At 58.6% G+C, this 115343-nt stretch carries 91 protein-coding genes, 2 tRNA genes, 1 other RNA gene and 1 other annotated feature (1 of these 95 running past the window's edge); of the genes, 52 read left to right on the top strand and 42 right to left on the bottom strand.

The genetic code is table 11. The features are described 5' to 3' along the window. Positions 1 to 588 carry the 3' end of an O-antigen ligase family protein gene (locus tag IK083_07110; GenBank protein MBR4749320.1) on the top strand. 1464 nt of this gene lie to the left of the window's left edge, so the window shows 588 of its 2052 coding nt (coding positions 1465–2052); its start codon lies beyond the left edge, outside the window; it ends in the stop codon at positions 586 to 588. A gap of 33 nt (positions 589 to 621) precedes the next feature. On the opposite strand, the gene IK083_07105 is transcribed toward IK083_07110, so the two are convergent. Together IK083_07105 and IK083_07100 are read right to left on the bottom strand one after the other, a co-directional pair. Further along, the gene (locus tag IK083_07105; GenBank protein MBR4749319.1) at positions 622 to 1689 is read right to left on the bottom strand and encodes a cation transporter; all 1068 of its coding nucleotides are present in this window, start codon (positions 1687 to 1689) and stop codon (positions 622 to 624) included. A gap of 178 nt (positions 1690 to 1867) precedes the next feature. Beyond that, complete coding sequence (locus tag IK083_07100; protein ID MBR4749318.1) at positions 1868 to 2407, bottom strand: glutathione peroxidase; 540 nt, start codon at positions 2405 to 2407, stop codon at positions 1868 to 1870. A gap of 146 nt (positions 2408 to 2553) precedes the next feature. Between IK083_07100 and IK083_07095 the strand changes: the two genes are divergently transcribed. From IK083_07095 to IK083_07030, 14 genes are all read left to right on the top strand, one after another. Next, positions 2554 to 3069 carry a GNAT family N-acetyltransferase gene (locus IK083_07095; GenBank protein ID MBR4749317.1) on the top strand — a complete coding sequence of 172 codons (516 nt, stop codon included), beginning with the start codon at positions 2554 to 2556 and terminating at the stop codon, positions 3067 to 3069. Between the two features lie 120 nt (positions 3070 to 3189). Further along, positions 3190 to 3639, top strand: a complete 450-nt coding sequence (locus tag IK083_07090) for an acetyl-CoA carboxylase, biotin carboxyl carrier protein (protein MBR4749316.1) — start codon at positions 3190 to 3192, stop codon at positions 3637 to 3639. Further along, a complete protein-coding gene (locus tag IK083_07085) occupies positions 3636 to 4916 on the top strand; it encodes a homoserine dehydrogenase (protein MBR4749315.1) in 1281 nt (426 codons plus the stop codon). Before IK083_07090 ends, IK083_07085 begins: the two co-directional genes overlap by 4 nt. Before the next feature lie 14 nt (positions 4917 to 4930). Continuing rightward, positions 4931 to 6013 carry a threonine synthase gene (locus IK083_07080; GenBank protein ID MBR4749314.1) on the top strand — a complete coding sequence of 361 codons (1083 nt, stop codon included), beginning with the start codon at positions 4931 to 4933 and terminating at the stop codon, positions 6011 to 6013. A 56-nt stretch (positions 6014 to 6069) separates the two neighbouring features. Beyond that, complete coding sequence (locus tag IK083_07075; protein MBR4749313.1) at positions 6070 to 8973, top strand: alpha-galactosidase; 2904 nt, start codon at positions 6070 to 6072, stop codon at positions 8971 to 8973. 2 nt (positions 8974 to 8975) lie between these two features. Further along, a complete protein-coding gene (locus IK083_07070; protein ID MBR4749312.1) occupies positions 8976 to 9938 on the top strand; it encodes an MBL fold metallo-hydrolase in 963 nt (320 codons plus the stop codon). A gap of 3 nt (positions 9939 to 9941) precedes the next feature. Continuing rightward, positions 9942 to 10973, top strand: a complete 1032-nt coding sequence (locus IK083_07065) for an MBL fold metallo-hydrolase (protein ID MBR4749311.1) — start codon at positions 9942 to 9944, stop codon at positions 10971 to 10973. A gap of 16 nt (positions 10974 to 10989) precedes the next feature. Beyond that, positions 10990 to 12075: a hypothetical protein gene (locus IK083_07060; GenBank protein ID MBR4749310.1), complete on the top strand. Its 1086-nt coding sequence runs from the start codon at positions 10990 to 10992 to the stop codon at positions 12073 to 12075. Positions 12076 to 12157: 82 nt separating this feature from the next. Beyond that, positions 12158 to 13171: a hypothetical protein gene (locus IK083_07055; protein MBR4749309.1), complete on the top strand. Its 1014-nt coding sequence runs from the start codon at positions 12158 to 12160 to the stop codon at positions 13169 to 13171. A gap of 188 nt (positions 13172 to 13359) precedes the next feature. After that, the gene (locus tag IK083_07050; protein MBR4749308.1) at positions 13360 to 14388 is read left to right on the top strand and encodes an aspartate-semialdehyde dehydrogenase; all 1029 of its coding nucleotides are present in this window, start codon (positions 13360 to 13362) and stop codon (positions 14386 to 14388) included. A gap of 63 nt (positions 14389 to 14451) precedes the next feature. After that, positions 14452 to 15069 (top strand): flavodoxin family protein, encoded by a 618-nt coding sequence (locus tag IK083_07045; GenBank protein ID MBR4749307.1) that lies wholly within the window; start codon positions 14452 to 14454, stop codon positions 15067 to 15069. Between the two features lie 362 nt (positions 15070 to 15431). Beyond that, complete coding sequence (locus IK083_07040) at positions 15432 to 15782, top strand: hypothetical protein (GenBank protein ID MBR4749306.1); 351 nt, start codon at positions 15432 to 15434, stop codon at positions 15780 to 15782. Beyond that, a complete protein-coding gene (locus tag IK083_07035; GenBank protein MBR4749305.1) occupies positions 15779 to 16789 on the top strand; it encodes a hypothetical protein in 1011 nt (336 codons plus the stop codon). The genes IK083_07040 and IK083_07035 overlap by 4 nt, the downstream gene beginning before the upstream one ends. A 234-nt stretch (positions 16790 to 17023) precedes the next feature. Beyond that, positions 17024 to 18217 (top strand): hypothetical protein, encoded by a 1194-nt coding sequence (locus IK083_07030; protein MBR4749304.1) that lies wholly within the window; start codon positions 17024 to 17026, stop codon positions 18215 to 18217. A 50-nt stretch (positions 18218 to 18267) separates the two neighbouring features. Here the strand turns inward: IK083_07030 and IK083_07025 are convergent, their stop codons facing one another. Genes IK083_07025 through IK083_07000 form a run of 6 tightly spaced genes read right to left on the bottom strand, consistent with a single transcriptional unit; the run spans position 18268 to position 24283 of the window. Continuing rightward, positions 18268 to 18819 (bottom strand): TlpA family protein disulfide reductase, encoded by a 552-nt coding sequence (locus IK083_07025; GenBank protein MBR4749303.1) that lies wholly within the window; start codon positions 18817 to 18819, stop codon positions 18268 to 18270. Between the two features lie 10 nt (positions 18820 to 18829). Then, entirely contained in the window at positions 18830 to 19474 is a 645-nt protein-coding gene (locus IK083_07020) for a sulfite exporter TauE/SafE family protein (protein ID MBR4749302.1), read from the bottom strand. 36 nt (positions 19475 to 19510) lie between these two features. After that, positions 19511 to 19879, bottom strand: a complete 369-nt coding sequence (locus IK083_07015) for a desulfoferrodoxin FeS4 iron-binding domain-containing protein (protein MBR4749301.1) — start codon at positions 19877 to 19879, stop codon at positions 19511 to 19513. A gap of 21 nt (positions 19880 to 19900) precedes the next feature. Then, positions 19901 to 20353, bottom strand: a complete 453-nt coding sequence (locus IK083_07010; protein ID MBR4749300.1) for a peroxiredoxin — start codon at positions 20351 to 20353, stop codon at positions 19901 to 19903. An 11-nt stretch (positions 20354 to 20364) separates the two neighbouring features. Then, on the bottom strand, positions 20365 to 22449 hold the full coding sequence (locus IK083_07005) for a hypothetical protein (protein MBR4749299.1): 2085 nt from the start codon (positions 22447 to 22449) through the stop codon (positions 20365 to 20367). Positions 22450 to 22459: 10 nt separating this feature from the next. Further along, positions 22460 to 24283, bottom strand: a complete 1824-nt coding sequence (locus tag IK083_07000) for a DUF4445 domain-containing protein (protein MBR4749298.1) — start codon at positions 24281 to 24283, stop codon at positions 22460 to 22462. A gap of 209 nt (positions 24284 to 24492) precedes the next feature. On the opposite strand from IK083_07000, the gene IK083_06995 reads away from it, so the two are divergent. Continuing rightward, positions 24493 to 26970 carry an alpha-galactosidase gene (locus tag IK083_06995; protein MBR4749297.1) on the top strand — a complete coding sequence of 826 codons (2478 nt, stop codon included), beginning with the start codon at positions 24493 to 24495 and terminating at the stop codon, positions 26968 to 26970. A gap of 75 nt (positions 26971 to 27045) precedes the next feature. Here the strand turns inward: IK083_06995 and IK083_06990 are convergent, their stop codons facing one another. Further along, positions 27046 to 28164, bottom strand: coding sequence for a hypothetical protein (locus IK083_06990; GenBank protein ID MBR4749296.1), 1119 nt, complete (start codon positions 28162 to 28164; stop codon positions 27046 to 27048). 134 nt (positions 28165 to 28298) lie between these two features. On the opposite strand from IK083_06990, the gene ssrS reads away from it, so the two are divergent. The 5 genes from ssrS (at position 28299) to IK083_06965 (ending at position 31365) form a co-directional block, all read left to right on the top strand. Then, positions 28299 to 28509, top strand: a non-coding RNA gene (gene ssrS, locus IK083_06985) — 6S RNA. Between the two features lie 59 nt (positions 28510 to 28568). After that, positions 28569 to 28645, top strand: a tRNA-Arg gene (locus IK083_06980). A gap of 13 nt (positions 28646 to 28658) precedes the next feature. Then, entirely contained in the window at positions 28659 to 29360 is a 702-nt protein-coding gene (sfsA, locus tag IK083_06975; protein MBR4749295.1) for a DNA/RNA nuclease SfsA, read from the top strand. 30 nt (positions 29361 to 29390) lie between these two features. After that, the gene (locus IK083_06970) at positions 29391 to 30785 is read left to right on the top strand and encodes an MATE family efflux transporter (protein ID MBR4749294.1); all 1395 of its coding nucleotides are present in this window, start codon (positions 29391 to 29393) and stop codon (positions 30783 to 30785) included. Continuing rightward, the gene (locus IK083_06965) at positions 30769 to 31365 is read left to right on the top strand and encodes a pentapeptide repeat-containing protein (GenBank protein ID MBR4749293.1); all 597 of its coding nucleotides are present in this window, start codon (positions 30769 to 30771) and stop codon (positions 31363 to 31365) included. The genes IK083_06970 and IK083_06965 overlap by 17 nt, the downstream gene beginning before the upstream one ends. Positions 31366 to 31565: 200 nt before the next feature. On the opposite strand, the gene IK083_06960 is transcribed toward IK083_06965, so the two are convergent. Then, a complete protein-coding gene (locus tag IK083_06960) occupies positions 31566 to 32084 on the bottom strand; it encodes a biotin transporter BioY (GenBank protein ID MBR4749292.1) in 519 nt (172 codons plus the stop codon). Next, on the bottom strand, positions 32074 to 33462 hold the full coding sequence (locus tag IK083_06955; GenBank protein MBR4749291.1) for a hypothetical protein: 1389 nt from the start codon (positions 33460 to 33462) through the stop codon (positions 32074 to 32076). The genes IK083_06960 and IK083_06955 overlap by 11 nt, the downstream gene beginning before the upstream one ends. 234 nt (positions 33463 to 33696) lie before the next feature. On the opposite strand from IK083_06955, the gene IK083_06950 reads away from it, so the two are divergent. The 11 genes from IK083_06950 to IK083_06900 all read left to right on the top strand — a co-directional run bounded on the left by IK083_06950 (position 33697) and on the right by IK083_06900 (position 52103). Next, entirely contained in the window at positions 33697 to 34635 is a 939-nt protein-coding gene (locus tag IK083_06950; GenBank protein ID MBR4749290.1) for an MBL fold metallo-hydrolase, read from the top strand. A gap of 230 nt (positions 34636 to 34865) precedes the next feature. Next, entirely contained in the window at positions 34866 to 37163 is a 2298-nt protein-coding gene (locus tag IK083_06945) for a beta-galactosidase (protein MBR4749289.1), read from the top strand. Between the two features lie 78 nt (positions 37164 to 37241). After that, the gene (locus IK083_06940) at positions 37242 to 39539 is read left to right on the top strand and encodes a family 14 glycosylhydrolase (GenBank protein MBR4749288.1); all 2298 of its coding nucleotides are present in this window, start codon (positions 37242 to 37244) and stop codon (positions 39537 to 39539) included. Positions 39540 to 39541: 2 nt separating this feature from the next. Next, positions 39542 to 41869, top strand: a complete 2328-nt coding sequence (locus IK083_06935) for a beta-galactosidase (protein MBR4749287.1) — start codon at positions 39542 to 39544, stop codon at positions 41867 to 41869. 12 nt (positions 41870 to 41881) lie between these two features. Further along, on the top strand, positions 41882 to 43417 hold the full coding sequence (locus tag IK083_06930) for a site-2 protease family protein (GenBank protein ID MBR4749286.1): 1536 nt from the start codon (positions 41882 to 41884) through the stop codon (positions 43415 to 43417). After that, positions 43414 to 44466 (top strand): flavodoxin-dependent (E)-4-hydroxy-3-methylbut-2-enyl-diphosphate synthase, encoded by a 1053-nt coding sequence (ispG, locus tag IK083_06925; protein ID MBR4749285.1) that lies wholly within the window; start codon positions 43414 to 43416, stop codon positions 44464 to 44466. The genes IK083_06930 and ispG overlap by 4 nt, the downstream gene beginning before the upstream one ends. Beyond that, positions 44456 to 44941, top strand: a complete 486-nt coding sequence (locus IK083_06920; GenBank protein MBR4749284.1) for an N-acetyltransferase — start codon at positions 44456 to 44458, stop codon at positions 44939 to 44941. The genes ispG and IK083_06920 overlap by 11 nt, the downstream gene beginning before the upstream one ends. Positions 44942 to 44957: 16 nt before the next feature. Then, complete coding sequence (locus tag IK083_06915; GenBank protein MBR4749283.1) at positions 44958 to 45728, top strand: sugar phosphate isomerase/epimerase; 771 nt, start codon at positions 44958 to 44960, stop codon at positions 45726 to 45728. Between the two features lie 57 nt (positions 45729 to 45785). Continuing rightward, positions 45786 to 47891: a glycoside hydrolase family 127 protein gene (locus IK083_06910; protein ID MBR4749282.1), complete on the top strand. Its 2106-nt coding sequence runs from the start codon at positions 45786 to 45788 to the stop codon at positions 47889 to 47891. Positions 47892 to 47926: 35 nt separating this feature from the next. Further along, positions 47927 to 50032 carry a glycoside hydrolase family 127 protein gene (locus IK083_06905; GenBank protein MBR4749281.1) on the top strand — a complete coding sequence of 702 codons (2106 nt, stop codon included), beginning with the start codon at positions 47927 to 47929 and terminating at the stop codon, positions 50030 to 50032. 1 nt (position 50033) lies between these two features. Further along, positions 50034 to 52103: a glycoside hydrolase family 127 protein gene (locus tag IK083_06900; protein ID MBR4749280.1), complete on the top strand. Its 2070-nt coding sequence runs from the start codon at positions 50034 to 50036 to the stop codon at positions 52101 to 52103. A gap of 126 nt (positions 52104 to 52229) precedes the next feature. Here the strand turns inward: IK083_06900 and IK083_06895 are convergent, their stop codons facing one another. Continuing rightward, a complete protein-coding gene (locus tag IK083_06895; GenBank protein ID MBR4749279.1) occupies positions 52230 to 53129 on the bottom strand; it encodes a homocysteine S-methyltransferase family protein in 900 nt (299 codons plus the stop codon). Positions 53130 to 53465: 336 nt separating this feature from the next. Here IK083_06895 and IK083_06890 point away from each other — a divergent pair, with 336 nt between their 5' ends. The 17 genes from IK083_06890 to IK083_06810 all read left to right on the top strand — a co-directional run bounded on the left by IK083_06890 (position 53466) and on the right by IK083_06810 (position 75372). Continuing rightward, positions 53466 to 53957, top strand: a complete 492-nt coding sequence (locus tag IK083_06890) for a hypothetical protein (GenBank protein MBR4749278.1) — start codon at positions 53466 to 53468, stop codon at positions 53955 to 53957. Next, the gene (gene rsmH, locus IK083_06885; GenBank protein ID MBR4749277.1) at positions 53941 to 54900 is read left to right on the top strand and encodes a 16S rRNA (cytosine(1402)-N(4))-methyltransferase RsmH; all 960 of its coding nucleotides are present in this window, start codon (positions 53941 to 53943) and stop codon (positions 54898 to 54900) included. The genes IK083_06890 and rsmH overlap by 17 nt, the downstream gene beginning before the upstream one ends. After that, a complete protein-coding gene (locus IK083_06880) occupies positions 54893 to 55504 on the top strand; it encodes a hypothetical protein (GenBank protein MBR4749276.1) in 612 nt (203 codons plus the stop codon). The genes rsmH and IK083_06880 overlap by 8 nt, the downstream gene beginning before the upstream one ends. Then, a complete protein-coding gene (locus IK083_06875; protein MBR4749275.1) occupies positions 55491 to 57731 on the top strand; it encodes a penicillin-binding protein 2 in 2241 nt (746 codons plus the stop codon). The genes IK083_06880 and IK083_06875 overlap by 14 nt, the downstream gene beginning before the upstream one ends. 21 nt (positions 57732 to 57752) lie before the next feature. Continuing rightward, a complete protein-coding gene (locus IK083_06870) occupies positions 57753 to 59222 on the top strand; it encodes a UDP-N-acetylmuramoyl-L-alanyl-D-glutamate--2,6-diaminopimelate ligase (GenBank protein MBR4749274.1) in 1470 nt (489 codons plus the stop codon). Further along, complete coding sequence (locus IK083_06865; GenBank protein ID MBR4749273.1) at positions 59219 to 60583, top strand: UDP-N-acetylmuramoyl-tripeptide--D-alanyl-D-alanine ligase; 1365 nt, start codon at positions 59219 to 59221, stop codon at positions 60581 to 60583. The genes IK083_06870 and IK083_06865 overlap by 4 nt, the downstream gene beginning before the upstream one ends. A gap of 170 nt (positions 60584 to 60753) precedes the next feature. Then, positions 60754 to 61668, top strand: a complete 915-nt coding sequence (locus tag IK083_06860) for a hypothetical protein (protein ID MBR4749272.1) — start codon at positions 60754 to 60756, stop codon at positions 61666 to 61668. 1 nt (position 61669) lies between these two features. Continuing rightward, complete coding sequence (gene murD / locus IK083_06855; protein ID MBR4749271.1) at positions 61670 to 63064, top strand: UDP-N-acetylmuramoyl-L-alanine--D-glutamate ligase; 1395 nt, start codon at positions 61670 to 61672, stop codon at positions 63062 to 63064. Further along, on the top strand, positions 63057 to 64274 hold the full coding sequence (locus IK083_06850) for an FtsW/RodA/SpoVE family cell cycle protein (GenBank protein ID MBR4749270.1): 1218 nt from the start codon (positions 63057 to 63059) through the stop codon (positions 64272 to 64274). Before murD ends, IK083_06850 begins: the two co-directional genes overlap by 8 nt. Continuing rightward, complete coding sequence (gene murG, locus IK083_06845; GenBank protein MBR4749269.1) at positions 64271 to 65356, top strand: undecaprenyldiphospho-muramoylpentapeptide beta-N-acetylglucosaminyltransferase; 1086 nt, start codon at positions 64271 to 64273, stop codon at positions 65354 to 65356. Before IK083_06850 ends, murG begins: the two co-directional genes overlap by 4 nt. Then, entirely contained in the window at positions 65353 to 66351 is a 999-nt protein-coding gene (locus IK083_06840) for an NAD(P)-dependent glycerol-3-phosphate dehydrogenase (GenBank protein ID MBR4749268.1), read from the top strand. The genes murG and IK083_06840 overlap by 4 nt, the downstream gene beginning before the upstream one ends. Further along, complete coding sequence (locus tag IK083_06835; GenBank protein MBR4749267.1) at positions 66348 to 67049, top strand: CPBP family intramembrane metalloprotease; 702 nt, start codon at positions 66348 to 66350, stop codon at positions 67047 to 67049. The genes IK083_06840 and IK083_06835 overlap by 4 nt, the downstream gene beginning before the upstream one ends. A 7-nt stretch (positions 67050 to 67056) precedes the next feature. After that, positions 67057 to 68535, top strand: coding sequence for a hypothetical protein (locus tag IK083_06830; GenBank protein MBR4749266.1), 1479 nt, complete (start codon positions 67057 to 67059; stop codon positions 68533 to 68535). 66 nt (positions 68536 to 68601) lie between these two features. Beyond that, positions 68602 to 69309, top strand: coding sequence for a nucleotide exchange factor GrpE (locus IK083_06825; protein MBR4749265.1), 708 nt, complete (start codon positions 68602 to 68604; stop codon positions 69307 to 69309). Between the two features lie 131 nt (positions 69310 to 69440). Beyond that, positions 69441 to 71717: an Ig-like domain-containing protein gene (locus IK083_06820; GenBank protein ID MBR4749264.1), complete on the top strand. Its 2277-nt coding sequence runs from the start codon at positions 69441 to 69443 to the stop codon at positions 71715 to 71717. Positions 71718 to 71864: 147 nt separating this feature from the next. Beyond that, on the top strand, positions 71865 to 74543 hold the full coding sequence (locus tag IK083_06815; protein ID MBR4749263.1) for an Ig-like domain-containing protein: 2679 nt from the start codon (positions 71865 to 71867) through the stop codon (positions 74541 to 74543). A 10-nt stretch (positions 74544 to 74553) separates the two neighbouring features. Further along, entirely contained in the window at positions 74554 to 75372 is an 819-nt protein-coding gene (locus IK083_06810) for an Ig-like domain-containing protein (GenBank protein ID MBR4749262.1), read from the top strand. Between the two features lie 54 nt (positions 75373 to 75426). Here IK083_06810 and IK083_06805 read toward each other — a convergent pair whose 3' ends face one another. From IK083_06805 to rpmH, 11 genes are all read right to left on the bottom strand, one after another. Further along, a complete protein-coding gene (locus IK083_06805; protein ID MBR4749261.1) occupies positions 75427 to 76404 on the bottom strand; it encodes a Gfo/Idh/MocA family oxidoreductase in 978 nt (325 codons plus the stop codon). Positions 76405 to 76524: 120 nt separating this feature from the next. Next, positions 76525 to 76950, bottom strand: a complete 426-nt coding sequence (locus IK083_06800; protein ID MBR4749260.1) for a zf-HC2 domain-containing protein — start codon at positions 76948 to 76950, stop codon at positions 76525 to 76527. Positions 76951 to 76995: 45 nt separating this feature from the next. Then, the gene (locus IK083_06795) at positions 76996 to 77580 is read right to left on the bottom strand and encodes a sigma-70 family RNA polymerase sigma factor (GenBank protein ID MBR4749259.1); all 585 of its coding nucleotides are present in this window, start codon (positions 77578 to 77580) and stop codon (positions 76996 to 76998) included. After that, entirely contained in the window at positions 77581 to 78081 is a 501-nt protein-coding gene (locus IK083_06790; GenBank protein MBR4749258.1) for a DUF4446 family protein, read from the bottom strand. Between the two features lie 10 nt (positions 78082 to 78091). Further along, positions 78092 to 79228 carry an HD domain-containing protein gene (locus tag IK083_06785; protein ID MBR4749257.1) on the bottom strand — a complete coding sequence of 379 codons (1137 nt, stop codon included), beginning with the start codon at positions 79226 to 79228 and terminating at the stop codon, positions 78092 to 78094. 10 nt (positions 79229 to 79238) lie between these two features. Further along, positions 79239 to 80615 (bottom strand): tRNA uridine-5-carboxymethylaminomethyl(34) synthesis GTPase MnmE, encoded by a 1377-nt coding sequence (gene mnmE / locus IK083_06780; GenBank protein ID MBR4749256.1) that lies wholly within the window; start codon positions 80613 to 80615, stop codon positions 79239 to 79241. Between the two features lie 4 nt (positions 80616 to 80619). Continuing rightward, the gene (locus IK083_06775; GenBank protein ID MBR4749255.1) at positions 80620 to 81195 is read right to left on the bottom strand and encodes a KH domain-containing protein; all 576 of its coding nucleotides are present in this window, start codon (positions 81193 to 81195) and stop codon (positions 80620 to 80622) included. Positions 81196 to 81222: 27 nt separating this feature from the next. Further along, complete coding sequence (locus tag IK083_06770) at positions 81223 to 82383, bottom strand: membrane protein insertase YidC (protein MBR4749254.1); 1161 nt, start codon at positions 82381 to 82383, stop codon at positions 81223 to 81225. A gap of 23 nt (positions 82384 to 82406) precedes the next feature. After that, entirely contained in the window at positions 82407 to 82622 is a 216-nt protein-coding gene (gene yidD / locus IK083_06765; protein MBR4749253.1) for a membrane protein insertion efficiency factor YidD, read from the bottom strand. Further along, positions 82619 to 82960 carry a ribonuclease P protein component gene (gene rnpA / locus IK083_06760; protein MBR4749252.1) on the bottom strand — a complete coding sequence of 114 codons (342 nt, stop codon included), beginning with the start codon at positions 82958 to 82960 and terminating at the stop codon, positions 82619 to 82621. Before rnpA ends, yidD begins: the two co-directional genes overlap by 4 nt. A gap of 53 nt (positions 82961 to 83013) precedes the next feature. After that, positions 83014 to 83151: a 50S ribosomal protein L34 gene (gene rpmH, locus IK083_06755; GenBank protein MBR4749251.1), complete on the bottom strand. Its 138-nt coding sequence runs from the start codon at positions 83149 to 83151 to the stop codon at positions 83014 to 83016. 233 nt (positions 83152 to 83384) lie between these two features. On the opposite strand from rpmH, the gene IK083_06750 reads away from it, so the two are divergent. After that, positions 83385 to 84188: a triose-phosphate isomerase gene (locus tag IK083_06750; protein MBR4749250.1), complete on the top strand. Its 804-nt coding sequence runs from the start codon at positions 83385 to 83387 to the stop codon at positions 84186 to 84188. A gap of 63 nt (positions 84189 to 84251) precedes the next feature. Beyond that, complete coding sequence (locus IK083_06745; protein ID MBR4749249.1) at positions 84252 to 85205, top strand: hypothetical protein; 954 nt, start codon at positions 84252 to 84254, stop codon at positions 85203 to 85205. Between the two features lie 45 nt (positions 85206 to 85250). Here the strand turns inward: IK083_06745 and IK083_06740 are convergent, their stop codons facing one another. The 5 genes from IK083_06740 to IK083_06720 are packed head-to-tail and all read right to left on the bottom strand — an operon-like array spanning position 85251 to position 93578. Next, positions 85251 to 87830, bottom strand: a complete 2580-nt coding sequence (locus IK083_06740; protein MBR4749248.1) for a hypothetical protein — start codon at positions 87828 to 87830, stop codon at positions 85251 to 85253. Between the two features lie 13 nt (positions 87831 to 87843). Then, on the bottom strand, positions 87844 to 88485 hold the full coding sequence (locus IK083_06735) for an HAD-IA family hydrolase (GenBank protein MBR4749247.1): 642 nt from the start codon (positions 88483 to 88485) through the stop codon (positions 87844 to 87846). A gap of 11 nt (positions 88486 to 88496) precedes the next feature. Beyond that, positions 88497 to 91814 carry a hypothetical protein gene (locus IK083_06730; GenBank protein ID MBR4749246.1) on the bottom strand — a complete coding sequence of 1106 codons (3318 nt, stop codon included), beginning with the start codon at positions 91812 to 91814 and terminating at the stop codon, positions 88497 to 88499. Further along, entirely contained in the window at positions 91811 to 92452 is a 642-nt protein-coding gene (gene eda / locus IK083_06725) for a bifunctional 4-hydroxy-2-oxoglutarate aldolase/2-dehydro-3-deoxy-phosphogluconate aldolase (GenBank protein MBR4749245.1), read from the bottom strand. The genes IK083_06730 and eda overlap by 4 nt, the downstream gene beginning before the upstream one ends. A 16-nt stretch (positions 92453 to 92468) precedes the next feature. Continuing rightward, complete coding sequence (locus tag IK083_06720) at positions 92469 to 93578, bottom strand: hypothetical protein (protein MBR4749244.1); 1110 nt, start codon at positions 93576 to 93578, stop codon at positions 92469 to 92471. Between the two features lie 141 nt (positions 93579 to 93719). Between IK083_06720 and IK083_06715 the strand changes: the two genes are divergently transcribed. Further along, the gene (locus IK083_06715) at positions 93720 to 94259 is read left to right on the top strand and encodes a hypothetical protein (protein MBR4749243.1); all 540 of its coding nucleotides are present in this window, start codon (positions 93720 to 93722) and stop codon (positions 94257 to 94259) included. A gap of 34 nt (positions 94260 to 94293) precedes the next feature. On the opposite strand, the gene rpoC is transcribed toward IK083_06715, so the two are convergent. The 14 genes from rpoC to IK083_06645 all read right to left on the bottom strand — a co-directional run. After that, positions 94294 to 99735 carry a DNA-directed RNA polymerase subunit beta' gene (gene rpoC, locus IK083_06710; GenBank protein ID MBR4749242.1) on the bottom strand — a complete coding sequence of 1814 codons (5442 nt, stop codon included), beginning with the start codon at positions 99733 to 99735 and terminating at the stop codon, positions 94294 to 94296. Positions 99736 to 99777: 42 nt separating this feature from the next. Beyond that, positions 99778 to 105444, bottom strand: coding sequence for a hypothetical protein (locus tag IK083_06705; protein ID MBR4749241.1), 5667 nt, complete (start codon positions 105442 to 105444; stop codon positions 99778 to 99780). A 227-nt stretch (positions 105445 to 105671) separates the two neighbouring features. After that, positions 105672 to 106046 (bottom strand): 50S ribosomal protein L7/L12, encoded by a 375-nt coding sequence (gene rplL, locus IK083_06700; protein ID MBR4749240.1) that lies wholly within the window; start codon positions 106044 to 106046, stop codon positions 105672 to 105674. Between the two features lie 51 nt (positions 106047 to 106097). Then, positions 106098 to 106634: a 50S ribosomal protein L10 gene (locus tag IK083_06695; GenBank protein MBR4749239.1), complete on the bottom strand. Its 537-nt coding sequence runs from the start codon at positions 106632 to 106634 to the stop codon at positions 106098 to 106100. A gap of 33 nt (positions 106635 to 106667) precedes the next feature. Continuing rightward, positions 106668 to 106793 (bottom strand) — a sequence feature (ribosomal protein L10 leader region). Positions 106794 to 106812: 19 nt separating this feature from the next. Beyond that, the gene (locus IK083_06690; protein ID MBR4749238.1) at positions 106813 to 107517 is read right to left on the bottom strand and encodes a 50S ribosomal protein L1; all 705 of its coding nucleotides are present in this window, start codon (positions 107515 to 107517) and stop codon (positions 106813 to 106815) included. Between the two features lie 70 nt (positions 107518 to 107587). Continuing rightward, positions 107588 to 108013 carry a 50S ribosomal protein L11 gene (rplK, locus tag IK083_06685; GenBank protein ID MBR4749237.1) on the bottom strand — a complete coding sequence of 142 codons (426 nt, stop codon included), beginning with the start codon at positions 108011 to 108013 and terminating at the stop codon, positions 107588 to 107590. 72 nt (positions 108014 to 108085) lie between these two features. Then, positions 108086 to 108640, bottom strand: coding sequence for a hypothetical protein (locus IK083_06680; GenBank protein ID MBR4749236.1), 555 nt, complete (start codon positions 108638 to 108640; stop codon positions 108086 to 108088). Between the two features lie 12 nt (positions 108641 to 108652). Further along, positions 108653 to 108841, bottom strand: coding sequence for a preprotein translocase subunit SecE (gene secE, locus IK083_06675; GenBank protein ID MBR4749235.1), 189 nt, complete (start codon positions 108839 to 108841; stop codon positions 108653 to 108655). A gap of 82 nt (positions 108842 to 108923) precedes the next feature. Further along, positions 108924 to 108999, bottom strand: a tRNA-Trp gene (locus tag IK083_06670). A gap of 82 nt (positions 109000 to 109081) precedes the next feature. Continuing rightward, a complete protein-coding gene (gene rpmG / locus IK083_06665) occupies positions 109082 to 109255 on the bottom strand; it encodes a 50S ribosomal protein L33 (GenBank protein MBR4749234.1) in 174 nt (57 codons plus the stop codon). Between the two features lie 141 nt (positions 109256 to 109396). Beyond that, positions 109397 to 110827 carry an NAD-dependent malic enzyme gene (locus tag IK083_06660; GenBank protein ID MBR4749233.1) on the bottom strand — a complete coding sequence of 477 codons (1431 nt, stop codon included), beginning with the start codon at positions 110825 to 110827 and terminating at the stop codon, positions 109397 to 109399. 66 nt (positions 110828 to 110893) lie between these two features. Next, on the bottom strand, positions 110894 to 112381 hold the full coding sequence (locus IK083_06655) for a carboxylesterase/lipase family protein (GenBank protein ID MBR4749232.1): 1488 nt from the start codon (positions 112379 to 112381) through the stop codon (positions 110894 to 110896). A 39-nt stretch (positions 112382 to 112420) separates the two neighbouring features. Beyond that, positions 112421 to 114535 (bottom strand): glycoside hydrolase family 127 protein, encoded by a 2115-nt coding sequence (locus tag IK083_06650; GenBank protein MBR4749231.1) that lies wholly within the window; start codon positions 114533 to 114535, stop codon positions 112421 to 112423. 30 nt (positions 114536 to 114565) lie between these two features. Beyond that, a partial coding sequence (locus tag IK083_06645) for a hypothetical protein (protein ID MBR4749230.1) occupies positions 114566 to 115343 on the bottom strand: 778 nt, incomplete at its 5' end.

Here is a 115343-nt window from a genome sequence, read left to right as displayed (position 1 = left end):
CTGAAAAACGCCGTGAGGGAAGCGCCGGAGAGCTATCAGCCCTATATGCAGCTGGCAGACCTTGCCAACGCAGAGGACCCGGGCTGCCCGGAGGCGGTGAAGCTGTATGAGCAGGCCCTCCGATACCACCCCAATTCCCTGATAGCCATGAAAAAGCTGGCGGAGATCGGAGTGGCAAAGGGGGACAACAAGCTGGCGGACAGGTATTACGGCCGGCTCCTCACGGTGGAAAAGACTCCCTACGAAAAGGTGAAGGGAGTCCCCGAGATGGTGAACACCTCCTATTGCGACGCCCACATGTATTTTGCCGACAAGGCCCTCATGGAAAACGACCTGCGGGCCGGAAAGGAGCACGCCCGGGCAGCCTGCGACAGATACGCCAGGTGGCTGGACAACCGGGACTACATCATCATATGTCTGGTAAACGGCATGCTGACTCCCGGGGAGCTGGAGGAAGGCAAAGAAAAGTATCTGGAAGCGGTGACGCTGCTGGGGGATCTGGAGGACAGGGACACCTCCGGGACCCGGGACGAGATCGACAGCCGGGTGAAGGACATCCTGAAAGAATACGAGTCGGTCACCTCCTGACCGTCGCAGCCGGGCCCCAAGGCCCGGCCTTTTTTATTCTTCGGCAAAATCCGTGTCCATGGCTATCTGCAGGGTAAAGTCGGGAAAGGCCTTCTGCACGTCGGAGACCACGTGCTCGTGCAGCAGCCTGCGGTCGTCCGCATAAAAGCTCACCACCATGTCAAAGCGGATGATCTTTTGGTCCTTCAGGTAGTGAAAGCCGTGGATCTGGGATATGTGGCTGTGGCGGAACACTATCTCCCGGACGGTCTTCTCCGCCGCCAGACTGTCCGGGTCGTCTGTCAGGACGGCGTGTATGCCCACCGCGGTCAGTATGACCCGGTGCCTGGCAGCCACCCGGGACTGTATTTCCTCTATGAGCTGGTCCAGCCTCTCTGCGCTGCAGGCGGCGGCCACGTCTATGACTATGGAGCCGTTCCAGGAGTCCGGGCCGTAGTTGTTCAGCACCAGATCGTGGGCGCCCTTCACCTCCTCAAAGCTCTCCACCGTCTCCGTGATGCTCCGGACCAGAGCCGGGTTGTTGCGCTCGCCCAGGATCCTGGAGATGGTCCCTCTCAGCATGCTCACTGCGGAGAAGATGATATACAGGGATATGGCAGCGCCCAGCCAGGCTTCGGTGGATATGCCTGTCAGCAGATAGACCGAGGCGGCTATGAGGGTGGTCAGGGAGATGAGGCAGTCCAGCCGGGAGTCCTGTCCGGCGTTGACCAGGGAGTCGGAGTTCACCCTTTTGCCGGCGCGGGTGGTATATATGCCCAGAACGGCCTTGACTATGATGGCGGCGGACACCGTGACAAAGGTCACGGCGTCATATTCAGGCAGCCGGGGCTTCAGTATCCACTTGACGGACTCGGTCAGGGCCGCAAAGCCGGCGTAGAGGATCAGGACGGCTATGATCATGGCGCTGAGATATTCTATCCTGCCGTGGCCGAAGGGGTGCTCTCTGTCGGGCTCCCGGCCCGCCAGCTTGGCGCCGGCGATGGTCACCGCCGAGCTGCCGGCGTCCGACAGGTTGTTCACGCCGTCAAGCATGACCGCTATGGAGTGGGAGAGATAGCCCGCCGCTCCCTTGAAAAGGGCCAGCAGCAGGTTGGCCGCTATCCCCGCAGCGCCTGTCCGGATGATGACCCTCTCCCGGTCCCGGGCGTCAAGAGGCTTCTTTGTCTGATCCATGTGTTGCTCCGATACCGGTCCGGCCCCTTGGGCCGGACACGGGAAAAAGGAAGGCGGGACTCTTGGTCGGCGGCCTTCCTTTTGGGTGTGTCGTCTGCGCCGCGTCTTACAGCAGGCTCTTGATGCAGTCCTCTACCCGGGACATATCCTCGGTGGGCTCAAAGCGGGCAGCCACCTTGCCGCTGCGGTCAATGACGAACTTGGTGAAGTTCCACTTGATATCGGGCTTTTTGTCCCAGTCGGGGTCGGCCTTGGACAGCAAGTCCTCGAGGATGCCCTTGAGAGGGTGGTCGCCAAAGCCCTCAAAGCCCTTTTGCTGCTTCAGCCAGGTGTAGAGGGGCAGCTCGCCGGGGCCGTTGACCTCGGCCTTTTTCATCTGGGGAAAGGTGGTGTTGAAATGTATCTGGCAGAACTCGTGTATTTCCTCATCGGTGCCGGGGGCCTGCCCTCCGAACTGATTGCAGGGAATATCCAGTATCTCCAGTCCCTTGTCGTGATAGTCCCGGTACAGCTGCTCGATGGGCTCGTACTGGGGGGTGAAGCCGCAGCCGGTGGCCGTGTTGACTATGAGGATCACCTTGCCCTTGTAGTCGGACAGCTGCAGGGCGTCGCCCCCCGCCGTGGTCACAGAAAAATCGTATATCATGGGTCTCTCCTTGCGAGTCGGATTCGGCTTGACAAGCAAGCCGTATAACTTATTATAACCCAAAACGGGCCCGCTGTCAATACGCGGCGCCTTTGACAGCCCCCGGCCGCCTCATGTATAATGAAGATGCCGACGGAGGTGATATCATGACAGTGACGCTGAGTCCTCTGGCAAAAGAGGACACCGAGCGGTTCGTCCGCGACAATCAGGAGGCTTTTAATTATGGGGCGCTGGAGGAATTCGGAGTGAGGGACACCCACACCGAGGAGGACGGCCAGATAATATCCCGGCAGACCATACTGGACTGCATAGGGGAGGGTCAGGCCTTCCGGATCCTGGCAGACGGCCAAAAGGCAGGCGGCGCCGTGATAAAGCTGCGGGGAGACAGGGGTTTTCTGGAGCTGCTGTTCGTGGCGCCGGCCCTTCATTCAAAGGGCGTGGGCTATGCCGCCTGGCAGGAGATAGAAAAGCGCTTTCCTGAGGTCAGGGTGTGGGAGACCTGCACCCCTTATTTTGAAAAGCGCAACATACATTTTTATGTGAACCGCTGCGGCTTCCGGATCACGGAGTTTGTCTGCTCGCATCACCCTGAGCCCGGCAGCGGCGACGGGGAAGAAATGTTTCGCTTCGAAAAGGTCATGCCGGACTGCAGACAGGGGTGACTTGTCCGGCAGGGTCCCCGGCTGCCGGTCCAGACTGCGTCGGGCCTCTCTTTTTATTTTTGTCCCAATCTGATATAATATAAGATGTGTAAATAACCCTATTAAGACGCAGGTAAAAACATGGATAATTCGGATATCAAAAGGCTTCTTGAGCTGGTGGAAAAGTATGATCTGGAGGAGCTGGAGATCACCGAGGGAGACTGCAGCGTGTCCGTCAGGGGAGCAGCCCCTGCCGGCCGTCAGGCGCCGGCTCCGGAGGAGGTCTTCCGTGAAGCCGTGACCGAGGACGCCCCGGAAGAGGCGCCCCGATACAATGACGACAGCCTCTACAAGGTCACCGCTCCCCTGGTGGGCGTGTATTATGACGCGCCGGCTCCGGACCAGCCCAAATTCGTGTCCGTGGGCGACAGGGTAGAAGTGGGGACGGAGCTGTGTCTCATCGAAGCGATGAAGGTGTTCTCGCCCATTCCTTCCGAAGTGACCGGGACCGTGGTATCCATCGACGTAAAAAATGCCGAGCTGGTCAGTGAGGGCCAGGTCATCATGAGGATAAGGCTGGAGGAACAATGAAAGTGATCAATGTGGGAGTTATCGGTTTTGGCACGGTGGGCGCCGGAGCCGTCAAGCTTCTGACGGACAACGCCGAGGACATCAGGCGCAGAGCCGGAGGAGAGATACGGATCAAGCGGATAGCCGATCTGGACACCGTGACGGACAGAGGCATCGGTCTTGACGTATCGGACATACTGACCGACGACGCCCGTCTGCTGATAAACGATCCCGATATTCAGGTCATCGTGGAGACCATAGGCGGGATCAAGCCTGCCGGCGCCTTCATCCGGGAGGCCCTGCAGGCAAAAAAGAGCGTGGTGACAGCCAACAAGATGCTCATAGCCAAGGAGGGCGCCGCCCTGTCGGCTCTGGCCCGGGAACACGGCGCGGACCTGCTTTACGAAGCCTCGGTGGGGGGCGGCATACCCATCCTGGACCCCATCAAGAACAACCTGTCCGCCAACAGGATCAACAGGATAATAGGCATAGTCAACGGCACCACCAATTATCTGCTGACCGAGATGAAAAAGGGCAAGAATTACCTGGACACTCTCAAGGACGCCCAGCGTCTGGGCTATGCCGAGCAGGATCCCACCTCCGACGTGGAGGGCTACGACTCCATGTACAAGCTGGCCATACTCTCCAAGCTCTGCTTCAATACAGACGTCCGGGCCGACGACATTTACCGGGAGGGCATCACCTCCATCACGGATTATGACATCAGATACGCCGGCGAGATGGGCTATCAGATCAAGCTGCTGGCCATGGCCGAGCAGAAGGACGGGCAGATATTTGCCGGTGTCCATCCCACACTGGTGCCCGACGACCATCCCATTGCCAACGTGAACGGGGTCATGAACGCCATATTCCTGTCCTCGGACGGCGCCGGAGACACCATGTATTACGGAGCCGGAGCGGGCAGCCTGCCTGCGGGCAGCGCCATCGCCGGCGACGTGATAGAAGCCGCGCGGAACATACTGTCCGGCTGTCAGGGCGCAGCCAACGTGGCCCCCTACAACGACATACCCGTGGCGCCGGCGAACGCGCTGGTGAGACGCAACTATATACGCATCATAGTCAAGGATGAGCCCGGCTGCATCGCCGCCATAGCGGGCGCCTTTGCCGACAACAAGGTGTCCCTGGAGAGCGTCATACAGAAGAACACCCACCGGGGTCTGGCAGAGGTGGTGTGGCTCACCCACGAGGCCAGCGAGGAGCAAATGCTCAGCGCTCTGGACAAGATCGGCAACATACCTATGGTTGACAGCATTGCCAGCCGCATCAGAGTATTATAAAGAAAGGATTTGATATGTGCAACAACGTTTATAACAGAGTAGGCCTGCTGGAGAGATATCATCACTATCTGCCCATCACGGAAAAGACCCCCAATTTGTCGCTGATGGAGGGCTCCACCCCTCTCATTCCTTTGGTGAACCTGTCCAAAAAGGTGAGCCCTCTCCTGACCATCTACGCCAAGTTCGAAGGCATGAACCCTACCGGCTCCTTCAAGGACAGAGGCATGGTCATGGCCATGGCCAAGGCCGTGGAGGAGGGGAGCAAGGGCGTCATATGCGCTTCCACAGGCAACACAGCCGCCTCCGCGGCGGCCTACGCCGCCAGAGCGGGCATCACCTGCTGCGTGATACTGCCCAGAGGCGAGGTGGCCATGGGCAAGGTGTCCCAGTCTCTCATGCACGGCGCCGTGATCATTTCCGTGGACGGCAATTTTGACGACGCCCTCACCATCGTGCGCACCGTGGCGGCCAACTACCCCCACACTCTGGTGAACTCGGTGAACCCCTACAGGATAGAGGGGCAGAAGACCGGCTCCTTTGAGATCTGCGACGCGCTGGGAGACGCTCCCGAATATCACGCCATCCCCGTGGGCAACGCCGGCAACATCACCGCCTACTGGAAGGGTTACAAGGAATATTATGACAAGGGCGTGTCCTCCCGCCTGCCCAAAATGCTGGGCTTCCAGGCAGCCGGAGCCGCTCCCATAGTGAAGGGCGAGCCCATAGAGTTCCCCGAGACCATCGCTACGGCCATCCGCATAGGCAATCCCGCCAGCTGGAAATACGCCGCTGCCGCCCGGGACGAATCGGGAGGAGTCATCGAGGCTGTGACTGACGACGAGATCACAGACGCCCAGAAGCTGCTGGCCCGCTGCGAGGGCATCTTCTGCGAACCCGCATCGGCCGCCTCCTTTGCCGGAGTGATAAAAAAGGCCAGGGAAGGCTATTTTACCGAGCCGGCCAGGGTGGTCTGCGTGCTGACGGGCCACGGCCTCAAGGACCCCAAGAGGGCGGTGGAAATATGTCCTTCCATCATCGAAGCCCCCGCTTCCCTCGAGGCGGTCATAGACATTCTCGAGAACCACAGAGCAGATTAGCTCAGTGACAGGGCAGCCGCAGGGCTGCTCTGTCTTTTTTTTGATCCCAAAACCATATGATACCCAAGGCTGACATTGTGAACGTTCTTTGCTCTCTCCTTTTGACGCTGCTCGCGGTCTGCGCATATGCGGAGACCGGCTTTGAGGAGCGTGTGTCGGACTGCTCGGCCGCCGACAGATGGCGGAGCGAGCACCTGTCCGGCACGGCGCCTGTGTCCTTTACCCTGAACGGCCGGCCCTCCTCGGAGCTCCTGTGGACCGGGGGAGGTGAAGTGGTCACCCGCCACAGGGATTATGACCTGTCGGAGGCCCCGGCGGAAAGGCTCACCCGGGTGAGAGATCTGGTGTGCGTGGAGGAGCAGCTGATGCTCACTGTGACGGAGACAGTGTATCCCGGCTTTCCCGTGGTGGAATACGACGCCCGTCTGGTCAATCTGTCGGACGACAACTCAGGGCTCATAGCGGACGTCTGTTCCCTGGATGCGGAGGTCATGAAGGGGGAGGCTCTGGTCCACTACAACCGGGGCACCACCATACCCTGCTCCGCCATAGAATATGAGCCCCTTACCGGAGAGATCCGGGGCTCCGGGGAGCTGGAGGTCCGCACGGTGACCGGGCTCCCCACCCAGGACTATCTGCCCTTTTTCAATTTTTCCGGCCCCAAAAGAGGGGTGGTAGCCGCCGTCAACTGGCAGGGCAACTGGTTCATGAAGGCCCGTATGTCCCGGGGCATGCTCCGTCTGGCCTGCGGCCAGGGGAAGACCGGGCTTTGCCTGCTGCCTCACGAGGAGATACGCCTGCCGGGAACGGCGCTGATGTTTTACAAGGGCTCCGACTGGCAGGAGGGGCAAAACCTGTGGCGCCGGTGGATCATAAAGCACAATCTGTTCCGTCACACCCGCAAACGCTTTGACGAGCTGGTGTATGTGGCCTCCCCTCTGAACCAGGACCTGGCAGCCGACCTGGCTGCCATCGACTCGCCCTGGGTGGGAGAGATAGCCCGTAAATACTTTACCGTCATGGAATACGATTACAGCGGCGTAAGAGGCTGGTTTGACTGCACCCGCATGAGGCCCGGAGAGACCGGAGACTGGAACCCGGCTCCCGACTACGAAGGCGAAGAGGGCCTGAAACGCATCTCCGAGCACTGCCGCCGGCAGGGCATGGGGCTCTGCTTCTGGATAGAGCCGGAGCGCTGCTACGAAGGCACGGATATGGAGCGCAGCCTCCGGGAGGAGGACCTGCTGCGGGAGGGCAGGCTGGCCGTGGTGAACATGGGCAGCAAGCGCGCCGGGGACCACATTTTCCGCCTGACAGACGACCTCATAAGCCGTTTTGGCCTGACCCTTTACCGCCAGGACTTCAACACCAACCACGAGCCTTTCTGGACCAACAGGGACAGGGAGCAGGAGGAGGAGATGGGCATCCCGCGGCTGGGGGCCACGGAAAACCACGCCTGCACGGGCTATCTGCGATACTGGAGCCGCCTGGCGGCAAAATACCCCGGCATGCTGTTTGACTCCTGCGCCTCGGGGGGCCGGCGCAACGACCTGGAGACCATGCGCTTTTCATTCATGCATACCAAGACCGATTTCTGGAGCTTTACCCTGCCTCAGCAGTGTCAGAACTTCGGCTGCAATATGTGGTACGTATTCACGGGCTCCGTACTATACAACCATTTTTCGAATTACGAGATACGCTCCCGGCTGTCCCTGAGCGTGGGAGTGGACATCGACCCCGTGGGCCCGGACACCCTGAAGGTGCTGGACGAATGGCGCTATGACCACAAGTATCTCATGAAGGACTACTACACGCTCACGGACTACGACCTGTCCGGCGAAAGGAACATGGCAGTGCAGATGAACGACCCCGAAAAGGGCTGCGGCATGCTCATAGGCTATCTCCGCCGGGGCGGAGGCTTTGCCTTTGTGTGCAAGGGTCTGCAGGCCGACAGCAATTATCTCGTCACGGACCGGGACGACCCCGGCGCGTCCCGGGTGATGAAGGGCAGCGATATGATGACAGTCGGGGTGATAGTCCAAAGGCCCCGGGAGGCCTGCGCTCCCTGTCTGGAATACAGCGTCACCGACCTGCCGGTCACCGAGCCCGCCGCGGCGGAAGCCATAAGCCTCATAGACAGACTGCCCTTCAGCGGCGAGAACGATATGAAGGCTCTGTGCGCGGAATACCGAAGGAATACTCCGGCCCCCAATTCTCTGGTGTATGCCGGCCCGGACTACGACACCTCGGGCGGTATCTACAGCCTGAGCAGGGACCTCTATGACCGGCTGCCTTTTTCCGGAGCGGAGACGGCGGACGGCTGGCGGAAGCTGGACCCCGCCCGCCTGTATCTGGAAATGGACGTGGTAAGGGCCCTGACCATATGGCCCGAGGGAGGCTTTTTCGACGTGTCCGCCTACGCGCGGCGGGAGGGCGACTGCTGCTTCCTGTGGCTGGACAATACCTTTACCTTCGGGGACTTGGACGGCGGCGCCAAGACGGAGTCCAGAAGGCTGGGAGTGATGAGAGACGGCGGCATAGAGTGGTCGGAGCCCTTTTTGCTCCACGTGAGTGAATGGGACAAGCCGGGGGAAAGGGCGGTGTATTTCGTATGCTATGATGAGGACAAGACGGGAACGGTGTACCGGTGCGCAAAAAGCATCTGGGAGGCGCTCCCCTGCGCCGGAGACCTGACGGAAAGCATGGGGGCCGGGTGGCTGCCCCTGGATACGGAGAAAACCTATCTCAGCGGCGAAGGCATCCGGGGCGTGAAGCTCTTTAAGGGCGAAAAAAACGGCAGATACTACTTGTGGGCAGCCAATTCCCGTTCGTTGGAAATATCCGCGACGGCATATCTGTATTATATCGATAAGGACGTGAAGAGAAGGACCGTGTTTTGCCTGGTGGGCAAAAGGTTCAGAAGCACCGCGGAGATGCTGCCGGTGATAGAGGAGTTTTAGTGATGAAGATACTGCTTTTGCTGGCCGCATTTTGCGCCTCTGCTTCGGCGGCCTGGTGCGGAGGCCTGAAAAACTATACGGACCTGTATTTCATAGGCGGCGGCATACACCGCTATTTCAGCGCCGGCGACGCCACCGTGGTCAGACTGCCCGGCGGCAAGACACTGGGGATAGACTTCAACAAAAATGACAAGACGGTCGACTTCTGTCTTGACGGTAAGGGCAAGCCGGTCACGGCAGCAGAATATCTGCTGGAGCAATACAGGGAGCTGGGCATAGACAGGCTGGACTATATAGTCATCAGCCATTGGCACAGCGACCACGCGGGAGGGCTGGAATACCTCATGGAGCAGGGCTTCGACCTGGCCGGCGCCACTGTGTTCGTCCCGGATATGGCCACGGCAGAGAGGCTATACACAGACCCCCATGGCGCTTATGACGAAATAAGGAGCTTCTGTCCCCGGATCACCGGGATGCTGGAGGAACGGGGCTGCCGGATAGTGAGCCCACGGGACGGGGACAAGGTGTATCTCTCCGGCGCCTCCCTGACCTTTTGGAACAATGAGCAGGAATATCTGGGCTTTGACAGGAACTACAACAACTACTCTCTGGTATGCTGTCTGGAATACGCGGGGCAAAAGGTGCTCTTTACGGGAGACTGCGACACGGAGGCCCAGAAGCATATGGCTCCCGATATGACCAAGGTGCAGGTGCTGAAGAGCATGCACCACAGCTGGGTGCCGGTGGACGGCGATTTTATGGCGAAGATCGATCCGGATATGGTGATCAGCATGGACGGCTACGCCCATGACAAGTATATATACGAGCCCAAGTCGGAGATACAGCCCTGGGCAGAGGAGCATCACGCGCCACACTACCGCACCAACGTGAACGGCACCGTGGGCATAAGGCTTTCCCGGAAGGGGGTAGGGCTGCTCACCGACAGCAAGCCCTTTGTGAGGTAAGATATGAATGCAGACAGACGAGACCATGGTCCCGGGGCCGGTCGGAGCGCCGAGGACTGCGCCGGCATTCCCGGCAGGCTTGCTTCGATGATGTGGGTCATATTGACGGCTGTCCTGCTGCTGTGCGGGGCGGCGGCCTGCGGAGGCTCTCTGAAGAGCTATACGGACGTGTATTTTATAGGCGGGGTGCCTCACCGCTATTTCAGCGCCGGCGACGCCTCTGTGATAAAGCTGCCCGGCGGCAAGACACTGGGCATCGATTTTGTGACGGACACCTTTGTCCCTTATCACAAAGAGACCGAGAGCTCCGCGGAGCACCTGCTGAGGGAATACGGCAGGCTGGGCATTGACAGGCTGGACTATATAGTCATCAGCCATTGGCACGGCGACCATGCCGGCGGCCTCAAATATCTGGTGGAAAAGGGCTTTGATATACGCGGCGCCGTGGTGTTTGTCCCGGACGTGAAGACCATGGAGCGCCTCGCCGCCGGAGACAAGCCCGCCTACAACCAGCCCAACAGACTGTTTCCGGAGATCGTCAATATGCTCCGGGAGCAGGGCTGCGCCATCGTGTGCCCGGAGGACGGAGAAAAGGTGTATCTGTCGGGAGCATCCCTCACCTTTTACAACAACGACATGGAATATCTGGGCCTCAACGGGGATTACAACAACTTTTCCCTGGTGTGCGCTCTGGATTACGGCGGGCAGCGGGTCCTCTTTACAGGGGATATCAGCCTGGAGGCTCAGCGGCATATAGCCCCCCGGATGTCCGGGGCTCAGGTGCTGAAGAGCATGCATCACAGCTGGACGCCCATAGACAAGGGCTTTATGGACGCGGTGTCGCCGGACATGGTGGTGAGCATGGACGGCAACGCCCACGACAAGTATATTTACGAGCCCAAGTCGGAGATACAGCCCTGGGCAGAGGAGCACCACGCGCCCCACTACCGCACCAACGTGAACGGCACCGTAGGCGTAAGGCTTTCCCGAAAGGGGGTCGCGCTGCTTACCGACAGCAAGCCCTTTGTGAGATAAATGGAGAGTATGACGGATGAAGCCGCTTGTCCGGCGCTGCGGCCGGCTGCTCTTGTGGCTGGCCCGGGCGACTCACGTCGCCGCAGGCTGCTGCGTAGGCCTGCTGGCGGCAAACATAGTATATTGGTTTTTTCAGCTGCGGGGGATCATGCCGAAGCCTTCCTTTTTCTGGTTCCCCGGCTGGGCCGGAGTGCTGGCGGCGGCGGAGGCCGCGTATTTTTATATCCGTATAGGGCTTGACGGCGCCGCAGGTCTGGACCGGCCCGTTTACAGCGGCAAATGGTACTGTCCCGAGCCTTATCGGGAGCGCCGGAGCTATTGGGAAGACCTGTATGACGACCGCCGGGGAGAGACCCGGACCGGGAACAGATATATCAATAAATATTACAGGGAATACAACGCCATCATAGACCGGGTGGGCAAGTATGCCCGGCAGCGGTTCCCCGGCGAAAGCCTGATGGAGCTGCTGGAAGCTGTGACAGGGGACCGCTTTGCTCTGACAGAGTCCATCGCACGGGAAAACAGGGCCAGGCAGGCATCCGAAGAAATACTGCGCCTGATGCCCGACTTCAGAAAGATAAGGCGGCAACAGGATCATATAGTCATAGGCGATCTGGTTTTTCCTGCGCCCCTTTTCAGGGAAGGATTGGACTGGGATGCCTGCGCAATGGACGCCAAGCACTATAAAGACCATTCCCGGCGTTTGGGCTGGTTCAACCTCTCCCGGGAAAAATACGACAGGATAGCCGTTCTGCTGGCGGAGACCCTCATGCCCGATGCCCGGCGCCTGTCCGAGTCGGCCCGGGCCCTGGGAGCCGCCGCCGAAAGCTTTCAGCGTTACTGGGACGCCGCCGAGGCTCACCGGCTGCGGGAATACGCCCGGGCTCTGGAGCTGCTGGAGGGTGTGGATGACGGCTATGCCGAGACAAAGTCTATGAGGGAGACCTGCCGGGAGGCTCTGCGGGCCACGGAAGGGCGGCGCTGCAGAACGGTCCGCGCCGTAGGCCGCGTCCTGGGCAGCCGGCGCTGCGGGCAGGCAGTGTGCCTCGGCTGGGCGGCTCTGATGTGGGCCTGGGTCCTTTGCCTCTTCTTCGGCAGGTAGGTGTTGTTTTTTTTTTGCTCGAATTGTATAATGAAGATGAGGGTGTTTTGTCCCTATCATTCCTGCAAGGAGGTCATGTGAGATGAAACGACTACACTGTATTATATTTGTATTGCTGGTCGCTGTCTGCATCGGCGCAGTCTGCGCCAAAGCGCGCAGACCGGAGATGCTGTTCGTCCCCTTTTTCACGGTGCCGGATTATCTGAACGGCGTCTATTATGCCCCCGACAGTCCGTTATACAGGTCGCAGGTCCTGTGCTACAACTGGAATATCGCCGGCGCCGGAATGATCGTTGTTGACGAACGTCTTGATCAAAAACCTCTCCTCAGAGGATATTATTACGACTACCGCCATTTTCTGAGCAGAAACCATGAGAATACAGACAAGCTGTGCCGGGAGATGCCGGGGCTGATAAAGCGCACCGTAAAACATGGCAGATATGAGATCCTGCAATACGACGCAGGGCACCTTGCCGACTATCAGATGAACCGGCCGTTCTCGGTGATAAAGGATAAGGGCAGGGTCATATGGTACGGGACAGGCGAGACCCCGGGGGATGTCAGGCTCCTGGATGACGGCAGATATATGATCGCCACGCCATGGACTGTGTATTACGTCAGGGCTTACCCCAAAAGGCTCGTTGCGGAGAAATATACGGGGGGACGGATGTGGTTCAGGCCCTGGGATGGCCCGCAGGAGGTCAGGATACTCACGGATAACGTGATTTCCCTGAAATATAAAGGGGGAGCCATCGAACACTGGAAGGTGCGGCTGTCGGCAAAAGACGTAGAAAAGAACATAGAAAAATACTACCGTCCGGATTCGGCCCAGCCTGAGTGGTTTTACGCCAACGAGTGTCTGTTGTGGCGCAACGGCTCTGTGTTCAGTGGGACGGGAGGTAAGGTCCCAAAGGAGATGTGGTGCTTCCGTAAGGGAGGCCCCGAGCCTGCTCCGGAAAGCTACTCCGATATAAGCTATGAAAAGACCGTGGGCCGCAAGGATAAGGCCGCGGCCTTGGATGCCGGTGAAGCCAAGGGCTTTCCCGCCTTGCTCCCGGGCATGATAAAGACCTTCTTTGCGGAGCTTTTTGCGTGAAGCGAGGGTCTTAAGGAGAAATACCGTCAAGCGGGGAGCCTGTCTCCCCGCTTGCTGTCGTCCGGGGCCCTTCGTTTGCCATATCTGTCCCTTTGTGGTATAATCAAAATGGTGAGAGTCTGCGGGCTCTCATAAGAACGTTATACTTGGTATGTAAGAATTACAGGCAAGCCTGTTTGGAGGAAACGATGTCACAGTATAAAGTAGCGGTAGTAGGAGCGGGAGAAGTCGGCGAAGAGCTGCTGAAGGTCCTCAAGAGCCTCAGATTCCCTGCTTCCGAGATCAAGATCCTGGCCCGCAGCGCCAGAGTCCAGAACATAGACGGCGACGACTACAACGTGTATGCCACCACCCCCGAGGCGTTTGACGACGTGGACATAGCCTTTTTTGCCGGCACCGAGGGCGCCAAGGGCGCCAGCCAGATATATGGCTGGGAGGCTGTCAAGCGGGGCTGTTTCGTCATAGATAACGGCGACGACTACCGTATGGATCCCCGGGTCCCGCTGGTGGTGCCAGAGGTCAACGGCGACGCCCTCAGGGAGCATCAGGGCTTTGTTGCCAATCCCAACTGCTCCACCATCCAGATGGTGCACGCTCTGGCTCCCCTGAACGCCATCAGCAAAATAAAGCGCATAGTGGTCACCACTTTCCAGTCCGTGTCCGGCACAGGCAGAGACGCCAAAAAGGAACTGGATGAGCAGATACACGCCTATATCAAGGGAGAGGAAATGCCCATACGCAACTATCCCTATCAGATATTCTGCAACGTGATACCTCAGATATCCTCCCTGAAGAGCGAGTTCGAGGGCTATTACGGCGAAGAGATCAAGATGATCAAGGAGACCCGCAAGATACTCTCGAACCCCGGCATACAGGTGTCCGCCACCTGTGTCCGCGTTCCCGTGTTCAGAGCTCACTCCGAGGCAGTGAACGTGGAGTTTGAGGACGAGATAACCGTAGATCAGGCCAGAGAGGCTATAAGTAATTGGGACGGTCTGGAGCTCATTGACGATCCTGCCGAGAGCAAATATCCCATGCCTCTCTTTGCCGAGGGCAAGGATCCCACTTACGTGGGGCGCATCCGCAAGGATACCTCCAACCCCAACACTCTGGATATGTGGGTGGTGGCGGACAACATCCGCAAGGGCGCGGCCCTGAACTCGGTGCAGACGGCGCTCAAAGCCATAGACATGGGGCTGGTGAAGCCCAAGGCCTAATATCAAGGACACAAGGCGCAGAGCCCCCGGGCTTTGCACCCGGTTTTTATGCGGAGGAACGCTATGAAGGTATTGATGATAAACGGCAGCCCCCGGCAGGCTTCAAACACGGGGCTGGCTCTGAAGGAGATGGCGGAGGCGCTGTCCCGGAGGGACATAGACAGCGAGATACTGCAGGTGGGAGACTCGGCCATCCCCGGGTGCAGGGCCTGCGGCGCCTGCGGCAGGCTGGGGAGGTGCGCCATCGACGATGTGGTGAACGAGATCGCCCTCAGGCTGAGCGACGCCGACGGTCTGGTGCTGGGCTCCCCGGTGTATTACGCCGGCCCCAACTCCACTCTCACCGCTCTCTGCGACAGGCTGTTTTATTCCTGCGGCTGCGATCTGAGCATGAAGGTGGGCGCCGCCGTGGTGTGCGCCAGAAGAGGCGGGACCACCGCGGCCTTTGACAGGCTCAACAAATACTTTACCATATCCGGCATGCCGGTGGCGTCGGGCTATTACTGGAACAACGTCCACGGAGCCGCCCCGGGAGAGGCGCTGCAGGACGGCGAAGGTATGTGGAACGTCAGGTGCCTGGCGGAGAATATGGCCTTTCTTATGAAGAGTATCGCTCTGGGCAAAGAAAAGCTGGGGCTCCCGGACCGGGAGCCGGGAGTGAGGACCAACTTCATCAGATAGCTCCCGATATGCAGGTCTATTCGGCAGTGTCCGGGATCTTGCGTGATCTTTATTCGGGCCTGCGCCTGAAAAAGCTCCGTTTTTCTGTAAGAAAACACACAACAGAAGACGGAGCCTCTTTTTTGTGGTATAATAAAACTGTAATACTCTTGCAGAAGAGTTTGCGTGTGATTTGAAAACTGCCTTTGAACTGCAAAAAGGAGGATCCTTTATATAAATCGCGGTTTGATTTGCCTGTGTTTTGCCGTAGCGTCTTAAATAGGTGTGTTGTATTTCATACAACCACTTGGGTACTTTGTTTGATCGGAATTCCCGGAGTATGCGGTCAATTCTATCCTTTTCTTTTGAATGGACAAGGACGAATGACCTTTTATCCGTATCATGAGAATACGTTTTGGGCCAATGATGCTGTTTATACCTCGTTTGATGGGTTCAAAGTTTTGTCAGATAACGGCAAATTCAATTTTATCGTTCCGGTAAACGAAGAACTGGATCTGCTAACGGGTTTCAGTGACATAGATTATAAAATGGTGGGCAATGTTTGTGAAGAATATTATGCAGACGATTTGTATACTTTTTCGTATTCCGGTGATCCGGCCGGCAGACCGGATTATGTTACAACTTATGACGATCATTCTCCGCATGATATTCTTTCATACGAATACGATGATTTGGACTCGTCGTTTTTCGTTTGTCCGGGAGGTTTGTTGTGAGAGTCGTTCTTTGTGTTTTCGTATTGCTTCTTGCTTTTGCAGCCGGCGTGATTGCCGAAGAAAGGGCGGACAAAGCCGCTGTCGATACCGGAGAGTATGCTCATCATAATCCGTATCCTTCCTTTCTGGAGCCTTATACGAGGACACCGACAGGGCGGTACTATGCGGTGGACCTCGCTTCAAATCATCCGAATTGCCGACTGTTTCTTGTGCGCAGATCCATAATCGGAGATGAACCGTATACCATGCATTGCTGGGGATATGTTGATACCGACTGGGAAAAACGCTTGCCCGAGCTGATGGCTGCGGGTAAGCTGGTTTATAGAAAGGAGCTCTCCGACAGTTTGGTGGCGATGCGGTATGTCCTGCCGGACAAGTCGATTCGTTTAGATGATACCAACGAACTGAATATCCTGAAGGATGGAAATGATATCGTGTGGTATTCTCTCGGAGGCCGTTTTTTGACTGCGCGCGTTGTGGATGGCAAATATATGATAGTGACGGCCTGGTATGTGTATTACGTCTTCAAAGTCGGTGACAAGCTGGTAGCCGAGACCTACGACACGGCACAGTTTATAGAAGAGTGGAGAATGAACAAAGAGAACACTCCCGACCGGTGTGATATTCTCGGCAAGGATGTGTATCGATATACTTTTGACAGCGGCAGAGTGGAAATCTACAAAATAGATTCTGAGGATAAGTGTCTGATTCCCCACTACAGTTTTCAAACAGTTTTGCCTTTTATTATATGGAGCAACGGAAAACACCCGAGACCCATATATGGCAGACCGGATAGATTAAAACACTGCAATTATTGGGAAGGCGGCGCCGAGCCGGATTATGATACGATCATCGAGCGCTCAAAAGCGCCTGCGGTAAAGAAAGAAGCGCGGTCTCATTCGCCTGAAAAAGAGCCGGCAGGCAGCAAAGGCTTCAAGGAAAAAAAGAATCTGTTTGTCTGCTTGATAGTGAAGATAAAGAGGGTCTTTGCCGGGCTGTTTGCATAAGCCTATAATTTGAATGAAGAAACGCAGGTCTCGGTCGAGACCTGCGTTTTGTTGCCTGATCAGCCTGATGTCTCTGTCATCCCGGCGCCTGAAAAAGCTCCGTTTTTCTGTGAAAAAACAAAAAAAAAGCCACAACTGAAAACGGAGCTTCTTTTTTGTGGTATAATAAAACTGTAATACTCTTGCAGAAGGGTTTGCACAAACATTTGGGAACTACCCCAAGGGAGAAAAACTATGAAAAACAAATTATGGAGTTACTTGTTGCTGTCGGCGCTGCTGGCGGCGGCGCTGCTGCTGCTGTCGGCTCCGCTCTTTGCCGACGAGCCGGTCAAAGGCGGACGGAAGCAGGTGGAGCGGCTGCCTTATTATCTGGCGGAATATGCGAAGGAAAAGCCCTATCCGTCGATCTCGATCTGCCGGGAAACCTTTGCCGAAGCCCGATTTATATGGATCAACGAAACCCACAGGTGGTCTTCGTCGGTCCATTCGAATTTTGAGTATTCGTATACCACCAACGAACTGCTGCAGCAGATAGACAAGGATCCCTCCGCGTCTCTTGACGGGTACAAGCTGTTGGAATCATTCGATATGGGCAACGGCTTTGCCTACGAGCTGCGTCTGATCCGGGAGTCGGACGGCGGGCATTTCGGAGGCGACTTTTGCCTTTCGGCAATAAGGCGGGGCAAAAATATCGTGTGGTACACGACGTTCACCGGCGACCGGCGGATAAAGGAGGGGCTTCTGGCCGCCGTTCCCCATCCCGACGCGGCGGTCCTGCCGGACGGCAGATATATGGTAGCCACTCCCGGAGAAACCTATTATATCAGGCAGACTGCCGGCAAGGTGCTGGTCCAAATCTACGATAATACAAGAGCGGTATGGTATGACGGGCTCCAGGGCTCCGCAGGCTATATACCTCCCGAGTGGTATCCCGCGGTGACTATCCTGACCGACAACGTGGTCCGTATGACCTATCCCGACGGCCTTGCCGAGCACTGGAAGGTGATCCTTTCGAAGGAGGATATGGCATATAACGAAGAGCGACTGAAAGCCTCAGGAGGACAAGCGACACGTTTAGGTAGGTTTGAAGGGAATCTCCTGTGGTGGAACGGCAAGGGCCGCATCAAGAGATTCAGAGTCGGGGAAATGCAGAACCGGAGTTATCGGGAAGGGGGCCCGGAGCCCTCTTATCCCGGCAAGCTGCGCAGGTCGGATCTGTCGGAAAAAAGGCAGAAGGAATACTTGAGGAAGGCTCCCGAACTCCTGCATATGAAGGCGCCTGTTGTTCAGCCCGGGCCAGGTGCAAAGCCTGCGCCCGAGGCGAAGAAAGAGGGGACGCCTCTGACCCGTCTGCTGCAGGCTGTGGCCGGCTCCTTCAAAGCCGCGGCGGACTTTTTCGGCAGGGTATTCGGCGGCTCGTCTGCTTAGCGATATTGGGACTGCCGTCCGGGGTCTCCCCCGGGCGGCAGTCTGTTTGTTTAAGGCTCCCTGAGGAGGGAGTCTATGCCCTCCTGCAGCTCTTCCCCGGAGAGCATGCCGATCTGCTTGGAGACTATGTTGCCCTCCGCGTCAATGAAAATGGTGGTGGGAATGCCGGTGACCTGATAGGCGCCGTCCGCAGACTGCTCCGTGTCATAATAGACGGGGAAGGTGTAGCCGTTGTCCTTCATGAACTTCCTGACGGTTTGCTCTGTCTCGTCGCCGGTGGTCAGATTGACCATCATAAATGTGATGCGGTCAGAGTATTTCAGGCTGGCCTTCTGAAAGTCCGGCAGCTCCATCTTGCAGGGGCCGCACCAGGTGGCCCAGATGTTGACGATCACCGGCTTGCCGAGCATGGAGGAAAAGCTGACCTTGCTTCCCTTTTGATCGGTGACAGTGAAGTCGGGAGCCTTCTCGGCAGGCTTTGACGCAGCCGGGACAGGAGCCGACGGCTTGTCCGCGGCGGCCTTTTTGGCCAGGGTCCCGTAGGCGGCATAGGCGCCGAATATGACTATGACGAGTATGATCAGGATATAGATGGCTTTCATTATTATCTCCTTAAAACAGGGACAAGAGTTTGCTAAACTGTCCCAGAGCTATGGCGGCTCCCACCAATATCAAAAACGCTCCGCTCAGCAGATTGATCGCTCTGTAATGCTTTTTGATGGCGCCAGAGAGGCCCTTCATCCGGTCGATAAACAGGGCCGTGAGCACAAAGGGGATCCCCAGGCCCAGGGAATACAAAAGCAGCAGCGCCAGGCCCTTCACTGCGCTGGCGGAGGCGGAAGCCAGCATCAGGGCGGAGCCCAAAAAGGCTCCCACGCAGGGGGTGAGGCTGACGGAATAGACCATCCCGAAGAGAAAAGCTGCGGCCATGCCCCCGGCTGCCCTTTGTCCCTGCACTCCCCTGAAGAAGGGCAGGGGGATCACTTCCAGATAGGACAGGCCAAAAAGGATGACTATGCCGCCGCATACTGCGTTGACTATGGTCTTGTGCGAGGCAAAGAGGGAGCCCAGTAAGCCTGCAAATACCCCCATCAGGCAAAAGGTCACCGTAAAGCCTGCCACGAAGACCGCAGCGTTTGCGGCGGTCTTTTGTCTGCCGCCGCCGGCAAAAAACGAGATATATGCCGGCAGCAGAGGCAGCATGCAGGGGGATATGAACGAGATGATCCCCTCCAGGAGCGTGATCAGGTATATCATACAAAAAAGGCAGACCCTCGGGTCTGCCCTGATGACTTATGCCTTCCAGAGGCCGTGGAGGTTGCAGTAGGCATATACCGCCTCCACCTTGTCGCCGTCGCAGACAGAGAAGCATACCCTGGGCTCTGCTCCGGGCGCCAGAGCCTTTCGCTGATTGCCCTTGGCTGTCTGCAGGGACACCCATTCGATATAGTGCTCTTCGGTCATGGGGTGCGCCACAGAGCCCACCGTGACTATGACCTTGCCGCCGGTGACCTCATATACCGGTACGTGCTTTTCCTGAGCCGCGTCCACCGAGCCGGGGATCATCTCCTCCATAGGCTTGCCGCAGCACACCAGGGGAGCTCCGGTCTTTTTGACTATCGCCGCTATCTGTCCGCAGACAGAGCACTTGTAAAACTTCATTTCCATAGTATGTCTCCTTTTTTATATCTTAGCCAGCATCGAGGCGGCGTCTTCCGCAGCCCTGACCTTGTCGCCGGCATATATTATTATACCATTTTCGTCTATGAGATAGGTGGTCCTGACCACTCCCATGCCTGTTTTTCCGGCCATCTTTTTCTCATGCCACACGTCGTAGGCTGTGATGGCCGCCAGCTCCGGGTCGGAGAGCAGGGTGATGGAGAGAGACTGCTTTTCCTCAAACCTCTTGTGAGAGGCGACGCTGTCCTTGCTGACGCCGAGGATGACGACGCCTTTAGCGGCAAAGCTGTCCTTCAGGGCCGAGTAGCCCGCGGCTTGCTTCGTACACCCCGAGGTGTTGTCCCTGGGATAAAAATACAGCAGGACCTTTTTGCCGGCAAGGTCTTTAAGGCGTACCCATTGGCCGTTCTGGTCCTGCAGGGCCAGATCGGGGGCTTTGGTTCCTGTTTTGAGCATACTCCCGCTCCTTAGAAAATGCTGCCTATGATATGGCTTATCACGCTGCTGATGATGGTGCCGCCTATGTCGGGCATCTTGATGCCTGAATCGTTCTTCTTGCCGTTTTTGGCGGTCTGGGAGGGCTCCACGCCCTTCATCCAGATATACAGCGAGGGACGGACCAGATAGCCGTCGTCGGTGATCACGGAGCCGGTGGAGTTGATCTTGCCCTTGGCGTCCACGAAGGCAGCTTTGTCTTTGCTGCTGCCGGGAGTGCGCAGCCAGTAGGGATGGGTCTCGCCCTTCTCCCTGTCGGGGGTGGAGAAGCATTTTCTGGTGCTGTCGCCGGTAAAGACGCCCTTGGCCTCATCGGCGGAAAGGATGATGATCTTGTCCTCGGTATCGCCGCCGCCGGAAGTATTGTTCTTGCCCTTGCCGTTCTTGATCCCCCAGGAAGAGATGAGATCCTGCTCGGCGAGAGTAAAGGAGGAGGTGAGAAACTCGTTGTTGAGGTACTTTCTCAGCGAACAGTCCTCCCAGGCGCCGGAGTTCTTCGAATCGCTGTAGGGCCTGGCTTCCAGACCGTAAACGCTGATAAGCTGAACATAATCCTTGAATTTGAGCAGATACCACTCGATGGCTTCCTTGCCGTTGGAGGCGTCGTTGTCCTGTTCGAAGGAGCCGAAATACACGATGTCGCCCGTCTCGGCCTTGTTGAGCAGGTTTTCAAAGGACTTGTGGGCCATGGTCCTGCTGTCCTTCTGGTCACCCAGCTGGCTGAACAGGGCAAAGGCAGCGGTCCAGTTTTCATTTTTGAAGGCCTCCTGGGCCAGGTCGTAATTGTCGGCGGCCACGGGTATCTCGATGGCGGGACGTATGCCGCATTTGGGCACGTTGTTGTCCAGAGAGGTGTCGCCGCATATCACGTTGCCCTTCAGGTCCACGAAGTCCGCCTGAGAGCCCGGGTTTCTGGGAGACCGCAGCCACCAGGGGGCGCAGCCGTCGGCGGCTTCGGCGCCCTGATCCATGGCGAAGGGGGTGGGAGACGCCTTGCGCATGTAGTCGGGAACGTCCTTTACCTCGGCCAGAGAGAAGAGAAACACCTTGTCCAGGGTGTTCTGCCCGCCGTCCAGGCTCCGGAGATCGCTGCCGTTTTCGTAGATGGTGCGGGAAGCGTCCACCTGAGCCGAGCTCAGTATATCCTGCTCCCAGCTCTCAAAGGCCTTGCCGGCGAAATCCGACCGGAGCCATTTGCGGATGGAGGCTTCTTCCCAGCTGACCATATTCCCCGTAGAGTCGTAGGGCTGCCAGTCCAGAACGTATCTGCTGATCAGATACGCCTTGCCGTCCTGCTTGGCCACCAGATACCATTCTACGGGCTCGGGGCCGTTGTCCGCGTTGCCGTCCTGTTCATAGACTCCGAAGGTGACCAGCTCGCCGGGCTCCGCTCCGGACAGCAGGCGCGAGATGTTTTGGTCCTCGGCGGCTCTTGCCAGGGTCTTCAGGGTGTCTATGGTGCCGTTTTCCGACAGGATCAGGCAGGGGCGGACTGCAAAGTCGGCCTTTTTGCTGCTGATGCCCTTTTGCTGGACTCTCCCCAGACTGGTGACGTAGGCTGTCGTGCCCTCTGCCGCCCCTTTGTCTGCGAGCCACCAGCTGACGCAGCCCGTGGCGCTGTCGGCTTCGGGATGCTTCGATTTGGCCAGGGCTGTGGGCTTGCACTTCAATAGGGCGCTGTCGCAGAGCGAGGCCAGGTCCTTGCCCGGCAGGGTCAGGAGAGCGGTCAGGGCTTTTTCCTGATCCGTAAAGCCGGCCGACAGGGCCTTCAGCCACGCTGACACCGAGGCGCTGTCCACGCTGGTCGCCGTGCCCTGCTCGTCGTAAGCCATTACGTCGAGAGCGTATTTGGACAGCAGCACAGCAGAATTCTGAGTCTTGCTGACCACTATCCATTCCACGGGCTCGGCGCCGTTGTCCGCATTGCCGTCCTGCTCAAAAACACCTATGGTGACCGTGTCACCCTTGGCTGCGGCGGACAATTTGTCCTGCAGCCCGTCTGCGCCTGCGTATGCGCACAGGCAGAGCAAGAGAATGATCAAAATGCTTTTATTCATATCAACCGTCCTAATAAAACATCATTGAGTCCATTAAATTCATCTGATATCTGGCCGACAGGGCCAGCTCTGTGTGCTCGGCCATGGCGGCGATCTCCCGGGCCCGCTGCAGCCGCTCCGAGGAGATCAGGGCCTGTATGGCGCCGGTTCCCGCCCCGTTGCCCGCAGGGATGATGATATCCGGGTCTATGCGGGGCAAAAGGCCTATGGCTATGGCAGAGCCTCTGTCCAGATAGTTGCCGAAGCCTCCGGCCAGGGTCAGGCCGGTCAGGTCGCTCTCGGTGATGCCGTTTTCGTCCAGCAGGGTCCTGATGGCGGCGCAGATGGAGCCCTTGGCCAGCTGCAGGGCCCTGATGTCGCTGTGCTTCAGCGACAGGCTGTAGCCCGAGGCGCTGTCGTCGGCAAAGGCCAACACGAACTCCGCTCCCTTTTCGCCTTCCCTGAGCCTTTCGGCTATGGCGGCGCTGCCGGAAAATTCCTCCGGCGGGAGCAATCTGCCGGTCATGTCCACCGCGCCTTCCTCCAGCAGCACCCGGACGGCGTCCACCAGTCCGCTGCCGCAGATGCCCCTGGCCTTTTCGTTTCCGCAGGTGTGGATGACAAAGCGGCCGTCTTCCATGGAGACCTTGTCTATGGCTCCCTTGCCGCCTCTCATGCCGCAGGATATGCCCGCGCCTTCAAAGGCAGGGCCGGCGGCGGCGGAGCACACGGTGAGGCGCCCCTTGTGCCACAGGGCTATCTCTCCGTTGGTGCCTATATCCACGGCCATGCGGGTCTTGTCGTCCATGGGCAGGGAGGACAGGATGACTCCCGTCGTGTCCGCCCCCACGAAGCCCCCTATGCAGGGCAGGAACTGGACCATGCCTCCGGGGTTGATGCGCAGTCCCGTGTCGGAAGCGGGGAGCAGCAGCGCCTCGGTGGTGGTGGGTATGTAGGGAGATACCCCCAGAGTAAAGGGCGGGATGCCCGCCGCTATATGGCACATGCAGGTGTTGCCCACACAGGTGGCGTAATAGATCCGGTCCGGGGCAACGCCTGCCCCCACGGCCAGAGCTTCCGCCATTTGGGAGAGGCTGTGCCACAAGGGCTGCCTCAGCTGTTCCAGAGCCTCCCGGCTCCGGCCCGCGTAGTTGATGCGGCTGATGAGGTCGTCGCCAAACAGTATCTGAGGGTTCATCATCGAATCGGCGGCCAGCACCTTGCCCGTCCCGAGATCCGCCAGATAGCCTGCCAGAGTGGTGCTGCCTATGTCAAAGGCTGCCCCATAGCACTCGCTGCCGGTGTCTCCGGGCTCCACGGCGATCACCGACCCGTCAAACACGGTGGCGGTGAAGCTGTATGCCGAGTCCCTGATGATCTGCGCCAGGCTCCCCAGAAGGCCGGAAGCGATACGGGAGGCCCCTGTAGCCTCCAGGACCCGCCGGGCCTCAGTGGTGTTTTCGCCCAGACGGGGCTCGCCGAGAGCGCAGTATATCTTGGCTGCCCGGGGCCGGGGCTCGCATTCCACAGGCGCTGTCTCCGTGAGGATCTGCTGCTCTCCCGACCGGGACGCTGCGGGGATGAGTATCTCGCAGTCTCCCGCCACAGAGGCGCAGCAGGCCAGCCGGTAGCCCTCTGCCAGCTCGCCGGGGGTCAGGCGCTCTCTTTCCGTGTCGGAAAGAGGAGACAGGGCTCCTCTTGCGATGACACGGCATTTGCCGCATTTGCCCGCTCCGCCGCAGGGAGACTCCACGTGGACGTCACGGGAGAAGAGCAGGCGGGATATGAGGGTCCCCGCAGGGACCTGCACTCCGGTCCCCATGGGCTGCAGAGTGACGTGATATATTTCGTTCATACGCATGTCTCGGAATAATACTATATATATTCTATCACATTTGCCTCCGGATTGCACTAACGCTGCCCCTGCGGCTCTCCTTTTGCGCCTGCCCGACAGAGAAAATATGCTATAATGAAAATGCGGTCCCCGGACCGGCGCAGCCGCGCCGGCCGGCAGAGGCTCTGGGACCGCAATTAACCGGGCTCCCGGCCCATGACGGAAATACTATGAAAAACATCTTACTGCCTGCGCTGTTGTTGCTGCTCATTGCGGCGGCTCTGTCCGCCACGGCGGCAACAGCGACCCAAAAGGAACTGAAGGATGCCCGGGCCTGGCGCAAGGCTCACTTTGCCCGGCCCCGGACCTCCGTCCCGGCTGCGGGAACGGCCGCCGAAGGGGGCCGCCCCGCGGGGCTGTTCGTCCATGCCAACCACGACCCGGTGTTTCTCAACGAAAGGGGCGGCGAGCCCCTGAGGATAGGGGACAGGGAATACAGGACCGGCATATACGCCCACGCGGTCTCGGACGTGGAGGCCTTTTTGCCGGAGGACTCCGTGAGGCTCACCGCGGAGGTGGGCCTGGACGCCCGCTCCGGCGGAGGCAGCGTGGAATTCGTCATCACGGACTCCGTGGGCGCAGAGCTCTACAGGTCGCCCCTGTGCCGTCAGGGTATGGACCCCGTCCCGGTGGACATCCCTCTGCCGGCCACCGACTCCATCCATCTGATGGTCACAGACGGCGGAGATGACATAGCCTGCGACCAGTCGGACTGGGGAGACGTGGCTGTGTATGACTCCCGGGGGAAGGCCACCCTGCTGGGCGAGCTGGGCTTTTTGCAAAACGCCGCCTCCCTGCCGCCGAGAGGCCCCTCCGACACTCCCTTTTTCTTCAGATACGGCGACTCTTCCTCCGACGAGCTGCTGCCCGGGTGGGAATACAGCGCCGTCACGGAAAAGCCGGACGGGAGCCGCACCCGGACCACTCAGGTCTACCGGGATCCCGCCACGGGGCTGGAGCTGCGTTGCGAGAGGACGGACTATGTCGATTTCCCCGTGTCCGAATGGGTGCTGTGGTTCAGGAACAACGGCAGTGAGAATACTCCCATCCTCAGTGACATCCGTTCTCTGGATATCACTGCGCCCGGACAGGGTCCCTTTCTTCTCCATCACGCCGCCGGCGCCGCCATCACCCCCACGGATTACAGACCCATGACCACCCTGCTGACAGAGGGAGAGCCTGTGTCCGTGTTTCCGGCTACGGGGCGCTGCACCGGCAGCGACTGGCCCTATTTCAATCTGGAGACCGGAGGCCGGGGCGGCCTCATAGCGGTGGTAGGCTGGCCCGGACAGTGGCGCTGCGACTTTGTGTCCGAGGGGGACCGGGCCCGCATTTCCGGAGGCTTTGAGATGGCGGCCTTTACCCTGTATCCCGGAGAAGAGGTCCGCTCGCCTCTGTCGATGGTCATGAATTACAGCGGTGACTGGGAGAGAGCCCAGAATATCTGGCGCAGCTACATGCTGGCCTGGGGCATGCCGAAAAACGCGTCTCCCATGCACGTGGCCAGCTCCTCTCTGTGGTACGGGGAAATGACCCGGGCGGACGCCCGGTCCCAGAAGCTCTTTATCGACAGATACGCGGCAGAGGGCTTTCATCCGGCATATTGGTGGATGGACGCCGGCTGGTATCCCTGCGGGGGAGAGTGGGCCCGCACGGGCACCTGGGAGCCGGACCCGGAGCGTTTTCCCCTGGGTCTGGGAGAGGTGAGCCGCTACGCTCACGACAGGGGCTCCGGCGTGATAGTGTGGTTTGAGCCGGAACGGGTGGGGGACCCGGAGTCCCGGCTGGCCCGGGAGCACCCGGAATGGCTGCTGGGAGGGACCCTGCTGGATCTGGGAGATCCGGAATGCCTGGCCTGGCTCACCGGACACGTGGGCGACATGATAGAGAGAGAAAAGATCGACGTGTACAGGCAGGACTACAACATAGCCCCCGCGTCCTATTGGAGAGCGGCGGACACCTTTGGAAGAAGGGGCATGACCGAGATCAGATACGTCATGGGCTATCTGGCATATCTGGACGCCCTGCGGGCCAGATTCCCCCATCTGATCATTGACGCCTGCGCCTCCGGAGGCCAGCGCAACGACCCGGAGACCATGAGAAGGGCCCTGCCGCTGCTGCGCAGCGACTCCGCCGGGGACCCGGAAGGCGAGCAAAACCACACCTACGGCATAAGCTATTGGCTGCCCTACTCGGGCACCGTGACCAATTCCTTTGACACCTACGGCATCAGGAGCTGCTTTGCCCCCTCCCTGAACACCCTGTGGGACCTGCGCCGCAGGGATCTCGACTACGGGGCCATGCGGGGAGCTTTGGACGAGCTGATGACCTGCGCGGCGCCCTTTGTCTTGGGCGACTATTATCCCCTGACGCCCTATGGGACGGGCCGGGATATCTGGACCGTCTTCCAGTTCCACAGGCCCGAGGAGGGCAGGGGAGTCCTGCTGGCCTTCCGGCGGGAGGACTGCCCGGACAACACGGTGGAGGTGCGCCTCAGGGACCTCCGTAAGGACAAGACCTACGTGGTGAGGGATACGGACACCGGAGAAGAGTGGGAGATAAAGGGAGCCCGGCTGGCGGAGGGCCTGAGGATCGTCCGGGACCAAAGCCCGGCCTCGGCGCTCATCAACTTTGAGATAAAGCGGTAGAGGACGCCGCAGACCTGCGCCCCGCGGGACCCGTGGTCCCGCGGGGCGCAAACCGTCGCGGCCGGAAACCGGCGCCTAACCTGACTTGGTCAGCTTTATCCAGACGAAGGGTCTGGCCCCTGCCGCGGGCGTCAGGGCGCCTGCGGGAGCCCCTGCCGGGGATATCTGCGCGAGGCCGGCTCCCTTTTCGCCCCTGATCCACCAGGCGGCAAAGCCGGCGTCCGGGTTTGCCGACGTCCCTTCGTCGGAGGCGAACTCCGTGGGAGCGCATTTCCTGCTGTCGGGACCGAAGAAATAGACGGGCAGCCGGGTCTCGTTGACGCAGGGGACAAAGACCTTGTCTTCCGTGAATTCGGTCTCCTTTCCGGAGGCAGAGACCGGGACCCGGGAGGCGGCTATCCTGCCTTTTTCTTCCTCATTGAAGGCCTCGTCATAAAAATCTTCGTTCAACCACCTTCTGAGAGAAGAGGTCTCCCATTGGGCGGGCTCGCCGGCTGGGTCGTCCGAAGCGGGCCTGCATTCCAGGATACGCTTGCTGCAGAGCAGCATGTACCGGTCCGGTATCACCGCCAGCACCACCCATTCTATGGGCTCCTTTTGGTCTGTCTTTTGGGGATAGCTGCCAAAAGTGACGGTCTTCTTTTTGGCCGGGCTCATGTCGGAGGCGGCCAGCTTGTCCAGAAAGGCGTCCTTCTCTTTTCCGGTCATGCCGTCGGGCAGAGTGACGTATTGACCCAGGAGCCTGGCGTTGTCCCCGGTCCTTTTTTTCGCCATGCTGCGCTTTTCCGCAGCGCTCGGCAGACCCGGCAGCTCGGGCCTCTCGATCTTCGGAGGGTCGGCCTTTTTGGGCGGGGCCGGCGGGGTCTTCGGCGCCTGCCCGGCGGAGCTCTTCGCGCCGGGGGACTTGCGGAGCGGGGCGGGAGCCGCCGACGTCACCGGGACCTGCCCGGAAAGGGCTCCGGGCTGCGTCGTCCCTTTCGGCTCCCCCTTCGGAGCCTGCTGCGCAAGGTCTACGGGCGTCCCTATGGGAGCCTTCCCGGGATGGGGATAGGCCCTCTGGGGCGGGACCCGGCCTACTGCCCGGTATGCTGCGCGGGGCAGGACGTAGCCTCTCAGATACATCCCCGGCAGCATCAGGGAAAAGGTCAGGCCGGCCGCGCAAAGGACTATGGCTGCAATGATCAGTTTGTTCATGAATTGTCTGTTTCCGTGTATCTTTGGTATATAAATATTATACCATTTTTGCCGGCGGGCCGCGCGGAAAAAGAGCCGAAAAATTTTTGGATTTTTGTTGTATGAGCCCGGTTTATATGCTATACTATAAGTGAAGCTATCTGCCGTGTGCGTAGAATCGACGACGTTTAAACCGACACTTTTATTATTTGGAATGCGTTAAGTAGCACGCAGGAGTGGGAGTCCCTATAGCGGCCTGGTTTGACTTGTCCCGGCTGCGGGAAATCGCGTAATGCCTGCACAGCGTTCCCCCTTTGGGTTTTTGGGTTATAAAACTCTCCCATTCTACGGCATGTGCGGAGGCTTTTTTTGTGCGTCTCCGCTCTTTCCTTTGAGAAGGCAGATGTGCTATAATAATACTGTCAGCACCTGTAGCTCAGCCGGATAGAGCATCGGTCTTCGGAACCGAGTGTCGGGGGTTCGAATCCCTTCAGGTGCGCCACTTTTGGGCAAATATGAAATACTCTGATATACACTGTGGCACCTTTCTCTCACGCCCCAACCGGTTTGTAGCCCACGTCCTCGTGGGAGGGGAGACTGTGGTCTGCCACGTGAAAAACACGGGCCGGTGCAAAGAGCTGCTGGTGCCCGGGGCCCGGGCCGTGGTGGAGGCGGCTCCTCCGTCAAGCGTCAGAAAGACCCGATACGACCTGGTGTCCGTGTACAAGGGGGAGAGGCTGGTCAATATAGACAGCCAGGCCCCCAACAGGATATTCGGCGAATGGGCCCGGGAGCAGGGCTTTTCGCTCATCAGACCCGAATACACCTTCGGCAGCTCCCGCCTGGACTACTATCTGGAAAAGGACGGGAAAAAGATACTGGCGGAGGTCAAGGGGGTCACCCTTGAGCTGGACAACGTCGCCATGTTTCCCGACGCCCCCACCGAGAGGGGCGTCAAGCACGTCAGGGAGCTGCAGCGCGCCCTGAGCCTGGGCTATGAGGCCCGGATATACTTTGTGATACAGATGATGGGAGTGAAGCTGTTTACTCCTTCCCTGCGGCATCATCCGGAGTTTTTTGAAGCTCTGCAGGCAGCGGACGCCGCCGGAGTGCAGGTGTATGCCGCAGAGTGCCTCGTCACGCCGGACGAGGTGACCTGGGCAGACTTTGTCCCCGTGAAATACATCAGGCAGCCCTATGGCGCCGTCAAACAATAACAGAGACGCGAAATACGTCGGGAGGATACATTGAACAAAGGCGATACCGGCCTGAATATGACCGAAGGCAGCGTTCCCAGGCTGCTGGTCAGGTTTTCGCTGCCCATGGTGGCGCAGATGATGTTCGTGGTGGTGAACAACTTTGTGTCCGCTGTGATACTGGGCCAGTTCGTCAGCGCGGCGGCCCTGGGAGTGGTGGCCATCGTGATGCCCATCATCTTCGTGACCAACTCCATCGCCGTGGGCTTTACCACAGCCACCGCCATTCTGGTGGCCCAGGCCTACGGGAAAAACGACCTGGCGGGCATACGCAAGATCGTGGACACCTCCCTGGTGCTGGTGGTGATCACCTGCGCGCTGGTCATGGTCTTCGGCATCACCAACACCGACCTGCTGATGAAGCTCATCAAGGCAGAGCCCTCCATGATACACGACGGCAAGCTGTTTCTGACCATACAGTTTGCGGTGGTGCCGTTTTTGTTCCTGCAGTTCCTTTTGTTCTCGTGTCTGAGAGGGATAGGCGACTCCAAGCCTACCATGTATTTTCAGATCGTCAACGTGTTTCTCACCATCACCTTTACCCTGCTGCTGGTGTGCGGCCCCTTCGGCCTGCCGAAGCTGGGGATTATGGGCGCCGCTCTGGCCATGGGCATCAGCCAGGTCATCGTGGACCTGTGCCTGCTGATAAGGCTCGTCAGCACCAAGTCGGTGGTGTGCCCCCATCTGCGCAATCTGCAGTTCCGGAAGGATCTGGCCTGGATCACCGTGAAGCTGGGCTTCCCCACCATGCTGCAGCAGGTGATCCTCAACGTGTGCTCCATATTCATAGTGGGCTTTGTCAACGAGTGCGGCGTGGTGGTCACCTCCGGCTTTGGAGCGGCCTCCAGAATAGACTTCGTGGCCTTTGCCCCCGCTCAGGCTATCTGTATGGCCGTGAGCATGATGGCCGGCCAGAACATAGGCGTGCAGAAATTTGACAGGGTAAAAAAGATATTTTACTGGGGCTGCCTGCTGGCTCTCATCACCACTCTGGTGCCCGCGTTCCTGTCCTGGTTCTACCCCGAGTTCCTGATGAAGATATTCATCCACGAAAAGGGACCCATCGAGGTGGGCATCGTGTATCTGAGATACAACGCGGTGGCCTATCTCTTCTACGCCTTTATGTTCTGCGGAGAAGGTATCCCCCTGGCTGCCGGCCAGACCTGGGTGGCCACCGTGGTGTCCCTTATCAGCCTCTGGGCCGTGAGGGTGCCTCTGGCTTGGTACTACATGAACCACGGCATGAAGGAAGCAGGCATCTGGCTGGGAATAGTCGTGGGCCTCATCGCCGGCTCCATACTCATTACCGGATACTTCTTCAGCGGAGGGTGGAAGCGCAAGGCTCTGACCCCGACTTCGGAGGAAGCCGATGAAGCGGCAGTATAAGGACGCCTCCTTTGACGGCCGCAGCCTGTACGGCAAGGCCCTCGCCGGAGACTCCTGGCAGAGCTGCTCCTTCCGGTCGGCGGACCTGACCGAAGCCCATATCACCGGCTGCTCCTTTGCGGACTGCGACTTCCGCGGAGCCGCCCTGAACCTGTGCCGGGTCTCCGGCTCCTCCTTTGTCAACTGCCGCTTTGACGGAGCCAACCTCTTTATGGCCTCCTTTGCCTCCTCCAGACTCATGGGCTGCGACTTTTCCGGAGCAGCGACCGGCGGTCTGAGCTTTGGCGCCTGCGACCTGTCCTACTCGGTGCTGAGCTATCTGACCCTGGACGGGGCGGACCTGTCCGGCTGCATCCTCAGGGGAGCGGCGCTGGCAGGCTGCAGCCTGCGGAAGGCCGACCTGACCGACTGCGACCTGAGAGAAGCCGGGCTCCGGGCAGCGGACCTGAGAGAGGCTGCGCTCCTCAGATGCAGCTGCGAGGGCTGCGACCTGACGGACGCCCGTCTCGCCGGCGCCAGGATAGATATACCCTTTGCCCTTTACTTTGCCGCCTTTCACGGCATGACCCCCGAAGCGTGACAGAGCCCCGCAGGATGTGTGTCTTGCGGGAAGGCGATCTTGCGCCTTCTTCTATCCCGGCTTGGTCCGTGGTCCGGGCTCGCGGTCCTTTTGCAAAAGCAGAGCATTAAAGCGCATCGGCAGGCGCTCTGCGCCTGCCGATGCATGTATTATCAAGTCCCCGTCGGTCGCTCCCGCGACCGACGGGGACGTCTTTCCCGCTACTCGTCAGTGTCTTCCCTGCCGCTCCGGGCCCTCAGGGCGAGGAGCGCGGCAAATATCAGCTTGACCATATCCCAGCACACAAAGGGGGCTGCGCCCCACACCGCGCCGGTCCTGACGCCTTCCGAGGCCATGAGTCCCGCGGTGCCGCAGAGGTATATGAGGGTCAGTCCCGGCAGCAGGCTGACGGTGAGCCCCGCCAGGGTCTGCCGGGCCTTTCGGCTCAGGTTGCTCATGAGAAAAGCGGCAAAGGGGAAGGCTGTCAGATAGCCGGCGCCGGCGGAGTGGAGGCCCCGGCCTCCGGCAAAAACGTCAAGGCCGGCGGCGCCCGCCGCCAGATACAGGACCGACGCGCCCACCGCCGTCTTTGTGTCGGCGAGCAGGCACATGAGGGCCAGACAAAAGGTCTGGCCCGTGACCGGGACCGGACCGCCGGTCCATAGTCTCAGCCGGGAGGACAGATACAAAAGGAAGGCGCCCAGCAGGCACCTTCCGGCAAGACGCAGACTAAAAACCAAGTATCGCCACGCTCATCTTCAGCTTTTTTTCATAAAAGTCATAGGAGGCTCCCGACCAGAAGCAGTCGGTCTTGTAGCCCAGGGCCACGCCGTATCTGTAGGATTTTTTCAGATGGAAGTTGTAGGCGTACCAGCCCCCCAGTATGTATTTGCCCAGGTCCTTTTGGGCGGTGGCGATAAGCCCCTGCTCATAGGCGATGGAATCAAACTCAAAGGGGGTAAAGCCGTCCTCCCTGGCCCACAGATACCTCAGGTTCCAGAAGGAATTGTCCCCGTAAAACCTGGCCAGGTCCACGCCGCAGGCCAGGGCCTTGTAGGTGCTCTTGTCCTCGTATCTGTTGTATATGCCCTTCACCACCGGCTGCACGGTGACGCCGCCCCAGGTGCCCAGCAGATAGGGCAGCTCCGCCTCGGCGGTGAATTTGGACCTGTATTTGTCATCATAGAATATGGACATGCTCTTGTCCACGGGCTGGTCCTTTTCTCTGCACCAGCTCACCTGGAGGGAAGGGGTGAGGACCGCTCTCCGGTCTGCTCCCCGGGCGTTGCCCAATTCCTTCATATAGTAGGTGAGCCTGACCTCAGGCATCCGGTACACGTTGATGGCTTCCTTGTACAAGGTGGTCATCTTGTGCTTGTAGCAGAGGTTCACGTCCCCCACCAGCCGGGCGGGCTTGCGGTCCCGGGGGTCCGGCTCCCTGAAGGACAGGGAGTAATCGGTGACGTATCTGATGGCGTCCTGGGCCTTCAGGGTCTTGTAGCGGGAGTTGTCCAGATAGCCGTCAAAGCCGTAGGACAGCCCCGCGTCAAAGGAAAAACGGCTCTTGGTGCCGTATTTCATGGACGCGGAGGCGTAGGTGTGATAGCTGTCTATGAACACGGGCGAATATTTCAGGGTAAAGCCGTCGCCCTTGCCGTAGCCCGGTACGGGCAGGTTGATCATGGGCGAACGGGCGTCCGGGTTGTAGGTGTAGTTGTAGGCGGGTATCTTCAGGATCCGCTTGTTTCTGTAATTGACAGACAGGTCCTTCAGCCTGATCCTGTATTTGCCGTCCGTGTTCTCGGCCTCCAGCAGCCCGGCCTTCACGGACAGATGGGGCCGCTCCGTGTCGCTGCAGGTAAAGAGGCTCAGGTCCTCCGCCCTGAACAGCCGGTCCTTCCTGTATTCCAGTCTGTCCGACAGCAGGTGATAAAAGTCATACACCGCTTCCACGCTGCCCTCGGCGACCACGTCCGTCTTGCCGCCGCTGATGCGGTCGGCTTCCAGCACCGGCTCTCCCTGAGGCTGCCTGTACACGTTCGGATATTCTGCTCCGGACAGCTGTATCTGCAGACAGGCGGCTGCCAATATGATGATGAGGGTAATAGTCTGTTTCATAAATATTATTATACCATCGGAGCCGGCAAAAAGTCAAAATATATCTGCCCGGCGCAGGGGAAAAAGAAACGGAAGACTTCGTAGAAAAAGGCCCCCTTATGTGCTATAATTGTTATAGCAAATGCTCATTGTGCGAAAGGCCGAAAAGCCTTGCGAGCGCTGTGAAAAATATGCGCCGCCTGCCGCAGGCATGATGAGCGCTCAATTTGATAAAAACCATCGGGAGGACAATATATGGAGATCAAGGCCGTAAAATTCAGAGAAAACGGCTTTTTTACTCAGCCCTTTGTATTCGGCGGAGAAGAGGGGCCGGACAAATTTGACCCGCAGGTGCGTTACAGAGGCGCCCTGACCAACTATCTCATCGACACGGGAGATGAGGTGATCCTGGTGGACACAGGGCTTCCCGAGGGGACTCCCGAGGAAGCGCCGGACGAGACCACCTCCGTGTATCTCGGCAGAGAGAAAAACAGCTATATGGCAGCCTTCAGGGAGCTGGGCTACAAGCCCGAGCAGGTGACCAAAATACTCATTACCCACAAGCATGCCGATCACACCGGGGAGCTGCGCTCTTTTCCCAATGCCCGCATATACGCCTCCAGGGAAGAAGCCGGGGCGGAAGAGCTGGCTTTGCCCAACGTGGTCCCCGTGGATTTTACCGACGGACCCTATTACAATTTCCCCGCCTGCCAAAAAATGGGCGACGGCATCTATTATATCAAGGCTCAGGGACACACCAGGGGAAACAGTATCGTGATAGTCGAGCTGGACGGCCTGTTTTATATGATCCACGGCGACGTGACCTACCTGGACGAGGCCCTGTATGCCAACAAGCTGTCGATCGTGTACGAGGACATAGAGGCGGCACGGGAGACCCTGGATAACGTGCGTGAGTTTGTCAGAGAGCATCCCACCGTGTACGTGTCCACCCACACTCCCCAGGGCTATGACAACCTGGAGGCCCGGCGCGTCATCGATCTGGACGCTCCTCCGGCCACCGTATATGCCACTCCGGATTTCAGTCAGTTCAAGACCACCGGCAAATACGTGTGCTCGGTGTGCGGCTACGTGTACGATCCCGCAGAAAACGGCGGCGTAGCCTTTGAGGACCTGCCCGAGGATTGGAAATGCCCCCGCTGCAAAAAGCCCAGGGACAAGTTCAACAGAGCCTGAACAGCCGTGATATCCCGGGCTCCCTGCGGGGAGGACTCGGGGACGGCGCGCGGGACCCTGCTTGCGATACGGCAGCCCTTACGGGCGGCCGTGTCTTATTTTGTGGTCCCGGTTTCGGCAGCCGTCAGGCGTTTTTTTGCCGCTCCCGCCGATTTGGAGGGAAGTATTGTAGTAATAAAGCCCCTTCGTATGCTATAATTATTTTAGTATTATTATTTGGAGAGCGACCAATGAAAGCCTTTTTAGTGTTTTTGATGATCATAGCGGCCGCCGCGGCCTTTTGCGCGGAGCCCGTGGCCAGCTTTCTGGCTCAGGGCGGCGGCGATATCACCCTCATGGAAGGGGGCGACTGCAAGGTGGCCGGCGCCGAGCTGGAGGGCCGGGTGTGCGCCGTGGCCCAGGACAGCGGCAACGAATACAACTGCATGTATTTTTACATAGATCCCCGGGTCCGGAGCAAGATCAAGCCGGAAGGCTCCATCGTGGTGGAATACAATCTCACCCGGGGCTCCTTTGTGCAGCTCAGCGTGCAGATCAATTCCTCCAGAGAGGACTACAGCAACGCCGGCTCCGCCCAGTATATGAAGGGCGGCTGGAACAGGGCCGTGGTGAATTATGACGATTTTGTGCCTGCCGGCAAGATGAACCTGGACGCCAGCTTTCGTCTGACCACCGCTCCCGGTCTGGCAGTGAGCCGGGTGGATATATACAACGAAAAGCTGGAGGCGGAAAGTCAGGACGAAGCTCTGGACGCTTATTTTGACTCCATGGGCTTCACGGGCAAAAGAGACCCCGACGTCCGCTACGTGTACGGCATAGGCGTGTATGACCTCATAGACGTGAACACGGGCAAGCTGTTCAAAAAGCTGGGGGTCACCAGTGTGGAAAACTACGTCACCTGGCGCTCCGTGGAAAACGACGGCAAGGACAAGTGGGACTGGAGCCTGTGGGACAAGAACCTGGATATCATCAAGAAGAGCGGTCTCAAGTGGTCCCCGGCCATCATGCACGCCCCGGCCTACACCATCCCGGACTGGTATGCAGAGTCCGACGAGTTTGTGCCCAACACCTGTCTGGAGCACTACATAGCCGGCAAGACCATTAGCCTGTGGTGCCCCGGCTTCAAAGAGTGGACCGAAAGGTTCATCAAGGCCTTTGCGGACCGCTACGCCGACTCGGGCATGATCGAATCCCTGATCCCCGGCATACAGGGGGACTTTGGCGAGGCCATATACACCGTGCAGGGCAACGAAGTCATATACAACCTGATAGGCGGTCCCTATCACAACCACATAGGCTACTGGTGCAACGACTCCTACGCTCTGGCGGACTTTCAGAAATTTGCGGAAGACAAATACGGGGATACTGGCAAGCTCAACAAGGCCTGGGGCACCTCCTTTGAGAGCTTTGAGGCCGTCAGATTCCCCTTCTACAGCGAGCAGGACCTGCTGGACTATATGAACAAGATGCAGAACGGGCCCGACGGACGCAGATTCTATCTGGATTTTGTGTACTGGTACCGCAACTCCATGACCGAATTCGCCGACTGGTGGATGGGCATGCTCAGAAAATACTTCCCCGATACACCCATATATCTGTGCACCGGTGGACACACTGACCCCAGACTGGGAGCCAACTTTGCCGAGGAGTGCCGGGTGGCTGCCAAGAACAAGTGCGGCGTGCGCATCACCAACGAGAACTCCGACTACGTGGACAACTTCGTCCACACCCGTCAGGTGTCCTCTGCCGGCAAATACTACGGCGCCTATTACGGCTATGAGCCTGCCGGTCCCGAGGACGAGGTGGGCATAGTGGCCCGCATCTACAATTCCACGGCCTCCGGCTGCGACCACCTGCACGACTATATGAGCAACGTGACCCAGTCCGAGGAGCGCATCACCCAGGAGCAAAAGCACATCGGCTATCTGTTCAGGGGAGAGGCTGTGGTGCCCATCGCTCTGTTCTACAACAACGCCGACAACGACATACGCCACAACGGAGCCAATATGTTCATGGAGGCCATCAAGCCCATCCGGGCCTATTTTGACTTTGACTATCTGGACGACAGCATGCTGGAGGCTCTGGATGAATACAAGATACTGGTCATCACCCACTCGGATATCATGGAAACGGAGCATGCCAAACAGATAGCCGAGTTTGCCCGCAGAGGCGGCAGAGTAGTGGTGGTGGGTCTGGACAAGCTCACCAGCGTGGAGGGCACCGACGAGCCCGAAAAAATACTCTTCCCCAAGTCCCACGCCGGCGGAGGCTTCGGCAAGGGCTATATCTACAGGCTGGACGACTATGAGGCTCTGGGAGCCAACATGAACACCGCCCTCAAGAAGCTGGGCTACCCCGCCTACAGCATGACCGGCGATATGGTCTACGTGACCATGCTGGAGGGCAACAGGTTCTTCATCTACAACAAGGAAAAGACCCGGAAGACGGTCACCGTGGAATACAAGAGCGAGATCTATGAGATAGACTGCGCCCCCGAGACCATCACCGACTATACTCTGGACGAATAAGGCTTTGTCTTCCGGGGCGGCGGCGCCCGGGGAACCTTCCGGGCGCCGCGCCTCCGGGAAAGCCGGGGAGAGAGCGCCTTGAAATATCTGTTGCCGCTGCTATTGATATTGCTGTCCGCCGCTGCCATGGGCGCGGAGCCGGCGGCCGTCTGGTCGGCTGCGGAGCCCGGGAACATCCGTCTGATGGAGGGCGGCGAATGCAAGGTGGCCCATACCTCTGTGGAGGGCAGGGACTGCGTGCTGGTGGAGCCCTGGGGCGGGCCCATGAACTACATGTATTTTGCCCTTGACCCGGAGACCCGGGGCAGGATAGAGCCCGCAGGCTCCCTGGTCATAGAATACTGTCTCACAGACGGCGTGTTTCTGCAGCTGAACTGGGAGATCGATTCGTCCCGGGGTCCCTACGACGGCCAGGGGTCCATCCGTTACATGGGGGGCGGCTGGAACAGGGCCGTGGCCCGATACGACGATTTTGTCCCCGTGGGCAAGATGAACTTTGGAGCCGATTTTCGGCTGACCACCAGACCCGGTCTGGCAGTGAGCCGTGTGGAAATATACAATGAACGAATAGAAGAGGAGAGTCAGGAAGACCTGCTTGACGCATTTTTTGAGACCATGGATTTCAACAACAAAAGATCTGAAGACGCCTTTTACGTATTTGGCGTCGGAGTCTATGACACCATCGACGTGAATACGGGCAAGCTGCTGAAGAAGCTGGGAGTCACCAGTGTGGAGAACTACGTCACCTGGCGCTCCGTGGAAAACGAAGGCAAGGACCGGTGGGACTGGAGCCTGTGGGACAGGAATCTGGAGATAGTCAGAGAAAGCGGTCTCAAATGGTCGCCGGCCATCATGCACTCCCCGGCCTACACCATCCCCGACTGGTATGCCGAGAGCGACGAATTCGTGCCCAACGCCTGTCTGGAGCACGGCACGGCCGGCAAGACCATCAGCCTGTGGTCCCCGGGCTTTGACCGGTGGACCGAAAGGTTCGTCAAGGCCTTTGCGGAGCGCTACGCCGGCTCGGGCATGATCGAATCCCTGATACCCGGCATACAGGGGGATTTTGGCGAAGCCATATACACCGTGCAGGGCAACAGCGTGATCTACGACCTGATAGGCGGCCCCTACCACAACCATATAGGCTACTGGTGCAACGACCCATACGCCCTCAAGAGCTTTCAGGCCTTCGCCGCAGACAAATACGGAGATATGGACAAGCTCAACAAGGCGTGGCACACCTCCTTCGGGAGCCGGGAAGACATCAGATTTCCCTTCTACGGCGAAGAGGAGATCAGGGCGCTGATGGCCCGTATGCCCGGGGACCCCACCTGCCGCAGATACTATCTGGATTTCGTATGCTGGTACCGGGGCTGCATGACGGACCACGCCGACCGGTGGCTGGCCATGCTCCGCAAGTATTTCCCCGATACTCCCATATATCTGTGCACCGGCGGACACACGGATCCCAGACTGGGGGCCAGCTTTGCCGAGGAGTGCCGGGTGGCTGCCAAGAACAAGTGCGGCGTGCGCATCACCAATGAGGACTCCGACTACGCGAACAACTTCGTCCACACCCGTCAGGTGTCCTCCGCCGGCAAATACTACGGAGCCTATTACGGCTACGAGCCCGCCGGCGCCGAAGACGAGGTGGGCATAGTGGCCCGCATCTACAACTCCACTGCCTCCGGCTGCGACCACCTGCACGACTATATGGGCAACGTCACCTCGTCTGACAGCCGCATGACCCAGCAGCAAAAGCACATCGGCTATCTGTTCAGGGGCAAGGCGGTGGTGCCTGTGGCTCTCTGGTATCCCAACACGGACAGCGACATCCGGGAAAACGGAGCCGGCCTGTTCATGAGAGAGGCCATGAAGATCAGGGCCTTCTTTGACTACGACTATCTGGACGACAGCATGCCTCAGGCTCTGGACTGCTACAAGGTCCTCATCATCACCGGGTGCTCCGTCATGGAGACAGAGCACGCGGAGAAGATCGCCGATTTTGCCCGCAGGGGCGGCAAGGTGCTGGTGGTGAACGTCCCCGGGCTCACCTCGGTGGAGGGCGGCGACGAGCTCGAAAGGCTCCTGTTCCCCGAGTCACCCAAAGGCGGGGCCTTCGGCAAGGGCTATATTTACCGGACCGACGACTACGCCTCCATGGCAGGGAGGGTCCATACGGCTCTTGTGAATATGGGCTGTCCCGCCTACGACATGACCGATGATCAGGTCTATGTGACCATGCTGGAAGGCAACAGATTCTTTATCTACAACAAGGAAAAAGAGCAAAAAACGGTGAAGGTGGAATACAAGGGCAGGATCCACAGGATCGACTGCGCCCCCGAGACCATCACCGATCACACGCTGGGAGAATAAGTATGAAAAAAGCTTTGATCGTATTGGCGCTTTTGGTGATGGCAGCCGCTCTGCAGGCTGCCGAGACCCCCGTGGCCCGCTGGTCGGTGGACGCGACTCCTACCGAGATGGCTCCCGTTTACTGGGAGGATGACGGGGTATTCCTGCAGGGGACTGCCGGGGGCAGCAACGCCCTGATGATGGCGGCGGGAGAAGCCAGCTATGTGTATTTTACCTTCCGGAACGACCTGCGGCAGAAGGTCCAAAAGGACGGCTGCATGGTGGTGGAATACTATTCTTCCCTGAAGCTGCCTCAGATAGTGCGGCTGAATATGAACACACCTGACGAAGATTATGCCATTACCGGCGCCTTTCTGGCCCGCCCGGGGGGCTGGAAGACCGCGGTGTGCAAGTATCAGGACTTTGTGCCCGTGGCGGCCATGAACGGCGGAGCCGACTTCCGCATATTTGGCACCGAAGGCCTTTTTGTCAGAAAGGTGGAATTGTACAACGGCGAGCTGTCCGGGGAGACCCTGAAGACTCTCGAAAAGGACAAGCAGGCTCCCCCCGTGGTGCCGGTGGACTATCCTCTGGGAATAGGGGTCTATCACGTGCCGCCTCTGGCCGACGCCCAGATATACAAGGAGCTGGGTATCACGGCTCTGGAGAACTACGTGACCTGGAGCTCTGTGGAAAACGATGAAAAGGGCAAGTGGGACTGGTCCCTGTGGGACGATACGGTCAGCGTGCTCAAGGCTGCGGGCCTGAAATGGGCTCCCGCCCTGATGGTGGCTCCCGCCTACACCCTGCCTGATTGGTATACGAAGAGCGACGAATTCGTGCCCAACACCTGTCTGGAGCACGGCACTGCCGGCAAGACCGTCAGCCTGTGGTGTCCCGACTTTCCCAAATACGTGGAAAGGTTCATGAAGGAATTTGCCGCCCGCTACGGAAAGACCGGCATACTGGAGGCCGTCTATCCCGGCATCCAGGGAGACTTTGGCGAGGCCATATACACGGTGGAAGGCAATCAGGTCATATACAACATCACCGGCGAATACCACAATCACCGGGGCTTTTGGTGCAACGACAAATACGCCCTCGCTTCCTTTATCAAGTTTGCCCGGGACAAATACAAGACCGTGGAGGCCCTGAACAAGGCCTGGAACATGGAGCTCAAGGACTTTGACAGCGTCAGATTCCCGTTTTACAGCGAGGAAGAGCAGCGGGCCTTTTTTGACAAAAAGGAGACCGACCCCACCGTGCGGCGGTATTTCCTGGACTTCGTGTACTGGTACCGCAACTGTATGACCGAATACGCCGACTGGTGGCTGGGCATGGCCAAAAAGTATCTGCCCGACACCCGGGTGTTCCTGAAGACCGGCGGTCTGGCCGATCCCACCACCGGGGCCAGCTTTGCGGATCAGTGCCGGGTGGCAGCCAAAAACAAGGCCGGAGTGCGCATCACCAACGAGGCCTCCGATTACGGTCTGAACTTTGCCTACACCAATCTGGTGGGCTCCGCTTCCCGCTACTACGGCTGCGAGTTCGGCTATGAGCCTGCCGGCCCCGAGGACGAAAACGGCATAGTGGCCCGCATCTACAATTCCACCTGTTCGGGAGCCCAGCACCTGTTTGACTACAACGCCAACATCGTTCTGACTCCGGAGCGGATGGCTGTCCAGCAAAAGCACCTGAAATATCTGTTTCAGGGCGAGCCCATAGTGCCCATAGCCATGTTTTTCCCCAACACCTATGCGGACATACACATGTACAACAAGCGGAGGCACATCTACGAATTCTCCGACTATGCGGCCAAGCTGAGAGACGCCTTTGACTACGACTTTGTGGACGAGACCATGCCGGACGCCCTCAAAAACTACAAGCTGCTGGTCATAGTCCAGGCAGATATACTGGAAAACTCCACCGCCGCCAAGATAGCCGAATACGCCCGGAACGGGGGCCGCGTGCTGGTGCTGGACGGGGGAGTATTTACCAATCCCGAGGGGACCAAGGGCCCGGAAAGGGTGCTGTTCCCCAAGGACTCCCGGGGCGGAGCCTTCGGCAAGGGCTCGGTGACGAGATACGACACCGAGGAGGCCCTGTTCAAGGCGATACACGACACCCTGCCCGAGGTGGGCGAGCCTACCTACGACATAGTCCTGGACGGCGTGTATGTCAGCCGTCTGGCGGGAGACAGATATATGCTGTACAACTCCGGCGACAAGGACAAGGAGCTGCTGATAGATTATCACGGGACCAGGTACAACATGGTGGCTCCCGCCCACACCATAATGGACGGCCACGACCCCGAGGACTGTCAGGACTCCCCGGGCGTATCGACAGACTGAGGGTAGCAGAGCTTGATCACGGTAATCGCTTTTATAGTAATCATCTGCCTGCTGGTGGTGGCCCACGAATACGGCCATTTTTTGCTGGCGCGCTTGTTTGACATAGACGTCCACGAGTTTTCCGTGGGCTTCGGTCCCAGGCTGTTCACCTATCTGAAAAAGAACGGCACCGACTTCAACGTCCGCTGTATCCCTCTGGGCGGCTTCGTGCGCATGAGCGGCGAAGACCCGGAGGAGATGGACGTGGAAGGGGGCTTTCAGTCCAAGCCTGCCTACGCGAGAGCCGCCGTCATCTTTGCGGGGCCTCTCTTCAGCTTTTTGTTTGCAGTGCTGATATTCATGCTGTTGGGCTACGTGTGGGGACTGCCCGACGGCTCGGACAACAGCGTGCAGATGACCCTGCCCAATACCCCGGCGGCCAAAATGGACCTCCGGGCCGGGGACCGGGTGCTGGAGATCAACGGCAAAAAGCTGTCCCGGCCCGGCGAGCTGGTGGAAGAGATCCGCAGGAGCCGGGACGAGGTCACTTTGCTGGTGGACAGAAAAGGCGAGCAGCTGGTGAAGACGGGCAAGCCGGATCTCAATCTGAGATACTATCTGGGAGGCAGCTGGGAGCAGGAGGACGGCAGCGTCCGGCTCACCGGGGTCCTGAAGGATACGCCTCTCTGGCAGCAAAAGGCGAAGCCCGGCAGCGAGCTGGTCTCCATGAACGGCAAGGCTTACTCTTCCACCGCAGACTTCTGGGCCGCCGCCCCCTCCCCGGGGGACCGGGTCACACTGGTGCTGAAGGAGGGAGAGAAGACAAGGACAGTGTTCTTTGAGGCGGAGCACACCTGCGGCCTCTTTTGCGGCAAGGAGATCATATTTCCCTCCTGCATGTTCCTGAGCGCCGAGCCCACCTCCGGCAAATGGTATGACAGCGGCAACGTGCTCCTGAGCCTGTGCTCGGTGAAGATAGGCTCCTCCCGGGACCTGGAAAAAGCCGTGAAGCGGGCGGCGGAGAGCGGGGACCACACCATAGACTACTACAGGGACGGCGAGGAAAACGAGGTGTATCACGACGTCCCCGACACGGTCAGCTATACCCCGAAAATGGGCATGGCCACGCCGGTCCTGGGGTTCATCCCGGGCTATTATCTCAAAAAGACCGGGCTGGCCAAGAGCATGCAGACCGGGCTGGAGTCCGTGTGGAGCATGCTGACGGAGACCTACAAGATGCTGTTTTCCCGGGCCGTCAAGGACAATCTGGGAGGCCCCATCGCCATAGTGTCCATGACCAACAGCGCCGTCAACACGGGCAGCTTTTCCCTGATCATACTGCTGGGAGGCCTGTCTCTGTCGCTGGCCATATTCAATCTGCTGCCCATACCGCCTCTTGACGGAGGCCATCTGGCAGTGATATTGACGGAGCTCATCAGAAGGAAGCGGTTTACCAAGGACCAGCTGATCAGGATACAGGTGGCCGGCCTTGGGGTGATGATAGTGTTGTTCCTGCTGGTCATCGGCATGGACATCACAAAGCTTATAACGGGGACTATGCCAAAATGACAAGAAAAAATACCCGCGCCGTCATGGCGGGCCGGGTGCAGATAGGGGGCGGGGCTCCCGTCTCCGTCCAGTCCATGACCAATACCCGGACCACGGACATAGACGCTACCGTGGCGCAGATAGCCGGTCTGGAGGCTGCCGGGTGTGATATAGTCAGGTGCGCGGTCCCGGATATGGAGGCCGCCGCCGCTATAGGCGAGATCAAAAGGCAGACGGGCATCCCCCTGGTGGCAGACGTACACTTTGACTGGCGCCTGGCTGTGGAATGCGTAAAGCAGGGAGTGGACAAGCTCAGGATCAATCCCGGCAACATAGGGGATAGGAGCCGCACCGAAGCGGTGGTGCGGGCCGCTGCCGAGAGGGGTATCCCCATCCGCATAGGCGTCAACGCGGGCTCGGTGGACCGGAAAAAATATCCCGAGCTCACGGCCCGGGCGCTGGTGGAGTCCGGCATGGAGCAGGTGCGCATACTGGAGGGCCTGGGCTTTTTTGACACGGTGCTCAGCTTCAAGGCTTCCTCCGTGCTGCTGACCGCGGAGGCCTACAGGCTGGCTGCGGAAATATGCGACTATCCCCTGCATACGGGGGTCACGGAGGCGGGGCTGCCCCGCACGGGCATCATCCGCTCGGCCATAGGCATAGGCTCCCTGCTCATGGACGGGATAGGGGATACCATCAGGGTGTCCCTGACCTCGCGGCCCGAGAACGAGGTGACCGCCGGCATAGAGATACTCCGGTCCCTGGGTCTCAGGGACAGCGGCTATACCCTGATATCCTGTCCCACCTGCGGCAGGACCCGTATAGCTCTGGAGGAGCTGGCCCAAAAGGTGGCGGACTATCTGGACAGAGAGAGGCCCGCAAGGCCTGTGACCGTGGCTGTCATGGGCTGCGTGGTAAACGGTCCCGGGGAGGCAAGAGAAGCCGATCTGGGCATAGCCGGCGGCGACGGCAAATGCGCCCTGTTTGCCCGGGGCGAGCTGCTGAGGACCGTGGCAGAGGACAAAGTATTTGACGAGTTTGTAAAGGAGCTGCGAAAAATTGCGTATTGACATAGCAGACAAGGCCGCCATCCGCAAGGCGCGGCTGGGGGACGTGACGGAGATACAGGAGCTGGTCAACGATTTTGCGGCCAGGGATCAGATGCTGCCCAAATCCCTGTCGGTGCTGTATGAGAACATCAGAGATTTTTACGTGGCGGAGGACTCCGCCGGCCGCGTGCTGGGCTGCTGCGCAGTCCACGTGTGCTGGGCCGATCTGGCCGAGATCAAGTCTCTGGCAGTCAGGGACGAGTGTCAGGGCATGGGGCTGGGCTCCGCTCTGGTCACCGCCTGTGTGGAGGATTGCAGGAGCCTGGACATTGACAGGGTGTTTGCCCTGACCTACAAGGTGCCTTTTTTTGAAGCCCTGGGCTTTCGCCGGGTGGAGAAAAACACTCTGCCCCAGAAGATCTGGTCCGAGTGTATCAACTGTCCGAAGTTTCCCGACTGCGGCGAGGAAGCGGTGGTGTTGGACTTAGGTAAATAAACTCGAGGAGAGATATATGAAAAAATATCAGATCGCCGCGCAGCTGTATACCGTGCGCGACTTCATCAAGGACGAAAAGGGCGTAGCGGAGAGCTTTGCCAAAGTGCGGAGCCTGGGCTACGAGACCGTGCAGATAAGCGGCATGGGCCCCATTGACGAAAAGGTGTGCAAGAAGCTGCTGGATGACCACGGCCTGCGGTGCATAGCCACCCACGAGAGCCCCAAGATGCTCTTTGAGGAGCCCATGAAGGTGGTGGAGCGTCTGAAGAAGCTCTCCTGCGTCCACACGGCCTTTCCCCATCCCGGGCCCTATCCCCTGAACACGGCGGACGACGTGAAAAAGCTGGCTGACTCCCTGGCGGAATGCGGGCGGATACTCAGCGAGAACGGCATTGTATTCTCGTATCACAACCACCACATAGAGTTCAAAAAGGTCGGCGGCAAGCTCATACTGGACACTCTCCTGGACACAGTTCCCGCCGAATATCTGAAGATGGAGCTGGACACCTACTGGGCCCAGTTTGGCGGACAGGAGCCTTCCAAATGGATGAAAAAGCTGGCGGGCCGGATGCCACTGCTGCACCTGAAGGATTATAAGGTCAATGAGGAGAACGCCGTCAAATTCGCCGAGATAGGCAACGGCAATCTGGACTGGGCCGACATCATCCCCTCTGCCGAAAAGGGAGGCACCGAGTGGTTTATCGTCGAGCAGGACGTCTGCGACGGCGACCCCTTTGAGTCCCTGAAGCAAAGCTATGACTTTATAGCCGCGAATTTCTGCGACTGAGATGTCCGGGCAGCAGGATCCCCAGACCGGATCCCGCTGCCCTTTTTACGGTGAATTATGAAAAGGTTGTTTCTCTTGCTGTTCCTCGTCTCCCTGTGGAGCCCTGCCCTGTGGGGCGAGCCGGACAGATACGTCCTGAAGCCCATGGATTACAAGGGGGTGTATCTGAAGGGAGAGCTGCAGCGCCAGTTCGAAGAAAACGAAGCGTTTTACTACGGTCTGTCCGACGACTATCTGCTGTATCCCTTCCGGGTGAGGGCAGGACTGCCCGCTCCCGGGGGCTCCATGGGAGGCGTGTATGCAGGCCACGGCCCCTTCGGACAGTTTTTGTCCGGCTATGCCAGAGCCTACGCCGCCACGGGAGACGAAAAATACAGAGAGAAGGCCCTGCATCTCATGAACGAGTGGGGCAAGACCATAGACGACGCGGGCTACGGCTTCCCCCTGAAGGACGGCTTTTTGGTGGCCTACCAATACGAAAAGCTCATGGGCGGCCTGGTGGACGTGTATCACTACTGCGGCGCAAAGGAAGCCAAGGGGTATATGGACCGGATCACGGACTGGGCTGAGAAAAACATACCCCGGGACAAGACCTACTGCGACGTCACCGGGGCCATGACAGGCGAGTGGTACACTCTGTCGGAAAACCTCTACAGGGCCTGGCTCTATACGGGAGACGACAGATACAGGCGCTTTGCCCAGGTGTGGGAATACAACGAATACTGGGACGAGGTGGCCTCCGGCGACTGGAACGCCATATACTCCCATCCCGGGTGGCACCACGGCTACAGCCACGTGAACACCTTTGCCTCTCTGGGAGCGGCCTACGCCGCGGGACGGGGCGACAAGTATCTCAACACCCTGAAGACCGCCTATGACTTCGTGCAGAACGAACAGTGCTTTGCCACCGGCGGCTACGGAGCCGCGGAGGTGCTGCTGCCCCGGCAGGGCGTGATAATGACGGCCAAGACCAATCACAACACCTTTGAGACCCAGTGCGGCAGCTGGGCCGGCTTCAAGATAGTCAAGTATCTGACCGGCTTTACAGGCGAGGGCCGCTACGGCGACTGGACGGAAAAGCTGCTGATCAACGGAGTGGGGGCTTCCCTGCCCACCAGCGGCTACGGCGTCACCTTTTATTATTCCGACTACGCGGCGGAGGGAGCGGAAAAGATCCTGAAGCCGGATCTGGGCTGGCCCTGCTGCTCGGGGACCCGGGCGGAGGCCATCCCCGACTATCACGATCAGCTGTATTATCATGACGACGCCAATATTTACGTCAGCCAGTTCTTTGCTTCCGGAGTGGAGACGGAGCTGCGAGGCGTCCGGGTCCGGCTGGACCAGACCACCCGTTTCCCCGAGGAAGAAAAGACTCTGATCACCGTGGACCCCGACAAGCCCGCCGTCTTCGGATTGTGCTTCCGCATCCCCGCCTGGGCGGAACAGGGAGTGTCGGTGGCGGTCAACGGCAAGGATACCCCCTTTGAAAAGAAGAGAGGCTGGGGCAGGGTGCTCCGGAAATGGCGCCCCGGGGACCGGGTGGTATTGCAGCTGCCCATGACCCTGAGAGCCTGCCATCTCTTCGGCGAAAGGGACAACCCCTGGGCGCTGACCTACGGCCCCGTGGTGCTGGTGTGCATGAAGAAGGGAGCCATGGAGAACCCCTTCCGGCTGCTGGACCCGGAGACCATAGACCGGCAGCTGGTCCGGGGAGAAGGCATGGTCTGGCGCCACAAGGACCTGCCGGACATAGAATTCAGGCCCTTTTACGCTCTGGGAGACGGAGAAGCCTATTTTATGTATATAGCCGATCCCGCCGAGCACTATCTGGGCGCCGTGTATAAGGGCGGCTGGGACAAGCGAAACGGCGTGATGGTCACAGGCACCGTGGGCATCTTTGCGGAAAAGAAGTTCTGGGGCAGGGGCGTCCGTATCAGCGCCATGTGCTACGACGACTGCGGCGTCATGGACGTGTATATAGACGGAGAAAAGGCCGGTGAGATGGACCTTTACAGACCCGTCAGGGGCGAAAAGGCCTTCTTTGAGTTCTTTGCTCCCGCCAAGGGCAGCCACACGGTCCGCGTGGTGACCACCGACCGGCGGAACCCCGAGTCGAAGGACGGCATTTTCAATATAGAAAGGATAGACGATATATACAATTGAGCAGGGCCTTGTCGGCCGGCTCGATCGGAGGATATATGCTGAAAGTATTTACGTGTTTGTGCCTGCTCTTTTTGTGCGCGGCGGCCCTGTGCGGCGAGTTTGACCGCTACGCCCTGAAGCCCATGGATTACAAAGGAGTGGTCCTGAAGGGCGAGCTGGGGCGCCAGTTCGCGGAGAACAGCCGATTCTACCTGAACCTCAACGACGACTCCCTTCTGAAGCCCTACAGGGAGAGGGCGGGGCAGCCCGCTCCCGGGGAGAATATGGGCGGAGTTTACGTGGGACACGGTCCTTTTGGCCAGTTTTTGGCGGGCTACGCCAGAGCCTACGCCGCTTCCGGGGACGAGAGGTACAAGGACAAGGCCCTTTACCTCATGCGGGAGTGGGGCAAGACCATCGAGGAAGACGGCTTTTTCCTGCCCTCGAAGGGAGGTCTTCTGGGAGCCTATCAGTATGAGAAGCTCATGGGCGGTCTGGCGGACATATACCACTACTGCGGCGAAAAGGAAGCCAAGGTGTATATGGACAGGATCACGGACTGGGCGGAGAAAAACCTGCCCCGCACCCGGGAATACTGCGACGTCACAGGCATCAACACAGGGGAATGGTACACCTTGTCGGAAAACCTGTACCGGGTCTGGCTCTATACGGGCGATGAGCGCTACAGGGATTTTGCCAAAGTGTGGGAATACATCAAATACTGGACCGAGGTCCACGACGGGGACACAGAGGAAATGTTCAAGCGGCCCGGGTGGCACCACGGCTACAGCCACGTGAACACCTTCGCCTCCCTGGGGACGGCCTACGCCGCCACGGGCAACGGCTGGTATCTGGACACCCTGAAGGCCGCCTATGATTTCGTAACGGACACCCAGTGCTATGCCACCGGGGGCTTCGGCGCCAGCGAATCCCTTATGCCGGAGGAGGAGCTCATCAAGGCTTCCAAGACCCTGCACAATACCTTTGAGACCCAGTGCGGCAGCTGGGCGGGCTTCAAGATAGTCAAGTATCTGACGGGTCTCACCGGAGAAGGACGCTACGGCGACTGGACGGAAAAGCTGCTGGTGAACGGCATAGGCGCTTCCCTGCCCATGAAGGAAAACGGCGTCACCTTTTATTACTCCGACTACGCCGCCGAGGGAGCGGAAAAGATCAACAAGCCCCAGGTGGGCTGGCCCTGCTGCTCCGGGACCCGGGCGGAAGCCATACCCGATTACTGCGACCAGCTCTATTATTACGACGACAGATCCATCTGCGTCAGTCAGTATTTTGCTTCTGAGGCCGCCTTTGAGCTGACGACGGGCAAGGTGCATCTGGAGCAGCTCACCGACTTTCCCAACGAAGAGAAGACCACTCTGGTCGTCACGCCCGAGAAGAGCGCCGTCTTTTCCCTGAAGTTCCGCATCCCTTCCTGGAACGACAGCCCCATGGTCAGGATCAACGGCCGGGATACGGTCTATTCCAAGGTCAGGGGCTGGGGCCTCCTCCTGCGCAGGTGGGACCCCGGAGACCGGGTGGAGATAGCATTCCCCATGTCTCTTTGGGCCTGTCATCTGCTGGACAGGGAGGACAATCCCTGGGTGCTCATGTACGGCCCCGTGGCTCTCGTGTGCATGGCCGACGGCGTGGACCAAAACCCCTTCAGGAAGCTGGACGCCGCCTCCCCGGGCAAGCAGCTGGTCCGGGGCGAGGGCATGACCTGGCGCCACAAAAATTATCCCGAGCTCATCTTCAAGCCCTTTTACGACGTCAGGGAAGGGGAGATATATTACATGTATATCACAGACCCCACCATATCCTATCTGGGCGCCGTGTACAAGGGCGGCTGGATAAAGAGGGACAACTGGATGACCGTGTACTTTGCCGGTCCCACGGCGGAGCGTACCTTATGGGGGGACACCGTGAGGGTGAGCTATTATCTGTTCAACGACTGCGGCATCATGGACGTGTATATAGACGGTGAGAAGAAGGGAGAGATAGACCTCTACAAGAAGGACGCCCGGGGAGAGAGGGCGACAAGCGTTTTTGACGCCGGCTCCAAGGGGATGCACCGGGTGCGCATAGTGACCACCGACAGGAGAAACCCCGAGTCTCCGCAGAGCTATTTTAACTTAGAAAGGATAGAAGGATTCAACAAGTAACATGACAGACTTTTTTGAGAATGCCAGGCTCAGGCCCGCGGGGCTTGAGAACACCACGCTTTACGGCGAGCTGGGGCGCCAGCTGGACAGCGTGCTCCGCTTTTATTACAGCATACCCAACGACGACCTGCTGAAGCCCTACCGGCTGTGCAGGGGCCTGCCCGCCCCCGGCAAGCCCATGGGAGGGGTCTACGTGAGCCATTCCCCCTTCGGGCAGTACCTGTCCGCCTACGCCAGATTTTACAAGGCCACCGGCGAGGAAAAATACAGAGAAAAGGCAGTGTATCTCATGGACGAGTGGGGCAAGACCATCGAGGAGGACGGCTTCTTCTTCGATACCCGGAAGCCCTTCCTCTCCTGCTACTACTACGACAAGCTGGTGTGCGGGCTGGTGGATATAGCCAACCTGTGCGGCGAGGAGCGGGCCATGGACTATCTCGCCCGTATCACCGACTGGGAAGAAAAGCACGTGCCCGAGACCAGAAAATACTGCGACACCGTGGGGCAGGATACAGGGGAGTGGTACACCCAGTCCGAGAATCTGTACAAGGCCTATATGGTGTCCGGAGACGAAAGGTATAAAATGTACGCCTCCAAGTGGGAATACTCCGAGTACTGGAACGAGATACTGAACCGGGACTATGAGAATATGTACAAAAAGTCTCCCTGGCATCACGCCTACAGCCACGTGAACACCTTCAGCGGCGCAGGCATGGCCTATATAGTGACCGGCAGCGAAATATACGTGGATATACTGAAGGCCGCCTACGAGTTCCTGCAGAACGAGCAGTGCTACGTCACCGGCGGCTACGGCTCCGGAGAAAATATGGCTCCCCGCAGCGTGGTGGCGGACCAGCTGAAGCATGCCAGCCACCATTTTGAGACCCAGTGCGGCAGCTGGGCGGGCTTCAAGCTCTCCAAATACCTTACCTGCTTCACCGGCGAGGCCCGGTATTCCGACTGGGTGGAGCGGCTGATACTGAACTGCATCGGCGCCTCCCTGCCCAACACGGGAGAGGGACGGGTGTTCTATCATTCGGAATACAAGACCTGCGGCGCCCACAAGCGGCACTACCACGCCTCGCCTTGGCCCTGCTGCACAGGCACCAGACCTCAGGCTGTGTGCGAATACAAGGATCTCCTGTATTTCACCGACGAGGACAGCGTATACGTGGCCCAGTATTTTGCTTCGGAGGCAGAGCTGACGGTGAAGGGCCAAAGGGTGTCCGTAAGCCAGAAAAAGAGCGCCTTCCCCACAGAGCCCAAGGCGAAAGTGACCGTGGATGCAGACTGCGAGTTCGCTCTGAAGTTCCGCATACCCGGGTGGGCGGCGTCGGAGCCCGTGGTCCGGGTCAACGGCCAAAAGGTCTCCTACAAAAAGGAGCTGGGCTGGGGCGTCCTCAGCCGCAGCTGGCAAAAGGGCGACGAGGTGGAGATCGACCTGCCCATGGAGTTCAGGGTCAACTATCTCTTTGATGACGAGAGCCTGCCCTGGGCCGTGACCTACGGACCTATGGCCATGGCCTTCCGGGGCGGCGCCGACGTGAACCCGGCCCTCTTTGTGGAGCCGGACAAGATAGCCGAGGACTTTGAGCCCATGCCCTGCGAAGAGCTCACCTGGCGGCGCCGGGACAACCATGACATAGTCATGAAGCCCTTCTATATGTATAAGGAAAACGAGGAATACTTCCTGTATATGGACCCCGAGGCGGATATAAGCCTTGCCACCTATCGGCTGGCCGACTTTGAGGGAGCGTGGAGAAGGCTGGAATCCTTTGCCGCCTCGGAGGACAGGGAGGCCCGCTGCACCTACCGGTTCAAAGGCAGGGGCGTAAGGGTCCGCTATCACGGCAGGCATGTCGGAGGCATAGCCAGAGTCCTTCTGGACGGAGAGGTAAAGGGAGAGATAGATTTCTTCAACGAGTCCAACGACATAGCCCTGTTCCGGGACTTTGACTCCGACAGCGTCGGGGAGCATATCCTGACTCTGGAGCCGGCGGGGACCAAATGCTCCAGGAGCCGGGGAGAGGAGATCAACGTATGCGGCTTTGAGCTGCTCTGCGATATGTAGAGGGAGACAGCTGACAACAAACTGCTCTCATCACGGGCTCTTACGGCGGCCACGGCGCCTGCTTTGAAAGGCTCTAATGACGACAAACGCCGGAGAGAAACATCTCTCCGGCGCTCTTTTTTTGGGTCAGGCCTGATATTTGCGAATGGCTTCGGCTATGGCCTTGATGTGGGCCGGGGTAGTGCCGCAGCAGCCGCCTATGATGGAGGCGCCGGCCTCGATGAGGGCCGGGACGAAGGAGGCCATCTTTTCGGGAGTCTCGTTGTAGGTGATCTGCCCGTTGTCCAGTATGGGCGCTCCCGCGTTGGAGTTGATGATCACAGGCTTGTCCGTGACCTGTCTGATGAGCCCCGTGATCTCTGCCATGTGCTCTATGGTGGTGTCCTTGCCGCAGTTGGCGCCCACTATGTCCGCTCCCGCGTCCACGGAGGCCTGGGCCGCCATCTCCGGGCCTACTCCCATAAAGGTGCGGAACTGGCCCCTCTTGTTGAGGTCAAAGGCAAAGGTGCAGATCACGGTCAGCCCCGTTTCCTTGGCAGCCCTTATGGCAGCCTCGGCTTCCATGACGGAGGTCATGGTCTCTATGATGATGTAGTCCGCCCCCGCTTCCTTCAGGACCCGGGCCTGCCGGGAAAAGGATGCGTACAGGTCGTCCACGGGTATGTCGCCGTATTCTTCTTTGGCCAGATGGCCGGTGGAGCCCATGTCGCCTCCCACCAGAGCCCGGTCCCCGGCCGCCTCTTTGGCCAGGACCACTGCCGCTCTGTTGATCTCGTCGGCCCTCTCGGCCAGAGCGGGGTCGCACTCCTTCAGCTTGATGTCGGTGCCCCCGAAGGTGTTGGTGGTCACCAGATAGCTGCCCGCCTCTATGTAGGCCTCCGCTATGGCCCTGACCTTGTCCGGAGCCTCCAGACACCACAGCTCGGGACACTTGCCCGTCAGGCCCGCGGCGCTGAGCATGGTCCCCATGGCTCCGTCGCCGGTCAGGATCTTCTTTTCGTTCAATGCTGTCAGCAATGTGGACATATGATATACCCCCGGTCATTATTCTAAAGTATTATACATCTATATTATACACCAAAATCCTCTTGTTTTGAACTCCCCGGCGCAGCCCCGGAGACCCATGGGGGAGAGACCCCGCCGAGACGGCACAAAATTACAAAAAAATAATACGATATTCCAACGAAAAAATCGGGAAATTTTATTGACAGGCCCTTTACGGATAGGATAAAATATAAGTGTAGTGTGGTGAAAAGTGGTGTTTTGCCCCGTGTTTCAGGGCAAAACACGGCATTTTGCACTGAATTATGGTGTAAGCAGGTGGAAATCGGCCTGCAAAAACGGAAATCGGAGTCAAAAACAGTGGGACAGCTTATCGGGACGTACAATATCAGCGTGGACAAAAACGGCAGATTCTGTCTGCCGGCCAGCCTGAAAAACGAGCTGGGGCACAGCTGCGTGGTGTTTAAGGGCATTGGCTGTCTGTGGATGGTGACCGCCACCATGTCCGAGAATATACAGAAGGATCTGGAGGAGATGTCCCGCGGATCCCTACAGGGTATGTTTGACCCCACCGTCAGGACCCTTCGGCGGCAGCTGTTTTCCGGTATGACCTCCCTGACTCCGGAGGCGGACAAGGACAACTACCGCATCTCCCTGACGCCTGAGCAGCGGCGCTATGCAAAGATAGACAAGTCTGCCATCCTGATAGGCGCCGGGAATTACGTGGAAATATGGTCGCCTGCCGAGCTGGACAAGTTTGAAGCCAGGCACGAGACACCGGAGGCCATCACGGAGGCTGCCGACCAGCTCTTCCGGGCTATGTCCGATCGCAATAATGAGCGCTTACCATGAGAGCGTTCTCCTGAAAGAGGCGGTGGACGGGCTGGATCTGCAGCCCGACGACACTGTCCTTGACGCTACTCTGGGAGGGGGCGGTCATTCCCGGGAGATCCTGAAGCGGATCCCCGAGGGGCTCCTCATAGGCCTTGACAGGGATCCCGAAGCCATAGACGAATGCGGCAGATCTCTGGCGGCCTGGAGCAACAAGCGGCTGGTGAGAGCCAACTTCAGCGAGCTGAAAAGCGTCCTGGAGGGCCTGGGCGCGGTCCCCTGCAAGATCCTCTTTGATCTGGGGGTGTCGGGCCATCAGCTGGATGCTCCCCGGGGCTTCAGCTTCATGAGGGACGAGTATCTGGACATGCGTATGTCCGGCCCCGATTCCGGAGACAGGCCCTGCGAGTGGTACGTGAACCACTTGCCGGAGGAAGAGCTGGCGAACATCATATACAAATACGGCGAAGAGCGGCTGTCGAGGGTGATAGCCCGGGCCATAGTCAGGGCCAGGGAGGAGTCTCCCGTCACGAGTACCAAGCAGCTGGCCGATATAGTGGAGGGCGCCGTGTCCTTTGCCCGCAGGGGCTCCAGGATTCATCCCGCCACCAGGACCTTCCAGGCTCTGCGTATCGCAGTCAACGGCGAGCTCAGGCACATTGAGTCCGCGCTGGAACAGGCAGTGGATATACTGCCGCCGGGAGGCATCATATCGGTGATATCCTTTCACAGTCTGGAGGACAGGATAGTCAAGACCCTGTTCCGCCACGACTCCGGGGGATGCATCTGCGCTCCGGACATACCGGTGTGCATCTGCAGGCCGCGGCATATACTGAAGGTGCTCACCAAAAAACCCATCATACCGTCGGAAGAAGAGATCCGGGCAAACCCCCGGTCCAGAAGCGCAAAGCTGAGAAGCGCGATCAAAACAGAAAACGAGAGAGCGAGGAGCTATCATGAATAACCAGTACAGACAGGGTGAGGCGGAGAAAGAATACAGAAGCGCCGATTATTACGACACGGACGGGACCGGCGCTCTCAAGAGTCACAGAGTCCCCGCTGCGCTCAACAATCAGTGGCTGCGCAAAAGCAGCTACAGCGCCGCGGCTCATCCCACTGCCCGCAAGACCGGCTCCCACTCCGGGTCTTCTTCGGTGACTCCCGAGCTGACCCCGAGCAAAAAAAGCTCCGACGGAGACGGTGAGGCCAGCGGATCCCGCCGCCACATCCGGCTGCCTCTGGACGTGAAAGGGCTGCTCCTCAAGCTCGTCCTCATAGTGGGCATCGGAGTGGTGGTCACAGGCGTGGTGTACAGCATGCTGAGAAGCATTACCCAAAGCGTGCACAGAGAGGTGGACGCCACTCAGCGCAGCATCAGGCTCTGCGAGAAAAATATAGCCGCCCTGAATGCGGACCTCAACGAGGCCAATTCGCGCAAGACTGTGATGCAGTTTGCGGCCTCTCTGGGCATGACCAACACCAACCCCTACGAGATCCGCATAGACAAGGATCAGCCGCTGGGGTCCGGCTCGGCCGGCGCCGGGCAAGCCCCCAATGTCAAAGACTAATCTGACGCGGTGCAAGCAGGCAGGGGCGATCCTTTGCCTGTTCGTATTGCTTATAATCTACCGGCTGGTCAGCGTCAGCATATTCGACGCGGGACATTACAGACAGGAAGAGGCCAGAAAATCCAAGACCTTTGAATACAAGGCTCAGAGAGGCATCATCTACGACCGCAACGGCTATCCTCTGGTCAAGAATGAGGACGCGGCCTGGATAGGCTTCAACAAAAAGGCCGAGAAGATACTGCTGGACGACATCCTGACCCGCAAAGTGATCAAGGACATCAGGGTGAGAGACGCCAAGAAGCAGCTGCTCTCCGGCGGCAACGCTCAGGCCATCGCGGCCTATGTGGCGGACAGCGATCCCGCTCTCATACTCCGGAGCGACGAGGCGGCCGGCAGAGTCGCCGACGAGCTGAAAAAAAGGTTTTCCGACCCCGAGCTGAGGGACGACAGGGTCATTGCCCGGCGCATAGTCAGGGATATAGCGGAAAAGCTGCGGCAAAAGGGAGAAGTCACTCCCGGGCTGGCGCGGGAAATGCTGGCGGAGGCAGACGAGATCACTCCGGGACGCATCGAGACCAAGGACAAATACGACACCTCCGACGCTCATCTGGGCTTTGTGAAGAGCCTGCTGATGAGGCTGCTGGTGGATAAGGATATCAACAAAAAAGAGATCGTGGTCTATACGGACGACGAAGCCATAGGACTGCTGGCCAAGGCTGTCAACAAGCCCAAAAGCGTGGTGAAGGACAAGATAGACAAGTGTCCCAAGAACACCTGCTACGTGGTGGAGCACGGTTCCATGAAGATCTACGATGCCGTCAGGAGCCTGCAGATCAGAGGCATCAATCCCGAGCTGAGGACCGTGAGGGAGTATCCCGAAAAGGAGCTGGGTGCCGGACTGGTGGGCTCCACCACCTACGAATACGATGCCGTGAACTCGGATCCCAACGCCACCAAGCAGATGCGTATGGAGACTCTCCGGGGCGGCATCGAGCAGTTTTATGACAAGGAGCTCAGGGGCTCCGACGGCTATATGGAGGCCAACGTCTTCTGGGACGGCAAGCCCGTGGCCGATTCGGAGAGAAAGATGCACGCCAAACAGGACGGCTGGAACATCACCCTGACCATCGACAGGGACATCCAGTTTTTTGCCGAATACGCTCTGAGAAAGGTGGCTGTGAACTTTACGCCCGAAAGGGCTATGGCGGTGGTGATGGATCCCCACAATGGCGAGATACTGGCTATGGCCAACTATCCCTTCTGGGATCCCAACAACCGCAAGAGCTACAACAGCCTCCTGAATCAGAACCTGGCGGCGGTCAGCGCCTATGAGCCTGGCTCTACCATGAAGGCCTTTACGGTGGCCGCAGCCATCAACGAGGGCCTGGGCCCCGACGAGGTGGTGGGCAGCTGCTCCGGCTACAGATATCTGGGCAACGAGCCTCCTCTGAAATGCGATCTGCATGCCGGCAAGTATGCTCACGGCCACGGCGCCGTGACCCCCCGCATCATATTGCAGGAGTCCTGCAACCTGGGGGCTTCCTATTGCGGCGAAAGGCTCACAGGCCCGGTGCTCTACGACTATTTTGACAAGTTCGGCCTGACCAAAAAGGCCAGCACGGAGATAGGCAACGAATCTCCGGGCATATGGACCGTGCCTTCCAGATGGGGCAGGCGTGACCTGTGGTCCGTCAGCTTCGGACAGCACGCCAGCACCACCATCCTGAACGTGGCGGCAGGCTACTGCGCCATAGCCAACGGGGGAGTGTATTACAGGCCGAAGCTGATCAAGGCCATAGAAGACGGCGATCACGCCCCTGTGAAGACCTACACGGACGCCGGCGGAGTGGTCCGGGAGATCGACAGTCCCGATCCGGGGGTGAGAGTGATCTCCAAAGAGACCTCCCGCATCGTCACGGAGCTCCTGATAGGCTGCGTCGAGAACGGTACAGGCAAAAATGCCAGGATCAAGGGCGTGGAGTGCGCCGGCAAGACAGGCAGCGCCCAGATGACGGCCGAAAACAGCGCCGGCAAGATAGTCTATACCGCGGACAGGATGGCTTCCTTTGTGGGCTATGCCCCCGCCTATGACCCGAAGCTGGTGGTGGCCGTATGGGTGGTGAAGCCCCACGGCAGCACCCACGGAGCCACGGTGGCTGCGCCGGCCTGGAAGCAGATCATGGAAGACAGCCTGAGATATATGAAGATAAAGTTTTCTGCTGGATAAGCGCATTACCGGGAGAGTATGATGAAATTCAGAGATTTAGTAAATGGCATAGACAATGCCGGGCAGGTGATCTTTACCGAAGCGGACATCACCGATATATGCTATGATTCCCGCAAGGTCCGGCCCGGGTGTCTCTTTGTGGCTATAAACGGCTCCAACACGGACGGGGCCAGATATATCCCCGACGCCATAAAGGGCGGCGCCGCCGCCGTGCTCTGCGAAAAGGCTCCCGAGACTCTGGACCTGCCGGCGGGGATAGGCTACATCAGGTCGTCCAACGCCCTCATATCCATGGCTCAGGCCTCCGCCCGGTTTTTTGACTATCCCTCCCGGAAGATGAAGCTCATAGGCATCACCGGCACCAGCGGCAAGACCACCGTCAGCCACATAGTGTATTCCATATTGAACAACGCCGGCATAAAGACCGGCCTCATAGGCACCATCAAGGTGGCCATAGGCGATCAGGCGGCGGCATCCTCCCATACCACGCCTCTTTCCCGGGAGCTCCAGGAGATATTTGCCAACATGACTGACTGCGGCGCCGGAGCCTGCGTCATGGAGTGCTCCTCCCACGCTCTGGATCAGGGCAGGGTGGAAAAGTGCGACTTTGACATCTGCGCCTTTTTGAATATAGCCAGAGACCATCTGGATTATCACAAGACCGCCGACGCCTACAAGGAAGCCAAGCTGAAGCTCTTCACCGAATACGCCGGCCCCGATGCAGTCAGCGTGGTGAACCTGGACGACACCTTTTCCCGGGAGATCATCAGCAAATGCAGGGGACAGGTGGTGACCTTCAGCCAGACCGGCGAGGCGGACGTCACGGGAAGGGACGCCTCCGTGTATGCGGATCACGTGGAGTTTACCCTGTGCGTAGGGGACGTGTGCGTGCCCGTGTATTTTCATATGGGCGGCGAATTCAACATTTCCAACGTGCTGGCTGCGGCGGCCATATGCTACGCCGACGGCATCAGCCTGCCGGACATCAAGAAGGGCATCGAGCTGTGCCAGCCCGTCAGCGGCAGGTTCCAGGCGGTCAAGTGCGACAGAGGCTTTTCGGTGATCGTGGATTATGCCCATACCCCGGACGAGCTGGAAAAGCTGCTCATATCCGCCAGAAAGCTCACCAAGGGCCGCCTGCTGACCCTCTTCGGCTGCGGAGGCAACAGAGACCGGGGCAAGAGACCCATCATGGGCCGCATAGCCATCACCAACAGCGACAGGGCCGTGATCTCCTCCGACAACCCCAGATATGAGGAGCCCATGGACATCATCCGGGAGATCATCTCCGGCATACCCGGGGAATACTCTGCCCGCTGGACCGTGGAGCCGGACAGGAGAAAGGCTATCCGGGAGATCATCCGGGAGGCCAAAAAGGACGATCTGGTGGTCATCGCCGGCAAGGGCCACGAGGGCTATCAGGAAATAAAAGGCGTCAGGCTGGACTTCAACGACCTGAAGGTGGCGGAGGATGCGCTGAAGGCCATATGAGATACACCCTGAATGAGGTGGCTGCCGCCCTGGGCGGCAAGCCGGACAGAGACGGAGACGCCGTCATAGAAGGAATATCCACCGACACCCGCGCCATCAGACCGGGCGAGGTGTTTTTTGCCCTTATAGGCGACACCCACGACGGACACAACTACCTGCAGGGCCTGAAGGACTGCGCCGCGGCGGTGGTGTCCAGACCTGTGGAGGGTCTGGCTTTTCCCGTGATACGGGTGCCGGACACACTGAAGGCCCTGGGGGACTTTGCCGCCTTTCACCGCAGCCGGTGTCCCGCTCTGACCATAGGTATCACGGGCTCGGTGGGCAAGACCTCCACCAAGGAGATGACCGCTTCGCTGCTGGAGGAGCTGGGGCCCTGTGTCAAGACCCACGCCAATTTCAACAATGAGATAGGGCTTCCCCTGACCGTGCTCCAGGCCGGAGAAGACACCCGGACTCTGGTGACGGAGATGGGCATGAGAGGCCCCGGGCAGATCGCCTATCTGTGCAGGATAGCCCGGCCGGATATAGGCATCATCACCAATATAGGCCTGTCCCACATAGAGCTGCTGAAGACTCAGGACAACATAGCCTCCGCCAAGGCGGAGCTGCTGGAAGCGCTGGCTCCCTCCGGAGCCGCCTTTGTGAACTGGGACGGCAGATACCACAAGAGACTGAGAAACGCCTGCAAGGGTCGTTTTTTTACCTTTGGAGCCAATTCGGATGCGGATATATATCCCGTTGACCCCCGCCTGTCCGGCGAGGGCATCCGGTTTTCTGCGGTGACTCCCTTCGGAGTCCTGACGGAGCTCTTTATACCCACTCTGGCGGAGCACTATATGATCAACGCTCTGGCCGCCGTGGGCTGCGCCCTCTACTGCGGAGTGTCCGAGGACTATATCCGCGGGAAGCTGGCGGAATACAGGAACATAGACAAGCGCTTCAACGTGATCACCTCTCCCTCCGGGCTCACGGTCATAGACGACACCTACAATGCCAATCCCGCCTCCATGGACGGGGCCGTCAGGACCCTTGCCCGGCTGCCGGGACGCACCAGGACCGCCATACTGGGCGATATGCTGGAGCTGGGGGATTATGCCGAGGAGCTGCACTATGAGCTGGGCAGGACTGTGGCCAGACTGCAGATAGACCGGCTCTGCTGCGTGGGAGAATTGTCCGGACACGTGGCGGAAGGGGCGGCTGCCGCCGGTATGGACCCGGCCCGTATCAGCCGCTTTGAGTCCTCCGCAGCCATGTCCGAGTCCATCCGCGACGGAGATTTCCGCTCCGGCGACTGCGTGCTGGTAAAAGGGTCCCGGTCCATGAAGATGGAGCGCATCAGTCTGCTGCTGATCAATATGTAGAGGTACAGGTTATGCCGGACTATATAATAGGTTCTTTAAGAGATTTTCTGCTCTTTGTTCCCGAGTGGAAAGAAACTTTTAACTCCCTTCCTTTTCGGAATTTCTCCCTCGGCGGCTTTGTCATCGTCTTTGCCGCCTGTGCGCTGGGACTTGCCGTCATGCCTGCGGTAATGAGGCTTCTTTTTGATCTGAAGCTGGGACAGAGGATATCTCCGGACGCGCCGGACTTTCATACCGGCAAGGCGGGGACTCCCACCATGGGCGGCCTGATGATCGTATTCGTATCGGTGGCATTGTATCTGTTGTTGCATGAGTACCGGTATTTCGGGAGCTCATATAACGCCTGGGAGCACATTTGTCCTCTGCTCTGTTACGCTTTGGCCAATGCCCTTATCGGAGCCGTTGACGACTGGCTCACGGTGTTCCCAAAACGGGGGATACGGGGCATCAAAAGCACACCCAAGGCCCTGCTGCAGCTGGCCGTGGGGGTGTGTTTCGTGTACTCATCGGTGCGGGCAAACGGAGCCCCCGGCATCTTTGACAGCAGCCTGTGGCTGAAATACGTCTATACAGCCGGCATGAGCCTGGTGGCCACCGCCTTTGTGAATTTTGTCAATATCACCGACGGTCTGGACGGTCTGGCAGGGGGCATGACAGCTGTCATCTGCCTGGTCTTGGGGCTCTGTCTCGTGTCGCCCTGGCTCCTGTGCATCTGCGGAGCCTCTTTGGCCTTTTTGTATCTCAATTCCAATCCGGCCAGAGTGTTCATGGGAGACACAGGGTCTCTCTTTCTGGGCTCTGCCCTTATAGGCTGGGGCATCGTCACTCATTATGAGCTCGTTGTTTTTGCCGCAGCGCTGGTGTTTGTGCTGGACGGCTTTTCCACGGTCATTCAGTGGGCCTGGTTCAAATATACCCGGATCACCCGGGGAGAGGGACAGAGGCTCTTTCTCAAGGCGCCCGTCCATCATCATTTTGAAATGAAGGGGATCCCCGAGCAGAAGATCACCGCGAGAGCCTGTATCATCACCTTCCTGTGCAGCATGGCGGCTGTATTGATGGGTATTGGGAGAATAGTATTGTAACATGGAGTATTCAGGGAAGAACGTGTCCGTAGTGGGCCTGGCCAGATCCGGCAAGGCCTGCGCAGAAAGACTTGCCGAAGAAGGGGCGAAGGTGTCCGTGTATGACATGTGCTCCTTCAATGACAAGGCGGACGATATCCTCGACCTTATGAACAAAGGCGTCACCGTGTATTGCCGGTCCAACGATATAGACCTGGACAACACGGATCAGATCGTCGTGTCTCCCGGCATACCTCCCACGGCTCCCTTCTTCGCCGAAGCCGACAGCCGGGGCATCGAGATCATATCGGAGATAGAGCTGGCCTGGCGCCTCAGCCCCTGTCCCATACTGGCAGTCACCGGCACCAACGGCAAGACCACCACTACGGTCATGGCCGGCAAGATATTGAAGGAGAGCGGGCTGGACTATTTTATCGGCGGCAACGTGGCGGGCTACAAGCCCTCCGTCAGCTGCCGGAGCCGGGAGGGGCTCACCCTCATTGAGTGCGTGGGCAAGGCCGAGGCCGACTCGGTGATAGTGTGCGAGATATCCACCTTTCAGCTGGAGAGGTGCAACACCTTCGCTCCCGCCGGAGCCGCTCTTCTCAACGTAGGCACGGACCATCTGGACAGGCACGGCACCCGGGAAAACTACGCGGCCCTCAAGGCCAAGCTCTTCCGTTATCAGAAGGAGGATGCCCGGGCCGTCCTCAACGACGACGACCCCTTTGTCTCCGGTCTGAAGGACCGCCTCGGGAGCCGGGTCTATACCTTTTCACTGGAGCATCCGGTGGAAAGAGGCTGCTACTGTCGGGACGGCAAGATCATCTATTGCGACAATGGCGCAGAGGAGGAGATACTGGATACCTCCTGTCTGCAGGTGCCCGGCCGGCACAATATAGCCAACGCCATGGCGGCCATACTCCTCGTCAGGGACTTTGCCTCTGCCGGCGTCCACAGGGCCCTTGCGGGCTTCGGAGGGGTCAGCCACCGCATGGAGACCATATGCGAGATAAAGGGCGTCAGATACGTCAACAATTCCATGTGCACCAACGTACAGGCCGCCGTCAGCTCCGTCAGGGCTGTGGAGGGGGGCCAGGTGCTCATATGCGGAGGCAAGGACAAGGGCTCCGATTTCACGGACTTTGCCCGGGCAGTCAAAGAGACCTGCTCCTATGCTGTGGTCATAGGCGTGGACAGAGACAAGATCCTCGACGCCTTCCGGAAGGAGGGCTTTGAAGCCTGCTGCCCCGCCGGGACCCTGAAGGAAGCGGTCCTGACCGCGGCGGAGAAAGCCCGGCCCGGAGACACGGTGGCCCTGACTCCCGGCTGCGCCAGCTTTGACATGTTTTCCGGCTTCCAGGACAGAGGGGAGCAGTTCGCAGCCTGCGTAAAGGAGCTCTCGGACAATGGATAGCAAGGCCCAATCGGCAAACAAGCTGCTGGATATCCTGTGCATACTCCTGCCCCTGTTCGGGCTGGTCATGATATTCGACACCTGCGCTCTGGACAGGAGCGCGGGCGGCGGCGCTTTGTTTCTGAGAGCCTACAAGCAGCTGGGGTTCGGCATCATTGCGGCCATTTTTTATGTCTTGGTGCCATTTGCCGTGTATTATAAGGATTGGCTGATGCTGCTGAAAAGGTGCACCGTCCCGCTGCTCTTTGTCAGTATGGCGGTCATGCTGGCAGTGACCTTTTCCGGCTCCGAGGCCAACGGCGCCGTCCGATGGCTCAGCATAGGCGGTATGAGCCTTCAGCCCTCCGAGCTCATAAAGCCCGCCTTTTGTCTGGGCATGGCCTGGATAGTCACGGAGCAGACCAACGCTCCCACAGTCATGGAGTGGATGGTCTATCTGCTGCTCTTCGGCATCTGCGGGCTGGTGGCCATCAACAACATGTCCACGGGCATCCTGTACGGCTGCGTGTTCCTGGCGGGACTCTACGTGGGCGGAATGCATATGAAATACTTCATCGGCCTGATGGGCTCCGGCATGCTGGCCGGCTTTTACGTCCTCATGCACGGAGACGCCTTCAGGCAGATGCGTATCGCCGCCTGGCTGGACCCGGTGTCCTACGCCGCGCAGGAGGGGGACCAGGTATTGAAGAGTCTGGCCTCCATAGCCTCCGCCGGTCTGTTCGGATGCGGCTTCGGCAACGGGCACGCCAAATACATCATACCCGAGCCCGCCAACGACTACATATTCACCACCATAGCGGAGGAGCTGGGCTGCGTGGGCTGCATAGTGCTGATACTGGTCTATTGCGTCCTGATGGGGACCGCCTGGTCCATATTTGCCCGGAGCAGGAGCAGATATTGCCGGATACTGGCTCTGACCTCCGCGTCCTTCATACTGTTTCAGGCCTTTCTGAACATAGCCGTGACCCTGAACATACTCCCCTCCACGGGAGTGTGTCTGCCCTTTGTCAGCTACGGAGGCAGCTCCATCATCGCCTGCTTTTTGCTGATGAGCCTGCTAAAGATAGCCTCCATGAACGCCGACAAGAAGCCCAAGGAACTGAAAATATATTTTAAGAAAAAGCCGGCTTTCAGCCTCAGCAACGCCTTTGCTCCCGGAGAGCCCGGGAAGAGAGGGGGAAGAAGCCGTTATCGGGGAGGCGTCAGGTGAATATAGTCATCACCGGCGGCGGAACGGGAGGACACGTGTATCCTGCCGTGGCCGTGGCTGAATATATCAGAAAGAGGGTGCCTCAGGCGCAGCTGCTGTATATCGGGACGGAAAAAGGGCCCGAGGCCGCTGCCGCTCAGGAAGCGGGGATCGATTTTGAAGCGGTGCCTGCCTGCCCCCTGAACCAGCTGCTGTCACCGCGCTGCATAGGCGCCCTCAGAGATTTGGTGGGAGGCATCAACCTTGCGGGCAGACTGCTGGACCGTTTTGGGGCGGACCTGGTCTTCGGGACCGGCGGCTACGTGTGCTCTCCCGTCTATGTGGCGGCCAAGAAAAGGCGCCTGCCCATAGTGGTCCACGAGCAGAACTCCGTGCCGGGCAAGGCCAATCTGCAGGTGTCGGGCTACGCTTCCTGCGTGTGCATCACCTTTCCCGAGGCGGCCAAGGGCTTTCCCTCGGGGAAGACGGTCCTGACGGGCCTGCCGGTGCGGGAAGAATTTTTCCGTCTGCCCTCCCGGGAGGAGGCGGCCGAAGCCCTGGGCATAGGCCGGGGGATGTTTACCGTGCTGGCCTGCGGCGGCAGTCAGGGGGCCGAATCCATCAACCGCGCGGTGGTGGACATGGTGAAAAAGGGCCTCGCCAAGGATATATACGTCATACATCAGACCGGCGCCAAGAAGCTGCAGGGCGTGCTGGATGACATGGCGGACTACCGGGGCGGCAACTACAAGGCCTTCGGCTTTCTGGACATGCCTCAGGCCTTTGCCTGCGCGGATCTGGTCATAGGCAGGGCCGGGGCCAGCACCACCTGCGAGCTCCAGGCTGCCGGGATACCTGCCGTGCTGATACCCTATCCCTACGCGGCCGGCGACCACCAGTATCACAACGCCATAGCCTACAGGAACGCCGGCGGCTGTCAGGTGATCCGGGACAGCGAGCTCAGCGCCGAGCTGCTCTGCGAACAGATCAAAAAGCTGAGAAGCGGCAACGTGCTGGACCGCATGAGAGAAGGCGCGGCGGCAGCCGCGGTGCCCAATGCGGCGGAAAACATCACAAAGATCATACTGGACGTGCTGACATGAAGGTTACTGTATTAGGCGGCGGCAGCTGGGGGAGCGCTCTCTCCATGCTCATATCCCGGAACGGCCACAGCGTAAGGATCTGGACCAACGAGGCTTCCGTGTGCGACTGCATCAACAGGGAGCACAAGAACACCTACTACACCAAGGACTATCTTTTTGCGGATACGGTGACCGCCACTCTGGACATGAGGGAAGCCCTGGAGGGGAGCGAGTGCATCGTCATGGCTATCCCCAGCAACGCTTTTCGCTCGGTGCTTACGGAGCTGATGACAGTCCCCGGAGGCCGGGACCTGCCTTTTCTCAACGCGGGCAAGGGACTGGAGGCCTCCACCGGTCTGAGAGAGACCCAGATCATCACTCAGGTGGCGGGCGAAGCCTTTGCGGCGGATGCGGTGATCCTGTCCGGCCCCAATCTGGCCATGGAATTCGTGGCGGGCAAGCCGGGCTGCACCGTGCTGGCGGGGAAAAACGAAAAGAATACCCGGTTCTTTCAGAAGCTTCTGTCCTCCGACCTGCTGAGAGCCTACACTACCGACGACGTCATAGGGGTAGAGGCCGGGGGCTCTCTCAAGAACATACTGGCTATCGCCTGCGGCATATCCGCGGGCATGGGCTTCGGGGACAACACCAAGGCCGCCATCCAGACCAGAGGTCTGGGTGAGATCACCCGGCTGGGAGTGTGTCTGGGCGGCCGAAAAGAGACCTTTTACGGGCTGTCGGGCCTGGGCGATATGATCACCACCAGCTCCAGCATCCTGTCCCGCAACTTCCGGCTGGGCATCATGCTGGCGGAGGGTCTGAGCCTGGACGAGGCCCGGGAAAAGCTGGGACAGGTGGCGGAGGGAGTGCCCTCCTGTTTTGCCGCCATGCTGCTGTCGGAAAAATACGGCATAGATATGCCCATCACCCGGGAGATATACAGCATACTGAAGGAAGGCAAGGACCCCCGGGCCGCAGTGATCGATCTCATGACGAGGGAGCAAAAGAACGAATGAAGGCTGATAAGAAAAACCGATATATCGGCTGGGTGACCCTGGCGGCCGGCGCATTGATCAGCTATATGGTGTGGCGCTTCAACCATCTGGACAACGATTTCAACACCTACATCACCGGCAATCTGCTGTGGCTGTGGTTCGTGCCGACACTGATCATATTATTCCTGTTCAACGAGGACAAGGGCGCCTTTGGCATGCGCATGCCCGAAAACCCAAAGGTGGTCTGGTCCGTGTGCGCCGCGCTGGCGGTGCTGACCGTGCTGGGGTCCTATCTCCCCTCCAGGCTCATACCCCAGCTGCAGGAATACTATCCCATCTTCAAGCATTTCAGAGAGGCGGAAAATCTGTTCTTCTCCGCCAATCCCTTTGACATGGATCTGGGACGCATGGTGTATGCGGAGGTGCTCTACGCCATGTATATATTTGCCTGGGAGTTTTTCTTCCGGGGCTTCCTGACGCTGGGCATGGCCAGATCCTTCGGCCTGTGGGGCATCATGATACAGGCCGTGCCCTTTGTGCTGCTGCACCTGGGCAAGCCCACGGTGGAAGTGGTGCTGTCGGGGGTAGGGGGCCTGGCCCTGGGCCTTGCCGCCTATTACTGCAAATCCTTCCTGCCGGGCTTCGTGCTGCACGTCTGCCTGTTCATCAGCGTGGACGTGTGGGTGAGCGTGGTGAAGTCCGTAGGCCTGTCTGTTTGATACAGCCATGGTAAAGATAGCCCTTGCGCTTCTTCTTGCGATCCTTCCCCTGAGCGCTCTGTGCGATTACAGACCCTCGGACCTGATGGTCTGGGACGGCTGGAGCGTGTATGACGGGGAGAGGGCCCATCTCTATTACCTTACTTACAGAGGTCCGGATTCCGTGTCTCCTGCCGGGACCGAAGACATTCTGGGGCATGCCGTCAGCAGCGATCTTATCAGCTGGCGCGAGCAGCCCGGGTGTCTTCCTCCCGGGGAACCGGGCGCCGCGGACGACCTGCAGCCCTGGACCGGCTGCACCGTCTATAAGGACGGCAGATACTATCTGTTTTACACCATGCGCAGCTCCGCGGACGAGGGCGCAAAGCAAAAGATAGGGCTGGCCGTCTCCGAAGACGGACAGCGCTTTGAGAAACAAGGCCCCGTCATAGAGCCCGGGGAGCCCTGGTATATCACCGACCCCTCCGTGTGCGGCAGCATCGATTGCCGGGATCTGACCGTCACCGAATATGAAGACGGCTACGTGGGCTACTTTGTGGCCCGCAGAAAGGGAAAGGGAGCCATCGATACCAACTGCATCGGCTGCGCCCGGAGCAAGGACCTGCTCCACTGGCAGCTGCTGCCCCCCGTATTTACCTCAGACAAATATTCCTGTACCGAATGCCCCGACGTGTTTTGCCTGCAGGGCAAATGGTATCTCACCATGTCCACCGCCAACGAATACGGCAGCATAGTCCGCCTGGCGGACAAGCACGTTTCCAGGGCCAACATCTACGCAGTGGCCGACTCCCCCTTCGGACCCTTCCGGGAGCCCCGCAGCAACGTGCTGCTGGCGGCGGGAGGCTGCTTCAGGACTCTGACTTTCGGAGGAGAGCGCTACGGCATATTCTGCGCAGCCACCGCTTCCCGGCCCTATCTGGTGAAGGCAAAGGGCTCCCGGCTGTGGCTGGAGGAGCCAGTTCGGCTCCTGAAGACAGAGCCCTCCCGGCCCGGCCCCGGCGCCGCCGCAAGAGCCCTCTGGCCCCATCCCGTCTGGAAATTCACTCCGGGCAAATGGGAGTTGAGGGACGGGGTCTATCGGGGTTCGTCGCCTGCAGGCTATCAGGCTGCCCATATATTCAACGCTCCCTCGGCAGGCTATTGTGTGGAATGCCTGCTGGAGGTCCGGGGGCGGGGCGGCGGCATAGTGATCAGGCCCCATCCCGGGTCGGACACCTCTCACGGAGATACCTGCATATACTATGACAAAAAGGAGAGGACTGTGCAGATATCCACCATGGCGGACATGTCCCACAATATCTGGAACACCCGCAGCGTACCTCCCGGGAGCAAGCTGCGCCTGAAGGTGATAGGCTATGAGGACAGGATCGACGTATATCTGGACGACGCTCTGCTGCTCCACGCCGCCTGGGGCCGTATGCCGGAGCCGGAGGTGGGCATAGGCCTCATGACAGACGGCGGAGAGACCATCTGCCGGTTCCTGTGACCTGTGGCAATCCTCAGCAAAAAGTGCTATAATAAAGATGTATAACATCAGAATGCAGGTGATGATTTGAAGACCATAGATATAGACGACAAATCCAGTCTGGAGGAGCTGCTGAGTCAGATCGGCAGCGATGCCGAGGCCGCGGAGGAAGAGGAGCCGGAGCCCGATTATCCGGCGGATCCCGCGGACGCGGAAGACGGAGCCGGCTACGAAGACGGTGATGAGGATCCCGGCGGCTCCATAGATCTGGACGCCATGCTCACGGGGGACGGAGGCTCCTCCGGGGCTCTCGCTGCGGTAAAAAAGCAGCTGGAGGAGCAGAGGATCATCTCCAACGAGCTGGAGGACAAGCTCCTGAGGACCCAGGCGGACTTTGAGAACTTCAAGCGCCGGACCAGAGAAGAAGCCTTTACCAAGATACAGCGCAGCAAGGCAGGGCTCCTCAAAGAGCTGCTGGCTCTCTCGGACAATTTTACCAGAGCGGAAAAGGCGGCTCTGGAGGACCAGAGCTTTGAGAACCTGCTGGAGGGCATGAACATGCTCCAGAAGCTCCTGGGCGGCATCCTGGAAAAGGAGGACGTCAGGGAGATAGAGAGCGTGGGCGCCACCTTCGATCCCGGTCTCCACGACTGCGTGCTGGCCGTGAACAGCCCCGACGTCCCCAAGGAGACCATCATCGAAGAGGTGGAAAAGGGCTACATCATGGGCGATACGGTGCTCCGTCCCGCCAAGGTGATAGTATCCTCCGGCAATTTTGAAGACAAAGAGGCGTAAATACCGACAGACCGACAAGCCCCCGGCTCATCGGTCTTTTTTTGAAAAAAATTTCTGTCTGCAGGTTTGACTATATCTTGAAATAGTGCTATAATAAATATATCTATACCTTAATAAGGAGGCCTGAATACATGAGAAAGTTCATGATGCAGCTGTGCCTGTCTCTGTTGCTGATAGCGGCGGCGGCGGCCGTGTATGCTGATTTGACTGCACCGATCTCGGAAAAGTATCAGCAATATTTGAGAGTAAAGGGCACTGCCCTTGAAAGAGTCCTTTACGGGCCCTATACTACTGCGGGAGGCATGACCACCGGAGGTCTTCCCATCGCTGTAGAGCCTGTCAGCCCCACAGCCGGAACAAGCAAAAAGGCTCCGGATCACGGTACTTACTTCAGCCTGGTCGACAGGGGACAGGTGAGCGAAGTGCGCAATCAGAATCCCTTCGGGACTTGCTGGACCTTCGGCTCTTTGGCCAGCGTAGAAAGCGCGTATATCAAGCAGGGGCTGGGCAGCATCGATTATTCCGAGCTGAACATTGTCCGCAGCACCCCCTTTAAGGTGAACATGGATTCCGGCGGCAACTATCATTCTTCCGGCGCTTATTACGCCAGGCTCCTGGGCCCGGTGTTTGAGAGTGAAGATCCCTACATCACCAGACTGCCCATTCCCGCTCTTACCAAGCAGCCTGAGCGCAGGGCTGTCATCAGATCCACCAGTTACATCTGCTCTGCTGTTATGGAAGAAGTGCCTGTTCCCGAAGAGGAAGAAGAGGAAACGGCTTCTCTCAAACGCGCCGACGATGACGAAGAAGAAGAAGAGACTATGTTCGTGCTGAAGACCGAAGAGCTGTCCAATGTCAAGGACGAGATCTACAAGCACGGCGCTGTCCAGATAACTTACTCGCACTATGATGACTATATCAGGGTCAGAGGCAACGAGTGGAGTTATTTCGTTGACGATTCTTCCATTACCGGCAACTACCATATAGTGGCCCTGGTCGGATGGGATGACAACTATTCCGCCGACAACTTCGTGACTCCCGCTCCCGGCGACGGCGCTTTTCTGGTGCGCAACAGCTGGGGCCCCGGCTGGGGTGACGGCGGCTATTTCTGGATGTCCTACTACAATCCCAACACATCTGACTTCGTAAGCCTTTACGACATAGATACCACCAAGGATCGGTACAACGGCCTCATCACCAACTGTACCGGCTATGCTTTCAGCTCCTTTGCCGCCAAGAATTGCTACGTGGAGTTTACCGCTCCCGACGATCTGGACATCAGGGCCCTGTCCACAGAAGTGTTCGCCCCTGCTTCTGTCATGTTTGACATCCAGGTCAATGGCGCAGACGTGGCTTCCGTGGGTAAAAAGTATGAATATGCCGGCTCCTACGTGCTGGACGTCAATTTCTCCGTGAAGAAGGGCGACAAGATCAGAGTCTATGGCGATTACAACTATGACGGGAGCGGCAGAGGACAGTTCTTCGTGCCCATCGAAACCAACGTAGACATCGACACTTATCCCAGAGTGATTTCCAACGGCACCAACTACGTCTATTACAACGGCAGCTACAAGCCCCTGTCGTCATACATAGCCGGCAATATCGGTATACGCCTTTATACCAAGTCCAGCAGCGTCGTATCCGGCGTCAGCCTCAACTATTCCAAGCTGACTCTGGAGAAGGGCATAGTCAAGAAGCTGACTGCCACCGTGTCCCCTTCCACCGCCGAGAATAAGGCTGTGAAGTGGACCAGCTCCGATCCCTCGGTGCTCACGGTCGACAAGAACGGCCGCATCACCACTCTGGCTGCCGGCAAAGCCACAGTCACCGTGAAGACCAAGGACGGCGGCTTCAAGGCCAAGTGCAAGGTGACCGTCATCGACGCGATCATCCATCCCGAAAGCATCACCCTGAACAAGACCTCGGTCACTATCGGCAAGGACAAGACTGTCAAGCTGAAGGCTACCGTGAATCCCGACAACGCCACCGACAAGACCGTGAAGTGGAAGTCCTCCAATTCCTTTGTGGCTTCTGTTGACAGCAAGGGCGTTGTGACAGGTCTCACCCCCGGCAAGGCTGTGATCACAGCTTACGCTGCAGACAACGGCGTATCCGCCGCCTGCACCGTGAACGTCAAGAATCCTCCCGAGCCCGTCAAGGTCACCGGCGTCAAGCTCGGTCCCTCCAACCTGACAATCAAGGTGGGACAGACCGCTGCCCTGACTGCCACCGTGCTGCCCAAGAACGCCACGGACAAAAAGGTCGTCTGGACTTCTGCGAACACCAAGATAGCCACTGTGGACGAAAAGGGCAAGGTCACCGGCGTCAAGGCGGGTACCACCTTTATCAAGGTCAAGACCGACGACGGCTCCAAGACCGCTACGGCCAGAGTTATCGTCCGCAGATAAGGACTTTTCTGCTGCGAGGCATTTAGTGGTGTATGTTCCGGCTTGTCCGGAGCATACACCGATTTGAATATCATCTGCAGGGCAGGCCCCTTTGTCCTGTCCCGATTGGCCCGGACCCGGGTCGGGAATATACTGCGAGATCACATAATGAGCATGCTGTTACCTGTCAAAAGAACGATGAAAAAAATAGTCATTTCCCTGGCGCTTGTCATTCTGGCGCTTGCAGCATGGGCTGCTCCCGACAAGATGGACCTCTACAGTCTGTCCTATCTGCCTGCGGGCCTGGACGGATCCAGAGAGGTGTTTCTGAATGCCTGGGACGAGATGCACGTGCTGACTGCCATGCAGGGTATCGTCAACAGAAGCGGTCCCCGGCTGTATTTCCTGTACAAGGGCGCCAACGGCGCCACCGACCGGTTCTGGCTGAACAAGATGAGGGCCGAGGGCGCGTGGCTGGAAAAGACCCAGTTCACCGAGATCGCTGATTTTTCCGAGCTCTATGACAAATACGGCTCCGTGTTCAAGGGCGCGGTGGTATATGACCCCAATGTCCCCGCTACCAGTTGTATCGCTTCCACCATAGCAGGAGTCGAGAATCTGGCTCCCGTGCGTTATGACACCTCCGAGGGCTCTGTCTACAACCGGCTGGTGGCCGGCAACGACGGGCCACGGCTGGAAGTAAAGCGGTGGCTGCTGAACGAAGACGGTACCTCCATGTTTACCGGTAAGGGCAAGATCCCCGGCACTGATCGGGACTCTACCGGATCGGCAAAATGCGACGCCTATATATGGGCCAAGATCAATTATCTGGACAAGGGCCTGTGCTCCAAAGAGTACATGGGTTATTATATAGACTATTATTTTGCTCTCAACAATAACCCCTCCAATCTGGATCTGGCTACTCTGGTGAATCAGGACTTTCAGATCATGAACAGAGCCTTTGTCTTTGACCTGGACGTGTGGGATGACGAGATCCCCATAGACGATCCCGGCCAGAGACCCGGTCTGGATATGGAGACCTTTATGGAGATACTCCGGTCCCAATACACTCAGGCCAAGGGCGAAATGGTGCAGATATCCGGCTTCACTCCCTGGAATATGAAATATACCAATTGGGACACCGCCGGAGGCATCCACGGTCCCGTGGATACGGAGTGGCGCCATGCGGAGCTGCTCTCCAATTACAACTGCTATATGGACGCCGACGCCATAGGCTATTCGGATATGACCAACGCCTCGGTGTTCAGTCAGGCTCCCCTGGAGAGCACCTATCTCCAGCACAAGAACTCTCTGGAAGAGCTGCAGGAGCTGGGCTATATAGACGAAAAGGGCAGGGTCCTGAAGGCCACCTATCTGTGCGTTTACGTAGGCGACTACGACTCCGCCGCATGGCTCTATCAGTGCATGCCCACCATCTGGGAAGACAAAACCAGGGGGCAGGTGCCTCTGGGCTGGGCTATCAATCCCAATCTCAGCCAGCGTTTTGCCTTTGGCATGGACTACTTCAGAAAGACCGCCACCAGAAACGACACCTTTGTGGCCGGAGACAGCGGCGCCGGATACATCAATCCCGGCTCGCTGGCGGAGCCCCGCAGATTTTCCGAACTCCCCTCCGGCGTGGAGCAATGGAAGCGGCACTGCGAGAAGTGGTTCAGTCAGTTTGATATTTCCTGCGTGGGCTTTATCATAGACGGCTTTGCTCCCAGGATGACCGAGGAGCTGTTTGACATGTATGCCGAGCTGGCTCCCGACGGGATAGGGGGACAAAAGCTGCCTTCGTCCCAGGGCGTTTACAAGCACACCATGCCCTATATCACCATGGGCTCTCTCAACAGCCCTTCCGACGCTCAGGCTATTGCAGCCGGCATTAACAGGAGCAACATCAACTTTTTGATGCTCAGAAATATCCTGTGGACGCCCACGGACCAGAAGACCTTTTACGACGGGTTTACCAAGGCCATGCAGGGCGACGCGGTGATCCTGGAGCCCTATTCGTTCTTCAGGATCATGAAGCAGTATTATGAAAACGGCCGGCAGACCTTCTCGAAAGAGGAGGTCCGGGGAGTGACTCTCAGCGACTCGAAGCTGACTCTGGAGACCAACGTGGTCCGGAAGCTGAAGGCCAAGGTGATACCCTCTACCGCCGCCAACAAGAACGTCAGGTGGACCTCCTCGGATCCCGAGGTGGCCAAGGTGGACAAGAACGGCCGCGTGACTACTCTGACCCCCGGCAAGACCACCATCACGGTGAAGACCAAGGAAGGCGGCTTCAAGGCCAAGTGCAAGATCACGGTCATAGACAGGATCATACATCCCGAGAGCATATCTCTCTCCAAGACCTCCCTGACTCTGGTTAAGGGCAAGACATCCAAACTGAAGGCCGAAGTGTTGCCGGCGGATACCACCGACCAAAGAGTGGTCTGGAAGTCGTCCAACGCCTTCGTGGCCTCTGTGGACGAGAAGGGCAAGGTCACAGCGCTGACCTCCGGCAGCGCGGTCATTTCAGCCGTTACCCGGGACGGAGGTCTCACGGCTCAGTGCAAGGTGACGGTCAAATCGCCTCCGCCTCCCGTCAAGGTCACGGGAGTCACCGTGGGGCCCACCCAGCTGGTCATAAGAGTGGGGCAGACCCAGAAGCTGAAAGCGACTGTGAAGCCCTCGGATGCCACCAACAAAAAAGTGTATTGGTCATCGCTGGATCCCAGGATCGCCGTGGTGGATGAAAACGGAGTGGTGACAGGCGTGAAGAGGGGAACCACCTTCATCAAGGTCAAAACCGATGACGGCAACAAAAGCGCAACATCGAGAATCATAGTTCGAAAATAAGGAAAAGGTTATGAAAATCAAAGCATCTATTGTAGTATTGGCATTGTTTGCGATCGTAGTTTCTATGGCCGGCTGCGGCGGCAGCGGCGGCACAAAGCCGGTCCCTCCCGAGCCCGAATATACCGTGGCGCTCAATATCCATACGGCCAATCTGATCGAAGGCCTGTGCCCTCAGATCACTCTGATCGCCGAGACTGACCCTGCCGGCGGAGAAGTGACCTGGACCAGCACGGACGAGACTGTAGCCGTCGTCAGCGACGGTGTGGTCACCGCTGTGGGCGAGGGCTCCTGCAACATAAAGGCCAGCTGCGGCAAGGGCTCCGACAAGTGCCGGATCAAGGTCAAGGCAGGCAGCTCCATCAAGGTGTTCTCCGGGACCAAGACCTTTGATTACACCGACAAGACCGCTGTAGTCACCGCCAGCGACGAGCTGGACGATCCGGACTATATCCTGCTGAAGGATGAGACCACAGGCAAGACTGCTGCCCGCGAGGCCGATCCCTATTTCATCCAGAACGTCAATGACGGCACCATCTGCTTTGCCGACATAGAGGAAGGCGGCGTCATAGCTGCCAAGGGCGTGGCTTTCGGCAGCGAGCTGTTTGACGGCCTTGTCCACAGCTACGACGGAGTCTGGAGCAGCAGCAGCTACACTGCCAAGCTGGACGGCTCCGGTATGGTGATGCTGGACGACGTGGCCTATCCTGCAGTGAGGGTCAAGTACGTCTGGAGAATTGACGGCGCTTCTCAGTCCGAGTACATGTACTGGCTGCCCGACTTTGGCTGGTATGCCGGCAACGAGGATATCACCCTGATAGGCGTAGAATAAACACACAACAACAAAGGGAGCGGCTTGCCGCTCCCTCTTTTTTTGGGGGGGTGGTCAGTACACCAGGTCTATCTCCCGGCGCCACCTGTCCAGCAGGTCCATATTGCCCAGAGTGTCCTCGGGACTCATGGCGGGGTGGGGCGCCTCTCTCCGGGCCACGCAGTCTATCTCGTAGGAGTAGAGGTTCCTTGCTGAGGTGTCAAAGGACAGCTCATAGGGTTTGTCCGTGCCCGTGACCCGTATGGAGCCGTGACAGCCCCAGGGGTTTTCTATGAGCATCTGTCCCCGGCTCCCGCAGACTATGGCGTTGTTGGGCAGGGGAGTCTCTATGGAGACGCTCATCACCGCCTGTATGTGCTCCCCGAAGGTGAGGGATGCGGAGGTGATATAGTCTGCCCCCGAGGGTCCCAGATAGCCCGTGGCCCTGAGGCTCTCGGGCTCAGCAAAGGGCTTGCCCAGCGCGGCGCCTGCCAGCAGTCTTGCCAGGGATGCATTGTAGCAGCCCACGTCCAGAACGCCTCCTCCGCCCACGGCCTTGTTCATGACCCTGTGCTCCGGCCCTCCGGGGCAGCGGAAGCCAAAGGAGGTCTGTATAAAGCCCACCTTGCCCAGCTCTCCCGAGGCTATGATGTCGCAGGCCGCTTTTGTCTGGGGATGGCACCTGTACATAAAGGCCTCCATAAAGAACACCCCGTGCTGTCTGCAGCAGGCTATCATCTCCTCTGCCTCTTCTCTCGTCATGGCGGCAGGCTTTTCCACCAATACGTGCTTGCCCTTTTCCGCTGCTGCCAGCACTGCCTCCCTGTGCCAGGGGTGCAGGTTGCAGACGTATACCCCGTCTATATCCCGGTCGCAGAGCAGCTCCTCATAGGAGCCGTACGCCCTGGGTATGCCGTGCTCCCGGGCGAAAGCCCGGGCCTTGTCCGCGTCTCTGGACGCTATGGCGCAGCAGACGCTGCCCTCGGAGTCGGCGATGCCCCGCATAAAGCTGGAGGCGATGGACGCCGCCGATATTATGCCCCATTTGAACATGTGTATTTCCTCTCTTACGGTCGCAGTGTGTTACGCTATAATTGTAGCAGAAGACACGGCAAAAAGCAACAGACGCAAAAAGGCCCCGGCTGTTGCCGGGGCCATGCAATATCGGAGATACTACTGATGCTTGTCTATGGTGAACTGAGTCTCGTAAACGCCGGTGAGATTGGCAGTCTGATAGGTCTCATATTTGGTGGATCTGCCGGAGATATTGGCCACGTTGACGCACACTACCGTGATGGCCAGCAGAGCCGCTCCTACGGCAAAGCCTGCGCGATAGGGGCTGTGCCCCAGACCAAAGAACACGTCGAAGAGGGACGCCTTGGTCTTGCGGCACTCTCTGATGACGTTTTGCCTCAGTCCGGCAGGGGCCGGCTCGGAGGAGACGGCAGACAGGACGCGCTTGCTCTTTTCCAGCAGCGCAAGGGTCTCCGCGCAGTCACTGCACTCCTGCAGATGACTCTCTATAGCCTCGTTTGTCTTTGCTGACAGGCTCTTGTCCTCATAGTCGGGCAAGAGATTCCTGATGCTGTCACAATTCATGCTGTTCACCTGATAATTATACTCATTTATAAAACGCGGATCCTGCTACAAAAGTTCCGGATGTTCCTTGAGTTTTTCGGCAAAAGCCAGCCTGGCTCTGCTTATCCTGGATTTGACGGTGCCCAGAGGGAGGTTGATGATGGCGGATATCTCTTCGTAGCTCTTGTTTTCCATGTGGTAGAGGACCAGAGGGATCCGGTGGTGATCCGGCAGCTCCATCGGGAGCTGCTGCACGAGCCTGTTCTTTTCGTCCTGCATGAGCCTCTCTTCGGGCGTGGCCGTCTTTTCGTCCTGAAATTCCCTCTGGAAATCTCCTTCCGAGGTGGCTATGTGCTTGTCCATGGAGACGGTGGGAGCCTTGTCGGCCAGGCGCTTCTTGTCCAGAAAAATGTTCTTCACGATACGATACATCCAGGAAGTAAAGGCCGCCTCGTTGCGGAAGGACTTGATGGATGAAAACGCGCGCAGAAAGGCGTCCTGAGTGATGTCGGCCGCCTCGTCGTAATTGCCGGAGATCCGCTTGGCAAAGTTGAAGACCCTCTCCTGATGCATTTCCATCAGCTGGTCGAAGGCCTGCAGATCACCCTGCTTGCATTTTTCTATGAGTATCGTTTCCAGATTGTTTGACATTTAGCTGCTTGCTTTTGAAATAGCCGCCTTGTCCTCGTCGGACAGCTCTATTTCCGTCTCACCCTTTTTGATGGTGTTAAAGTAGGTCCTGTTGGAATCTCTGGTGGCGATGCCTCTTATGAGGAGGCCGTCGCCGTTGTCGTTGAGAATGGCTGCGGAAAAGCTTTGCTTGCCTCCGCAGTCGGGAAAGGCGTCATACCGCTCTATGGCTATCCTGCTGAAGGAGCATTTGGTCTGTTCCGCCAGCTTGGTGTGAGCCTCATTGGTGTTCCTGGCATAGAGCATGAGAGCGTCTATGCGCTCGTCCAGGTTTTCCAGCGCTTCGATGACCTTGTCTGCGTCCAGCTCTTCCGCCTTCAGCTTGCCGTGAGGCTTTCTGGTGCGGGCCAGAAGCACTATGCATATTATGAGCAAAATGAGACACAGGGCCGACAGACCGGCCAGTATCCACAACAGGTTTTGCTCCGCAAAAGCAGACAAGGTTCCGATGCTGATTGACATCAATTGACTCCTAAAATATCAGGCCGGGCTCCGGCTTTTCCGGGGCCTCCGGCTCGGCTTCTTCCGTGTCGCCCTTCAAAAAGGCGTCTTCTATATCCCTGAGGCTGCCTGTGTCCATGAGAGGCTTGTCATCCTCGGGAAAAGCGCTGTCATCCTGCTCTCCGGGGGCGGCAGGGGAAAGGGGATCCTTTCTGTAGAGGCGTCTCTCCAGAGATTTGGCCGGCTTGGCCGTAAAATCGCCCTTTTCGTTGCGGGCGTTGGCATCGCCTATGGCGTCAAAGGCCTGAGTGACGCCGGCGCTGGTATAATCTGCGATAAACAGTATGATGGCCTCGGGGCTCTTGGGCCTCTTGGGAGAGCCCCACTCGTATTTGCCGTGGTGAGAGAGGATCATGTGCTCCATATACATGGCAAAGCCCCTGTCCAGCTGCAGCTCCTCGCAGGCTCTGCGGACCATCTGGGCGCCCATATAGAGATGCCCCAGCAGATGGCCCTCGGTGGTGAACTCTATGTTTGAATCCCAGCTGTATTCCGCGGTCTTGGCTATGTCGTGCAGCAGACAGCCGCCCAGCACCAGATCCCTGTTCACGCCGGGATACTGCTCCGCAATGGCCACGCCGGTCTTTGCCACCTGGAGAGTGTGCTCCAGCAGGCCGCTGATGTAGCCGTGATGCATGCTGATGGCGGCGGGAGCCACCCGGAACTTTTTGACAAAATCCTTGTTGCCGAAGAAGTAGTCCACCAGACTCCTGACCTGGGGAGTCGTGATGGTGTCCGTGAGAGCCTTCAGCTCGCCGAGCATTTCCTCCGGGTCTCTGGGAGAGCTCTTCATGTAATCAGACGGGTCAAACTCTTCGTCCACCCGGGTGATGTTGTCCACCTTCACCTGAGGGGAGCCGTTGTATTGGCTCAGGGTGCCCTTGACCTCGTACACCTTGCCCTCAAAGTATTTGTCGGCTTCGTTGGGCTTCACGTCCCACTTCTTGGCGTCTATGTCGCCTGTCTTGTCGGTGAGCTTGAGGCTCAGATAATAGCTGCCGTTCTTGCCGGTGCCCAGAGACTTAGATGACAAAACGAACCTGCCGTTGACCTGCAGGTTGGGTATCTGGTTGTTGATTATGTCCTTGACGTATAGGCTCTTTGGCATAAGCTTGTTCCTATTTTCCGATGCAAAAGCCCGAAAAGATGGTGTCCAGCAGATCGTCTGCTGCTCCGCTTCCGGTGATCCTGCCCAGGGAGAGAAGCGCTCCGCGCAGATCTATGGATACGAAATCTATGGCAAGGCCCATGCCTATGCTGTCCAGGGCTTTGTCCAGACTTTCGCGGGCTTCCTTCAGGCACTGGGTATGCCTCAGGTTCGTCATTACGACCGACTCCCGGGATAAGCTGTCACTTATAAATATATTATATATAGTTTTCACCAATAAATCAATACCTTCTGGGGCGGCGGCGCTGATCCGGACAGGTTTTTTTTCGGTGACGGAGCCTATGAGGCTCAGTATCTCCGCCTCCTCGTCCTCTCTCCCCAGGTCTGTTTTGTTGATGACCGGCAAAAACTCTTTGTCCGAGACCAGCTCCAGTATGCGGCGGTCCTCCTCCGACACGCTGCGGCCGGAGTCAAAGAGCACCAGCGTCAGGTCCGCAGTCCGGATGGCCTCCAGGGTCCGGGCTACTCCCCGGCTCTCCACCGGGTCCCGGGTCTCCCGCACTCCCGCCGTATCTATGAGCAGGCAGGGGATGCCGCAGATGTCCGTCTGCTCCTCCAGGGTGTCTCTGGTGGTGCCGGGTATATCGGTGACTATGGCCCTGTTTCTCTCCAGAAGGGCGTTGAGGAGAGAGGATTTGCCGGCGTTGACGCTGCCGGCCAGAGCGATCCTGATGCCGTCTCTGAACACGTGGGCCCGCTCCGAAGCGCCGATGAGGGCGTGGATGTCGCCCCTTATGCGCCGGCAGTCTGCCGTCAGAGTGTCTCTGTCCGGCTCGGGCACGTCCTCGGGAAAGTCGATGGCCGCCTCTATGGAGGCCACCAGGGCCAGCAGGCTCTTTTCAAAGGCGGCTATCCGGTCTCCCAGACCGCCCTCCAGCTGCCGGAGAGCCATGTTCTTGGCTTCCCGGGTGCCTGCGGTGATGACGTCGTTGACTGCCTCGGCCCGGCTCAGGTCCAGCTTGCCGTTGAGATAAGCCCGCCGGGTAAATTCTCCCGGCTCCGCGAGACGGGCTCCCGCTTCCAGCAGGGCCTCCAGCGCCTCTTCCAGTATGATCCTGCTGCCGTGACAGGATATCTCCACCGTGTCCTCTCCGGTGTAGCTGGCGGGGCCTCTGAACACGGTCATGAGGACCCGGTCTATGGGCCTGCCGTCCCTGTGGGACAGCACGCCGTAGAGAGCGGTGTGTCCGGCTGCTCCCTCCAGACTGCGGGAAAACAGGCTGCCTGCAATAAAAAAGGCATCGGAGCCAGAACATCTGATGACTCCGATACCTGCATTTCCCCTGGGAGTGGCTATAGCCGCTATGGTATCCTGCAAATAGGACATGTCGTTATTTGGGGGAGATGACTATGTGTCTTTCGGCCCCTGCGCCCTCGGAGTAGGTCTTGACTCCCGGCTCGTTGGCCAGCAGCATGTGGATGAAGCGGCGGTCCTTGGCGGACTGGGGCTCCATGACAGCTTCCTTGCCGTATTCTCTGACCATGGCGGCTATCTTGAGCACCTTTTCCTCCAGCTCCTTGGTCCGCTTGCTTCTGTGATTGTCTGCGTCCAGCACCACCCGCTTGCGGCAGGGATACTTTTTGTAGGCGGTCACGTCGGCCAGATACTGCAGGGCGTCTATGGTCTTGCCGTGCTTGCCTATGAGCAGGGCTATATCCGGCCCCACGAATTCAAAGTCCACGGTGCTGTCGGACTGTCCTCTGAGCCTGACCTCCGCGTCCAGACCCATGAGCCTGACGGTCTCGGACAGGAATTCAAAGGCCTTGTCGCTGTAGGCTGCCGACAGCTCGGCGTCGGAGACCTCTTCGGCCGGGGCGGCGGCGTCGCCTTCGCTCTCCGGCAGGGTCTCGGTTTCAACGATAGGGTTCTCGGGCTCTTCGCCCGTAAGATCTTTGATGTCTGACATTATGTTTATTCCTTCGGATAGTGATTGCTAACTGTTCTTTTTCATATAGATCCTGGTCTGGATGGTCTGGATCACGTTGAACACGAACCAGTAGAGCAGGAACGCGCTGGGAAAGCCCGCAAAGAAGAAGGCAAACATGATGGGGAACATGTAGCTCATCATCTTTTGCTGGGAGGCCTGCTGGGGATCCATGCTGGGACTCTGGTTCAGCTGCATGCTGAAGAAGGTGCTGATGATATACACCACCAGCAGTATCAGGTCCGCTTCGGACAGGTTGCCGGCGCTCAGCCACAGGTTCTGGGACTGGTTGCCGAACACGGGGATGGCCACCTTGTGGGTCAGGCCGGAGCCTATCCACAAAAAGGTGCCGTTGGCAAACTGCACCTCGTAGCTCTTGATACAGGCGTAGAGGTAAAACAGTATGGGCATCTGGATGAGGAGGGGCAGGCAGCCGCTCATGGGGTTGATGTGATGCTCCTTGTAGAGCTTCATGGTCTCTTCGCCCAGCTTTTGCTGGTTGTCCCTGTATTTGTCCTGGAGAGCCTTGACCTTGGGCTGGATGGCCTGCATCTCCTTCATGGACTTCATCTGGGCGTTGGTAAAGGGGGTGAGAGCCACCTTGACCACCACCGCTATGAGGATGATGGCGAACCAGTAGCTGAAGGAGGGGTTGCGGCCGGTCATTCTGACCAGCATGTCCATGAGCTTGTACTGGAGCTTGTGGCTGTTTTCCTTGTCCAGCTTGACAGCTACCTCGGCCTTGTAATCCTTTGCCTCGGCGATCTTGTCCTGTATCTCCTTGACCTCCGCCTCGGTAAAGCCGATCCGCTCCAGAGTGGCGGGGTCCTTGTCCCAGCGGGTGACCAGCTGCTTGAGCTGCTCGTAGGCCATGGTCAGGTTCTTTTTGTTGCCCACGCCCTCCGCCTTGATGCGGGCCAGCTCCAGCTGACTGAAGATGGCCTGGACGGAATCCTTGGTGGTCTTGCCCTTGACTATGGAGTTGAAGGCGTCCTCCGCCGCCTCAAAGTTCTCTTTTTTGGCGGTGGAATCCCGGGTCTCCCCCAGGGCCTTCTCCATGTATTTCATACCCTTTTGGTATTCGGCCTCCGCCTTGCTCTGGGCAAAGACGGACATACTGCAAAGAAGTATGACGGCAAGAAGCCCGGCTATATATGCTGTTTTTGACATGTGTCTCTCCGGAATGGTCGTCTCTATGGCAGGGGATCGTCTCCGCCCTTGCTGAACGGATTGCATTTGCATATCCGTATCAGGCCGAGAAAGCACCCCTTGAATACACCGTATTTCTCTATTGCCTGAGCGGTGTATTCGGAACAGGTGGGCCGGAAACGGCAGCTGGGCGGCAGGAATTTGCGGGAAAAAGGCTGATATATGCGGCGGATAAAGAATACCAGCAGTCTGCGGATCAGCATTTGTCGAGCCCGGCTTTTTTCAGCAGGGAATGCAGACAGCGGCTTATCTCGCCGAATTCGGCGCCGGCAGCGTCCTTTCTGGCTACAAACACCAGGTGGGTGCCCGGGCGAAGCCGGGCCATGGTGTCCCGCAGCGCTTCCGAGGCGCGGCGTTTGATAAGATTGCGCATGCAGGCCTTGCTCACCTTTTTGCTGATGGAAAAGCCGCACAGGGCAGCGGGGGTCCCGGTCTGATATACATACATAACAAACAGGTCAGAAACATAGCTTCTGCCCCTGTTGTACACTTTTTTAAAATCCCGCTGCTTTTTCAGCCTGTTGGCTTTTCTGAGCATACACGCGCACTGCGGCCCCGGGACAGCTGAGGGCTGTCACCGGTCGCCGTGGATCAGACGGTGGTCAGAGCCCATCTGCCCTTTTGTCTGCGGGCAGCCAGCACTCTTCTGCCGCCTTTGGTGGACATTCTGGCCATGAAGCCGTGTACTTTGTGCGCCTGGCGCTTTTTGGGATGATATGTGGTCTTCATTTATGTAGTCTCCGATACTGTTATCACAACAGATATTATATCACTTTTCCGCGTCAAATGCAAGCGGTGGCCGCGGGGGCTCCGCCGCAGGGACACGCATATATATGATACCATATCCGCCGCCGTTTTTCAAATGCCCCCTCCGCCGGGGCGTTTTGGCCGGGGCGTCCTTGTCCGGAGGAGACTGTTTGTGGTATAATAATATATGTGAATCATACATCAAGGAGTTTTGAATGAGAAGACCATTTATAGCCGGAAACTGGAAGATGAACATGCTCATAGAGCCCGGCAAGGCGTTGGTGGGCGCCCTGAAGCCTCTGGTAGCCGCTTATGACAACGTGGATATCTGCGTGTGCCCCACGGCAGTAGCCATATCGAAGATAGCCGACGAGCTGAAGGGCTCCAACATCATGGTAGGCGCCCAGGGCTGCTTCTGGAAGGAGTCCGGAGCCTGGACCAGCCAGCTGGCTCCCCAGATGCTGAAGGATGCCGGAGCAGAGTGGGTCATCCTGGGCCACAGCGAGACCAGAGGCCGCTTCGGAGTGTCCGACCCCGAGCTGGAGTCGAGACTGTCTTACTTCGGCGAGTCCGACGAGACCGTGAACGCCAAGGCCAAGTTTGCCTTTGAAGCGGGTCTGAAGACCATCATCGCCTGCGGCGAAATGCTTTCCGAGAGAGAAGCGGGCAAGACCGACGAGGTCATCAGCTGCCAGATGAAGAAGGACCTTGCGGGCTTTTCGAAGGAGCACGCCATGTCCATGGTCATAGCCTATGAGCCCGTGTGGGCCATCGGCACCGGTATGACCTGCGACAGCGCCGAGGCCGACAGGGTCTGCGGCCTGATCCGCTCGGTGGTGGGCGAGATGTACGGCGAAGCCGTCGCTCAGGCCGTCCGCATCCAGTACGGAGGCTCCATGAAGGCTTCCAATGCGGCCGAGCTGCTCTCCAAAGAGAACATAGACGGCGGACTTATCGGCGGCGCCGCCCTGAAGGCTCCCGATTTTGCCGCTATCATCGAAGCCGCCGCCAAGGCTTAGAGTTTGCATACAGTATCCGGAAGGAGATGATCTCTTTCCGGTTTTTTTACGGAGAAGCGCCACTTGAAACCCATCAAATATATCAATTATTGGCTCGAAGCGCTGTATTTTGCCTTTTTGTACGCGGTGTTTCTGGCGGCTCTGGGGCTGGCATCGGTCAGCAAGGCTTTTTATATCCTGCCCTGCGCCGCCGTGCTGTGGAAGCTGTTTTCGTACCATATAGTGCTCCCGGGGTTTGTCAGGGGGCGCCGCCTGAGAGCGGCCGAAAAATACGAAGAGAGCCTGGCCTGCTACCGGGAGACTGCAGAGCTCCTGCAGCGGAAGCCCTGGCTGGACAGATACAAGTATCTGCTCATGGCCAGCTCCCTGAGGATCAGCCTGCTGTCCATATGCTACAGCAACATAGCCGATCTCCTGCAGCTGTGCGAAAGGCCGGGAGAAGCCCGCAAGGCGGCCCGGGAGCTGTGCGCCCTGGAGCCTCTGGGGGTGGTCAGCGAGTTCATGAGGGAAAAATATTCTCTGCCTGCGCCCCGGCTCTACGCCAACTCCTTCGCCGATCTGAAGGAGCTGGTGTCGGCCACCGTGCCCTGGATAGAGTCGGTGCACATACTGGTGTGTCTGGCGCTGCTCCTCTTCAGTCTGGTCAGCATGCCCACTCCCTGGCTGGTGTCTCTGTCGGCCGCATTGATAGTGGGGGTGTATTTCTTCTGGCGCTTCGGCCTGCCGAAGCTCTGCTTTCGGGGCATTGATTCCCCGGACGACGGGGTGAGGCTGGCCGGGTGTCTCAGGGCTCTGGAGACTCTGGAACGGTGTCCTTTTCTGGAGCGCTTCCGCAGGATCATATTTCTCTCCGCGGGCCGTATGTCCTACAGAGACTGTTTTCACGCCTCCTGTTTTATGCTGACCCTGCTGAAAGAGGACAGGGCCGCGGCAGAGGAGCACGCCCGCCTGATCACCGACCCGCCGGTGAGAGACGAATGCCTGGCCCTGCTGGCCGGCGACAAGCCGGCGGCCTGATACGGAGCGTCCCGTTTTGCATGGAGCAAAACGGGACGCAGGTCTTTATTTGCAGGCGAATATATCGTCTATGGCGAACCGGTTGTCGAAATTCGCTCCGTAGAATGCGAATATCCTGATGAAGTTGAGCGCGGCCGGATCAAAATCGCCTGTGGGGTTGGCGCTTTCAAAGGGCAGGTATATTTCGTTCTTGCCCTTGTGCAGCAAAAACACCGGCAGGGACCAGGACAGCATATTCTCGTCCTGCTTCTTTCCGGAGCCTATCTGTATCTGGCTTCCCCATATGAGATTGTGATAATCGTTGACCCAGATGGTCATATGCAGCCTGCCCCCGGGATAACAGGACGAGATGTCCGTGTCCGGTATGCGGGCCACCACTATGTTTTCCGGGCTTTTGCCCGTGCCTTCCCTGTACCAGGCCTTCCCCGAGGCTGTCATGGCCGGGTCGTCGGTCAGGACCGCTTCCTCCAGCCCTTCCGCCGTGTCGCAGTCCCAAACGGCTGCTTTTTGCGTGTAGCGGTATTCGTCGGTCCTGCCGGCGGCAGAATCATAATCGGTCTCGGTCTGGTAGCTGATGGCTATACGGTTCAGTATTCTGGCCTTCGAATCCTCGCTGCATATGATGGACCCTCCGCAGCTCCTCAGGGAATTGATCACCAGCAGGTCGCTCTTTTCGCCGGCCAGCAGCTGATAGCCGTACATGAAGTCCGAGGACACGTTGATCAGGGTGCCGGTGGAGCCCCGGGCTTCCAGCAGATGATTGGGAGCATACATAAACAGGTTCAGCAGGCTCTCGTTTTCCGCCCCCTCGAGCCTGAAGGTGGTGCAATAGCGCCGGACCACCAGGTCTCTGATGACAGCGCCCAGACCCATCCAGCTCAGGTCCCTGTCCGCATATTCCGGGTCGAACCAGGGGTTCAGACAGTGGCGCTGGGTAAAGTGTATGTTGGCCAGCACCCCTTCTATGTGGCCGTCCCTGCCTCCCGCTTTGATGTGTGACAAGTAGCTGACTCCGAAGACCTGCCTGATACAGTGCCGGTCGCAGCCGGTAAAATCTATGCCCGTAAAGGCTGCCGTGATCACCGAATTCGTCACGTAGACTCCGGGGCCTTCGCCCCTGATGCACACGGACCCGGTCTCGGGAGCGTCGGCTGCGATGAGCCTTTCGGCACTGGCTGCGTCAAAGGCGGGATAGAGGACCCGCAGGCCGTTTATGCCCGCATCCTCCTCCAGAGTGATGGCAGTCCCTGTGTTGACGTAGGACAATATCACCGTGCCGCCGCAAAAGCTGGTGGTGTCCTTGATGAAGATGGGCGCGTTGCCGGACAGCTGGACTCCCCGGGGGACCCGGATGGGCTTGTAGAGGCTGTATATGCCCGCGGGCAGATACACCACGCCTCCGGTGGAGGCAGCCCTGTCCAGAGCGCGCTGCAATTTGCCGGAGATGTCTATGGGCTTTTTGGAATAGCCCGCCGTCTCCACCACTGTGAGCCGGGACGCAGGCTTTTTGTAATCGCCGTGGGTCAGGGGAGGGGCAAAGGACAGGTCCGCGTCGTTGACGATGTATCTCCTGCCGGAGACCCGGCCCTTTATTTTCATGCCGCAGAGCTTCAGCATGCCCACCCGGGAATTGCAGATGACGGCATCACTGAGGCCCTCTATCTCTCCCCGGCTCACCACTGCGCCGGCCCAGTCGTTGAGATTCTCGCACAGGATGCCCGTGCCGCAGTTCCTGATGTGGACCTCGTAGAGGAGCCCCCAGAATTGCTTGGGCAGGAAATGGATGCCTGTCTTGCAGCCGTCTATATATATTTCCGACAGGGTCTCGTCGTCCAGCCAGCCCATTACCAGACCCTCGGCGTTGCCGAGGCACCAGCTCTTCAGGGCTTCGGGGGAGGAACACCCGTATTTGGCTGCCTTCAGCCAGAAATCGGGGCTGATGCGTATGTCGGAGGAGTAGCCCACGTCTGTGGAGGAATCCATGAGTATCGCCCTGTCCAGAGCGCAGATGCACAGCTTTTCCAGCTGGCACAGCTCATGCTTGCCCTCGGCCGAGACGCCTCTGTAAGAGTTGATCAGGGTGATCCGTCTCAGGGTGCTGCAGGACACGTTGTCCATCAGCATGGTGAAGCCGTAGGGCACGGGCTTTTCCGCCGACTGCAGGGGATACCAGACCGTGAGGCCTATGATGCCGCTGTTGCCAGACAGGGTAAAGAGCGGCCGCGCCCTGGTGTCGTCCTTTTCCTCGGGGGACAGGGGCTCCGGCTTTGCGATGATCACTGTGCCGAAGTCCGGCTTGTCCGCGGAAAGGGGGTCCTGCCAGTCGCCTCTCAGGGTGACTCCCTGAGGGATGTGCACGCTGCCCTTCAGCAGGTATTCGCCCACGGGCAAAAACACGGTGCCGCCGCCGGTGGAGTCGCAGAGGTCTATGGCCCGCTGCAGGCCTTCCGAGCAGTCGGTCTTGCCGTCCGGGACCACTCCCAGACTCTCGTCCGCCAGCACGTTGACTATGGGTACGCCGTCTGTGGGATAGACGGTCTTTGCGATGGACACGGCAAAGGCGCCCCCCGCGCACAGGGCCAGCATAAGGGCCGAAATGATGATAGCATACATGTATTTTTCCATATCGATTTCTCTGTTATTCCAGAGCCTCGGGAGGCACGCAGCTCAGGTCCCGGGCATGATAGTCGGCCAGGCATAGCTCTTCTTTGGTAAAGGAGCTCAGGATGCCCAGAGCGGTCATGCCCGCGTTCTTGGCGGCCTCGACGCCGTTGACGGCGTCCTCCACCACCAGACAGTCTTCGGGCCGGAGGCCCAGGCGCCGGGCCGCCAGCAGGAAAATGTCCGGCGCCGGCTTCTTGCGCTCTATGTCCAGCCCGTTGATCACTGTGTCAAAGCTTTCGAAGGGGAGGCCTATCTCCGCCAGATTGGCTCTGACCTTCACCAGGTCGGCGCTGCTGGCCACGGCCAGCTTCAGACCCTTTTTGCGGCAGTCCGTGACAAAGTCATACACGCCGTTCATGGGCTTCAGGCTGCCCTTGATGATGTCGCAGTAAATGGCGTAGGTGCGGGCCTTGACCTCTTCTATATCCACCTTCAGGCCGTATTTTTCGGCCACTCCGCCTATATAGCGGTTTTCGCCGGCCCCCACAAAGGGGATAAAGTCCTCTTCCTTCACGGTCAGGCCCTTTTCCGCAAACATGAGGATCGCGGCCTTGCAGATGAAGGGCTCGGAGTCGCACAGGACTCCGTCCATGTCAAAAATGATGCCTTTGATCAATATGAGCTCCTCTATCGGTATTCCAGATCTATCACGGCCTTCTCGCCGAAGGCGCCTGTTTCCAGAGCCGCCATCCGCAGGGTGACCTGCTTCGGGCTGCCCTTCAGGGTAAAGGTGTGGACGTCGGCGGTCCCCAGATAAGCCGTGTTGCTGATGATGGGGAAGAATTCTTCCGTCCCGTCATAGGAGACCGTCAGGCCCACCTGGCCCTTGCCTCCGGAGGCCCTCCACATAGCCTCTCCCGTGTTGGCTGCCCGCACCTTCAGGACCACGGGCCGGTCCTTATCCACAGTCACTGAGCCGCTCCGGATGAGCGCGGTGCCGTTTACGTCTATCAGGTCAAACTCCGACTTCAGGTATTTCAGAGGCCCCTTGCCGTTGTAGGGCACGTTGCCGGGACACACCAGGGGAAAGTCGGCGCTGTCGCTGACGCTGCCCGGCGTGGCCAGGTCCACTCTCTTGCCCTCCAGGGTGAGCCGGGCTATCTTCTCGGCGTATTCGTCAAATACGCCCGCGTAGCCGGTCACGTAGTCGTCCCTGTCTATCACAATGGTCTCGTCGGGGAAGGGCTTTGACAGGCTATAGCCCTGTTTGACTTTCTCCGCCGTGTCCCTGATGGCTATTGCCGCCGGCCTGATGGTGTAGTCGGGGCTGATGATGCCGAAGTCCGAGGCTTCGCCGGTGCGGTAGCCGCCGGGATACCACCAGCCCAGGCCTCCGTTGGCCCGGGTCTCCGCCAGGAATTCACCCATGCCTCTGTAGTAGTCCCCTTCCTTGTCCAGATTGGCGTCGCCGCAGTGGGGCAGGTATTCCTCCTGCTTCAGGGCCACAAAGAGAGGCGAGCCGTATTCGGGCCACACCACAGGCTTGCCGCCGGATACGAACCGGCCGTAGATGTTGTTTATCTGACCCCTGAGAAAGCCCTCTCTGTCTCCGCCTATGTTGTAGGCCTCGGGGGCCGTGTAGTCCAGGTGCCGGACGCCGGACCTCAGGTCAAAGGGAAACATGTGGGCTATCCAGGAGGCGCCGGTGCCGCCGTAGCCGCTTCTGGCCCCCATGAGGGTGTAGGGGTCAAAAGTCCTCAGGCGGGAGACTATCTGCTGAAAGCCCTTGCTGATATGGTCGTCCAGGAAGCTCCTGTAGGCCGCTATATATACGGCGGGGCTGCCCTCCGGCTCCATGATCATTTTGTCGTCGGGGTTGGCGTAGAAGCCGTCCTCCTGCCGCGGCGTATAGTCCCACTGGGCAAAGGCTTCCTCATAGGAGCCGTAGCTGTCCAGTATCCACTGGTTCCAGGCTTCGTCAAAGCTCTTGCGGGAGCCGTGGTTGCCGCAGTTCACCTCCCAGCCCAGATCGTAGGAAAACATGGAGGGGCTCTGGGCCACCCGGGCTTCTCTGAGCAGGGCTTCCGCCTTGTCCGGGTTCAGGTGAAGAGGGTGGCACCCGTCCACGTACAGATGCACCTTGATGCCGTATTGCCTCAGTCTTTCCAGCAGGTCCCTGAGGGGGTTGGCCTCCTGCTCTTTGGTAAACTGGATGCTGATGCAGTTGGTCCCCAGATACCGGAGTATCTCCATGTCCCTTTCGATAAGGGCGGGGTCATACTGCTCGGGGAACAGCCAGGTGATGCGTCCGTAGTCGGCGGGCTGCCGTCCCGAGGCGTACAGAGGCCAGTAGTTGATGCCCCAGGGGACCCACAGCTCGCCGCCGCACAGGAAGTTGCCTTCGCTGACGGTGACTATGGTGTCCGGGGTGCGGGCCTCCGGATCAAATACCGAGAACTTTTGGGTCAGAGTGTCCAGCAGCCTGCCGTCGGAGGAATAGAGAGCCGAGGTGGTCTCGTAGAGACCCGGCGGCAGATCCTTCAGGCTGCAGTCAAAGGTCTGTTCTTCTCCGGGCCTGAGGGTCAGGTCGCCGGAGACGTTTTTCAGCAGCTGCCCTTTGCGGTCGGACACGGTGAGCCGGACCCGGGCCGCAGCCCCGGCGCCGGCGATGACGGCGCAGCCTGCTCTGACCGTATCTCCGGGGAGATACGAAAAGACCTCGGCGCCGGCCTTCACCAGACGGGGCTCTCCCGCAAACACTGCCGCCATCTTGTCCAGCAGGGCGGCCAGATAGTCGGGGCTCTTCTCCAGAAAACCGGGATCATGGCCTATGTAGCCCCATATGGACCCGGGGGCGTCGGCGGAGGAATAGTTCACCAGTATTTCCGCGGCTATCCCCGTGACGCTGCCGTTTTTGAGGCAATAGGCGAGGGGTATCTGTCTGTATTTGCCTGCGTAACCGAGTCCGTAGCCCCGGTTCCTCCAGAGAGGCGCGGTCACCGGGCCGGAGCAGGGTATCTCGAGGCCGTCAAAGGTCCTGACGGCGTCCGTCCGCCGGTTCTCCCACACCATGCTGGCCGGATAGAGGGATTCCATCACACCCGGCTTTTCGCCGGAGGTCTCGGGCAGGGAGCCTGTCCGGATGTCCGTCACCCAGGCCTTCTGGGGCTTGCCTGTGACGGGGTCCGAGGTCATATAGGCTATCTCCATCCTCTTTATGCGGGAAAATCTGATGTGGTCCCCGGCGCCTCCTCTGGTCAGGGAGGGGGGATCGTTCCAGAACACAAAGTCCGAGGGGTCCACGGCGTAATATTTGAAGTCCTCTGTGAGGGCCAGCTTTTTCAGCCAGCGGGTGCCGTCCGTTTCCATGAAGCCTATCCACAGCTCCCGGGTGTTTTTGTCGCCCCGGGCGCCGAAAAGGAGCACGCTGTCATCGGAGACCCTGCCTTCGGGCAGGTCCCAGAGAAAGACGCTTTCCCAGCTGTGGACTGCGGGACTGGCGACACACACGGCCCGGTCCCCGCCGCTGCCTTCGGACAGGGCGGTCAGGGTCTTCTCTTCCTTTGAGTCGTTCAGCTCCAGCCCGGAGCAGGTCTCGGGAGTAAAGGCTATGAAGGTGTCGGTGGCCCGCTCATAGAGAGCCTTGCCGGTCTCCTCTGCCGAATACAGACGGCCGTCTATCTCGGTCAGGGGTTCGGAAAAGGGCAGTCCGCCGATGCCCAGATAGTATCCGCCCTGTTTGATGAATTGGTTGAAGTCATGGCCTGCGGAGGCGGGGAACCTGGCGGCGTCCACCACCACGAGCACGTCGCCTGCCGTGGCGCTGAGGCTCCCGATGTCACCCTGGTCCGCCGCTTTGACCGCAAAGCCCATCCCGGCAAAGGCAGCCTCCGCCTTTTGGGTGATGAGGCTGCTGCGGTCGGAGTTCAGTATATAGGCCGTGCCTGCATAAACGGGAAGGCAGACGAGCAGGACGCATATGGTCAGCAGTATTCTCGGCGTCATTTTGCTTGCCTGCACTTTCCGATGATCTCTACGCTGATCCTGCAGAGCTCGGTGATCCGCTGCCAGTCCTTGTTCTTGATCAGCTCCGCCGTGGCGATGTAGGTGCCTCCCACACAGGCTGTGGCGGGGCAGGAAATGTATTCTGCCAGATTGTCCGGGGACACGCCTCCCGTGGGGATGAACTTTACCATGGAGTAGGGGCCGGACAGGGCCTTGAGGGTCTTGACTCCGCCGAAGGCTCCGGCGGGGAAAAACTTCAGGGTGTCAAGGCCGTATTCCATGGCCGCCTCTATCTCCGTGGGGGTGCATACGCCGGGATATACAGGCAGATCCCGGATAATGGCGGCGTGGGCCGTCTTGGGGTTGAAGCCCGGCGACACTATGAAGCGGGCTCCCGCATCGGCGGCCATGCTCACCTGATCGGTCTTGAGCACAGTGCCGGCTCCCACCAGTATCTCGGGCCAGCGCTCGGACATGAGCCGTATGGCCTTGTCGGCTCCGGCGGCCCTGAAGGTGATCTCGGCGGTGTTGACCCCGCCTGCCAGCAGGGCTTCTCCCAGAGGAACAGCGTCCTCGGGGTCTGCCAATTTGATCACAGGTATGATGCCTGTCTGAGTCAGTTGTTCGGTGATGGTCATATCTTTCTCCTCGTGTTTACCAAATGGGCTCCGGGATGTCAAAGGGCGCCCGGAACAGAGTGTCGGGCAGGGGATGGGCCGGATCCTTTTTGTGGAGTATTATCTCGCACAGGGTCTCCACGTCCCCCGGGGTGTGGGCATGGGCGCCTTCTCTGAAATACCAGAGCAGGTTGTCCTCAGCGCCCAGCATCCTGAATACTTCTTTTGCGGCCAGTGTGGTCTGCAGGGAGCCCACGGGGTTGGCCCAGAAATCGGCGGCAGCCTCCGAGACGAACAGGACCCGGGGGGCGATGAGAGCCTTCAGAAAATGGCAGTCAAAGGGCAGCCGGGTCTCGTCGTCGCTGTATTTGCCCATCTCCGGGCCCAGCCAGAAGTCAAAGTGGGACCACAAGTCCGCCAGCGTCTCGCTCCTGCCTTCCCTGTCGCCGCTGCGGCCGCTCATGTGTATCCTGTAGCAGCCGCAGGCTCCGGCGCAGGTCTCGTTTGGATTCACTATGGCGGCCCGGGTGTCCGCGGCGCCTGCCAGAGCCACAGTCTTGCCGCCCCGGGAGTGCCCCGTGAATACCGTCATGCTCAGGTCAAAATGCTCCAGAGCCAGTATTTCCAGAGCGTCCACGCAGCGGCTGTAGCCCCAGGCCCAGGCGCCCAGAGCCCCGAAGGTGTATCCGGGATATACGTCGTAGAGGCCTCCCTGTCTGCCGTTGGCCCTGACGTCGGCGGCCAGGACGGTCCGGTCAAACAGGCACCAGCCTATCTGACGGCTGAGGGCTGCGTCCAGATAGCCCGGCTCCAGAAAATAATTGAAGCTCATATCCCCGTCTATGATCACCGGGGCGTTCTTGCTGTGGGGAAACAGCAGCTTGACGGGAAAAGACACCTGCTTTTCCCGGGTCCCCGCCGTAATGAGGCAGGATATGGATTCGTGGCCCTTGTACAAAAGCCGGACCTCCATGACCTCGGGGGGAGGGGGCAGGGTGCCGTATTGCAATTCCACGGCGGCGCGGTATATCTCCTGCCTGCGCTCCGGCCACAGCTCGGGAGTGTCGGCTCTCCGGCCGTCGTCCATGAGAAATACGTCCGGCAGCCCGGCCAGGACCTCGTATTCGGTGATCTCTGTAGGTGTCATATGAAGCCGTCCTTCTTCTGATTTGCATCGTTGTTAATACTATTATAGCATATCCCGGGGCTTCTGTAGCCCGCCTGACGCAAAAACTGCTTGTCGGCGGGCGCCGTATGTGGTATAATGGAGCCGGCAAAGGAAAGATATATGAAAAGATCTGTAACAAGGGCCCTGGCGGCCGCAGGGGTCATCATCCTGTGCGCGAGCCTGGCAGGAGGATTGTGGCTCCGGGAGAGAGGCGGCCGGACGTCGGACGAGGCGTCTCCGGCCGGGGAGGAGACCGTCACGGCTCCGGCGGAGCCCGAGACGGCCCTGCAGCTTGCAAAGGCCTCAGGATTGCCTGCGGTGATATGCTACGGAGACAACTCCTACGAGGGCAGAGGGGATATGCAAAGGGCCATAGAGAGGGTAGAAAAGGAATACGCAGACCGGGTCCTGGTCCTCTACGTCAACACGGAGGAGGAGCCGGATATGGCCCGGGACGCCTTCCTTCCGGCCCTGCCGGTCATAGTGTTTGTCGGGGCAGGGGGCCTCGCCTACGTGCCCGCGGAGAGCACGGATCAAAAATACGGGTTTCAGCTATACCTCGACCCCATGACAAAAAAGCCTCTCTACACCTACCACCTGGGCTGTCTCAACCGGTGGGCCCTGAGAGAGATACTGAACGATTTGCTGGAAGCGCAGTAAAAGGGGCAGCGTCTGCGACGCCGCCCCTTACTCGTCAGTCCTCGAAGCTGTCGGGGGAATCGTCCTCCGCAATGAATGCGTCGTCGTTCTCCTCCTCCTCGGCATCAGCATCGAATTCCTCTTCGTCGAAGTCCTCTTCTTCATCCGCATCGGCGGACATGAGGTCATTCTCCTCCTCCAGCTCTATCTGCTCGATGGATTTGATGTTGTCTTCGTCAAAGTCCGACGCGTCGGCCTCTCCGGCCCCCAGAGCGAAATCGCTGCCGTCGGCAGTGACAGCATCCACGAAGGAGTCTGTCATTCCGCCCATATCTTCGTCTTCGTCATTCAGGGACATGCCGCCCGCTTCTTCGTCGGTCAGCTCAGCCGCAGCGGATATCTTGCGGAAGTCCAGCCTGAAGTTGGAGTTGCCCGAGCATTCCTTGATGATGTCGGTCAGCTGGCTGAAGATCTCTTTTTCTATATTGGCGCCCTTGCCCCGGATCTCGTTGATCCTGGCGTAGAGGTCGCTGACAGTGACGCAGCCCAGGGCTGCCATGGTATCCTTGGCCGCCTTGGTCCAGACAAAGCGTTCCAGAGGAGTGTTGTCCGTCTCGGGAGCGTAGTTCCTGCGGCGCAGACTGAGGATATTGCCCTCCTTGTCGTAGAGCTTCAGATCTCTGAACTTTCTGAGGCCCGTGCCGGCGGGGATGAGACGCCCGATGATGACGTTCTCCTTGATACCGATGAGATGGTCCTTCTTGTTCTTCACCGCAGCCGTGGTGAGGATGCGGGTGGTCTTCTGGAAGGAGGCAGCCGACAGGAAGCTCTCCGTGGCCAGAGAGGCGTCGGTGATGCCCTTCAGCACCGGGACGAACCCTGCAGGCTCTTTTTCTTCCCTGATGGCAGCCTTGTTCTTGATCTCCAGTATGGCCTTGTCCACCAGCTGTTCTTTCTTCAGATCGGTGGAGCCGGGATCGGTGACCTTGACCTTTCTGAGCATCTGGCGGACTATGACCTCCACGTGCTTGTCGTTGATGTCAACACCCTGGCTCTTGTACACCTTCTGTATCTCGTCAACCACGTAGCTCATGAGGCCGTTCTCGCCTTCCAGCTCCAGTATCTTGTGGGGATCCAGAGGGCCCTCGGTGATCCTGTGGCCCCTGTGCTCGATCTCCTGACCTTCCCTGACCATCAGATTGCCTCTGTGGGGGACCAGATAATTGAAGTCCACGTATATTTCGTCTATTCCGTTTTCCAAAGCCTTGTTAAGGATCTTTTCGTTGACGGTGCCGCTGTCATTCTTGCAGTCCCAGACAACTCCTTTCTTGTATTTGTTCTCGGCTGCGGACTTCTTGATCGGCTTGCCTTCAAAGTCGTCTCTTACAGTGAGACTCTCTGCGCCGGTTTTCTTTACGTCGATCTTCCAGCCCTTGTTCCACAGGTCCGCTATCACTTCGGGCTTCACCAGATCGGCGCCCAGTCTCTTGCCCAGGACAGACTGCATCTTTTCCTTGTCAAAGACCGTCTTTTCGGGATTGGCGGCGTCGGGGCGTGTGCAGATCTTTTGTCTGGATCTGATGGTCACTTGGTTGGTCTCGCCCTGGTTGGCCTCTATGACCGTGCCGTCAACGTCTGCCACGATGGCCTGGCCTTTGGGCCTTCTGGCCTCAAAGAGCTCCTGGACGCGCAGCAGGCCGTGGACCTGGTCCTCCAGCACCTTCATCAGGTTCTGGACCTGCTTGTTCTTGTCCTTGGTGTCCTTGCCGGACTCGTCGAACTTCAATATACCGCTGGCGGAGTCGCTGTGGATGATCCGCAGGGTCTCCTGCTTCTTTTTCTTCACGTTGGCTACGCCGGTCAGATACTTGCCGGCCACGCCGCCGCCGTGGAAGGTCCTCATGGTCAGCTGGGTGCCGGGCTCGCCGATGGACTGGGCGGCAATGATACCTACCGCAGTGCCCACCTCTACCGGTATCTTCAGGGACAGGTCTCTGCCGTAGCACTTGGCGCAGACGCCCATGGTGGACTTGCAGGTAAAGGGAGAGCGGACCATGATGACCGGGACTATGACGTTCGGGTCTTCTTCGTGCTTTTCCTTCAGTTGGGTGTAGAGTCTGTCGATCTCCTTGGCCTTGGCGTCGCTGATGATCTCATCTCTGACGGCTATGGCCTTTTCGGGATCTATGCCTCCCGCTTCGGTCTGCAGGGTCAGGCAGCCGTCGGGTACGACTTCGCCGGTCTCCCTGAAGACCACCTTGCCGTCGGACCAATCAAACTTGTCCGAGGCGGCAAACCATTCTGCCAGCCGGCTCTCTCTGATATAGACAGGCTCCGAATCCCGGGTGGACCACTGATCTGTCAGGGTGTAGCCGGCCTTTTTGGCCTCTTCCTCCGCCTGAGCCAGGGCTTCCTGCTTGTCCTCGGGAGAAGTCCAGGTCTGGCCGTTGATCTCCTCGGTCAGGCGCTCCAGCTCGGCTTCGATGGCCTTTTCGGGGTCGTCCACCGCCCGCTTTTTGGTCTCCAGCACAGGCTCCAGGAACATATACACATTTTCGTCCACGGTGTATAAGTTGGGGTCGCCTATGTTGCGGAGGGCGGTGCGTCCCTTGATGCGCTCCTCCATCTCTTCGATGATGTTGCCTTCGTCGTCAAAGAGGGGCTTCACCGAGATGCCCTGGTCGGTGTGACAGTCATCCTCGCGGATGATCACATCCTGGGCCACGTCCACCAGACGGCGGGTCAGATAGCCGGCGTCGGCCGTTCGCAGAGCGGTGTCGGCCAGACCCTTTCTGGCGCCGTGGGTGGAGACGAAGTATTCCAGTACCGAGAGTCCTTCGTGGAAGTTGCTCTTGACGGGCATGTCCTCAATGGCGTTGCCCATAGGGTCGGACATGAGTCCGCGCATACCGGCCAGCTGGGATATCTGCTTGGTGGAGCCGCGGGCTCCGGACATGGTGATGATGGCTATCTGGTTGAATTGCTCGATGCCTTCGATCAGGGACTTGCCTATGTCCTCCTGAGCGTTCAGCCATCTCTGGAGCACGCTCTCTCTTCTGACCTGGGCGGACACCATACCTGCATTGAAGTTCATGTTGATGCGGTTGACCTCCGCCTCCGTGTCCTTCAGGATGGTCTCTCTGTCGGAGGTGATATCCATGTCGGTGATGGCTATGCTCATGCCGGCCTTGGTGGCATATTTGTAGCCCAGGGCCTTCATGGCGTCCAGGAAGGTGACGGTGACGTCATGGCCGTTGCGCTCGTGGCATTCGGTGATGAGGCTGCCGCACCATTTTTTGCCTATGGCCACCTTTTCGTTGGATTCGGGCTCCTTGCCCTCGGTGACGTTTTGCTGGTCCTTGCTGTCAAGAGCCAGCCTCTGGCCCGGGTCGTATTCAAACAGGTCGCCCTTGACGAAAGGCGTGCCTATATACCCCATATTGTCCGGCAGTATGCTGTTGAATATGAGGCGGCCGGCGGTGATGACTCTCAGCATGGTCCTGCCGTCCAGAGTCATACGCACGCAGATGGGCTCGTGTATGTCGATGTTGCCTGTCTCGTAGCAGAGCATGGCGTCCTTGGGATTGGCAAAGAAGCGGCACTTCCTGTTTTGCCCGTCCTTCACTACGTAGGTCTGTCCGGCTCCTGCCACCAGCTCTCCGTCTTCGCCGTAGGTGTCCTTGTCGGCGTATTTGAGGGCCCACTTGTTGCTGCGCATGGTCACGTAGAAGCAGCCCAGGACCACGTCCTGAGAAGGAGCCACGATGGGCTTGCCGTTGGCCGGCGAGAACAGGTTGTGGCTGGCCAGCATCAGAGTCCGGGCTTCGGCCTGGGCGGCTGCGGACAGAGGCACGTGGACTGCCATCTGGTCGCCGTCAAAGTCGGCGTTGAAGGCGGCGCACACCAGCGGATGCAGCTGGATGGCCTTGCCGTCCACAAGAATGGGCTCAAAGGCCTGTATGCCCAGTCTGTGCAGGGTGGGGGCCCTGTTCAGCAGCACGGGATGCTCGCTGATGACCTCTTCCAGGGGATCCCACACGGTGGGGTCCATCCTGTCGATGGACTTCTTGGCCAGCTTGATGTTGGAGACCAGGCCTCTCTTGACCATCTCCTTCATGACAAAGGGCTTGAAGAGCTCCAGAGCCATTTCCTTGGGCAGGCCGCACTGATATATCTTCAGGGAAGGGCCGACAACGATCACGGAGCGTCCGGAATAGTCGACTCTCTTGCCCAGCAGGTTCTTTCTGAACCGGCCTTCCTTGCCCTTGAGCATGTCGGACAGGGACTTCAGGGCCCTGCCGTTGGAGCCGTTGACCTTGCGCTGCTTTCTGTCGTTGTCTATCAGGGCGTCCACAGCCTCCTGTATGAGGTTCTTCTGGTGGTTGACCATGATCTGGGGCGCCTTGGCCGTGATGATCTTGTTGAGAGTGTTGTTGCGGTTGATGACTCTCCTGTACAGGTCGTTCAGGTCGGAGGTGGCGAATCTGCCGCCGTCCAGCTGGACCATGGGCCTGAGGTCGGGCGGGATCACCGGGATGTTTTCCAGTATCATCCACTCGGGCCTGGAGCCTGATTCCAGAAAGCTGTCTATGACCTCCAGCCGCTTGATGAGTTTGATCTGCTTGCCGGAGCCGGCGGAGGACTGTATCTCTCTGACGATGGACTCTCTCAGCCCCTTCAGATCCAGCTTTTTGAGCAGGGTCTTCACCGCTTCGGCGCCTATGTCGGCGCGGAAAAATCTGTAGAGATCCACGGCGTCGTCGCCCATGAGCTCCCGGTTGTTGACCTGATCGCGCAGCTTCTTGAAGTAGCCGTAATCGTCGCTCTCTATGACGTCTCTTTCTTTCTTGGATTCCAGGACTTCTCTGCCCTTTTCCAGATCGTGGATCTTCTTGGTGTGAAACTCCTCGAAGGCCCTGATCTGATCCTGCAGCTTCTCGGGATCGGCCTCGTCGCCGTAGGCTTCCTTCAGGTCCTCTATATCCTGCTCGCACTCTGCATTGACGCTGTCGCGGAACATGTCGATGGCCTTGTTGATCAGGGGCATCAGCTGTTCTATCTGGTCGGTGTCAGCGTGGGTGACCAGGTATTCCCTGTAATAGAGCACGTGCTCCAGATTCTTGGTCTGCATGTCCAACAGCAGGCTGATGGGGCTGGGCACGGTCTTCAGGTACCATATGTGAGACACGGGGCAGAGCAGCTTGATGTAGCCCATCCTCTCGCGGCGGACCTTGCTGGTGGTGACGTCCACCTGACAGTTGGGGCAGGTCTGTCCCTTGTATTTTATCTTCTTATAACGCTTACAATGGCATTCGTAGTCCTTGGTAGGCCCGAATATCCTCTCGCAAAACAGCCCGTCCGGAACAGGCTTGAAGCTGGAATACTGGATAGTCTCGGGCTTGGTCACCTCGTTCTGGGGACCACGGGCCCACTCTATCACGTCTTCCGGGGATGCGATGCCTATTTTGATAAGTTTGAATTGAGTAGAGTCTATCATATTCACATATCCTTCCGGGCTGCGCCGGCAGCCCGGTCCACCTTATTTGCCAAAATTGTATTCAAAGTTACTGAAGAACTCTTTGCTGTCCTCTTCGTTGGACCTGAGATCGATGGGGCTCTTGTCCGAGTCCTCCACGGTGATCTTGAGACACAGAGCCTGCAGCTCGTTCACCAGGATCTTGAAGGATTCGGGGATGCCCGGATCGTTGAGGGTCCTGCCCTTGACTATGGACTCAAAGGCTTTGACTCTGCCCGTAACGTCATCGGACTTGATGGTCAGTATCTCCTGCAGGGTGTAAGCCGCGCCGTAGGCTTCCAGAGCCCAGACTTCCATCTCGCCGAATCTCTGGCCGCCGAACTGGGCCTTGCCGCCCAGAGGCTGCTGAGTGACCAGCGAATAGGGGCCGGTGGCTCTGGCGTGGATCTTGTCGTCCACAAGGTGAGAGAGCTTCAGCATGTATATGATGCCTACTGCTACCGGCTGCTCCATCTTTTCGCCGGTCCTGCCGTCGTAGAGGTCGGTCTTGGCCATCTCGGCCTTGAAGCCCACCCGTCTGGTGACGGTGTCCTCTATGATGGAGATGAGCTCTTCGTAGTCGTAGTCCTCGGGAATGACGGCCTCCTCCTCGATCTTGGTCCTGATGACCTTGATCTGGGCGTTGATGACTGTCATCTCGGCCTTGTCCGCGTCGGTGAGCTCAGCGGAGGGCTTTTCGGCAAATTTGTCCAGTGACCACTCCAGCTTCATCATCCGGGCGACTTCGTCGCACAGCTCGGGGGACAGCACGGGGGCGCCGCCCAGCTTCTGGCTGAATTCCTCCAGGTCCACCGGGGTCATGGCACCGCTCTTCAGGTAGCTTCTGACGTCGTCCAGGAGCCTGTTATAGAGGGCGTCCACCGGCTCGGAGGCGTTGGCCTTGATGTTGTCGGCGGTCATGGATTCGAGATTGTCCACGGCCTGCTTGACGGCGGCCTTGATCTCCGCTTCGGTGACGTTGATCTGTCTGTCCAGACCCAGCTCTGCCAGGTATTCCTTCAGCACTCTCAGCTTTTTGAGGTTGGTCATGACTATGAGGTCGGCTATGATCTCGGCCTCGCGGGAGCCCTGGAAAATGGGGTTCTTGAACTTCAGACCCAGATAGTCGCCTGCGATACCCTGGTGGGTCTCCAGTATCTGTCCTATGTTCATACGCGAAGGCACGCCCAGAGGGTTCAGCACTATGTCCACGGGAGTCCCGTCGGGCAGATAGGGCATGTCGCACTCGGGCAGGATGTTGGAGATGACGCCCTTGTTGCCGTGGCGTCCCGCCATCTTGTCGCCCTGCATGATCTTGCGCTTTTGGGCTATATATACTCTGACCAGCTGATTCACGCCGGCGCTGAGCTCGTCTGCATCCTTGAGCTTGTCTTCCAGCAGAGGGCTGCCGCACCTGTCGCAGGTGAGAGCGGAGGTGTCCTCGGGCTTCTTGCTGAACTCATGGATCTTGTTGCAGTCCGGATTGGAGCACTTGTACTTGAATCTGGAGAAGATCTTCACGTCCACTACGGTGCCGGACTCCCCGTGAGGGAGCTTCAGGGACACGTCCTTGACCGTGTCCGCCTTGGTACCGAATATCTGGCTGATGAGCCGGGACGCGCCGGTCTCCTCTATCTGTCCCTTGGGGGCTATCTTGCCCACCAGGATGTCGTCTGCGTGGACCTCGGCGCCTATCTTGATGATGCCGTTCTTGTCCAGGTTCTTGACCGCATCCTCGCCGGTGTTGGGTATGTCTCTGGTGATCTCCTCGGCGCCCATCTTGGCGTCTCTGGCCTCGGTCTCATAGCGTTCGATGTGGACCGAGGTGAACATGTCGTCCTTGACCAGACGCTGATTCAGCAGGATGGCGTCCTCGTAGTTGAAGCCGTTCCAGGGCATAAAGGCCACCATGACGTTCTGGCCCAGAGCCAGCTCGCCCTTGTCGGTGCAGGGGCCGTCTGCCAGCAGCTGATCGGTCCTGACCCTGTCGCCGGTGCGGACTGCGGGTCTGGAATTGATGCAGGTGTTCTGGTTGGAGCGGACCATGTTGTACAGCCTGTAGTCGTCGCAGACGAAGACCTCGAAGCTGTATTTGAGCGACTCGATCTGCCGGACCTTTATGCGGCCGTCGGGACCTGTGCCCGTGCCGGCGGATACGGATTTGGCAGAGTAGTCGTTGACCTTGAATATGGAGTGCTCAGCAGGGAAGGTGGAGCGGATGATCCTGGGCTCCACGGGATAGAAGTCGCACTCCTCCACCGTCAGCTTCCAGCACACTGTCTCCATTCCTTCTTCGTCCACGGCGGACATCCGGTCTATGGATACCACCTTGCCGTCGGGGACGTTCTGGTCAGCCGTATCAAAGGCAATGGTGTCGCCGAACTCGGCGTCCTTTTTGGGCTCCAGATCCTTGCCGTCATACACCTTGCCGTCCACCACCAGGTCGCCGGCAGAGACGCCCTTCAGATAGCTGTCGTCGGCAAAGATGGTCTCCGCAGGCTCCAGCTCGGAGGGAGTGACCACGATAGTGGCCCGGCCGTCCAGGCTGATGACGGACACCTGTCCCGCCCGCTTGGCGGGGGCCAGGATCTCATCAGAGGGCTCCAGGTCCCTGAACAGGCTGTTCTTGTCGCGGGTCCTGGCTACTGCCAGCTTGACCACCGCTTCCTTGGCCTGGACACTGTCGCCTTCCTTGAGCAGCGAATACACGGTGTAGGTGTCCTTGGAGGAGTCGTTCTGGGGCTTGACCAGTATCCATCTGCTGCTGGTCCATACCACCTTGCCGGCTCTGCGGGCCAGCATCTCCACTCCGGAGTCGTGGGCCGTCCTGGCCTCCACGCCGGTGCGGACTATGGGCGCGCCGGGGCGGAGAAGAGGCACGGCCTGACGCTGCATGTTGGAGCCCATCAGGGCTCTGTTGGCGTCGTCGTTCTCTATAAACGGTATGAGGTTGGCCGCCACGGACATGATCTGATTGGGCGACACGTCTATCAGAGTGATCTGACTCTTGTCCACGGTCTTGTAGTTGCCGTTGTAGCGGACGTTCACGTGATCGTCGATGAACTCGCCGTCGTCGTTGGTCCGGGTGTTGGCCGTGGCTATGTATTCGTTGGTCTCGTCGTCTGCAGAGAGCTCCTTTATCTCATTCGTGATCCGGCCGTTTTTGACTACTCTGTAGGGAGTCTTCAGGAAGCCGAACTCGTCTATCTTGGCCTGGATGGCCATGGAGCCGATGAGGCCGATGTTGGGACCTTCGGGGGTCTCTACGGGGCAGATGCGGCCGTAGTGGGAGCTGTGAACGTCCCTGACCTCCAGCTTGGCGCTCTGGCGGCTGAGACCGCCGGGGCCCAGAGCGGAAAGACGTCTCTTGTGTGTCAGCTCTGCCAGAGGGTTGGTCTGGTCCATGAACTGGGACAGCTGGCTGCTGCCGAAAAAGCTGCGTATGGCAGAGGTGATGGGCTTGTTGGTGATCAGATACCCCGGGGTGACCTTGTCCGGGCCCTTGCCGTTGTTCTGATTGCCGGGATGCCCCATCTTTTCCTGGCACACCTTCTGCAGCTTGTTGAAGCCGCTGCGGAGCTGGTCCTGCAGCAGCTCGCCCACCGAGCGGACACGCTTGTTTTCCAGGTGGTCGATCTCGTCGGTGACGCAGGCCTTGACCCTGATGGCGCACTGGTCCGTGAGGGTCTCGGGAGAGTCGCTGATGAGAGCGTCGATGTGTACGTCGCCGTAGGGTATCTCTTTGGCTATGTCCACGAATTCTCTGTAATCGTCATGGGTGAACATGTAGCCCTTGCGGCATTCGGCAAACATCTGTCTGAAGCGGTACAGCTTGCTGAGACGGGTGCCGGGGATGCGGGACTGCAGCTCTCTGTCTCTGGCGTCCCTGGTCTTTTTGGCTTCGGCGCCGATATATTCGTCCACTGCTTCCAGAGCCTTGTCTCTGGCGTCGGCGTCAAAGAGATATACTATCTGGCCGTCCTGATTCAGGCTGATGATGTATTTGATCAGCTGCACCAGGTCGTCTCTGGTGATGGAGCGGGTGGGCTCCATGCACTCGTTGGAGAACTCGGGCAGGTCCAGCAGGAGCTTTTTGTTGATCTTGTATCTGCCTACGGTGCCCAGGTCATAACGCCTGTTGTCGAACAGGTAGTTCTTGAGATAGGCCATGGAGGAAGCCCGGTCTTCTACGGTGCTCTTGTTGGAGTTCATGTAAATGTAGAAGTTGCTGATGGCTTCGTCCGCATCGGCGATCTCGTGGCTCTTGGCGCTGACCCGGTAGCCGGCGTAGCTCTTGTGCTGCTCGGTCTTCAGGGTCTCTCCGATATAAGGATCCACCTTGTAGACCTGTATGAAGCTGGTGCCGGTCTCGTAGATGGTCCGGGCGGTCTCCCGGTCTATCAGCTCGCCTGCCGGGCAGAGGACCTTGGCGGAGCCGTCCTTTTCGATCTCGGCCACTGTCAGGGAGGGGTCCGCTGTCTCTATCATGCCGTTTTTGACCACGATGGTCTCCACCGGGCGGTAGTCCTCGATGGAGAATTCTCTCTTGCGGTGAGTGGTCCTCTCGGCGTCTTCGCGGATCTTGTCCAGGTCGGCGTCGGTGATGGCCTTGCCGGCCTTTTTGTACAGCTTGGAGGCGTCGCCCTGACAGAGATCCTTGCGGAAGACTCTCAGCTTCTTTTCATAATACTTGTTGGCGGGATCCTTGGCGGGGATGACTATGTCGTATTCCTTCTGGCCGTCGGCGCCCACGTAGTGAAAGGTCCTGCACCTGCACATCTGCTCTACGGGGAGATATATCTTCTCGCCGAAGATGTTCAGGATGTCCAGAGTGGTGGAGGTGGATCTGCCCAGCTCCTTGTCGTAGATATAGTCGGGGCTGAGGACGTAGTCCTTGAAGGGCAGGGTCTCATCCTTGTACAGAGCCGACAGGGCCTTGCGGACCTCTTCATAATCGGTCTTGGTGAAGATCTTTTTCTTGGTCCGTTTTTTGCTGATGTCCACCAGCGGCGGCCGGCCGGGGATGGGATTGTCTATGTTCTTTTTGAGCTCTGTGCCTATCAGGGAAGGCAGATACACGGGACAGGCTTCGTCGAGAGCGCTGAGAGCCCGGAGCAGGACCGTGAGAGGGAACTTGTCGGACTGAGCCAGCTTGCCCTGCATGGTGCTCCTGGCGTCGGTCTCCACTTCCAGCCAGCAGCCGTTGCCGGGGATGATGCGGCCCGTATAGAGCATGGTGCCGGATATATCGATGTTGTCCTCAAAATATGCTCCCGGGGAACGGGTCAGCTGAGACACGATGACCCGCTCGGCGCCGTTGATCACAAAGGTGCCTTTGTCGGTCATGATGGGCAGCTCGCCAAAATACAGCTTTTCGGGGAGTATCTCTTTTATGTTGCCGTCATCGTCCTTTACGGTGAGCTGAACCTTGATCTTGATAGGGGCTTCGTAGGTAGAGTTGTCTCTGTAACGGCATTCGGCTTCGGTAAACTTGGGCTTGTCCAGCTCATAGTCTAAAAATTCAAGAGAGTATTTGCTGTCCTGATGGTCTTTGATAGGGGAAAAGCTTCGGAACAGCTCCTTGATGCCCTTTTCGAGAAACCATTTATAGGATTCAAGCTGCAGCTCGACCATGTTCGGAACGTTGTTTTCCATCAGGGTTCGTTTGGTCTTATGTTGTATTTCCTTCAATCCTGACCTCCTGAAATATAAACACAAAGCATAATAAAGGGGCGTGTCTCTATATACGACAAAAAACACTGAAGTTAAACTATGCGTTTGCGCGTAAGTCCAGTGTTTTTAGCGGTTATATTTTGCTATGACGTTGATCTTCAAAATCCTGTCCGTAGATGAGATGATTCTTTATTGAAAATAAGTGCGGGGTCACGGGGACCCCGCGTGTCGCATGTGCAGCGAGATTACTTTAATTCGACGGTAGCGCCGGCTTCTTCCAGCTTGCCCTTGATCTCTTCGGCTTCTTCCTTGGTCACGCCTTCCTTGACGTTCTTGGGAGCGCCGTCGACCACTTCCTTGGCTTCCTTCAGACCCAGACCGGTCACTTCGCGGACGACCTTGATCACGTTGATCTTCTTGTCGCCTACGCTGGCCAGCAGTACGTCAAAGCTGGTCTTTTCCTCGGCTTCCTCGGCGGGAGCGGCAGCTCCGCCGGCTACGGCTACTACGGGAGCAGCGGCGGTGACGCCGAACTCTTCCTGCAGAGCATCCTTGAGCTCCTTGAGCTCCAGAGCGGTCATTCCTTTGATGATGTCAACTATTTCAGCAATGTTTGCCATTTTTAAAATCCTCGCTTTTTAAAATTTGATATTGGGGTTGGTCGCGCGCAATTATGCGCTTTCTTTTTTGTCTATGATCGCCTCGAGAGTCCACACCACGTCTCCCAGCATGGAGTTCAGGGTGCCCACGATACCGGACAGAGGAGCCTCGACTCCGCCGATGATGGAAGCGATAAGCTCCAGCCTGGACGGGATCTTGCTCAGCTCTGTGACCTGATCGCTGTCAAGTACGGCACCTTCCACGTACCCGCATTTGATGACTACGGGCTTGGGTCCCTTGGTAAACTCCGAGAGAGCTTTGGCCAGGGCCACGGGATCGTCGGGAGAATAGGCTATGGCTGTGGAGCCGGCCAGGTCCTTGACGGCAGCTTCGGCATCGGTGCCGGTGGCAGCGATGGTGAGCAGGGTGTTCTTGACTACCTTGTAGGTGCCGCCCGTTTCCCTGAGCTTCTTCCTGATAGAAGCCATTCCCTCCACGTCGATACCGTTGAAGTCAGTCAGGATGACAGAGTTGTTTTCGAGTATCTCTCTGATATTGTTGACTGCCTCCACCTTTTCGGGACGCGGTGTTCTTGAGAAGTCCTTCATGGATAACCTCCTTGTAAGAATTACGTTTGTGCCGTATGCTTATAAAAAGCTGTTTTCCGAAAAAAACAGCTCAGGATTCTATGAGCTACGTACTTTCCTCGGCTGGATGATTTAAACCTTTGGGGTCCCAACTGTCTACGGCACTTACGCAGATAAAAGTCAGCGATATGCTGAAAAATTATTTCTTTGCCTGCTTGGCGGCTTCGTTGGTGTCTATGGAGACGCTGGGTCCCATAGTGGAAGACGCGAATATGCTGATTATATACTTGCCCTTGGCGCTGGCAGGCTTGGCCTTGATGAGAGCGCCCACCAGGGTGAGCAGGTTCTCGGTCAGCTGCTCGGCGGTAAAGGAAGCCTTGCCGATGGGGGCATGGATGATGCCCGCCTTTTCCACTCTGTATTCCACACGGCTGGCGGTCTTGATCTCCTTGACCACTTCGCCGATGTTGGGGGCTACGGTGCCGGCCTTCTTGGAGGGCATCTTGGCTCTCAGGATGGAGCCCAGCTTGCCTACCAGGGCCATGACGTCGGGGGTAGCCAGCAGGACTTCGAAGTCCATCCAGCCGCCCTGGATCTCCTTGACCAGCTCTTCGCCGCCTACGGTGTCGGCGCCGGCGTCCAGAGCTTCCTGGACCTTGTCGCCCTTGGTGATGACGGCTACCTTGCGGATCTTGCCGGTGCCGAAGGGCAGATTGGCGGTGCCTCTGACCATCTGGTCGCCCTGTCTCGGGTCAACGCCCAACTTGATGGCTACGTCTATGGTCTCGTCAAACTTGGCCGTGGCGGCCTTTTTTACCAATTCCAGGGCCTCCAGGGGAGGCAGGGGGGCATTCTTGCCTACGGTGTCGGCAGCTTGCTGATATCTTTTTCCTTTTAATGCCATGTTATTTCTCCGTTATGCAGTCCGCAAATGCGGCTCACGACCTTGCGGTCTCCCGGCTGCTTGATGTTCGTCAGTCTGTGATGGTGATGCCGGCGCTTCTCGCGGTGCCCGCCAGGGTGTTCATGGCGGCTTCCACGTCGTCGGTGTTGAGGTCCGGCAGCTTCTTCTCGGCCAGCTCTCTGAGCTGGGCTCTGGTGATGGAGCCGGCTTTGGTCTTGTTGGGCTCGCCCGAGGCCTTTTCTATGCCGGCAGCCTTCTTGAGCATGACGGCGGCAGGGGGAGTCTTGGTGATATAGGTATAGGTCCTGTCTTCATAGATGGTGATGACCACGGGGATGGTGTCGCCCATCATGGAAGCTGTCTTTTCGTTGTAGCTCTTGATGAACTCCATCATGTTGATCCCATAGGGTGACAGAGCGGGTCCTACCGGCGGGGCAGGGGTTGCTTTTCCGGCGGCAAGCTGGAGCTTGACTATGCCGGCGATCTTCTTTGCCATTTGTTGTCCTCCACATACCGTAGGGATATTTCTTGCAGTGAAACGGGAACTGGTCCCTCCTACGTAAAATAACTAATTTTCCAGTAAATCGTAGCTGATGGTCAGGCGGCGCTGATTGCCGTTCATGTCTATGAGCAGCACTGCCTCCATCTTGTGTATATTGATCTCGTCTATGATGCCCGAATAGCCTGCAAAAAGGCCGCTCTTGATCTTCACGGTCTCGCCCACCTTGAGCTTGCAGTCGGGCTCGTCTCTGGTATCGGACACGGATTTTTTGATAGCGTCTATCTCGCTGTCATCGATGGGCTCGCCCATAATGCCGCTGCCCACGAATCCTATGACTCCTTCGGTGTCGTTGATCACGTGCCAGACGCTGGGCTTTTTGATGTTGGCGTTGACGAACACGTAGCCGGGATACAGCTTGACCTCGGCTTCGCGGACCTTGCCGTCCCGTCTTCTGTGCACGGTCTTTTTGGGAACGTAAACTTCGAGGATGTCTTCCCTGCAGGGTCTGAGCCTGTCCTCTTCGGTGGCGGGAAGAGCGTCTATCTTTTGCTGAAGAGTGTTCCTGACCTTGTCTTCGTGACTCGTAAACACCTGCAGTGCGTACCAGTTTGTAGTTTTCATTCGCGGAATATCCTAGAGATGGGCTATCTTTCTGATGATCACACCGTAGATGGCGTCCAGACCGCCGAAATACAGACCGGACAGGATGACCGCCATGAGGACGACCGCAGTCAGGTGCTTCAGCTCATCTTTTGTGGGCCAGGTGGTTTTGAATCTGGTTTCGGTGTATGATTCCTTCAGAAACTTGCCGAGCCTTTTCATGGCTCCGTCTTCCGAAGTCTTTTCAGTTGCCTTTTTCTGTTGGTTATTGCCAGCCATATAAAAAGCTCCATAAAAAAAGAATTGGCAGGGGCAACAGGATTCGAACCCGCGACATTCGGTTTTGGAGACCGACGCTCTACCAACTGAGCTACACCCCTGCGTCGTGCTGCGTAGGCAGCAATTATATATTATAACAGATTTTTGGAGCCGTGTCAAACGGACGCGGGACCAAAATGCAGATTATTTGCTTTCCCGATGATTGGTGACCTTCTTGCACCACTTGCAGTACTTCTTGAGCTCCAGTCTGTTGGGATCGTTTCTCTTGTTCTTGGTGGTGGTATAATTCTTTCTCTTGCATTCGTCGCAAGCGAGATTGATGACTATTCTGACGTCACCGCTGGATTTCTTTGCCATGGCGGTCCTCCGTTGGATCTATGGGAATCTGCGTGAAATATGGTCACGCAAATAATATTATACCATAATCAAAAGCTTATGGCAAGAGGATATTAAAAAAATCTGAGATAAAGAGGGGGCTGCGTCGCAGCCCCCGTGCTTTTAGATGCTGAAATCGAAGAAGATAGGCGTTTTGGCTGCCTTTTCATCCAGAGCGCACTCCTTCACAGCCTCGCATACGGATTCGGCCACGTGAGGGTCAAAGGCGCTGGGCATAATGTTCTCGGCAGTGGGCTCTTCCACGCAGGAGGCGATGGCCTTGGCCGCCGCGGCCTGCATCTCTCTGGTGACCTGCTTGGCGCCGGCTTCCAGGAGACCCCTGAAGAGGCCGGGGAAGCAGAGCACGTTGTTGATCTGGTTGGGATAATCGCTGCGTCCGGTGGCTACCACGGAGGCATAGCCGTAGCATTCCTCGGGCCATACCTCGGGAGTGGGGTTGGCCATGGCGAACACGATAGGCTTGTCGTTCATGGTGCGGATATCCTCGCCGGTGAGCATGTTGGGGGCCGAGAGACCCAGGAACATGTCGGCGCCCTTTATGACTTCCTTGAGGGAGCCCTTGAGATTTTCCTTGTTGAACTTTTTGGAGGCCCACAGCTTGGGCTCGTCCTTCTCTATGCCGGGGCGTCCGTCATATATGGCGCCCTTGCGGTCGCAGAGCACCACGTCTCCGATGCCCATGTCGCTGATGGCTCTGGTGCAGGCCAGGGCGGAGGCTCCGGCTCCGGACACCACCATGCGCATGTTTTTGGGATCCTTGCCGCTGACCTTGATGGCGTTGATAAAGGCGGCGGTGGCTACGGTGGCGGTGCCGTGCTGGTCATCGTGGAATACGGGGATGTCCACCAGCTTCTGCAGCTCTCTCTCCACCATGAAGCAGCGGGGGGAGGATATGTCTTCCAGGTTGATTCCGCCGAAGGTGCCGCTGATGGCGGCGCAGATCTTCACCAGCTCTTCGGGGTCGGTGGTGTTGACGCACACGGGAAAAGCGTTGACGCCGGCAAATTCCTTGAAGAGGACGGCCTTGCCTTCCATGACGGGCAGCCCGGCCACGGCGCCTATGTTGCCCAGGCCCAGTACGGCGGTGCCGTCGGTGATCACGGCCACGGTGTTCTGGCGGATGGTGAAGTCAAAGGCCTTTTCCGGCTCGGCTTCGATGGCCTTGCACACTCTGGCTACGCCGGGAGTGTAGGCCATGGACAGGTCGTCAAAGTCCTGGAGAGGCGCCTTGCTGACCACGTCGATCTTGCCTCCGTAATGCATCTGGAATACTCTGTCCCAGCCTTCAATGACCTCCGCGTCTTTGATCTCTTTGAGAGCGTTGACCAGAGGCTCAGCGTCATCGGGGCTCACCAGGTTGACGGCAAACTCTCTGGTGACGGTCACTCTTTCGGATTCCACTATGTCGATGGGACCCAGGGAGCCGTTGTTCTGTTCGATGACTCTGACGATCTCCGACAGCGCGCTGCTGTTCTGGGGGTACCTGATCACTACGGCTATGCTGTTGCCGGGGGTAGGGGTTCTCTTATTCATAACACGTCCTCGTCCTGAAATATACTATTTTTATTTTACCATATATCGGTTTTTTCTTCAAGGCTGTCACATGAGGCCCGCGTCCAGAATCGGGACAAAGGCCAGAGCTTCCGGTCCCTCCGGGACGGGGGCCGCCTTTTCTGTCCGCAGTCCCTCCGGGTCTATGGCCAGCAGCCTGCCGGAAGCGTATTCCGGGGCCTCCAGGCTTTGGGAGACGGGCCTGCCGCATCGGGCAAAGGAGGTCCACAGCTCCTGCATCCTGCGGGATATGCCCATATCCATATCCCTGCCCCCGTAGCCGTAGCGGGAGGTGCCGAAGACGTAGGACAGCTCCACGGCGTGGCAGGCTCTGACGCCCGGCTTGCCCGAGGGGATGCGGAAGGAATAGAGATAGCTGCGCCCTCCGGGCCGGGCCTGCAGCAGGGTCCGGGCTGGGATGTGAAACAGGGCGTCGCCGGCGAAGCGGCAGGCTGCCTCTGCGGGGTCGGGAAAACGCTCCGGGGAATAGACCGCCTCCGCCCGCCGCCTCAGCTCCGGGGGCAGCAGGGCCAGCCTGCGGGCGTGGGCTTTTTCCTGCAGCCGGCGCCCCCGGTCCCTGCCCATGAGCATGACGAAGTAGTCCATCTCGTCTGTATTGGTGCCGGTCATAAGGTCTTTGTCCGTGCAGGCGGGCTCCGCCGCCCGGGCGTAGATCTCGCCTATGGTATCGGGCAGAGCTCCGCAGCCCAGGACGGGGGCGCACTCGGCGAAGGTCCGGAAGGCCTCATCCGGCAGCCGCTCCAGGTCCTCCCGGCTGCCGCAGCCTGTCTGCCGCATGAAGCTGCTCAGGGCTGCTGCGGCCTTTTCCGGGGTCATGACCAGGGAGGGGGAGCCGCTCTGGAGGATCATCCTGCGGAACAGGGGCCGGGCTTCGGAAAACAGGGGCAGCAGGCTGATGATCACCGCTCCGGCGGACTGGCCGAAGAGGGTGACCCGGTCCGGGTCGCCTCCGAAGGCCTCTGCGTTGTCCCTGATCCATGTCAGAGCGCATATGACGTCGGAGATGCCGGGCACCGGGCAGGCTTCTCCCGCGAGGCCTTCCAGTGAGCGAAAGTCGCCGAAGCCCAGCAGACCCAGTCTGTATTCCACCGAGACGAACACCATGTCCGGAAAGCTCTTTGCCAGCCCCGCGCAGCTGTAGATGTCCATGGCTGCCGAATCCGTCACAAAGGCCCCGCCGTGGACAAAGACCATGACGGGCTTGGGGCTATGGTGAGCGTTTTTGGAGGTCCACAGGTTGAGCCACAGGCAGTCCTCGCTCTGTCTGTTGGGGGTGGGTGCGGGCTGCAGGCTGGCGTCGCCGCAGCGGACCGCGTCATAGGACCGGTTGCCGGGGGCAAGGGGCTCCGCCGGGCGGAACCTCAGACTGCCCACGGGGCTCTGGGCGTAGGGGATGCCCCTGAAGCACAGGACGCCGTCCTCTTCGCAGCCGGAATAGATACCGGTCCTGCAGCGGACCGCCGCCCTCAGGGGGAGGGCGGCAAGGATAAGGAAAAATATTATATATATACTCATAAGATATCCGTCGTCAGAGCGCCGGCTGCCCTTTCGCCGTCAATTGATATCCGCGTAAGGTATCCGGTCGTCCCGGGCCGCCTCCGGGGCTTCCGCGCCGGTCCCGGGGCTGTCAAATGAAAGCTCCGGAAATATGGTGATCCTCAGCTTGGCCGCTCCGTAGGGGATGAGCCTCACGGTCTCGGTCTTTTGCTTTTTGCCGGCCGCTCTGACCCCGGCAGAGGGCAGGGGAGGCGTAAAGGTAAAATCGCCGGTTTTCTTTACGGGCTGCAGTCCCGGCTTGCCTGCCACCGGGAAATAACCGATGACCTCCCTGCGCTTGACGGCCTTCCACCCGGGGACCCGCCTGGCGGGAGCGAAGAGCTCTATGGGGCAGGTGTCAGGGCTCCAGGGCATGCCCCGGGTGTCCTTTTTCACCACCTTTATGCTGCCAATGAAGTCCGGCAGGTCCGTGGCAAGGGCGTAATTCCAGGGGCTTGCGGGATAGGCCTTCTGCGCAGGGAAATCGGGGCTGTATCTCACGTCGGAGGGGTCATCGCTCCACTCGGTCTCTATGGCCAGGGAATACACCAGGGGGCCTCTTTCGAGGGCCACTCCGTTGTCGGGCCACCGGGAGAGGGTGATCTCCATGGGCAGGCGCAGCTCTACTCTGTCACCGTCTCCGACTCTCACGGGGAAGTAGCTGCCTTTTTCGGCGTTGCGGGCTTCTCCGTTGACCGTCAGGGCGGGGGCTGCGCACCAGCCGGGGACCCTGAGATACAGGTCAAACTCTGCGGGGGCCTTCACGGTAAAGGTGATGGTTTCGTCAAAGGGATAATCCGTAGTCTCAGTGATCACCGCGCCGTTTTTGGCCCTGTATTCCGAAGCGCCGTAGAGGGCTGCGTACACGCCGCCGTCCTCCTTTTCCGTCCACATGCAGGAAATATAGCAGGGCATGGCCCGGTGCACGTTGCCCGAGCAGCATTCCGTGCCGGGAGTGGGACGGTAGCTCATCCAGGTGTGGCTCCTGAACATTTCGTTGTGATTGCTGTGGCCGTCGGCCAGTATCTGGTTGGGGCAGGAAAAATACTGCAGTCCCCTGAAGTCGTTCAGAGTGCAGCCGGGAAGGGCGTTGAAGCAGATCCTTTCGATGCAGTCGGCATATTCCGGCTTGCCCGAGGCTCTCAGCAGCTTGGAGAGGGCCCACATCTGGTCGGTGACGTTGCAGGTCTCGTTGCTGGCCAGAGCGTCTTTTCCCGCTATGGCCTCCGAAGACGAGATGACTCCGTTGACCAGTATGCTGTGCTTTGCCAGCTTTTGATACTCATGCTCCACAGCCTCCAGATAAGTCCTGTTGCCTGTGTAGTCATACATGATGGCGGCCATCTTGCACATTTCGTTGTGGGAGACCCCGTGCTCGTGGCTGGGTATGTCCGACAGCATCCTGGCGATGCTGCTGTCCAGACCGGCATTCTGAGACTTGTCATAGGCCTTTTGGGCCCTGTTCAAAAGGCGGCGGTCCCCGGTCTGCTCATACACCCAGAGCATGGGCTCCAGGCAGCATATGGCCCGGTAATCGGAATAATCGGCTGTGTCCCCCGCAAAAAATGCGGCCAGCCTGGCCAGGCTTTCCGGATCGGGATTTTTGGTCAGATAGGGTATCGCGCCCCGAAGGAACACGGCGTAAGGCCATCTGTTCCAGCCTGTGGCGGGGGTCCGGATGGCCTCCGGTCCCGCAGCGTCTTCGGCTGCGAAAAACCGTCTGTAGGGCGCTTCCGCCCTTTGGGCCAGCTCACTGTCTCCCGCCAGATAGGCGCAGCGCAGGGCGCCGTCGCACCAATAGGCGGTTTGCTCATAGTGGACCCAGCGGGCTTCGGGCGGAAGGTCGGGATAAATGTGGTCCGCGTTCCAGCCCGGAGTGTCAAAGGGGGCGCCGTGGGCCTCGGGATGGCCCGTCAGCCCCTCGATCTGAGTCCGGAGAAAATCGGCAAAGCGCCCCATGGGGCGGATGGCGGTGATGTCCGCCTCGGTCATGGCTCCGTATTTCTTTACTTTCATTTTTGATGCCAAAAAGGGGTCGCGCTCTCGGCCCTGCCCGCCTTCGGCGGCTCCCGCTGCCAGGACTGCGGCGGCCAGCAAAGCCGCCGTCAGGCCGAAAAGTATCGTCAGCTTCATTGCTTTTTTCCGTAATATGTTCCGCAGGCTTTATCTGTATTCCAGCCTGAGCCGTACTGTCTCGCCGAAGGCGCCTATGCCTTCGCAGTGCATCCGCAGTACCACCTCTTCCGGGGAGCCCTGTATGCGCACCCGGTCAAAGACGGCCGACTCAAACATGGGCACGTCCTTTCGGACGGGATAATAGTCCGTGTGTCCGTCATAGGTGACCGACAGGCTGACCCGGCCCTTGCCGGCTACGGAGAGCCACAGGGGCTCGTCCGTGTTGGCCACGGAGCATTTGAAGACCGGGGAGCTGCCCTTTTTCAGGGTGAAGGAGCCGGACTCTATGAGCTCGGCGTCGCCCGTCCTGACGTAGTCGAATTCCGACGACAGATATTTGATGGGGTTTTTGCCCTCCCTGTAGGGGGTGTTGCCCACGGCGATGCGGGGCACAGTGGCGGTGGTGGTCCCGGTGGCGGCAGTCTTCAGGACGGGCTCCCGGCCCCTCATGAAGCTGTCGGCTATCTTCGGCGCATATTCTGTGAAGAGGCCCGCGTAGCCGGAGGGATAGAGGTCCCGGTCTATCTCAAAGACTTCTTTTTCCCTCTCCTCGCTGTCAAAGCCCTTGACTATGAGCGGGGATTTTTCCATGATCATGGCTCCCGCGGGCCTGAGGGTGCCGTCATGGTTGGTGATGCCGAAGTCGGACATTTCGTCCACCCGGTAGCCGCCGGGGAACCACCAGCCCAGGGCTCCGTTGGCCTTGGTCTCGATGATGAAGTCCGCCATTCCCGCATAATACTGCGCCTCGTTGGCCAGCCGGCTG

Source organism: Abditibacteriota bacterium, from assembly GCA_017552965.1.
Taxonomy (GTDB): Bacteria; Armatimonadota; UBA5829; order UBA5829; family UBA5829; genus RGIG7931.
The sequence above is the reverse complement of the archived record's forward strand: the minus strand, read 5'-3'. Positions and strand labels throughout refer to the sequence as shown.

Coding starts and splice junctions, on each gene's coding strand:
- IK083_06750 (MBR4749250.1), top strand. CDS start 83,385: ATGAGAAGACCATTTATAGCCGGAAACTGGAAGATGAACATGCTCATA.
- IK083_07010 (MBR4749300.1), bottom strand. CDS start 20,353: ATGCTCAAAACAGGAACCAAAGCCCCCGATCTGGCCCTGCAGGACCAG.
- rpoC (MBR4749242.1), bottom strand. CDS start 99,735: ATGATAGACTCTACTCAATTCAAACTTATCAAAATAGGCATCGCATCC.
- IK083_06955 (MBR4749291.1), bottom strand. CDS start 33,462: ATGAAACAGACTATTACCCTCATCATCATATTGGCAGCCGCCTGTCTG.
- IK083_06805 (MBR4749261.1), bottom strand. CDS start 76,404: ATGTTCAAATGGGGCATAATATCGGCGGCGTCCATCGCCTCCAGCTTT.
- IK083_06875 (MBR4749275.1), top strand. CDS start 55,491: ATGTCAAAGACTAATCTGACGCGGTGCAAGCAGGCAGGGGCGATCCTT.
- IK083_07065 (MBR4749311.1), top strand. CDS start 9,942: ATGAATGCAGACAGACGAGACCATGGTCCCGGGGCCGGTCGGAGCGCC.
- mnmE (MBR4749256.1), bottom strand. CDS start 80,615: ATGTCCTATTTGCAGGATACCATAGCGGCTATAGCCACTCCCAGGGGA.
- IK083_06740 (MBR4749248.1), bottom strand. CDS start 87,830: ATGGAAAAATACATGTATGCTATCATCATTTCGGCCCTTATGCTGGCC.
- IK083_06995 (MBR4749297.1), top strand. CDS start 24,493: ATGAAAAACATCTTACTGCCTGCGCTGTTGTTGCTGCTCATTGCGGCG.
- IK083_06830 (MBR4749266.1), top strand. CDS start 67,057: ATGGTAAAGATAGCCCTTGCGCTTCTTCTTGCGATCCTTCCCCTGAGC.
- IK083_07080 (MBR4749314.1), top strand. CDS start 4,931: ATGTGCAACAACGTTTATAACAGAGTAGGCCTGCTGGAGAGATATCAT.
- IK083_06870 (MBR4749274.1), top strand. CDS start 57,753: ATGAAATTCAGAGATTTAGTAAATGGCATAGACAATGCCGGGCAGGTG.
- IK083_06720 (MBR4749244.1), bottom strand. CDS start 93,578: ATGACACCTACAGAGATCACCGAATACGAGGTCCTGGCCGGGCTGCCG.
- rplL (MBR4749240.1), bottom strand. CDS start 106,046: ATGGCAAACATTGCTGAAATAGTTGACATCATCAAAGGAATGACCGCT.
- IK083_06680 (MBR4749236.1), bottom strand. CDS start 108,640: ATGAAAACTACAAACTGGTACGCACTGCAGGTGTTTACGAGTCACGAA.
- rnpA (MBR4749252.1), bottom strand. CDS start 82,960: ATGCTCAGAAAAGCCAACAGGCTGAAAAAGCAGCGGGATTTTAAAAAA.
- IK083_06695 (MBR4749239.1), bottom strand. CDS start 106,634: ATGAAGGACTTCTCAAGAACACCGCGTCCCGAAAAGGTGGAGGCAGTC.
- IK083_07055 (MBR4749309.1), top strand. CDS start 12,158: ATGAAACGACTACACTGTATTATATTTGTATTGCTGGTCGCTGTCTGC.
- rsmH (MBR4749277.1), top strand. CDS start 53,941: ATGAGCGCTTACCATGAGAGCGTTCTCCTGAAAGAGGCGGTGGACGGG.
- sfsA (MBR4749295.1), top strand. CDS start 28,659: ATGAAATACTCTGATATACACTGTGGCACCTTTCTCTCACGCCCCAAC.
- IK083_07070 (MBR4749312.1), top strand. CDS start 8,976: ATGAAGATACTGCTTTTGCTGGCCGCATTTTGCGCCTCTGCTTCGGCG.
- IK083_07015 (MBR4749301.1), bottom strand. CDS start 19,879: ATGAAGTTTTACAAGTGCTCTGTCTGCGGACAGATAGCGGCGATAGTC.
- IK083_06850 (MBR4749270.1), top strand. CDS start 63,057: ATGGATAGCAAGGCCCAATCGGCAAACAAGCTGCTGGATATCCTGTGC.
- IK083_06770 (MBR4749254.1), bottom strand. CDS start 82,383: ATGTCAAAAACAGCATATATAGCCGGGCTTCTTGCCGTCATACTTCTT.
- rpmG (MBR4749234.1), bottom strand. CDS start 109,255: ATGGCAAAGAAATCCAGCGGTGACGTCAGAATAGTCATCAATCTCGCT.
- IK083_06860 (MBR4749272.1), top strand. CDS start 60,754: ATGAGGCTTCTTTTTGATCTGAAGCTGGGACAGAGGATATCTCCGGAC.
- IK083_07060 (MBR4749310.1), top strand. CDS start 10,990: ATGAAGCCGCTTGTCCGGCGCTGCGGCCGGCTGCTCTTGTGGCTGGCC.
- rpmH (MBR4749251.1), bottom strand. CDS start 83,151: ATGAAGACCACATATCATCCCAAAAAGCGCCAGGCGCACAAAGTACAC.
- IK083_06820 (MBR4749264.1), top strand. CDS start 69,441: ATGAGAAAGTTCATGATGCAGCTGTGCCTGTCTCTGTTGCTGATAGCG.
- IK083_06865 (MBR4749273.1), top strand. CDS start 59,219: ATGAGATACACCCTGAATGAGGTGGCTGCCGCCCTGGGCGGCAAGCCG.
- IK083_06965 (MBR4749293.1), top strand. CDS start 30,769: ATGAAGCGGCAGTATAAGGACGCCTCCTTTGACGGCCGCAGCCTGTAC.
- IK083_06895 (MBR4749279.1), bottom strand. CDS start 53,129: ATGTCCACATTGCTGACAGCATTGAACGAAAAGAAGATCCTGACCGGC.
- IK083_06655 (MBR4749232.1), bottom strand. CDS start 112,381: ATGAGTATATATATAATATTTTTCCTTATCCTTGCCGCCCTCCCCCTG.
- IK083_06810 (MBR4749262.1), top strand. CDS start 74,554: ATGAAAATCAAAGCATCTATTGTAGTATTGGCATTGTTTGCGATCGTA.
- IK083_07030 (MBR4749304.1), top strand. CDS start 17,024: ATGAAAAACAAATTATGGAGTTACTTGTTGCTGTCGGCGCTGCTGGCG.
- murD (MBR4749271.1), top strand. CDS start 61,670: ATGGAGTATTCAGGGAAGAACGTGTCCGTAGTGGGCCTGGCCAGATCC.
- IK083_07045 (MBR4749307.1), top strand. CDS start 14,452: ATGAAGGTATTGATGATAAACGGCAGCCCCCGGCAGGCTTCAAACACG.
- IK083_07020 (MBR4749302.1), bottom strand. CDS start 19,474: ATGATATACCTGATCACGCTCCTGGAGGGGATCATCTCGTTCATATCC.
- IK083_06730 (MBR4749246.1), bottom strand. CDS start 91,814: ATGACGCCGAGAATACTGCTGACCATATGCGTCCTGCTCGTCTGCCTT.
- IK083_07075 (MBR4749313.1), top strand. CDS start 6,070: ATGATACCCAAGGCTGACATTGTGAACGTTCTTTGCTCTCTCCTTTTG.
- IK083_06775 (MBR4749255.1), bottom strand. CDS start 81,195: ATGTCAGACATCAAAGATCTTACGGGCGAAGAGCCCGAGAACCCTATC.
- IK083_07050 (MBR4749308.1), top strand. CDS start 13,360: ATGTCACAGTATAAAGTAGCGGTAGTAGGAGCGGGAGAAGTCGGCGAA.
- IK083_06790 (MBR4749258.1), bottom strand. CDS start 78,081: ATGTCAATCAGCATCGGAACCTTGTCTGCTTTTGCGGAGCAAAACCTG.
- IK083_07025 (MBR4749303.1), bottom strand. CDS start 18,819: ATGAAAGCCATCTATATCCTGATCATACTCGTCATAGTCATATTCGGC.
- IK083_07100 (MBR4749318.1), bottom strand. CDS start 2,407: ATGATATACGATTTTTCTGTGACCACGGCGGGGGGCGACGCCCTGCAG.
- IK083_06900 (MBR4749280.1), top strand. CDS start 50,034: ATGACAGACTTTTTTGAGAATGCCAGGCTCAGGCCCGCGGGGCTTGAG.
- IK083_07085 (MBR4749315.1), top strand. CDS start 3,636: ATGAAAGTGATCAATGTGGGAGTTATCGGTTTTGGCACGGTGGGCGCC.
- IK083_06715 (MBR4749243.1), top strand. CDS start 93,720: ATGAAAAGATCTGTAACAAGGGCCCTGGCGGCCGCAGGGGTCATCATC.
- IK083_07000 (MBR4749298.1), bottom strand. CDS start 24,283: ATGAACGAAATATATCACGTCACTCTGCAGCCCATGGGGACCGGAGTG.
- IK083_06935 (MBR4749287.1), top strand. CDS start 39,542: ATGAAAAAAGCTTTGATCGTATTGGCGCTTTTGGTGATGGCAGCCGCT.
- IK083_06815 (MBR4749263.1), top strand. CDS start 71,865: ATGAGCATGCTGTTACCTGTCAAAAGAACGATGAAAAAAATAGTCATT.
- IK083_07090 (MBR4749316.1), top strand. CDS start 3,190: ATGGATAATTCGGATATCAAAAGGCTTCTTGAGCTGGTGGAAAAGTAT.
- rplK (MBR4749237.1), bottom strand. CDS start 108,013: ATGGCAAAGAAGATCGCCGGCATAGTCAAGCTCCAGCTTGCCGCCGGA.
- IK083_06990 (MBR4749296.1), bottom strand. CDS start 28,164: ATGAACAAACTGATCATTGCAGCCATAGTCCTTTGCGCGGCCGGCCTG.
- IK083_06690 (MBR4749238.1), bottom strand. CDS start 107,517: ATGGCATTAAAAGGAAAAAGATATCAGCAAGCTGCCGACACCGTAGGC.
- IK083_06840 (MBR4749268.1), top strand. CDS start 65,353: ATGAAGGTTACTGTATTAGGCGGCGGCAGCTGGGGGAGCGCTCTCTCC.
- IK083_07095 (MBR4749317.1), top strand. CDS start 2,554: ATGACAGTGACGCTGAGTCCTCTGGCAAAAGAGGACACCGAGCGGTTC.
- IK083_06945 (MBR4749289.1), top strand. CDS start 34,866: ATGAAAGCCTTTTTAGTGTTTTTGATGATCATAGCGGCCGCCGCGGCC.
- ispG (MBR4749285.1), top strand. CDS start 43,414: ATGACAAGAAAAAATACCCGCGCCGTCATGGCGGGCCGGGTGCAGATA.
- IK083_06800 (MBR4749260.1), bottom strand. CDS start 76,950: ATGAATTGTGACAGCATCAGGAATCTCTTGCCCGACTATGAGGACAAG.
- IK083_06950 (MBR4749290.1), top strand. CDS start 33,697: ATGGAGATCAAGGCCGTAAAATTCAGAGAAAACGGCTTTTTTACTCAG.
- IK083_06910 (MBR4749282.1), top strand. CDS start 45,786: ATGAAAAGGTTGTTTCTCTTGCTGTTCCTCGTCTCCCTGTGGAGCCCT.
- IK083_06650 (MBR4749231.1), bottom strand. CDS start 114,535: ATGAAGCTGACGATACTTTTCGGCCTGACGGCGGCTTTGCTGGCCGCC.
- IK083_07040 (MBR4749306.1), top strand. CDS start 15,432: ATGACCTTTTATCCGTATCATGAGAATACGTTTTGGGCCAATGATGCT.
- IK083_06880 (MBR4749276.1), top strand. CDS start 54,893: ATGAATAACCAGTACAGACAGGGTGAGGCGGAGAAAGAATACAGAAGC.
- IK083_06915 (MBR4749283.1), top strand. CDS start 44,958: ATGAAAAAATATCAGATCGCCGCGCAGCTGTATACCGTGCGCGACTTC.
- eda (MBR4749245.1), bottom strand. CDS start 92,452: ATGACCATCACCGAACAACTGACTCAGACAGGCATCATACCTGTGATC.
- IK083_06660 (MBR4749233.1), bottom strand. CDS start 110,827: ATGAATAAGAGAACCCCTACCCCCGGCAACAGCATAGCCGTAGTGATC.
- IK083_06785 (MBR4749257.1), bottom strand. CDS start 79,228: ATGCCAAAGAGCCTATACGTCAAGGACATAATCAACAACCAGATACCC.
- IK083_07005 (MBR4749299.1), bottom strand. CDS start 22,449: ATGAATAAAAGCATTTTGATCATTCTCTTGCTCTGCCTGTGCGCATAC.
- IK083_06905 (MBR4749281.1), top strand. CDS start 47,927: ATGCTGAAAGTATTTACGTGTTTGTGCCTGCTCTTTTTGTGCGCGGCG.
- IK083_06835 (MBR4749267.1), top strand. CDS start 66,348: ATGAAGGCTGATAAGAAAAACCGATATATCGGCTGGGTGACCCTGGCG.
- secE (MBR4749235.1), bottom strand. CDS start 108,841: ATGAAAAGGCTCGGCAAGTTTCTGAAGGAATCATACACCGAAACCAGA.
- IK083_06795 (MBR4749259.1), bottom strand. CDS start 77,580: ATGTCAAACAATCTGGAAACGATACTCATAGAAAAATGCAAGCAGGGT.